The 115,343-nt window shown below is 60.9% G+C and carries 95 protein-coding genes (2 of these 95 cut by a window edge); 51 read left to right on the top strand and 44 right to left on the bottom strand.

Annotated elements, in window-relative coordinates; genetic code table 11:
- The 3 genes from LOY50_RS15020 to LOY50_RS15030 form a co-directional block, all read left to right on the top strand.
- Positions 1-611 carry the final stretch of an aspartate aminotransferase family protein gene (locus tag LOY50_RS15020; RefSeq protein ID WP_258688158.1) on the top strand. 763 nt of this gene lie to the left of the window's left edge, so 611 of the gene's 1,374 nt are visible here — the last part of the coding sequence; its start codon lies off the left edge, out of view; its stop codon occupies positions 609-611.
- 44 nt (positions 612-655) lie between these two features.
- Complete coding sequence (locus LOY50_RS15025; protein WP_258688161.1) at positions 656-2,110, top strand: aldehyde dehydrogenase; 1,455 nt, start codon at positions 656-658, stop codon at positions 2,108-2,110.
- A gap of 98 nt (positions 2,111-2,208) precedes the next feature.
- Entirely contained in the window at positions 2,209-2,772 is a 564-nt protein-coding gene (locus tag LOY50_RS15030; RefSeq protein ID WP_253475121.1) for a cytochrome b, read from the top strand.
- 240 nt (positions 2,773-3,012) lie between these two features.
- Here the strand turns inward: LOY50_RS15030 and LOY50_RS15035 are convergent, their stop codons facing one another.
- The 9 genes from LOY50_RS15035 to LOY50_RS15085 form a co-directional block, all read right to left on the bottom strand.
- Positions 3,013-3,999 (bottom strand): MDR family oxidoreductase, encoded by a 987-nt coding sequence (locus LOY50_RS15035; protein ID WP_258688162.1) that lies wholly within the window; start codon positions 3,997-3,999, stop codon positions 3,013-3,015.
- A gap of 83 nt (positions 4,000-4,082) precedes the next feature.
- Entirely contained in the window at positions 4,083-4,916 is an 834-nt protein-coding gene (locus LOY50_RS15040; protein WP_258691244.1) for an oxidoreductase, read from the bottom strand.
- A 296-nt stretch (positions 4,917-5,212) separates the two neighbouring features.
- Complete coding sequence (locus LOY50_RS28980) at positions 5,213-8,473, bottom strand: M10 family metallopeptidase (RefSeq protein WP_309475772.1); 3,261 nt, start codon at positions 8,471-8,473, stop codon at positions 5,213-5,215.
- Positions 8,474-8,564: 91 nt separating this feature from the next.
- Complete coding sequence (locus tag LOY50_RS15060; RefSeq protein ID WP_258688163.1) at positions 8,565-9,905, bottom strand: TolC family protein; 1,341 nt, start codon at positions 9,903-9,905, stop codon at positions 8,565-8,567.
- A gap of 1 nt (position 9,906) precedes the next feature.
- Positions 9,907-11,229, bottom strand: a complete 1,323-nt coding sequence (locus LOY50_RS15065; protein WP_214510280.1) for an HlyD family type I secretion periplasmic adaptor subunit — start codon at positions 11,227-11,229, stop codon at positions 9,907-9,909.
- 7 nt (positions 11,230-11,236) lie between these two features.
- Positions 11,237-12,952 (bottom strand): type I secretion system permease/ATPase, encoded by a 1,716-nt coding sequence (locus LOY50_RS15070; RefSeq protein WP_258688164.1) that lies wholly within the window; start codon positions 12,950-12,952, stop codon positions 11,237-11,239.
- A gap of 932 nt (positions 12,953-13,884) precedes the next feature.
- Positions 13,885-15,177 carry a beta-ketoacyl-ACP synthase II gene (gene fabF / locus LOY50_RS15075; protein ID WP_258688171.1) on the bottom strand — a complete coding sequence of 431 codons (1,293 nt, stop codon included), beginning with the start codon at positions 15,175-15,177 and terminating at the stop codon, positions 13,885-13,887.
- Positions 15,178-15,230: 53 nt separating this feature from the next.
- Positions 15,231-18,311: an efflux RND transporter permease subunit gene (locus LOY50_RS15080; protein WP_258688173.1), complete on the bottom strand. Its 3,081-nt coding sequence runs from the start codon at positions 18,309-18,311 to the stop codon at positions 15,231-15,233.
- Positions 18,308-19,417, bottom strand: a complete 1,110-nt coding sequence (locus tag LOY50_RS15085) for an efflux RND transporter periplasmic adaptor subunit (protein WP_258688175.1) — start codon at positions 19,415-19,417, stop codon at positions 18,308-18,310. Before LOY50_RS15085 ends, LOY50_RS15080 begins: the two co-directional genes overlap by 4 nt.
- 214 nt (positions 19,418-19,631) lie before the next feature.
- On the opposite strand from LOY50_RS15085, the gene LOY50_RS15090 reads away from it, so the two are divergent.
- On the top strand, positions 19,632-21,092 hold the full coding sequence (locus tag LOY50_RS15090; RefSeq protein WP_258688179.1) for an efflux transporter outer membrane subunit: 1,461 nt from the start codon (positions 19,632-19,634) through the stop codon (positions 21,090-21,092).
- Positions 21,093-21,155: 63 nt separating this feature from the next.
- Positions 21,156-21,941 carry an SDR family oxidoreductase gene (locus tag LOY50_RS15095; protein ID WP_258688181.1) on the top strand — a complete coding sequence of 262 codons (786 nt, stop codon included), beginning with the start codon at positions 21,156-21,158 and terminating at the stop codon, positions 21,939-21,941.
- A 67-nt stretch (positions 21,942-22,008) separates the two neighbouring features.
- On the opposite strand, the gene LOY50_RS15100 is transcribed toward LOY50_RS15095, so the two are convergent.
- The 4 genes from LOY50_RS15100 to LOY50_RS15115 all read right to left on the bottom strand — a co-directional run bounded on the left by LOY50_RS15100 (position 22,009) and on the right by LOY50_RS15115 (position 25,978).
- Positions 22,009-23,280, bottom strand: coding sequence for an OmpP1/FadL family transporter (locus tag LOY50_RS15100; protein WP_258688184.1), 1,272 nt, complete (start codon positions 23,278-23,280; stop codon positions 22,009-22,011).
- Between the two features lie 51 nt (positions 23,281-23,331).
- On the bottom strand, positions 23,332-24,144 hold the full coding sequence (locus tag LOY50_RS15105) for a thioesterase family protein (RefSeq protein WP_253475149.1): 813 nt from the start codon (positions 24,142-24,144) through the stop codon (positions 23,332-23,334).
- A 137-nt stretch (positions 24,145-24,281) separates the two neighbouring features.
- The gene (locus LOY50_RS15110) at positions 24,282-24,902 is read right to left on the bottom strand and encodes a TetR/AcrR family transcriptional regulator (protein WP_003202289.1); all 621 of its coding nucleotides are present in this window, start codon (positions 24,900-24,902) and stop codon (positions 24,282-24,284) included.
- A 197-nt stretch (positions 24,903-25,099) separates the two neighbouring features.
- Complete coding sequence (locus LOY50_RS15115) at positions 25,100-25,978, bottom strand: NAD(P)H-binding protein (RefSeq protein WP_053180084.1); 879 nt, start codon at positions 25,976-25,978, stop codon at positions 25,100-25,102.
- A gap of 118 nt (positions 25,979-26,096) precedes the next feature.
- Between LOY50_RS15115 and LOY50_RS15120 the strand changes: the two genes are divergently transcribed.
- Positions 26,097-27,035 (top strand): AraC family transcriptional regulator, encoded by a 939-nt coding sequence (locus LOY50_RS15120; RefSeq protein ID WP_253475153.1) that lies wholly within the window; start codon positions 26,097-26,099, stop codon positions 27,033-27,035.
- 37 nt (positions 27,036-27,072) lie between these two features.
- Here the strand turns inward: LOY50_RS15120 and LOY50_RS15125 are convergent, their stop codons facing one another.
- Positions 27,073-27,498: a VOC family protein gene (locus tag LOY50_RS15125; protein ID WP_018601473.1), complete on the bottom strand. Its 426-nt coding sequence runs from the start codon at positions 27,496-27,498 to the stop codon at positions 27,073-27,075.
- Positions 27,499-27,599: 101 nt separating this feature from the next.
- On the opposite strand from LOY50_RS15125, the gene LOY50_RS15130 reads away from it, so the two are divergent.
- Positions 27,600-28,487 carry a LysR substrate-binding domain-containing protein gene (locus LOY50_RS15130; RefSeq protein ID WP_253475158.1) on the top strand — a complete coding sequence of 296 codons (888 nt, stop codon included), beginning with the start codon at positions 27,600-27,602 and terminating at the stop codon, positions 28,485-28,487.
- 34 nt (positions 28,488-28,521) lie between these two features.
- Here the strand turns inward: LOY50_RS15130 and LOY50_RS15135 are convergent, their stop codons facing one another.
- Positions 28,522-30,459 (bottom strand): GGDEF domain-containing protein, encoded by a 1,938-nt coding sequence (locus tag LOY50_RS15135; protein ID WP_258688190.1) that lies wholly within the window; start codon positions 30,457-30,459, stop codon positions 28,522-28,524.
- 447 nt (positions 30,460-30,906) lie between these two features.
- Here LOY50_RS15135 and LOY50_RS15140 point away from each other — a divergent pair, with 447 nt between their 5' ends.
- From LOY50_RS15140 to LOY50_RS15170, 7 genes are all read left to right on the top strand, one after another.
- Positions 30,907-31,671 (top strand): ABC transporter substrate-binding protein, encoded by a 765-nt coding sequence (locus LOY50_RS15140; RefSeq protein ID WP_258688192.1) that lies wholly within the window; start codon positions 30,907-30,909, stop codon positions 31,669-31,671.
- A gap of 481 nt (positions 31,672-32,152) precedes the next feature.
- Entirely contained in the window at positions 32,153-33,406 is a 1,254-nt protein-coding gene (gene mexE / locus LOY50_RS15145; protein ID WP_092142931.1) for a multidrug efflux RND transporter periplasmic adaptor subunit MexE, read from the top strand.
- A 15-nt stretch (positions 33,407-33,421) separates the two neighbouring features.
- The gene (locus tag LOY50_RS15150; RefSeq protein WP_253475167.1) at positions 33,422-36,601 is read left to right on the top strand and encodes an efflux RND transporter permease subunit; all 3,180 of its coding nucleotides are present in this window, start codon (positions 33,422-33,424) and stop codon (positions 36,599-36,601) included.
- A complete protein-coding gene (locus LOY50_RS15155; RefSeq protein ID WP_258688193.1) occupies positions 36,598-38,019 on the top strand; it encodes an efflux transporter outer membrane subunit in 1,422 nt (473 codons plus the stop codon). Before LOY50_RS15150 ends, LOY50_RS15155 begins: the two co-directional genes overlap by 4 nt.
- Positions 38,020-38,345: 326 nt before the next feature.
- The gene (locus LOY50_RS15160) at positions 38,346-39,404 is read left to right on the top strand and encodes a lipopolysaccharide assembly protein LapB (RefSeq protein WP_214510263.1); all 1,059 of its coding nucleotides are present in this window, start codon (positions 38,346-38,348) and stop codon (positions 39,402-39,404) included.
- Positions 39,405-39,650: 246 nt separating this feature from the next.
- Positions 39,651-41,153 carry an ATPase domain-containing protein gene (locus LOY50_RS15165; RefSeq protein WP_024618349.1) on the top strand — a complete coding sequence of 501 codons (1,503 nt, stop codon included), beginning with the start codon at positions 39,651-39,653 and terminating at the stop codon, positions 41,151-41,153.
- On the top strand, positions 41,150-42,823 hold the full coding sequence (locus tag LOY50_RS15170; RefSeq protein ID WP_258688195.1) for a response regulator: 1,674 nt from the start codon (positions 41,150-41,152) through the stop codon (positions 42,821-42,823). The genes LOY50_RS15165 and LOY50_RS15170 overlap by 4 nt, the downstream gene beginning before the upstream one ends.
- 165 nt (positions 42,824-42,988) lie before the next feature.
- Here the strand turns inward: LOY50_RS15170 and LOY50_RS15175 are convergent, their stop codons facing one another.
- The 5 genes from LOY50_RS15175 to LOY50_RS15195 are packed head-to-tail and all read right to left on the bottom strand — an operon-like array spanning position 42,989 to position 49,526.
- Entirely contained in the window at positions 42,989-43,366 is a 378-nt protein-coding gene (locus LOY50_RS15175; protein ID WP_014338183.1) for a response regulator, read from the bottom strand.
- Positions 43,359-44,639, bottom strand: a complete 1,281-nt coding sequence (locus LOY50_RS15180) for a hybrid sensor histidine kinase/response regulator (protein WP_253475173.1) — start codon at positions 44,637-44,639, stop codon at positions 43,359-43,361. The genes LOY50_RS15175 and LOY50_RS15180 overlap by 8 nt, the downstream gene beginning before the upstream one ends.
- A 5-nt stretch (positions 44,640-44,644) precedes the next feature.
- Positions 44,645-45,232: a chemotaxis protein CheB gene (locus tag LOY50_RS15185; protein ID WP_253475176.1), complete on the bottom strand. Its 588-nt coding sequence runs from the start codon at positions 45,230-45,232 to the stop codon at positions 44,645-44,647.
- A complete protein-coding gene (locus tag LOY50_RS15190; protein WP_253475179.1) occupies positions 45,229-46,044 on the bottom strand; it encodes a protein-glutamate O-methyltransferase CheR in 816 nt (271 codons plus the stop codon). Before LOY50_RS15190 ends, LOY50_RS15185 begins: the two co-directional genes overlap by 4 nt.
- On the bottom strand, positions 46,044-49,526 hold the full coding sequence (locus LOY50_RS15195) for a response regulator (protein WP_258688200.1): 3,483 nt from the start codon (positions 49,524-49,526) through the stop codon (positions 46,044-46,046). The genes LOY50_RS15190 and LOY50_RS15195 overlap by 1 nt, the downstream gene beginning before the upstream one ends.
- A 259-nt stretch (positions 49,527-49,785) precedes the next feature.
- Here LOY50_RS15195 and LOY50_RS15200 point away from each other — a divergent pair, with 259 nt between their 5' ends.
- The 10 genes from LOY50_RS15200 (at position 49,786) to LOY50_RS15245 (ending at position 61,377) form a co-directional block, all read left to right on the top strand.
- Positions 49,786-50,160: a response regulator gene (locus LOY50_RS15200; RefSeq protein ID WP_253475184.1), complete on the top strand. Its 375-nt coding sequence runs from the start codon at positions 49,786-49,788 to the stop codon at positions 50,158-50,160.
- Positions 50,161-50,237: 77 nt separating this feature from the next.
- Positions 50,238-51,530, top strand: a complete 1,293-nt coding sequence (locus LOY50_RS15205; RefSeq protein WP_258688202.1) for a glycosyltransferase — start codon at positions 50,238-50,240, stop codon at positions 51,528-51,530.
- A gap of 70 nt (positions 51,531-51,600) precedes the next feature.
- Positions 51,601-52,506: an AraC family transcriptional regulator gene (locus LOY50_RS15210; protein ID WP_253475190.1), complete on the top strand. Its 906-nt coding sequence runs from the start codon at positions 51,601-51,603 to the stop codon at positions 52,504-52,506.
- A gap of 192 nt (positions 52,507-52,698) precedes the next feature.
- On the top strand, positions 52,699-54,009 hold the full coding sequence (locus LOY50_RS15215) for a sugar ABC transporter substrate-binding protein (protein ID WP_253475193.1): 1,311 nt from the start codon (positions 52,699-52,701) through the stop codon (positions 54,007-54,009).
- Positions 54,010-54,166: 157 nt separating this feature from the next.
- On the top strand, positions 54,167-55,099 hold the full coding sequence (locus LOY50_RS15220; protein ID WP_258688203.1) for a carbohydrate ABC transporter permease: 933 nt from the start codon (positions 54,167-54,169) through the stop codon (positions 55,097-55,099).
- A 10-nt stretch (positions 55,100-55,109) separates the two neighbouring features.
- Positions 55,110-55,940 carry a carbohydrate ABC transporter permease gene (locus LOY50_RS15225; RefSeq protein WP_214510254.1) on the top strand — a complete coding sequence of 277 codons (831 nt, stop codon included), beginning with the start codon at positions 55,110-55,112 and terminating at the stop codon, positions 55,938-55,940.
- Positions 55,941-56,078: 138 nt separating this feature from the next.
- On the top strand, positions 56,079-57,182 hold the full coding sequence (locus LOY50_RS15230; RefSeq protein WP_258688206.1) for an ABC transporter ATP-binding protein: 1,104 nt from the start codon (positions 56,079-56,081) through the stop codon (positions 57,180-57,182).
- A 15-nt stretch (positions 57,183-57,197) separates the two neighbouring features.
- Positions 57,198-58,679, top strand: a complete 1,482-nt coding sequence (locus LOY50_RS15235) for a mannitol dehydrogenase family protein (protein WP_258688207.1) — start codon at positions 57,198-57,200, stop codon at positions 58,677-58,679.
- Between the two features lie 259 nt (positions 58,680-58,938).
- A complete protein-coding gene (gene xylB / locus LOY50_RS15240) occupies positions 58,939-60,426 on the top strand; it encodes a xylulokinase (RefSeq protein ID WP_258688209.1) in 1,488 nt (495 codons plus the stop codon).
- Between the two features lie 12 nt (positions 60,427-60,438).
- Positions 60,439-61,377, top strand: a complete 939-nt coding sequence (locus tag LOY50_RS15245) for a carbohydrate kinase (protein ID WP_253475207.1) — start codon at positions 60,439-60,441, stop codon at positions 61,375-61,377.
- A gap of 98 nt (positions 61,378-61,475) precedes the next feature.
- Here LOY50_RS15245 and LOY50_RS15250 read toward each other — a convergent pair whose 3' ends face one another.
- The gene (locus LOY50_RS15250; protein WP_072346769.1) at positions 61,476-61,757 is read right to left on the bottom strand and encodes a DUF1652 domain-containing protein; all 282 of its coding nucleotides are present in this window, start codon (positions 61,755-61,757) and stop codon (positions 61,476-61,478) included.
- A 31-nt stretch (positions 61,758-61,788) separates the two neighbouring features.
- Here LOY50_RS15250 and LOY50_RS15255 point away from each other — a divergent pair, with 31 nt between their 5' ends.
- Positions 61,789-61,956 carry a hypothetical protein gene (locus LOY50_RS15255; protein WP_253475210.1) on the top strand — a complete coding sequence of 56 codons (168 nt, stop codon included), beginning with the start codon at positions 61,789-61,791 and terminating at the stop codon, positions 61,954-61,956.
- 186 nt (positions 61,957-62,142) lie between these two features.
- Here the strand turns inward: LOY50_RS15255 and ilvA are convergent, their stop codons facing one another.
- The 3 genes from ilvA to LOY50_RS15270 form a co-directional block, all read right to left on the bottom strand.
- Entirely contained in the window at positions 62,143-63,150 is a 1,008-nt protein-coding gene (gene ilvA, locus LOY50_RS15260; protein WP_258688213.1) for a threonine ammonia-lyase, biosynthetic, read from the bottom strand.
- A 326-nt stretch (positions 63,151-63,476) separates the two neighbouring features.
- On the bottom strand, positions 63,477-64,625 hold the full coding sequence (locus LOY50_RS15265) for a PQQ-dependent sugar dehydrogenase (protein ID WP_253475216.1): 1,149 nt from the start codon (positions 64,623-64,625) through the stop codon (positions 63,477-63,479).
- Positions 64,626-64,672: 47 nt separating this feature from the next.
- Positions 64,673-65,014, bottom strand: coding sequence for a hypothetical protein (locus LOY50_RS15270; protein ID WP_258688214.1), 342 nt, complete (start codon positions 65,012-65,014; stop codon positions 64,673-64,675).
- Between the two features lie 261 nt (positions 65,015-65,275).
- On the opposite strand from LOY50_RS15270, the gene LOY50_RS15275 reads away from it, so the two are divergent.
- Positions 65,276-66,166 (top strand): Ku protein, encoded by an 891-nt coding sequence (locus tag LOY50_RS15275; RefSeq protein ID WP_253475222.1) that lies wholly within the window; start codon positions 65,276-65,278, stop codon positions 66,164-66,166.
- 32 nt (positions 66,167-66,198) lie between these two features.
- Positions 66,199-68,166, top strand: coding sequence for a DNA ligase D (gene ligD / locus LOY50_RS15280; RefSeq protein ID WP_253475225.1), 1,968 nt, complete (start codon positions 66,199-66,201; stop codon positions 68,164-68,166).
- A 174-nt stretch (positions 68,167-68,340) separates the two neighbouring features.
- Here the strand turns inward: ligD and lpxO are convergent, their stop codons facing one another.
- Positions 68,341-69,240: a lipid A hydroxylase LpxO gene (lpxO, locus tag LOY50_RS15285; protein ID WP_253475243.1), complete on the bottom strand. Its 900-nt coding sequence runs from the start codon at positions 69,238-69,240 to the stop codon at positions 68,341-68,343.
- A 403-nt stretch (positions 69,241-69,643) separates the two neighbouring features.
- Between lpxO and LOY50_RS15290 the strand changes: the two genes are divergently transcribed.
- From LOY50_RS15290 to LOY50_RS15300, 3 genes are all read left to right on the top strand, one after another.
- On the top strand, positions 69,644-71,233 hold the full coding sequence (locus tag LOY50_RS15290) for an ABC-F family ATPase (RefSeq protein WP_003181279.1): 1,590 nt from the start codon (positions 69,644-69,646) through the stop codon (positions 71,231-71,233).
- Between the two features lie 637 nt (positions 71,234-71,870).
- A complete protein-coding gene (locus LOY50_RS15295) occupies positions 71,871-73,064 on the top strand; it encodes an MFS transporter (protein WP_253475246.1) in 1,194 nt (397 codons plus the stop codon).
- A 288-nt stretch (positions 73,065-73,352) separates the two neighbouring features.
- Positions 73,353-73,541 carry a hypothetical protein gene (locus LOY50_RS15300; protein WP_258688220.1) on the top strand — a complete coding sequence of 63 codons (189 nt, stop codon included), beginning with the start codon at positions 73,353-73,355 and terminating at the stop codon, positions 73,539-73,541.
- Between the two features lie 582 nt (positions 73,542-74,123).
- Here the strand turns inward: LOY50_RS15300 and LOY50_RS15305 are convergent.
- On the bottom strand, positions 74,124-75,161 hold the full coding sequence (locus LOY50_RS15305; protein ID WP_253478558.1) for a dienelactone hydrolase: 1,038 nt from the start codon (positions 75,159-75,161) through the stop codon (positions 74,124-74,126).
- Between the two features lie 185 nt (positions 75,162-75,346).
- The gene (locus LOY50_RS15310; protein WP_214510242.1) at positions 75,347-75,955 is read right to left on the bottom strand and encodes an FMN-dependent NADH-azoreductase; all 609 of its coding nucleotides are present in this window, start codon (positions 75,953-75,955) and stop codon (positions 75,347-75,349) included.
- Positions 75,956-76,084: 129 nt separating this feature from the next.
- On the opposite strand from LOY50_RS15310, the gene LOY50_RS15315 reads away from it, so the two are divergent.
- Together LOY50_RS15315 and LOY50_RS15320 are read left to right on the top strand one after the other, a co-directional pair.
- A complete protein-coding gene (locus LOY50_RS15315; protein ID WP_253475249.1) occupies positions 76,085-76,993 on the top strand; it encodes a LysR substrate-binding domain-containing protein in 909 nt (302 codons plus the stop codon).
- The gene (locus tag LOY50_RS15320) at positions 76,990-77,340 is read left to right on the top strand and encodes an MmcQ/YjbR family DNA-binding protein (protein WP_013693486.1); all 351 of its coding nucleotides are present in this window, start codon (positions 76,990-76,992) and stop codon (positions 77,338-77,340) included. Before LOY50_RS15315 ends, LOY50_RS15320 begins: the two co-directional genes overlap by 4 nt.
- 4 nt (positions 77,341-77,344) lie before the next feature.
- Here the strand turns inward: LOY50_RS15320 and LOY50_RS15325 are convergent, their stop codons facing one another.
- Positions 77,345-77,764, bottom strand: coding sequence for a DUF1294 domain-containing protein (locus tag LOY50_RS15325; protein ID WP_253475252.1), 420 nt, complete (start codon positions 77,762-77,764; stop codon positions 77,345-77,347).
- A complete protein-coding gene (locus LOY50_RS15330) occupies positions 77,761-78,591 on the bottom strand; it encodes an undecaprenyl-diphosphate phosphatase (protein WP_214510239.1) in 831 nt (276 codons plus the stop codon). The genes LOY50_RS15325 and LOY50_RS15330 overlap by 4 nt, the downstream gene beginning before the upstream one ends.
- A 273-nt stretch (positions 78,592-78,864) precedes the next feature.
- Between LOY50_RS15330 and LOY50_RS15335 the strand changes: the two genes are divergently transcribed.
- From LOY50_RS15335 to LOY50_RS15375, 9 genes are all read left to right on the top strand, one after another.
- Positions 78,865-80,499, top strand: coding sequence for a methyl-accepting chemotaxis protein (locus tag LOY50_RS15335; protein WP_253475255.1), 1,635 nt, complete (start codon positions 78,865-78,867; stop codon positions 80,497-80,499).
- 264 nt (positions 80,500-80,763) lie between these two features.
- Positions 80,764-81,327 (top strand): nicotinamide riboside transporter PnuC, encoded by a 564-nt coding sequence (pnuC, locus tag LOY50_RS15340; RefSeq protein WP_214510237.1) that lies wholly within the window; start codon positions 80,764-80,766, stop codon positions 81,325-81,327.
- A complete protein-coding gene (locus LOY50_RS15345) occupies positions 81,324-81,848 on the top strand; it encodes an AAA family ATPase (RefSeq protein WP_253478561.1) in 525 nt (174 codons plus the stop codon). Before pnuC ends, LOY50_RS15345 begins: the two co-directional genes overlap by 4 nt.
- A gap of 322 nt (positions 81,849-82,170) precedes the next feature.
- Positions 82,171-82,617, top strand: a complete 447-nt coding sequence (locus LOY50_RS15350; RefSeq protein WP_253475258.1) for a hypothetical protein — start codon at positions 82,171-82,173, stop codon at positions 82,615-82,617.
- A gap of 1 nt (position 82,618) precedes the next feature.
- The gene (locus tag LOY50_RS15355) at positions 82,619-83,197 is read left to right on the top strand and encodes an adhesin (RefSeq protein WP_253475261.1); all 579 of its coding nucleotides are present in this window, start codon (positions 82,619-82,621) and stop codon (positions 83,195-83,197) included.
- A gap of 59 nt (positions 83,198-83,256) precedes the next feature.
- A complete protein-coding gene (locus tag LOY50_RS15360) occupies positions 83,257-84,249 on the top strand; it encodes a heme utilization protein (RefSeq protein ID WP_214510234.1) in 993 nt (330 codons plus the stop codon).
- A gap of 138 nt (positions 84,250-84,387) precedes the next feature.
- Entirely contained in the window at positions 84,388-85,068 is a 681-nt protein-coding gene (locus tag LOY50_RS15365; RefSeq protein WP_253475263.1) for a C39 family peptidase, read from the top strand.
- A 58-nt stretch (positions 85,069-85,126) separates the two neighbouring features.
- Positions 85,127-85,873, top strand: coding sequence for a hypothetical protein (locus LOY50_RS15370; RefSeq protein WP_258688222.1), 747 nt, complete (start codon positions 85,127-85,129; stop codon positions 85,871-85,873).
- Between the two features lie 56 nt (positions 85,874-85,929).
- Complete coding sequence (locus LOY50_RS15375; protein ID WP_214510231.1) at positions 85,930-87,213, top strand: autotransporter domain-containing protein; 1,284 nt, start codon at positions 85,930-85,932, stop codon at positions 87,211-87,213.
- A 164-nt stretch (positions 87,214-87,377) separates the two neighbouring features.
- Here LOY50_RS15375 and LOY50_RS15380 read toward each other — a convergent pair whose 3' ends face one another.
- Positions 87,378-88,703, bottom strand: coding sequence for a sigma-54 dependent transcriptional regulator (locus tag LOY50_RS15380; RefSeq protein ID WP_214510230.1), 1,326 nt, complete (start codon positions 88,701-88,703; stop codon positions 87,378-87,380).
- Positions 88,704-89,044: 341 nt separating this feature from the next.
- Here LOY50_RS15380 and LOY50_RS15385 point away from each other — a divergent pair, with 341 nt between their 5' ends.
- From LOY50_RS15385 to nhaB, 3 genes are all read left to right on the top strand, one after another.
- Positions 89,045-89,311 carry a hypothetical protein gene (locus LOY50_RS15385; protein ID WP_214510229.1) on the top strand — a complete coding sequence of 89 codons (267 nt, stop codon included), beginning with the start codon at positions 89,045-89,047 and terminating at the stop codon, positions 89,309-89,311.
- 183 nt (positions 89,312-89,494) lie between these two features.
- The gene (locus tag LOY50_RS15390; protein ID WP_253475269.1) at positions 89,495-90,784 is read left to right on the top strand and encodes a hypothetical protein; all 1,290 of its coding nucleotides are present in this window, start codon (positions 89,495-89,497) and stop codon (positions 90,782-90,784) included.
- A 94-nt stretch (positions 90,785-90,878) separates the two neighbouring features.
- Positions 90,879-92,381 (top strand): sodium/proton antiporter NhaB, encoded by a 1,503-nt coding sequence (nhaB, locus tag LOY50_RS15395; protein ID WP_253475289.1) that lies wholly within the window; start codon positions 90,879-90,881, stop codon positions 92,379-92,381.
- Between the two features lie 195 nt (positions 92,382-92,576).
- Here nhaB and LOY50_RS15400 read toward each other — a convergent pair whose 3' ends face one another.
- The 3 genes from LOY50_RS15400 to gnd are packed head-to-tail and all read right to left on the bottom strand — an operon-like array spanning position 92,577 to position 95,916.
- Positions 92,577-93,398 (bottom strand): HAD family hydrolase, encoded by an 822-nt coding sequence (locus LOY50_RS15400; protein ID WP_253475292.1) that lies wholly within the window; start codon positions 93,396-93,398, stop codon positions 92,577-92,579.
- Complete coding sequence (zwf, locus tag LOY50_RS15405) at positions 93,395-94,915, bottom strand: glucose-6-phosphate dehydrogenase (RefSeq protein ID WP_258688223.1); 1,521 nt, start codon at positions 94,913-94,915, stop codon at positions 93,395-93,397. Before zwf ends, LOY50_RS15400 begins: the two co-directional genes overlap by 4 nt.
- Positions 94,912-95,916, bottom strand: coding sequence for a phosphogluconate dehydrogenase (NAD(+)-dependent, decarboxylating) (gene gnd / locus LOY50_RS15410; protein WP_258691246.1), 1,005 nt, complete (start codon positions 95,914-95,916; stop codon positions 94,912-94,914). The genes zwf and gnd overlap by 4 nt, the downstream gene beginning before the upstream one ends.
- A gap of 250 nt (positions 95,917-96,166) precedes the next feature.
- Here gnd and LOY50_RS15415 point away from each other — a divergent pair, with 250 nt between their 5' ends.
- Together LOY50_RS15415 and LOY50_RS15420 are read left to right on the top strand one after the other, a co-directional pair.
- Positions 96,167-96,340 carry a DUF6026 family protein gene (locus tag LOY50_RS15415; RefSeq protein ID WP_018601582.1) on the top strand — a complete coding sequence of 58 codons (174 nt, stop codon included), beginning with the start codon at positions 96,167-96,169 and terminating at the stop codon, positions 96,338-96,340.
- 367 nt (positions 96,341-96,707) lie between these two features.
- Positions 96,708-98,447, top strand: a complete 1,740-nt coding sequence (locus tag LOY50_RS15420) for a phosphoethanolamine transferase CptA (protein ID WP_253475298.1) — start codon at positions 96,708-96,710, stop codon at positions 98,445-98,447.
- Between the two features lie 24 nt (positions 98,448-98,471).
- On the opposite strand, the gene LOY50_RS15425 is transcribed toward LOY50_RS15420, so the two are convergent.
- The 4 genes from LOY50_RS15425 to LOY50_RS15440 all read right to left on the bottom strand — a co-directional run bounded on the left by LOY50_RS15425 (position 98,472) and on the right by LOY50_RS15440 (position 101,478).
- Positions 98,472-98,966: a GNAT family N-acetyltransferase gene (locus tag LOY50_RS15425; RefSeq protein WP_253475301.1), complete on the bottom strand. Its 495-nt coding sequence runs from the start codon at positions 98,964-98,966 to the stop codon at positions 98,472-98,474.
- Between the two features lie 56 nt (positions 98,967-99,022).
- On the bottom strand, positions 99,023-100,144 hold the full coding sequence (gene zapE / locus LOY50_RS15430) for a cell division protein ZapE (RefSeq protein WP_258688226.1): 1,122 nt from the start codon (positions 100,142-100,144) through the stop codon (positions 99,023-99,025).
- A gap of 224 nt (positions 100,145-100,368) precedes the next feature.
- The gene (locus LOY50_RS15435; protein WP_072348557.1) at positions 100,369-100,710 is read right to left on the bottom strand and encodes a nuclear transport factor 2 family protein; all 342 of its coding nucleotides are present in this window, start codon (positions 100,708-100,710) and stop codon (positions 100,369-100,371) included.
- Positions 100,711-100,761: 51 nt separating this feature from the next.
- Positions 100,762-101,478 (bottom strand): YafY family protein, encoded by a 717-nt coding sequence (locus tag LOY50_RS15440; protein ID WP_003202404.1) that lies wholly within the window; start codon positions 101,476-101,478, stop codon positions 100,762-100,764.
- Between the two features lie 315 nt (positions 101,479-101,793).
- Between LOY50_RS15440 and LOY50_RS15445 the strand changes: the two genes are divergently transcribed.
- Positions 101,794-102,264, top strand: coding sequence for an LEA type 2 family protein (locus LOY50_RS15445; RefSeq protein ID WP_253475307.1), 471 nt, complete (start codon positions 101,794-101,796; stop codon positions 102,262-102,264).
- Here LOY50_RS15445 and LOY50_RS15450 read toward each other — a convergent pair whose 3' ends face one another.
- Positions 102,265-103,188, bottom strand: coding sequence for a carbon-nitrogen hydrolase family protein (locus tag LOY50_RS15450; RefSeq protein WP_258688229.1), 924 nt, complete (start codon positions 103,186-103,188; stop codon positions 102,265-102,267).
- An 86-nt stretch (positions 103,189-103,274) separates the two neighbouring features.
- On the opposite strand from LOY50_RS15450, the gene LOY50_RS15455 reads away from it, so the two are divergent.
- Entirely contained in the window at positions 103,275-104,183 is a 909-nt protein-coding gene (locus LOY50_RS15455) for a LysR substrate-binding domain-containing protein (RefSeq protein WP_258688230.1), read from the top strand.
- Positions 104,184-104,186: 3 nt separating this feature from the next.
- Here LOY50_RS15455 and LOY50_RS15460 read toward each other — a convergent pair whose 3' ends face one another.
- Positions 104,187-104,441, bottom strand: a complete 255-nt coding sequence (locus tag LOY50_RS15460; RefSeq protein WP_003181187.1) for a hypothetical protein — start codon at positions 104,439-104,441, stop codon at positions 104,187-104,189.
- A 160-nt stretch (positions 104,442-104,601) separates the two neighbouring features.
- Here LOY50_RS15460 and LOY50_RS15465 point away from each other — a divergent pair, with 160 nt between their 5' ends.
- Positions 104,602-104,919, top strand: coding sequence for a YqjD family protein (locus LOY50_RS15465; RefSeq protein ID WP_253475316.1), 318 nt, complete (start codon positions 104,602-104,604; stop codon positions 104,917-104,919).
- A 182-nt stretch (positions 104,920-105,101) separates the two neighbouring features.
- Here the strand turns inward: LOY50_RS15465 and LOY50_RS15470 are convergent, their stop codons facing one another.
- From LOY50_RS15470 to LOY50_RS15480, 3 genes are all read right to left on the bottom strand, one after another.
- Positions 105,102-106,979: a feruloyl-CoA synthase gene (locus LOY50_RS15470; protein ID WP_258688231.1), complete on the bottom strand. Its 1,878-nt coding sequence runs from the start codon at positions 106,977-106,979 to the stop codon at positions 105,102-105,104.
- A gap of 141 nt (positions 106,980-107,120) precedes the next feature.
- Complete coding sequence (locus LOY50_RS15475) at positions 107,121-108,569, bottom strand: aldehyde dehydrogenase (RefSeq protein WP_258688232.1); 1,449 nt, start codon at positions 108,567-108,569, stop codon at positions 107,121-107,123.
- A gap of 108 nt (positions 108,570-108,677) precedes the next feature.
- On the bottom strand, positions 108,678-109,508 hold the full coding sequence (locus LOY50_RS15480; protein ID WP_018601605.1) for a p-hydroxycinnamoyl CoA hydratase/lyase: 831 nt from the start codon (positions 109,506-109,508) through the stop codon (positions 108,678-108,680).
- 213 nt (positions 109,509-109,721) lie between these two features.
- On the opposite strand from LOY50_RS15480, the gene LOY50_RS15485 reads away from it, so the two are divergent.
- Positions 109,722-110,207, top strand: coding sequence for a MarR family winged helix-turn-helix transcriptional regulator (locus LOY50_RS15485; RefSeq protein WP_258688235.1), 486 nt, complete (start codon positions 109,722-109,724; stop codon positions 110,205-110,207).
- Between the two features lie 234 nt (positions 110,208-110,441).
- Here the strand turns inward: LOY50_RS15485 and LOY50_RS15490 are convergent, their stop codons facing one another.
- The gene (locus LOY50_RS15490; protein ID WP_258688236.1) at positions 110,442-111,749 is read right to left on the bottom strand and encodes an OprD family porin; all 1,308 of its coding nucleotides are present in this window, start codon (positions 111,747-111,749) and stop codon (positions 110,442-110,444) included.
- Between the two features lie 313 nt (positions 111,750-112,062).
- Here LOY50_RS15490 and mhpT point away from each other — a divergent pair, with 313 nt between their 5' ends.
- Complete coding sequence (gene mhpT, locus LOY50_RS15495) at positions 112,063-113,286, top strand: 3-(3-hydroxy-phenyl)propionate transporter MhpT (protein ID WP_258688238.1); 1,224 nt, start codon at positions 112,063-112,065, stop codon at positions 113,284-113,286.
- 987 nt (positions 113,287-114,273) lie between these two features.
- Here the strand turns inward: mhpT and LOY50_RS15500 are convergent.
- Positions 114,274-115,343, bottom strand: partial view of a methyl-accepting chemotaxis protein gene (locus LOY50_RS15500; RefSeq protein ID WP_258688240.1) — the 3' portion only. It continues 550 nt past the right edge of the window; the window shows 1,070 of its 1,620 coding nt (coding positions 551-1,620); the start codon falls outside the window, past its right edge — the gene reads right to left on this strand; it ends in the stop codon at positions 114,274-114,276.

Below are 115,343 nucleotides of genomic sequence, written 5' to 3' on the forward strand. Positions count from 1 at the left end.
TGCGCAAGGCCTGCGACCGCAGCGGCGCGCTGCTGATCGTCGATGAAGTGCAGTCCGGCGCCGGGCGTACCGGCAAGATGTGGGCGGTCGAGCACTCAGGCGTGAAGCCCGACATGCTCACCTTCGGCAAGGGCATCGGCAGCGACCTGCCAATGGCGGGCCTGATCATGCGTTCGGACCTGGCAGCCGCGATTCCCGACGGATCGATGCCCAACACCTTCGCCGCCAACTCGTTGTCCGCGGCCGTGGCGCTGACCAACATCAGCATCCTTCAGGACCCGGAGCTCGATCTGCTCAACCGCGCTCATACGCTGGGGCTGGAAGCGCAGGAACGTATCCGTGGCTTCGACAGCCCATTGGTCGGTGAAGTCCGCGGTCGCGGCCTGATGATCGGGATCGAGCTGGTCGAAGACCCGGTCACCAAGGCGCCACTGGCACCGGAGAAGATCGGCCAACTCATGGGCTACCTGTTGAACCACGGGGTACTGATGATTCCCTGCGGTCGCTACAGCAACGTGATGCGCGTCATGCCCTCGCTGACGATCTCACGCGCGCTGTTCTTCAAGGCACTGGACATCTTTGGCGACGCCCTGGCCTCCCTCAAGGGATGAGGTGTGCATACCCCGACTACCCCACATCACTTGAGGGACTGCAAATGACTCAACACTTGAACCACTTCATCGAAGGCGCTTCCTTCGAGGCCTCTGACGGGCGTCGCATGACACTCGTCGACCCCGTGACAGAACAGATCTACGGCAGCTCCGCGCGCGGCACGACCGAGGACGTGGACCGCGCCGTAGCGGCGGCACTCAGCCAACTTGAGGGTGGCGCCTGGAGCCAGCTCGACGGCGCCCAGCGTGGCCGGCTGTTGTCGAAGCTGGCGGACCTGGTGGAGCGCGACACCGACGTGCTGGCTGACCTGGACGCCAATGCCATCGGGCGCTCACCGATCGAGCCGCGCCGGCTGGACGTACCCAACGCCATCGCCAACCTGCGCGCCGCCGCTGGCTGGGCCAACCAGCTGGAGGGCCGCACCATTCCCACCGGCGGCTACTTCGGCACCAAGACCCTCTCGTACACGATCCGCGAGCCGGTGGGCGTGGTCGGCGCCATCGTTCCCTGGAACTCGCCGCTGATGATCACGGTCTGGAAGCTCGCCGCTTTGCTGGCGGCCGGCTGTACCGTGGTCATCAAGCCTTCGGAAGAAACGCCACAGTCGGCCCTGCACCTGGCAGCGCTGGCTCAGGAAGCGGGCTTTCCGGACGGCGTGATCAACGTGGTCACCGGCTATGGCAACGAGGTGGGACGCGCCCTGTGCGAGCACCCGCACGTCGCCAAGATCAGCTTCACCGGCAGCCCCGAGGCCGGACGCGAAATCCAGCGCACCGCTGGCGTACTTTTCAAGCACGTGGCACTGGAGCTGGGCGGCAAGAGCCCACAGATTGTCTTCGACGACGCCTCGTTCGAGGACGCGCTGTTCGGCTGCTCTCTCGGCCTGTTTGCCAACCAGGGACAGATCTGCGCGGCCGGCTCGCGCATCCTGGTCCAACGCAACATCGCTGAGCGCTTCGCCGCAGCGCTTGCCGATGCCGCGCGAGCCGTCAAGGTCGGCGACCCTCGCCAACCCGACGTACAGATGGGACCGGTGGCCAAGAAGGCGCAATTGGATCGCGTCAACCGTTACATCCAACTGGGCATCGACCAAGGTGCCACCCTGTTGGCCGGCGGTGTATCGAGCCCTGAACAGGGCTGGTTTGTCCGGCCGACGATCTTCGCCAATGCCAGCAATGACATGGCGATCGCCCGGGACGAGATCTTCGGCCCCGTCGGCACGGTGATCACGTTCGACAGCGAGGACGAGGCGATCGCGTTGGCCAACGATTCCAACTATGGCCTGGCGGCCACGGTCTGGACAAGCGACCTGGTGCGAGCGCACCGCGTCGCCGCAGCAGTCAAGGCCGGTGCCGTGGGTATCAACTGCTGGAGCCCGCTGGACGCCAACCTGCCCTGGGGCGGCGTTAAGTCCAGTGGCGTTGGCCGTGAAGGCGGATTTAGCGGCGCGCTGGCCTATACCGAGGAGAAAGTCATCACCGTACTGCTACCCAACTGAGAACAAGAAACCGCACTGACCGGACCACCCCTGTGTCATAGAAGGTGGCCGTTCAAACGTGCATTTTCGATACCTTGATGATCGATGGAGAGACCGCGATGAATCCGGAAAATCAAACAATAATTGATCGCTATCCGACGTCCCTGCGTATGTTGCACTGGGTGCGCGCCGTGCTCATCGCCGGCCTCCTCTGGGCAGGCTGGCACATGACCGGGCTCGATGACGAAGTGGCGAGCAAATATGAGCTCTATTACCCGTGGCACAAATCCTTCGGGGTGTTGGCGTTCCTGCTGGCCCTGATTCAGCTCACCTTGCGCGTGCGCACCCCCAGGCTGCCGCAACCGCCGGAGACGCTGGCGCGCTATGAGAGAGTTTGCTCATGGCTTGCGCACCGCACCTTGTATGCACTGCTGGTGATCGTGCCGTTGATGGGCTATTCGATGTCGAGCACCTACACGATGAGTGACGGGGTGTTCTTTTTTGGGGTGAACCTTCCCGAGCTGCTGGGCAAGAATGACGACTGGTTCGTTGTCTTCCAATGGCTGCATAAAGTGCTCGCCTACACCCTGCTCGGCCTGATCGTGGTGCATATTGCCGGCGCCCTCAAACACCGGCTCTTCGACCGGGACCCTCGAAGCGACGTCCTGCGCCGTATGCTGTGACTTGATGAGGCGTTGGCAAAAGATGCCACGCCTTCACTCACGGCTCGGACCGCAGAGGCCCGGTAAAGTCCGCTGTGGATGCAGGCCAGGGACATGAAGTGACCAGGCGCCAAGGCTCATAGCGTTTTCATCCGCAGATGTTTACCCGTGCGCCTTTGCCCTGCCCTCACCACTTACGGCGAATAAAAATGCCAGCGCCAGGGCTGCTCGCCAGGTAGCGGAACGCGCGAGAAGCGTTGCTCATGCATTCACGTCCACGACAGTACGCCCGCGCACCTTGCCTTCCAGTACCCGAGCGGCAACGGCCGGCACCTCTGCCAAGCCAACCACCTGGGTGGTGCGGGCCAGCTTGCTCAAATCAAGGTCCTGGGCGAGTCGCGACCATGCTTGCAGGCGCACCGATTGCGGAGCATTGACCGAATCGATACCGGCCAGGGTCACGTTGCGCAGAATGAAAGGCAGCACCGAGCCAGGCAGATCCGCGCCTTGGGCCAGGCCGAAGGCAGCGACAACGCCGCGATATTGGGTGTGTGCCAAGGCATTGGCCAGGGTGTGGCTGCCCACCGAATCAATGACGCCAGCCCAGCGTTCCTTGGCGATCGGTGCGCCCGGCTGCGACAAGGTGTTGCGGTCGATGACCTGCGTCGCCCCAAGGTCGCGCAGGTAGTCGCCTTCCTCTTGCCGTCCGGTCGAGGCGATCACTCGATAACCCAGGCCCGACAGCAGTGCGATAGCCACCGAGCCGGCGCCGCCGCTGGCACCAGTGACCAGGATATCGCCTCGATCAGGGGTCAGCCCGCCATGCTCCAATGCCAGGACGCTGAGCATCGCCGTGTAGCCTGCGGTGCCGATGGCCATGGCTGCCTGGGTCGAGAATACTTCCGGGATTTTTACCAGCCAGTCACCGCTCACCCGCGCCTTCTGCGCAAAGCCACCGTGGTGGGTCTGGCTCAGCCCCCAGCCGTTGACCAGCACCCGGTCGCCGGCCTCGAACCCCGGGTGGCTGGACGTCTCGACGATACCGGCGAAGTCGATGCCCGGAATCAGCGGAAACTGGCGAATGACCGGGGAGCGTCCGCTGAGGGCCATGGCATCCTTGTAGTTCACGGTCGAGAACTCGATCGCGACGGTAACGTCACCGGGCATCAGGTCCTCGTCCTTGAAGTCGATCAGATGGGTCGAGATCGCTTCGCCGGTTTTGGTCGTGAGCAGCGCCTTGAATGTCATGGTTTTAGTCCTGTTCGTACAAACGGATCGTCATCGCTGCCCTGTTGATGCAACAGATACGACAGCGGGTATGCCAGGCTGAGTCAGTGTGCCTGAGAAGGCCGCTTGGTTTCGAGCTGCAGCGCCCTGCGGATGCCCGTGTCCAGCAAGCGCGCCGGGGCAAAACTGCGCATGAACTGCAACTGGCCGGCCGCTTTGCCAGCGGTATAGCGCAACTTCGGACGCTCGGCACGCGCGACCTGGAGTACCACATCAGCCACCACGTCGGGGCCGTCGGCGGTCGCCATGGCCTGGTTCACCACTTTCGTCACTTTTATCCGAATGTCTTCATATACGTCGAGCTTGGCATCGGGTTGGAGGTTGTTGCTCTCGAATTGAGTCTTGGTGTAGCCGGGCTCGACGACGGTGACCCTGATGCCGTGGGTACGCAATTCGTGATCCAGCGCTTGCGAATAACCTTCCACCGCATGCTTGCTGGCTGAATAGAGGGCCGCGTAAGGAACAGGCACGACGCCGAGGATTGAGCCGATGTTGATGATGCGGCCAGCACCCTGGCGGCGCATGTGCGGCACCACCGCGCGCGTCGTGCGTACGATGCCAAGGAAGTTGGTATCGAAAAGAGCCTTGGCCTGCTCGACGGAACTCTCCTCCGCCGCTGCCGGCGCGATGCCGAATCCGGCATTGTTGACCAGCAGATCAATCCGCCCCTCCAACGCCAGCAACTCCTGGATGGCCGCTTCGACGCTGGCATCGTCAGTGACATCGAGCACCAACAGTGGAAAGCCCTGCTGTCCCGCCTGCCCGCCTCGTCGGCTGGTGCCGTAGACGCTGTAGCCTGCGGTCACGAGCTTGTGTGCAATGGCTTCCCCGATACCGGATGAAGCGCCGGTCACTAACGCTACGCGTTTGTTGATCATCATGAATGTCCTTCCGGTTATCGACGTTATCCGGTCAGAGATCGCAACTGTGGTCCTGGATCATCGACTGGCAGGCTTATGATGATGATCATAATCGTAACGGTCAATGTTTTTGATGCTGATCGACATCAATAATGTCGGCAGCAGCGTTGCTCCAGCACTTGAATAAATCAGTGCGCATGAAATCTACGAATTAATAAGGAGTCGACGAACTCGGGGCGAGGCCGCTTGTTCGCGTTTGAACGGAAACAGGTCCGGGCCCTGGATTGTTCCCCATAGGGCCCGAAACCGTTATATCAAGCGATCAGATCATTGGCAGTGAGGGTATTGACACCCACCAGCTGGATTTCAAAATCCGCCCCCAGGTCGCCGTTGACGTTGCCGTACAGCACCTGATCGACGAAACGCAGTTGTCCTGCAGCCGTGAAGTCATTCGAATCGATGAAGCTGAACGAGTCGGTAAACGCAGTCAGGAGATTTGCATCCAGCTTCGACAGGTCCAGCTTGTCGCCCTGCAGGCTGTTGAAGTCGGAAATGGTGTCACTGGCAGAACCTAGGCCCAGCTCGGCCAGCGTGTTGAAAACAAAGCGGTCGCTTCCATCTCCGCCGGTGAGGCTATCGGTGCCCTGGCCGCCACTCAGAATGTCATTGCCCGCCCCGCCATCCAACACGTTACGCCCGGCGTTGCCGATCAGCACGTTGTCCAAGTCGTTACCGATCCCTATGAAGGCAGTGCCCGTCAGCGTGAGATTCTCCAGATTGGCCCCCAGGATCCAGCCAACCGAGGAACGCACGGTATCGATTTCACTGCCCAGGACGGTGGTTTCGCTGATGACATCACTGAGGTTATCGACCACGTAGGTGTCGTTGCCGGTACCGCCAATGAGGGTATCGATACCGCTGCCGCCGTCCAGTGTGTCGTTGCCTGCCCCACCACTCAGCACGTTGTTGCCGGTGTTGCCGATCAGCACGTTGTTCAGGGCGTTGCCGTTGCCATTGAGGTTGGCGCTGCCGGTCAGCGTAAGGTTCTCCAGATTGGCCCCCAGGCTCCAATTCAGAGAGGAGCGCACGGTATCGATTTCACCGGCCAGGGTACTGGTTTCGCTGATGACATCATTGAGGTTGTCGACCACGTAGGTGTCGTTGCCAGTGCCGCCACTCAAGGTATCGGCACCCGCACCACCATCAAGGGTATCGTTGCCTGCCCCACCCAGAAGGTTGTTCACGGAGGCGTTGCCCGTCAGGCTGTTATTCAGCTCGTTGCCGCCCACCGTGAACGCCCCGGTGCCGCTCAGGACGACGTTTTCCACGTTGCGAAGATTGCTGAGGCCAAGGTTGACGACATTGCTGGACGAAGTCGCGACGTAAGTGACGATCAGGCCGTCATTGCCCTGATTGAATGTCTCTTGTACCAGGGCCAATTCATCAACCCGATCGAGCACATAGGTGTCATTCCCCGCGCCACCGATCAGTGTGTCCCGCCCGGCTCCACCGTTCAGCACGTTGTTGCCGGCGTTGCCGGTCAGCACATTGTTCAGGGCATTACCGGTGCCATTGAGGTGAGCGGAACCGGCCAGGATGAGATTTTCCAGGTTGGCGCCCAGGGCCCAGTTCACCGAAGAACGCACGGTGTCGATTTCGCTGGCCAGGATGGTGGTTTCGCTGACGATATCCTTGAGGTTGTCGACCATATAAGTATCGTTGCCGGTACCACCAACCAGGGTATCGATACCGCTACCGCCATCCAGTATGTCGCTGCCAGCTCCACCACTCAGCACATTGTTGCCGGCGTTGCCGATCAGCACGTTGCCCAAGGCGTTGCCAGTACCGTTGAGCAAGGCGGACCCGGTCAGGATGAGGGTTTCCAGATTCGCGCCCAAGGTCCAGGTCACCGAGGAGCGTACGGTATCGATTTCACCGCCCAGGGTGCTGGTTTCGCTGATGACATCACTGAGGTTGTCGACCACATAAGTGTCGTTGCCAGTACCGCCAACCAAGGTGTCGATACCGCTGCTGCCGTCCAGTGTGTCGTTGCCTGCTCCACCATTCAGTACGTTGTTGCCGGTGTTGCCAATCAGCACGTTGTTCAGGGCGTTGCCGCTGCCATTGAGGTGGACGCTGCCGGTCAGCGTAAGGTTCTCCAGATTGGCACCCAGGCTCCAATTCAGGGAGGCGCGCACCGTATCGATTTCGCCGGCCAGGGTACTGGTTTCGCTGACAATATCCTTGAGGTTGTCGACCACGTAGGTATCGTTGCCAATTCCGCCAGTCAAGGTATCGGCACCCGCACCACCATCAAGGGTATCGTTGCCTGCCCCACCCAGAAGGTTGTTCACGGAGGCGTTGCCCGTCAGGCTGTTATTCAGCTCGTTGCCGCCCACCGTGAACGCCCCGGTGCCGCTCAGGACGACGTTTTCCACGTTGCGAAGATTGCTGAGGCCAAGGTTGACGACATTGCTGGACGAACTCGCGACGTAAGTGACGATCAGGCCGTCATTGCCCTGATTGACTGTCTCTTGTACCAGGGCCAATTCATCAACCCGATCGAGCACATAGGTGTCATTCCCCGCGCCACCGATCATCGTATCCTTGCCGGCACGACCGTTCAGAAGGTTGGCCAATGCATTGCCGATCAATGTGTCGTCATTGGCCGAGCCGACCGCGTTTTCAATTTTGGCCCCGTAGGCGATCGTCAATCCTTCATTGAAGGCCGTCTGGGTGTCGAGTTTCAGAAACGTTTGGCCGATCTTGCTGAACTGGCCTTCATTCAGGTTGATGCGCACCGCTGCCAGCTGATTGCTTGCGTCGATCGTGTCATTGCCGCCTGCGTCCCAGATCGTCTCGAAAACCGATTGGCCGACAGCCCAACTGTAGGTGTTATTACCTGTCTGCCACTGGGTGTTTGCGCCATAGAGACTCTGGATGGCGGCAATATCCAACAACATGGGCGTGGTTGGCTCATAGGAGTAAGCGGTGTTGTAACTCATGATCGTGTAACGGACGTCGTCGAACTGGGCGGAAAGCACCGTGGCGTTCGACGAGCTTGGGGAAAATGGATGTTTCAGGCCCAGGGCGTGACCGATCTCATGCATGAACACCAGGTAGTCGTAGGTGCCCTTGGCGGGAGCCGGGTCGTTCGTGACTGGCCCCAGCCAGACATCACCGGCGCTGGGGGTATTGCCAGGAAAATAGCCCCAGGCAGCGGTGTCGTCGTCCATGTACAGGTAACCGCCGAATCGCAAGTCACCGACGTTGCTGGCCGTCTCGCTCACCTGTTGGAATTTGATGTTGGCAACCGAACTCCATGTGCCTAGCGCACTGACGATGCCATTCTTCTGCGCCGACGAGAGGACGTAACCGGCTTCATATTCATTTTCGCCGCTGTAGTCGCTGGCGAAATACGAACTCATGGTCATGAAGCTGTACGTCAGGGACGTGGTGAACGCTCCCGTGTTCGTATTTCCAGCCCAATAAGTGCCGTAAAGCAAGCTGTTGACCTGTGTGTTGCCGGTCAGCTTTGCGTACGAAATGGATGAGTAACCTAATGGACTGGGCATGTATGCTTCCTGTGGGCTAGCTGCGGACCTTCCAGAATGCGGCCGCTACATAGTGGGTATTTTGCATGAGAAACAAGGGCTTTGATATCACTTAGCCACTATTTTTTGAACCGGAATCCGACGACGATGGCGCAACCAGCCATTCATTAGCCTGGCGAATATCCCCATCTCCCAATCTTCCGCTCCAGCGATGCAGCACCAGCAAGCTGGTCACGAACTTGTATTGGGACTGATAGAAATCACGTCGAGCACGAAACTCGTCCTTGATACTGTCCAGCACATCGACTGCATTCTTGACGCCATAGCCGAAGGCTTTCTCCGTGGCGACCCGAGACTTTTCAGCTGATTCCAGCGCACGCCGTGTTGCCTTGATCCGGCTGAGTTCGGCCGTCATGCCGAGATAAGCGGTGCGGGTTTCCTTGATGACCTGGCGACGCAAGGCTTCCAGCTCCTGCTGGGCGGCTTCCTTGTCGCTTTCGGAGCTCGATACACGTGCGCGGGTGGAGCCCCCGCTGTAGAGCGGCATCTGCAAGTCCAGGGACGCGACGAGGTTGTCCGAGCGAGGCGTCACGGCGCCTTCATAGCCAATATCGCTGCGTTGCGCCGTCAAGTTCAGGCCCAGTCGAGGAAGATGACCCGCCTTGTTTTCATCGATAGCCGCCTCGGCGGCGCGGACGCTGTGCTCGCGGGCGTGCAGCGCCGGGTTGCTGTCGAGTGCCGTCTGCACCCAGTAGTCCTGCGCTTGCGCCGGCAGGCTGAAGGCTGGGTTGTCGCCGATGCGCTTGAACCGCTCGCTGACATCGCGCCCCACCAATTCGGAAATCGCTTCACGACTGACCAGGACTTTGTTGCTGGCTTCGATCTCGTCAGCCTTGAGCGCATCCACTCGCGCCTCAAGATCGAGTGCGTCGGTCACCATCGCCATCTGCCGCGCGTACAAGGCCTTGACTCGCTTGAGGTTACGTTCGGTCGCCTCCAGCTCGCTGCGCACCAGCGACAAGTCGTCCTCGGCCGCAAGAACAGCGAAGTAACGCTCGGACAGATCGATGCTGGCCTGCACCTGGGTATCGGTCGACTCGTAGCCACTCTGCCGGGTCAACTCGATGTACTTCTGGTAACTGCGCCAGACCTGCGGATCGTAGATCACCTGATTGAGCACCACGGCCATGCGCTTGCCGTTGTACTGGATACGGTTCAGGTCGTCGTCGCGCCGGCCGCGGTTGACACTGCCGCTGGCGTTGAGCTGTGGCAATAATTGACCAAAGGCCGCGCGCTCCTTGCCCTCGCCGCTTCGAACCAGGGCTTGTGCCCGCAGGACACGCGGATCAGCGCCCTGCGCTTCCTGGTGCAATTGCCACAGGTCGACATAAGTATCGTCAGCGAGCGCTCCCAGTGGCATGAGGACCAGGCACATCGTAATCAGGAACCTCATCTCAGTCCTCGATCAACGAACGGGCGAACACATTGCTCGCCGGCTGTATCAAGTATTGCAACAGCGTTCGCGCGCCCGTGTTGACCAGCACTTCGACCGGCATTCCCGGCACCAGGGTCAGGTTGCCCAGCGTCTGACGCCCTTTGTCCGTCAGTGCCACGCGTGCCAGGTAATAAGCCGTGCCGGTGTCCTTGTTGATCAGGCGGTCGGCGGAAATCTGCACCAACCGCCCTTCGATGACGGGCGTGGTGCTGCTCTTGAACGCGCTGAAGCGAATGTCCGCCAGCTTGCCCAAGGCGATGCGGTCGATGTCCATCGGCGACACCTGCGCCTCGATGATCAGCTCTTCGTTGGCCGGAACGATGTCCAGCAGCGCAGTGCCCGGGCTGACCACGGCGCCGAGGGTATGGACCGTCATGCCCATGACCATTCCGGACTCCGGCGCGAGGATATCGGTACGTTGATCGCGGTCCTGCAGGGTGGCCAGTCGTTCGCGCAGTTCGTACACCTTGGTCCGTGCATCGCCCAGCAGGCCGGCGACTTCGCTGGCGAAGGTCTTTTTCAACTGCAGTATCTTCAATCTCGCCTCGTCGATATGGACATGCGCTTGCGCAATCTCGGACTGGCTTTCAGCTATTTCGGTTTGCAGGCGAGAGAGGCTGCGCTCCTGCTCGCGCAGTCGCTGTTTGTCCACATAGCCTTCGGCAAGCAGTGCCCGCAAATCGACTATTTCTTCTTGATAGGAAGCCGCCAGCGCCTGCTTGCTGGCGATGATGGCCTTGAATCCGCGAATCTGTTCTTCGATTTGTCCGATGGTCTTCTCTTGCAAGCCGATTTCGCCCAGCAACGAGGTCCGTCGGGTCTGGAAGATCCGGGCTTCACTGTCGCGGGCCTCTTGCACTCGTGGGTCCGCGGGATCCAGGGCAGGCACCGCCAGAGGCTCGGGCAGTGCGTCACGCTCAGCCTCCAACCGGGCCTGCAATTGAAGCGCGGCAATCAACTGGCTGCGCGTCGTTTCCATTTCCGAACGGGCCTGGGTGTTGTCGAGCACCAGCAACACATCGCCGGTCTTGACCAGGTCACCGTCATGCACACGCAGTTCGCGCACGATGCCGCCCTCAAGGTGCTGCACCGTCTTGCGGTAGCTTTTGACCGTGACCACGCCGGGCGCGAGTGCCGAGCTGTCGAGCGGGGCCAACGCAGCCCAGCCACCGAACAGGCCAAAGGTGACCAGCAGCATGAGGTAGCCGACGCGTCTTACCGGCGTGTCATCGACAAGCAACGCGGTGGATGAGTGTTGACTGTTTTGCATGAAATCGCTCATCCGCTTCCTACAGTTGAATCGAGGCAGCCTGGCGGGCTGCAGGTGTTGCGTCGCGCAAACGGGCCAGGACCTGATCCCGCGGCCCGAACAGACTGAGTTCGCCATGATTGAGAACCAGCAATTTATCCACCTGCGCCAACACCCCGGGTCGATGGGTAATGACAAACACCGTGGCCCTGCTCTGCTTGAGCTTTTGCAGCGCCTCGGCGAGCATTTTTTCGCCGGCCTCATCCAGGTTGGAGTTTGGTTCATCGAGCACCACCAGGCGCGGCTCACCGTACAAGGCGCGCGCCAGGCCGATACGTTGCCGCTGGCCGCCGGACAATCCACCACCATTGGCGCCGATCAAAGTGTCGTAGCCATCGGGCAGTTGCAGCACCAGCTCATGCACACCCGCCATGCGCGCGGCGGCGACAACGGCAGGTGCGTTCACCGGGCCGAAGCGGGAGACGTTCTGGCTGATCGTGCCTTCGAACAACTCGATGTCCTGGGGCAGATAACCGATGTACTGGCCCAACTCCTCCCGACGCCATTGGCTGATGTCCGCGCCGTCCAGGCGTACGGTGCCGGCCAGGCTAGGCCAGACGCCCAGCAGTGCCCTGGCCAGGGTCGACTTTCCAGCGCCGCTGGGACCAATGATGCCCACTACTTCGCCCGCGGCCACCTGAAAGCCCACGCCGCGAATAATCGGCTTACGAGCGTCCGGGGATCCGGCCGAAAGGCCCTCGACGCGAATCGCCCCTTCAGGTGCCGGTAGCGACATGCGCTCAGGTTCGGCGGCAATCTTGAGCAGCAATTCGTGCAGCCGGGCATATTGCGAACGGGCCCCCAGAAAGCCTTTCCACACGCCGATCAGCTGATCGATGGGCGCCAGCGCGCGCCCTAGCAAAATCGAGCCGGCAATCATCAGTCCGGACGAAATCTCGTGATTGATCGTCAGATAGGCGCCCAGGCCCAGCACCAGCGACTGCACGATCTGCCGGAACGTCCTGGACACCGAGGTCATGGTCGCGGCGCGGTCGCTGGCCAGGCTTTGCAGGGCGAGAATCTTATGGGTCCGCCCGCTCCAGTGCTGGCGCAGGCTGGCAAGCATGCCCATGGACTGCACCACTTCGGCATTGCGCAAGCTCTTGTTGGTGAAGGCGGTGGCGGCCATCTGTTCGCGGTTGGCAACTTGCAGCGGTGAGTGGGTAAGCTTTTCGTTGGCAAAGGCCAGCGCGCCCAGCAACACGGCACTCACGACCCCCATCCAGCCGTACCAGGAATGAAACATGAACATGACAGCCAGGTAGATCGGAATCCACGGCGCGTCAAAAAACGCAAACAGGCCGTTGCCGGTCAGGAACTGGCGCAAACCGTTCAGGTCGTTCAAAGGCTGGGCCGTGGCATTCATGCCGCTGGTATTGAGCGCCTGCTTGAAACTGGCGTCGAACAGACGCTGGCTCAGCAGCGTGTCCAGGCGAGTGCTTATCCGTACCATGATTCGCGAACGGACCCACTCCAAACCACCCATTGTGATCATCAACAGCAACATGATCAGCGTCAGCATCAACAGCGTCGACAGGCTGGCGCTTCCTACCGCGCGGTCATACACCTGCAGCATGTAGAACGAAGGAACCAGCATCAGCAAGTTGACGAAAAAACTGAAAAAACCAACGGACAGAAAACTACCTTTGCAGACGGCAAGGGCGCCTTCCAGCTCGGTCCTGTTGTGGGCTGACATGGTTCATTACCTGAGGTCCGATTCTGATCAAACCTGAAAAATCACAAGGGCACAGGTGCGTGAGCGCCTGGAATATCTTTCGACGGACACCACTGGAGCACCCGCGCAATCGGTTCTACCGCGCTGTATCGGCACGTTCGAGCGGTTCTTAAGGAACATTGGTGTAACGGGTATGGGCCATGCGATTACGTCGACGTTGGGTTGGGGAAGCCTGGTAGCGACTTGGCTTTTCCAGGCGGGCTGGTGAGTATATCCATTTCTGCGGTGTGGGCTGCAGCGGCTTACTTTTGAGATGCCGGAATGCCGGCCCAGGCACAAGCAAAAGCGAGGCGACCTTATAACCCGCCTGTTTTTTGATGATCGCGTTTCCCCTGTGGGAGGGGGCTTGCTCGCGAAAGCGGTGGTTCAGTTTGCAGTGATGTTGGATGTGATGGCGTCATCGCGAGCAAGCTCGCTCCCACAGTTTTTTGTGTCGTACTCAGACAGTGTGAACACCCGAAACCCCATGTGGGAGCGAGCTTGCTCGCGAAAGCGATGGTTCAGTTTGCAGTGATGTTGGATGTGATGGCGTCATCGCGAGCAAGCTCGCTCCCACAGGAGGAACGCGGTCCACGAAGAACCAGGTCGGCTACTAGGCCGCCTCGTGGTGGACGTTGATCTCGGGCGCCCCGTTAAACCACGCTGGCCGAACGCAGGCATTGCGCAGTGGGCACCTCGGCATGGATGCCGAGGTAGCCGCGCTGGGCCATGGATGGCCCTTCGCGGCGGCCCACGGAGCAATGCCTTCGTTCAGGCATGCCGAGCCTAAGCGAGGCACCGAGTGGTGGGGCAAAAGCGTTTTTGCTTACTTTTGGCGCTCTTCCAAAAGTGAGCCGCTGTAAGAGCGGAACCCTAAGCAGCCGTTACCGCAGCAACGGATATACACACGCCCCCTAAACCTCAGGCCCCCAACGTCGAAACAACACGCTGGCATTAACCCCACCAAACCCAAACCCATTGGAAAGCGCATAGGTAATCGGCATCTGCCTGGCCTCCAAGCCAACCAGATCAAGCCCCGCAGCGGCCTCGTCAGGATGAACCAGGTTCAGGGTAGGCGGAACGATCTGGTCCCGAAGCGCCAACACCGTAAAAATAGCCTCAATGCCCCCGGCCGCGCCCAGCAGGTGCCCAGTAGCGGATTTGGTAGAGGTAATCGCAACACCGGAGCCCGTGCCGAACACCGAGCGAACGGCGGCCAGTTCACCGCTATCGCCAACCTGGGTAGACGTCGCGTGGGCATTGATATGTTGCACGTCCGAGGGGCTGACAGCAGCCTGGCGCAGCGCCTGTTCCATCGCACGCCGAGCGCCGTTGCCGTCCTCCGGGCCCGCCGTCAGGTGGTAGGCATCGGCGCTGGTGCCATAACCCACCAGTTCCGCCAGGGGCTTGGCCCCGCGTGCCAGGGCATGTTCCAGCGATTCGATCACCAGCACGCCGGCGCCCTCGGCCATGACAAAGCCGTCGCGATCACGGTCGAAGGGACGCGAGGCCTCCTGCGGGCGCTCGGCAAATCCCGTGGACAGCGCGCGAGCCGCCGCGAAGCAGCCCAGGGTGACACGATCGATTGCCGCTTCGGTACCGCCGCACAAGGCGATATCCGCCTCACCGCTCCTGATCAGCCTGGCCGCATCGCCAATCGCCTGCACCCCAGCCGCGCAGGCCGTTACCGGCGCGCCAAGCGGCCCCTTGAAACCATGGCGGATGGAAACGTGCCCCGCCGCCATGTTGGCGAGAAAGGCCGGCGCCGTGAACGGTGACAAGCGACGTGGGCCGCGGGCGTCGGTGGTACGCACGGCATCGGCAATCGCGCCAAAGCCACCCACGCCCGACGAGATGATAGTGGCGGTCCGCTCCTGGTCAGCCGCTTCGGTCGGATGCCAGTTGGCCTGGGCCAGGGCTTCGTCGGCGGCTACCAGAGCGAACTCGATGAAGCGATCCATCTTCTTGCGATCCTTGACCGGGATGATGCGCTCCGGGTCGTAACCGGCGATGGCGTCCTCCTCCAACGACGGCACCTGGCCACCCACCGCCACGCCAGTTCCCTCGGTAATATCGCCAGACAGGATGCGAATGCCGGAGCGCCCGGCCAGCAGGCGCTGCCAGACTTCTTCGACACCACAACCCAACGGGCCGACAATGCCCACGCCGGTGACGACGATGCGTTTTTGACCTTGGGAAGTCATCATTGAAACCTCTTCATATCTCAGTCGATGTTCACTAAAAAGCACAAGTGCGCTGCTTAAGCCTGCACAGCTGTCTGAGCGTGCGCTGAAGGGTCAGGACGGATCCTGAACCAGATGGAATACATCGCCGGCAGGAACACCAGCGTCATGATGGTGCCAACGAACGTGCCGCCGATCAGCGTGTAGGCCAGCGTCCCCCAGAACACCGAATGCGTCAGCGGAATGAAGGCCAGGATCGCCGCCAGCGCCGTCAGCAGTACCGGGCGGGCCCGTTGAACCGTGGCTTCGATGACCGCGTGGAACGGGTCCAGCCCTTCCTGTTTGTTGTGATGGATCTGCCCGATCAGGATCAGTGTGTTGCGCATCAGGATGCCCGAGAGTGCGATCAGGCCGACCAAGGCGTTGATCCCGAACGGCTGCTGGAAAATCAGCAGGGTCGGCACCACGCCAATCAGGCCCAGCGGTGCGGTGAGGAACACCATGATCATTGCCGAGATCGAACGCACCTGCGCGATGATGATCAGCAGCGTCAGGGCCACCATGATCGGCACCAGCGGCACGATCGCCTTGCCGGCCTTGCCCGACTCCTCGATGGCGCCCGCCTGCTCGATCCGGTAGCCGCTCGGCAGCGTCTCGATGACCGGCTGCAGTGCCTTCATGATCGCGCTCGAAACGTCCGGTGGCTGCAAGCCTTCGGCAATGTCGCCGCGCACGGTAATGGTCGGGGTGCGATCACGACGACGAAGAATCGGATCCTCCATGCGCACATCCACTTCACCCACCTGGGACAACGGAATGCGCTGGCCCGCCGCGCCCACCAGGGTGAACCCTTCGATCCTGGCCGGATCGAGGCGAATGTCACCGGCAGCACGACCGACCACCTGCACCGAACGGATGCCCTCGCGAACCGCCGTGATCGGCACCCCCGCGAGCAGGAACTGCAATTGCTGCGCGACGGCATTTGACGTCAGGCCGACCGCCTGCAAACGATCCTGGTCCAGGGTGAAATGCAACGTCGGCGCCAGTGGTCCCCAGTCGGTATTGACGGTTCGCATCAGCGGGCTCGCCTGCATGACATCCTGGACCCGGCCCGCGATCTCGCGCAATTTCGACGGATCAGGCCCCATCACCCGGTAGGCAACCGGAAATGGCGAGTACGGACCGAACACCAGTTGCGTCACCCGGATCCGCGCTTCTGGGGCGAGCCCCTCGGCAGCCGCCTCACGGAGACGGAACTTGAGGATCTCGCGCGCTTCCTGGCTGTCGGTCAATACCACGATCTTGGCAAACGAAGGATCGGGCAGTTCCGGTGCCATCGCCAAATAGAAGCGTGGCGCGCCTTGGCCGATGTAGGCCGTGACGATTTTTGCCTCATCCTGTTTTTGCAACCAGGCCTCGACCTTGGCGGTGGCGGCGCTGGTCTGCTCGATAGAGGTTCCATAGGGCATCTGCACTTCGACCATCACCTCGGGACGATCTGAGGTCGGGAAGAACTGTTTCTTCACCAGCCCCATGCCGAGAATCGCCACGACAAATGTCGCGATCACGGTGCCGGCCACCCACCATTTGCGCGCGATGACGCGGGTCAGGACCTGGCGAAAACGATTGTAGTGGCGGGTGTTGTAGATGGCTGCGTGACCGCCCTCGACCGGCTTGATGTCCGGCAACAGCTTCACCCCCAAGTAAGGGGTGAAGGCCACCGCCACCACCCAGGAAGCGATCAGGGCAATGCCGACGATCCAGAACATGTTGCTGGTGTACTCACCGGCGGTCGACTGGGCGAAGCCGTTAGGCATGAATCCGATGGCCGTCACCAGCGTGCCGGACAGCATCGGCGCGGCCGTATGGCTCCAGGCATACGCGGAGGCCTTGATCCGGTCGTAGCCCTCCTCCATCTTCACCACCATCATCTCGATAGCGATGATGGCGTCGTCCACCAACAGCCCAAGTGCCAGGATCAACGAGCCCAGGGTGATCCGGTCGAAGTTCTTTCCGGTGGCCGCCATCACCACAAACACTATCGCCAGTGTCAACGGTACGGCGGCTGCGACCACAACGCCTACACGCCAGCCCATGCTGAGAAAGCAAACGAGCATTACGACCAGCAGCGCGACAAAAAACTTGACCATGAACTCGCCGACGGCCGAGTCAATGTTCACGGCTTGATCGGTGACCTTGGTCAACGTCATGCCCAGCGGCATGCCTTCATTGATCCTGGCCGTCTCCGCGTCCAGGGCCTTGCCCAGGTCCAGGCCGTTCCAGCCCTCGCGCATCACGACGCCCAGCAACAGCGCTTCTTCGCCGTTATTGCGCACCAGGAAGGTGGCCGGATCTTCATAACCACGCTCAACGGTCGCGACGTCCGAGAGCTTGAGCGTGCGACCTTGAATCGCCAGGGGCGTGTCACGGATTTTTGCCAATTTATCGAAGGCACCGTCTACCCGGAGCAAGACCTGTGGCCCGTTGGTTTCGATGGAACCGGCGGGCGTGAGTACGTTCTGGCTGTTCAGCGCGGCGAAGATGTCCTGGGGCGAAACGCCCAAAGTGGCCAGCCGGTCATGGGAGAAGGAGACAAAGATGCGTTCGGCCTGCTCGCCGATGATGTTGACCTTTTTCACACCCGCCACGTGCAACAGGCGTTGGCGCAACGCTTCAGCATCGCGCACCAGCAACCGTTGTGGCTCGCCTTTGGCTTTCAGGGCGAAAAGCGCGAACGTCACATCGGAAAACTCATCATTGACCATCGGCCCAATCACTCCCGCTGGCAACTTGAGTGCTTCGTCCTGGAGCTTTTTGCGCGCCTGGTAGAACTCCTCCTGCACTTGCGAAGGTGGCGTGCGATCGACCAGCGACACCATGGTGAAAGCTAGGCCCGGACGGGTGTAGGTTTCCGTGCGGTCGTACCACTTCAGCTCTTGCAGGCGCTTTTCAAGCGGTTCGGCGACCTGGTCCTGCATCTCCTGGGCGGTCGCGCCTGGCCATGCCGTGATGACGGTCAACTGCTTGACCGTAAACGGTGGGTCCTCGGCACGTCCCAGTTGGAAGAACGCCAAGGTGCCTGCGACGGCAATCAGAAAGATCAGGAACACGGTAATGGAGCGCTCGCGAACAGCGAGTGCCGACAGGTTGAGGCTCATGGACGGCCCCCGGCAACCTTCACGTCACCCGGTTGAGCCAGCCGCACTTGCTCACCTTCACGCAACAGGTGGGCGCCGAGCCCGACAATACGCTCGCCCACATTGAGCTTGCCGGCGACTCGCGCAGCGTCATCGCTCAAACTCAGGATTTGCACAGGTCGCCAGGTGACTTTCGCCGGTTCCCCGTCTATCACCCACACGCCGGTGCCGGTGCCCGGGTCAAAAACGGCAGCGATCGGCACTTGCAGCGCCTGCCGTTGCGCGCTGTCTTCGGCGATGCGAAGGGTGACGGTCGAACCCAGCGGCGCAGTGGCCAGTGCACCCTCCAGCACATACCGAGCCTCGAAGGTACGCGTCACGCGGTCAGCCGAATCCGAAAGCAGCCTCAGCTTCGCGGTGACCGCCCCCGTGGTGACGCCATAAAGCGTCGCCTGTGCGGTGGAGCCTGCGGCAGGCCGCAAGGTCTCGGGCAATTGCACAACGGCTTCACGCTGCCCTGCCCGCGCCAGTCGAACCACGGTTTGCCCGGGGCTGACGACTTGCCCAGGCTCGGCGAGCGTGTCCATCACCACGCCGTCGGCATCGGCGAGCAACATGGCATAACCAGACGCGTTCTGGGCAACGTCAGCCTGCGCTTGTGCGGCACTCAGTTGTGCCTTGGCAGTATCGGCAGCGGCTTTTATCTGGTCGTAGCCCGAGGCGGAAATAGCGCCTGCGGCGACCAGGTCGCGATAGCGTGCCTCGTCATCGGCGGTCTGCTTGGCCCGGGCCCGAGCGGCAGCGACTGCCTCTTGTTGGGCTCGCGCCTGCAGCCCCAGGTCGATGGGGTCGAGGCGCATCAACGGCTGCCCCCGTTTGACGACCTGTCCGCTATCGACCAGGCGCTCAAGCACCTTGCCCGCTACCCGAAAGCCCAGGTCGCTCTGGACCCGAGCCGCCACGACGCCGGTAAAAGATCGCGAGAGATCAGACGAACCCTGGACTTCAGAGACCCGCACCAAGGGCGCAAGCGTGCGTGGATCTTTAGCGGTGGATGAGTCGCCACACGCCGTCAGGACGAGAGGCAACAAGCAAACGGCAAAGGTGACAGGTCGAAGCCGGAGCATAGGTTCCCTTTTGGTTTGGGCAGATAGGACAGGAGCCTCATTCTCAATCTAGTGACCATTACTGTCAATCGTCACAAGCCATCACATTGCATTGATTGCAGCAATGCTTGCCGATTAACAGATCATATTGCCGCTGCGTCCTATGAGTGTTCATTGACAGATTGTGACCACAATATAATATGGTCACAAACCATCCATGGCTCCAGGAGTCTCAATGTCGCCCCTCCACCCCGCCGCTTTGCTGGTGAGCTTCAGCTTGATGACAGGTTGCACGGTCGGTCCGGACTACCAGCGTCCGAACGCTGCGCTGGCGCATCGTTACCTGGGCCAGGCGTCTGTCGAGCAGAGGTCCGCAGCGACATCGGCCAGCCTCGTCACGTGGTGGGAAGGCTTTGCTGACCCAGTGCTCAGCGACCTGATTGCCCAGGCACTTGAGCAGAACCTGGACCTGGCGCAGGCTTCGGCCCGTGTCACCCAGGCACGGGCAGGCCTGGGTGCTGCAAATGCCGCGTTATTGCCCTCTGGAAACATCAGCGGCCAGGCCGCCCGCTCATACCAATCCGTGGAAACACCCCTTGGCCAAGTGCTGAACTCGACGCCCGGATACGACCGGTACGGGAACGCTTACGAACTTGACGTGGGGGCCAGCTGGGAAATCGACCTCTTCGGCGGCCTGCGCCGTGGACGCGAGGCCGCATTGGCCCAATACCAAGCTAGCGAGGCAGGCGTCGCGGCGACACGACTGGTCGTTGCCGCGCAGACCGCCGATCTCTACATCACTGCCCGCGGGTTGCAGGCGCGGCTGGACATCGCCAATCGACAAGTCAAGACGCAGCAGGATCTGTTGGAGAAAGCCCAACTGCTCTACAGCAAGGGCCTTGCGGCCAGCTATCAGGTTCATCAGGTCGAGGGCGCCCTGTCACAGGTCCAGGCGACGGTGCCCGTGCTGCAGACCGGCCTGGACGCTGCCATGAATGCGTTGGATGTCATGCTTGGCACGTCGCCCGGTACCCATCGCACGCAACTGGCGAACGGACGAAGCATCCCTCTGGCGCCACAGATAACGACCATGGGCACCCCCGCTGACCTGCTGCGCCGCCGACCAGACCTGATCGTGGCCGAGCGCCGTCTTGCCGCCTCCAATGCGCGTATTGGCGAAGCCGTCGCTGAGTACTACCCGAAATTCTCCCTCAGTGCGTTGCTGGGCAGTGCCACAGCGGTTTCCGCGGGCAACCTGTTCACCGGCGACGCCAGCCAGGCGGTTGGCGCTCTGGGCCTGCGCTGGAGACTCTTCGACTTTGGCCGCATCAATGCGCAAATCGATCAGGCCAAGGGCCAGGAAGCCGAAGCACTGGCGGCTTACCGCCAGTCCGCATTGCGCGCCACCGAGGACGTCGAGAACGCCTTCTCCGCGCTGGTGAATCGAGAATCCCAGGCGAGCACCCTCACCCAGGGCGAAACCTCGCTGACGCAGGCCCGCCAATCGTCATTCATTGCCTATCAGAAAGGCACAGCCAGCCTGATCGATGTCCTGAATGCCGACGCGACGCTGCTGCAAGTCTCCGATGCACGGGCGCAAGCACGCACAGAATCGGCACGGGCGGCGGTGGCCGCATTCAGGGCGCTCGGTGGTGGCTGGCAGCCTCCTGAGGCCCAGCCGGTGGCGACTCGCTGAGTTGACCAAATCACCCAACGCTTGCAGCCCTTCTCCTTCAGCTCACAACCAGAGACCAACGACATGAAACCGAACGAACGCTCCTGGGTGCTCATCACTGGCGCCTCAAGCGGATTTGGCGAAGAGTTTGCCCGGCAATACGCAGCACAAGGGAAATCGCTCGTCCTGGTAGCGCGCAGGCTGGATAAGCTCGAAGCGTTATCCGCTCAGTTGCGCGAACGCTTCGCCATTGATGTGCTCGTCGAGCAAGTAGACCTGTCGTCGATCCCCGCGGTCATCGAACTGCATAAGCGTCTGAGCGAGCGAAAAATAGTGGTCGATGTGCTCATCAACAATGCGGGACATGGACTGCAAGGGCCTTTTCTGGATCAGCCTCTGGATCGTTCCCTGGCCATGATTGATCTGGATATCGCCAGCCTGACGGCCCTGACTCACGTCTTCGCGGCAGACATGCGAGTCCGCAAGCGTGGACACATCCTGATGGTCGCCAGCCTGCTGTCTTTTCAAGGCGTGAAGAATTTTGCCGTTTACTCTGCCGCTAAAGCTTACGTGCTGCGCTTCTCTGATGCGTTGCATCGTGAACTCAAAAGCGACGGCGTCATCGTGACGGCACTTTGTCCAGGGATGTCGGATACAGGGTTTGCGCAAAGCGCCAGGCAAACGATTACGCCAGCCTTGAAAATGGTCATGATGCAGCCACAACCCGTGGTCCGCGCAGGCATTCGAGCACTGCAAGCCGGACGATTGAGTGTCGTGCCGGGCTTTGGCAACAAGGCAATGACCGTCCTGACCTGGGCCACGCCGCGTCGGTTTCACCAAGGTCTCATGGCACGCATCATGGGAGCCTGAAAGGATGGCGAAGCGCTCTGAAAGCCGGGAGTCAGCCTATACTCCCGGCCGGTAAAGCGGCACTCGATCAGAAGCGATAGCTAACGGAAGTACCCAGGCCGCTCGCACTGTTCCTGTACTTGGAGCTGTAGGCACCTCGGGCTGGCGAGGTTTCGTTGACCCGTACGCTCTCCTCCCACAGATAGGAATAAGCGACGTCGATCGTGACGTTGTCCACTGGCGTCCAGCCGGCGCCGAAACTGACGATTTTTCGGTCGCCAGTAGGAATCCGTGGCCCACGGTTGGTGTTGTTGGCGGGCGACTGGTCGACCGAGAAGCCTGCGCGTAACACCCACTGGCTGTTCAACTGATACGCCGTGCCAATGGCGTGAGCCCACGTGTCGTGCCAGTTCTGCTCTTCGGTAATGGTCCCCAGCGCACCGCTCAATAAAGGTGGCAAGCCCGTATTCTCGATGGTCAGCTCCTTGAAGCGACTCCAGCGTGTCCAGGTGCTGCCCGCGTACAGGGTCCAGTCGTTATCGAGCTGGTGCGTCACCGAGAAGTCCACGGACTCCGGGGTGTCCACATCCAGTGAAGCGTCATAGCTCTCGCCGCTGACACCTAACACGCTAAAGATGCCGTTGGTGACCTTGGTCTTGGCATCCAGGTGGTAGCTGACCTTGGAATGGTAGGTCAAGCCCACACGGGTTCGATCCGTCGCCTGCACCAGCACTCCGGCATTGAAACCAAGGGCCGTATCGTCGCCGTTGCTTTTGAGTTTTCCATCATTGCGACCCGGACTCAGTGGGTTGGGCACTGTGCCGGTTATCTCGCCACTGATACGGTTGACCGTCGGACCGAACCCGATCGAAACCCTGTCATTGAAGGCATAGCTGATGGTGGGCTGGAACGTGAGCGTCGTGACCTCGCTTTTGTTGCCGTAGTAGCGCCCGGCAAAGTCGCTGCCGTAATCGGTAATCAGGCCGAACGGCACATAGAAACCCACGCCGAACGCCCAATGTTCATCGATGGGCTTGACGTAGTAACCCATGGGTACGGTGGTCGTGGGCACGACGTCGCCGTCCTCCTGGCCGCCAAAGGTACTGCGGGTCTGGCTGATGTCATTCTTCGCGAAGAGCGTCGCCGCCCCCAGGCTGACCTGCTCTGATTTCAGACGAGACATGCCCGCGGGGTTGCCGAAGACGGTGCTCGCGTCCTCGGCCGAGGACGAGCGACCGGCAAACCCCGATTCCATCCCGCTGATGCTCTGTTCATTCAGGGCAAAACCGCTTGCGAGCGCATGAGAAGTGGCGAATGCAACGACGAGGCCTACGGGGGCCTTGAGTATTATTTTTTTCATTATTGGGACTCTGGATTGGAACTCTGGGGGCTGCAGCCTGGGTTGTTTGGACTAGGTAAAAATCGCCACCGTCTGGCGCGCCCAAAGCACGCGGCGGCCGCTTTCGTCCCATATTTCCATGTCCTGTAGCGAGTACCCTTCCAGTGCCTGCTGGCTGAAAGAGCTAACAAGAAACCATTCGCCGACAGCGGCTGGCTGCGGCAGGTCAATCATCCAGGACGCGGAGCTGATAGCGGCGGGTTCGGTGAAACAGGTCATGGCGGCCGGCGGCAAACTGTCAGCCAGTGCAATCAGGGCAACGGCCGGGTCCACGCCCTGGGCATCCAGATGGCGTACCCACATCAATAATTCGGGACTTTCAGCACCGGACACCGGCAGCGAACCGCCCGCAGGACGCATCTCGAAGTTATAAGCACAGGCCGGAGCAATCTTGCTGTCCAGCGCCAGGGTGGCGTAGTGGGACGGTCCCGCCACAAACGGCCGGCCCCAGGAATCGTGCGTAATCCTGCTCTCCCGGGGCTGGGCGAACAGCAGGATCGTGCGCAACGCCAAGTCATCACCCGACAGACAGTCGACGGATACCGAGGTGACTGATCGCCCTTGGCGCAACACGCTTACATCGAACGTCTGGGCCTGTGTCACCGGGGCGATGAACGACACCTGGGCGGACTTGAACGCAGGGAAGTCCGCCGGACGTTCCCGCAAGACCGCCTGCAACGACAACGCCGCTGAAAGCCCGCCAAAGATGGTACGACCTTGCTGCCAGTTGGGCGGAGAAACAAAGGGGGCGTCTGGATCGAATTGCTGCAGCAGTTTGGCAAAGCTCGTCATACCGACGCCCCAGGCTAAGAGCAGATGCGTCATATTTATTCATGTGACCATTTGTGTCAATAGTCACGAACTGGATAAATAAAGGCGACCATCAACCGCTGGAGCAAGAGGTGAATCGGATGGGTAAAGGCGTCGCCTGCAATGACCTGGGTGCAATCTTCAGCCACAGCTCAAGGCATGAGGCTGCGCAAGATCAGGTTGCAGGTGAGCGTGGGGGCAACCTCGACGTAATCGAGGCTGTACTGCAGCAGCAAGGGATTGACGAAAGGCCGCAGCGCCAGATGGATCGCGTCTACGGTTTCGTCCAGTGGCGTCTTGCGTTCGAACTCGCCCAGTTCCCGTCCCTCGCGCACGATTTGCAACACGAAACTCTTGATCCGAGCGTTATAGACTTGCGAACTGGGCCATTGCTCCGACGCGGAAAACGCCGCAATGTCATAGAGCTTGCGATCATTGAAAAACAGATTTACGCCTGTGGTGATCAGGGCCTTGACCAGGCGGCGAAAACGCTCCGTCGCTGAAAGCCCGTCTTCGCTGATGGCCTGCTCCACCGCCGCGACGATTTCTGCCAGGCACTGGCTGCAGATGGCCTCGCCAATCGCCTGCTTGGAGTCGAAGAACTTGTAGATGTAGGCCTTGGAGAACCCGATGGCCTTGGCCAGGTCGGACACCGTGGTCTTGCCATAGCCGTATTGACTGAAATGCTCGTTGGCCGCCGCGACAATCTGGTTTCGAATGTCGTGATCGGCGGGGCCGCGGGTGCTGGGCGAAGGTATTGAGGGCTGGTTCATGGGAGCAGCTTACGCATCCTGAGGAGGGTTGACAATCTGTGACCAAATTGTAATTTAGTCATAAACCGCTCAAGACTCATGAATGGCATTCGCATGTATTTGCCTATTTTCCCATCTAGCCTCTGGCCAGACCGATACCTATCGCTGAGAGCCTTATTTCGATATTGGAGAGGATGCAACGACAGAGGCCGAAACATTCAACGCAGTACCGCAGGCTTGAGCACCTCCTCGCACCACTGACGGAAATGAGTCGGCGTGGTCGATTGAGGCGTTCGCAATTGAGCCTTATCGAGTCCATTGTTCTTCGCGACCATCATATCCAGCACACCCTGCGCCATTGCGGGCGACATGCCAGCCCCCAGCAAGCCATCCTTGAAATCGTTGTAGGCCACTTGCTGGAAACGCACAGGTTTGCCCAGCACCTCGGAAATGATTTGCGCCATGTCATTGAACGACACGTCCTCAGGACCCAGTACGGGCACGTCGTCGTAACCGGTCCAGTCTCGGTCCATCAACAGCTTGGCAGCAACGGCGGCGATGTCGCGAGTGGCGCAGGTGGGCAGTTTCAGATCCCCTGACACTGGCGAGTAAAACACCCCCGCGTCTCTGATGGAGTCAACATGGCGCAGGATGTTGTCCATGAACGTCGGCATCGCCAGTGCACGATAATTTACCCCTGTGCTGGCGATGAGATCATCCATCGCCAGAGAGGCTGACACCAGGCCGGCATTACCTGCAACCCCGCGCCCCAGGCCGGAGACACCGACAACATGTCCGACAGCATGGCGCTTGATCGCGCGACAAGCCGCCTGGCTGAAGTCCAGGTAAGCCGCCTCGACACTGAGCGCACGAGGATCAGGGGGAACCAGCCAGAACACCGAGTCGGCGCCTCGAAAAGCACGATCGACAACCTCGTCATCGCTGTGAGAACCCGCAACGACTTCGACGCGCTCCAGGGTATGCGCGGGCAGCCGCGAAGGATCGCGGGCTATCACACGAACCGACGCACGTTCAGCGAGAAGCCGTTCAAGCACCTGGCTACCAATATTACTGGTTGGGGCGGTGACAACTATCATGATGCACTCCATTCGACAGGCCGTATCAACAGGCCTGAGTGCGCACACAGTAGTCGCGAGGATCGATACGATCTATGCTCCAGCGTCCCAAGTTTCTTTGCCATCGTCCGGAATGCCCATGGATCCGCTTTCAGACCTCCTCTCGCTCTTCAGGCCACACAGTTACTCCTCCGCGGGGTTGGACGCTGGCGGAGAATGGGCAATTCAGTTCAGCACCTTTGACGCCAACAAATTCAATGCCGTTATTTCCGGCCGGTGCTGGCTGGTCATGGACGGCATTCCCGAGCCTATAAGGCTGGAGACCGGCGATTGCTTCCTGATACCCGCAGGGGGACGACGGTTTCGCCTGGCTAGCGATCTCGCCTTGCCCACCGTCGATGCCAGCAACCTCTTTCCTGCGACTCGTGCCGACGGCATCGTGACCTACAACGGCGGTGGCGATTGTTTTCTTGCCGGCAGTCGTTTTACGTTAGCCGCCGAACATGCCCAGTTCCTCATGGGCCAGCTCCCGCCTATCGTGCACATTCGCAACAGCTCGGCGCAGGCCGATCTGCGCTGGTCACTGGAGCGGATGCGATACGAATTGCGCGAAAACCAACCGGGAGGTTCATTACTCGTCAAGCACCTGGCGCACATCATGCTGATTCAGGCCCTGCGAGCGCACCTCGCGCAAGGAGCAACAGAGCATGTCGGTTGGTTTTACGCCTTGGCCGATAGAACCATCGGGACCGCGATCGAAGCCATGCATAGTCAACCCTCCCATCGCTGGACGTTGCAGGCATTAGCCAAGCGCGCCGGACTATCGCGGTCCAGCTTTGCTCTCAGGTTCAAGGCGAAGGTCGGCACCTCACCCATGGAATACCTGGGACGTTGGCGAATGCTGCTGGCGGCGGACAAGTTGTTGAATGCCAACGACTCGATATCATCCATCGCCTTGTCACTCGGTTATGAGTCGGACAGCGCGTTCAGCACCGCTTTCAAACGCATCATGGGGTGTTCGCCCCGGCTCTACGCGGCACGAATGGCAAACCCCGCGCAGAATCAGCTGCTCCCTTGACATCAAAAGGCACAACACCATCGTGCCTTTGTTTTGATCATTTCGCGAAAAGCTGGCTCATATCCTTGAACGCCTTGAATTCCAGCGCATTACCGCAAGGATCGAACAGAAACATCGTGGCCTGCTCCCCCACCTGCCCTTTGAAACGTATGTAAGGCTCGATCACAAACTCGGTGCCAAAGGATTTCAGCCGCTCGGCCAGCGCCTCCCACTCCTGCCAACCCAGAATGATGCCGAAGTGAGGCACCGGCACGTCGTGCCCATCTACCGGGTTGCTGTGGACACTCTCTTGGGAAGCGGTCTTCGGCTGTTCATGAATAACCAACTGATGACCGTAGAAGTTGAAGTCGACCCAGTGGGCGCTGGAGCGGCCCTCTTGCAACCCAAACACCTCGCCATAAAAGGCCCGAGCGCCTGGAAGATCATAAACTGGGATTGCGAGATGGAAGGGAGAAAGGCTCATCACGGTTCCTGTTGCTTTTGTAAGGACCGGGCCATCGTAAGGCCGGGCTAAAAACAAGAAAAACAATATATTTCTCTCAGTAACACAATTAATATTTGTGAATGATCAAAGAACTCAAGACCCTTATCGCCGTAGCACGGGAAGGTACTTTCGCTGCCGCAGGCAATAAAATCGGCCTCACCCAGGCGGCGGTCAGCGCGCAGATCCAGCGTCTGGAGGCCGAGCTTGGCTTCGAGATTTTCGACCGCAAGGGACGCTCGGCTCATCTCAATCGGATGGGCCATCAAATACTCTTGCAAGCCCAGGAATTGTTGCGCCTTTACGACAATCTTGGCGCGAGCCCTGCCGGGCTTGCCCCCAGCGTCCTGGTGAACATTGGCGCTATCGCTTCGGTGCAGCGCTCCTTCCTGCCAGACGCGCTCGCCAGGTTTCACCAGCAATGTCCGCAGTGCCGCACGCGGGTCCTTCCCGGCGTGTCGATGGAGTTGATCAACCTGGTGGATGCCGGCGAAATCGACATGGCCGCCATCATCCGCCCGCCTTTCTCGCTGCAAAGCGATCTGCGCTGGATGACGCTGGCGCTGGAGCCGTATCGACTGATCGTTCCGAGCGCGCTCCCCGGAGACGACTGGGCCGAACTGCTTGGCAGCCAACCCTTCATTCGTTATGACCGGGCGTCATTCGGCGGCCGGCAGGTGGACCGTTTCCTGCGCAAGATGCATTTCGCCTTGCATGAAGTCAGCGAGCTGGATGAACTGGAGGCCATCATCAAGCTGGTTGGAAACGGCGTCGGTGTGGCCCTGGTGCCGCAAACCGCGACCCACCGCAAATGGCCTGAGGGTGTACGTGCCCTCGACCTCGCGGAGCACACCTTCCACCGTGATGTCGGGCTCGTCCATCGAACTCGACCAAGCCTTGCCGAACCGGCGGAGATACTGGTGCAACTGATAGCGGCGCAAGCCCAGGCCGACGTTGGGCTCATCCCATAGTCCTGTCCGCAAAAGAACGCGTGGCGCACTTCCTTCAAACAATCTTCCTCACGAAGCTATCGGCCAATACCACCTGATTGCGGCCCCGCTCCTTGGCACTGTAAAGGGCTTGATCGGCCTGCTTGAGCAGTTCGTCTGCCGTCCCCTCCTTGATGAACGCCATCACTGCCAGGCCAATACTCACGGTCACCATGCCGAACGGTGACATTTCGTGGGGCAGTGCCAGGTCTTGCGTCGCTTGGCAAATGGCCTGGGCATGCTCCAAGGCCTTGTCGATCCCCGTGCTGGTGCTGGTGATGAGCACAAATTCCTCGCCGCCGTAACGCGCCAGCCGATCACCCGCCCGCTGGGCATGGGTCTTCAGTGCCTGGGCGACCCTGCGCAAGCAGTCGTCACCCGCCTGATGCCCGTAGTGGTCGTTATATTTCTTGAAATAGTCGACGTCGATCAGCATCAGTGACAGCACGGTGCCTGCACGCAAGCTGCGCCGCCATTCACTGTGCAGCACTTCATCGAAATAGCGACGATTGGCAATACCGGTCAAGCCGTCGGTGTTGCTCAGCTCATACAATTGTCGATTGGCTTTTTCGAGTTCGGCGGTGCGGCCCTGCACCTTGAGTTCCAGATGTTCATGGGCGTCCTGGACCCGCTCGACCATTTTGGCAAAGGCGCGGGCCAACTCACCGATTTCGTCAGAGGAGTGGGTTGGCAACTGCTGGGCACGCAGGCGCTCCTTGCTTATCCCAAGGAGTCGCGCCGCCTGGATCAAGCGGAACAGCGGCGCCGCCACCTGTTTTTGCAGAATGGAACGCAAGATGAAGATTTCCACCAACAGGGTCAGCAGCCCAAGAATAACCACGATCGCCAGGTTATCCAGCACCGCCGGGGTCATCAGCTTGCGCGGGTAATGGACAGCGAGCGCCCAAGGCGTATCGGCAATGAGGCCTATCGCAACGATGTCGTCTTGGGTCTGGACGATCCGCGCCTGGCCAGGCGCCAGCGCGGGAACGGCTTCGAGCAACGGGTAGTATTGAGCCATCTTGAGCGACTGGATGGATGCCTTGCCCTCGCTGCTCTTGACCTGTTCCATGACGCCCGGATGGTAGATCAGCGTGCCTTCATCATTGGCGATGAACAGTGTGCTATACGCACCGTGCATGGCGGGTTTGGCGGTACGTTTCATCAGCTCATCAAGCAGCACATCGACACACGCCAGGATACGGTGCTTGCCGGACCCATCGGCCACATCGGGCGTGGCGATGGTCGTCATCCAGGCATTGTTGGAGAAATCCCAATACATGCGGGTAAACAGTGTGTCGTTGCCGGGCGTGCCGAATCCGCGCTCATAGAACTCATAGGTTTCCAGCTTGAGGGCTTCGGGCCCCGAGTAGGTGAATACCTTGGCGATGTCGGCGTCCTGATAGATGGGGAAGCCTTTTTCGGGCACCACACCGTAGAAATTGAATAGACGGCCCTTGGTGCTGGAACCGTACTTGTGGGACAGGATGTAGGACAGGGCAAAACGCGCCTTGGTGTCGTCGTTGGGCGCGATGTCAGGCGCGTAGGTCGCAGACATCTCGGCAAAGCGGCGCCCGTCGGCCAACGGCTGGCCTTCGAACAGCTGAGGGCGCTGCGTATAGGAGCCGTCTTCGTGACGGTAGAATATCTGCTGGAAGTCGTTCACCAGCCTGGCTTGCATGCCAGGGCGAGACAGGATTTCCTTGAACTCATTGAGAAAGTTCTGTTGCAGATCCTTGATTTCACGAAACGGCAAGGCTTCGCGCTGCAAGGACTGCTCGGTAGACAACAGCAACTGCCCGGTCACCTCTCTTTCGATCGAGGTCGAGTTGACATAATAGGAAATCGCCCCCGCGCTCAACGACACCAAGCCAATGCGGAATATGGCAAGACGCAGTGCGCGCGTGGTGAGCGAGTTCTTACGGGATACGACCTCAGGGGATTCTTGCACCATCTATCAACTTCCTTTACTGACCCCGCACCGAAACCTGCGATCCCCCTTTTATGCATAGGGCGATGACGCTTGATCGGTAAAACTGGGTTACTGCCGAGGGCCAGAGATTTACCCCCTCTCAATATGTAACGGACCCGTTGCTCCGTTACTTGAGCGGTTTGTCGATAAATAAAGTGGGTGGACATTCCAATCATCCGCATGGGTGCTAACGGCCTTTGAATTAACCGCCTTGATCCGGTATCGACTCAAGGTTTTTATCGACGGGATGATCTATACCTTCAGAGACACGCGGTCAGGCCAATGCAACAGACTGACGTGTCCAGATAAACGACTGCGGCGAACCCGCGCGGGATGCGCCGCATCACATAAAATCGGCCAGCAGCACGCTGCTCCCGGCGCCGCCTCGTAGAATGACGCCCCCACTTTTCCATGCCTGAAGTATCGATCATGAGCCCGAGCAAACGCGTCTTGAATGCACCCACCAGAGCGCTATCCAGGCTTTGTCTGCTGTTACCGCTGTTGGTTGTCAGCAACGCACGCGGTGAACCCTTGGAGATAGAACTGCATATCCTCGACGCACCGCCGCTGACATTCGTCGACGACCCCAGGGGCCACGGAATCGTCGGCGATGTCGCCGTGGCAGCCATGACCAAGGCCGGGTACGCCGTGAAAATCCATGTGCTCCCCTGGGCCAGGGCACAAAAGCACGTCAGTGAAGAACACGACCACTTGATCACACCCCTCTCGCGCATCCCCACCCGCGAGGATCGCTTCACCTGGATCGCCTCGATCATGCCCATGGAGCGCGCTTTTTTCAGCCTTGAGCGGCGCGTGAGCAGCTTCGCCCAAGCGAAGGAAACCTACCGCAAGATCGGCGTCGGCCTGGGCAGCGCACAGGAAGATATCCTGCGCACCGAAGGGTTCAGCGATGAACAGATCTATCCGCTGGCCATTGGCGACAACCCCGCCCAAATGCTGTTGATGGGGCGTATCGATGCCTGGTTCAACGGCGTGCCGGAGAGTCTGTACATCTGGCCGAAGGTGTCCAAGCGCAAACTGCTCATGAGCAAGGTCGGCAGCAGCGCTGACCTTTACCTGGCCTGCTCGAAGCAATGCTCGCCAAAAATGGTCGAGGATTTGCGCAAAGCGGTTGAAGCGCTTCGCGCGGATGGGACCATCAAGCGGGTCCATGATGTTTATTTGCCGGACTAGGCTTGAGCCAGGTCACCCGGCGACCATCAATAAATTTGATATAAAAGGAAACAAAGCCCGTACTTGAGCAATCCAACCACTCAAGACTTGCCGAAGCCAATGTGGGAGCGAGCTTGCTCGCGATAGCGGTATGACCGCCAATGAAGATGTTGAATGTGAGCCTGCTATCGCGAGCAAGCTCGCTCCCGCAGGTTTTCTGCTGATCATTCCAGCCAACGCACCACCCCTGTGGCGAGGGAGCTTGCTCCCGCTGGGTTGCGTAGCGGCCCCTCTTTGTGAGCGCTTTGCGCTCAAGCGGGAGCAAGCTCCCTCGCCACGGCTTCCCTTGCTTTGTCCAAAGTGCCCCGCACTCCCGGACTAGAGGCCTTATCGATGGCTTATATCATTCTGAGTGATAGTTACCTTTGCTTCATTCGATTCGTTCCTCTGCCTTGCGCCACGCATCATCCGCCCATTCTCAATACATTGGCGGATGCTATCCATGGAACATTCACTTTCAAAACTGCGTTTTCCCCTCGCGCTGCTGGCGGTGCTGGTGATGAGCGCCTGCGGCAAGACTCCCGACACGGCAGCGTCCATGCCGCCGGCCAAAGTCAGTGTGGCCAAGGTATTGGAGCAACCTGTCAACGAATGGGATGAGTTCACCGGGCGCCTTGAAGCGCCGGAAACCGTCGAGATCCGCCCACGGGTTTCCGGGCAGATCGACGAAGTGGCCTTCACCGAAGGTGCGCTGGTCAAGAAAGGCGACCTGTTGTTCCAGATCGACCCACGCCCCTTCCAGGCTGAAGTACGTCGTCTCGAAGCCCAACTGGCCCAAGCCCGCGCTACCGCCACCCGCAGCGAGAACGAAGCCCAGCGTGGCGAACGCCTGCGCTTGAGCAATGCCATTTCCGCCGAGCTGGCCGACTCGCGCACCAGCGCCGCCCAGGAAGCCCGCGCTGCCGCTGCGGCCATCCAGGCACAATTGGACCTGGCCAAGCTGAACCTGAGCTTCACCCGGGTGACCTCGCCCATCAGCGGTCGCGTCAGCCGGGCGGCCATCACCGCCGGCAACCTGGTGACCGCCGACGTCACCCCGCTCACCAGCGTGGTCTCCACGGACAAGGTCTACGCCTACTTCGATGCCGACGAACGTGTCTTCCTCAAGTACACCCAACTTGCCCGCCAGGGCCAGCGCGGCCAGGCCACTCCGGTCTACATGGGCCTGTCCAACGAAGACGGCAACCCGCACCAGGGCCAGATGAACTTCGTTGACAACCAGGTCAACCCGCAGACCGGCACCATTCGTGGTCGCGCCGTGTTCGACAACAAGGACGGCGCCTACACCCCAGGCCTCTATGCCCGTCTGAAGCTGGTGGGCAGCGGCACTTACGCCGCCGTGCTGATCAACGACGAAGCCGTCGGCACCGACCTGGGCAAGAAATTCGTGCTGGTGATGGACGCCGAGAACAAGCCGGCCTATCGCGCCGTCGAACTGGGTCCGAAGATCGAAGGCCTGCGCATCGTGCGCAGCGGCCTGAGCAAGAACGACACCATCATCGTCAAAGGGCTGCAACGAGCTCGTCCAGGTGCACCGGTCACGCCTGAAACCGTGCCGATGGCCAGCGATGAAACCATTGCCGCCCTGGCACAACAACGTAAAGCGCTCGAAGCCAGCAACCTGCCCCAAGTCGCGCCATCCAAGGACGCGTCAGGGGCGGCAGGCAAATTGGCCGCTGCCACCCCACGCGGTTAAGGGACTGAATCCAAGATGAAATTTTCCCAGTTCTTCATTTCGCGGCCGATCTTCGCAGCAGTGCTTTCGCTGCTGATCCTGATCGCCGGCGCCATCTCGCTGTTCCAATTACCGATCAGCGAATACCCGGAAGTCGTGCCGCCGACCGTGGTCGTGCGCGCCAACTTCCCGGGCGCCAACCCCAAGGTCATCGGCGAGACCGTGGCCGCGCCCCTGGAGCAAGCCATCACCGGCGTCGAGAACATGCTGTACATGTCCTCGCAATCCACCGCTGACGGCAAGATCACCCTGACCATCACCTTTGCCCTGGGCACCGACCTGGACAACGCCCAGGTGCAGGTGCAGAACCGCGTCACCCGGACCGAGCCCAAGCTGCCGGAAGAAGTGACCCGGATCGGCATCACGGTGGACAAGGCATCGCCCGACCTGACCATGGTCGTGCACTTGACCTCGCCGGACAAACGCTACGACATGCTCTACCTGTCCAACTACGCCCTGCTCAACATCAAGGATGAGCTGGCGCGCCTGGGCGGCGTGGGTGATGTGCAGCTGTTCGGCATGGGTGACTACTCCCTGCGAGTCTGGCTGGATCCGAACAAGACCGCTTCGCGCAACCTGACCGCCACCGACGTGGTCACCGCGATCCGTGAACAGAACCGCCAGGTGGCTGCCGGCGCCCTGGGTGCACCGCCAGCGCCCAATGCCCAGGCTTTTCAGCTCTCGATCAACACCCAGGGTCGCCTGGTGAATGAGGAAGAGTTCGAGAACATCATCATTCGTTCCGGCGCCAACGGCGAGATCACTCGCCTGAAAGACATCGCCCGGGTCGAACTGGGTTCCAGCCAATACGCCCTGCGTTCGCTACTGGACAACCAGCCGGCGGTGGCGATTCCGATCTTCCAGCGTCCGGGCTCCAACGCCATCCAGATCTCCAACGACGTTCGCGAGAAGATGGAAGAGTTGAAGAAGGGCTTCCCGGCCGGGATGGACTACAGCATCGTCTATGACCCGACGATCTTCGTCCGTGGCTCCATCGAGGCAGTGGTACATACCCTGTTCGAAGCACTGATTCTCGTGGTGCTGGTGGTGATCCTGTTCCTGCAGACCTGGCGCGCCTCGATCATTCCGTTGGTGGCGGTGCCGGTTTCGCTGATCGGTACATTCGCGGTAATGCACCTGTTTGGCTTCTCGTTGAATGCCCTCTCGCTGTTCGGCCTGGTACTGGCGATCGGTATCGTGGTGGACGACGCGATCGTGGTGGTGGAGAACGTCGAGCGAAACATCGAACTGGGGCTCACCCCGGTGGAGGCGACCAAGCGCGCCATGGGCGAAGTGACTGGCCCGATCATCGCAACCGCCCTGGTGCTGTGCGCGGTGTTCGTTCCGGCAGCGTTCATCAGTGGCTTGACCGGGCAGTTCTATAAGCAGTTCGCCCTGACCATTGCCATCTCCACGGTGATTTCGGCAGTCAATTCCCTGACCCTGTCGCCGGCCCTGGCTGCCGTATTGCTCAAGGGTCATGACGCGCCCAAGGACCGTTTCTCCAAGTTCCTCGACAAGCTCTTCGGCGGCTGGCTGTTCCGTCCGTTCAACCGCTTCTTCGAGCGCGCCAGCCACGGTTACGTGGGCACCGTCGCCCGAGTGATTCGTAGCAGCGGCATCGCCCTGGTGCTCTATGCGGGCCTGATGGTGTTGACCTTCTTCGGTTTCTCCACCACCCCGACCGGTTTCGTGCCCGGCCAGGACAAGCAATACCTGGTGGCCTTCGCCCAATTGCCGGACGCCGCGAGCCTGGACCGTACCGAAGACGTGATCAAGCGCATGTCGGACCTGGCCCTCAAGCAACCGGGCGTTGAAAGCGCCGTGGCCTTCCCAGGCCTGTCGATCAACGGTTTCACCAACAGCCCGAACGCCGGCATCGTGTTCGTGACCCTCAAGCCTTTCGACGAGCGCAAGGACCCGAGCATGTCGGCCGGTGCCATCGCCGGCGCCTTGAACGGCCAGTTCGCCGGGATCCAGGAAGCCTACATGGCGATCTTCCCGCCGCCGCCGGTACAGGGCCTGGGTACGATCGGTGGTTTCCGCCTGCAAATCGAAGACCGGGGCAACCTGGGCTACGACGAGCTGTACAAAGAAACCATGAACATCATCACCAAGAGCCATAGCGTGCCGGAACTGGCCGGGTTGTTCACCAGCTACACCGTGAACGTGCCCCAGGTCGATGCCGCCATCGACCGTGAAAAAGCCAAGACCCACGGCGTGGCCGTCAGCGACATCTTCGACACCCTGCAGATCTACCTGGGTTCGTTGTATGCCAACGACTTCAACCGCTTCGGCCGTACCTACCAGGTCAACGTCCAGGCCGAGCAGCAGTTCCGTCTCGAGTCAGACCAGATCGGCCAGCTCAAGGTGCGCAACAACCGTGGCGAGATGATCCCGCTGGCGACCTTCATCAAGGTCAGCGATACCTCGGGGCCAGACCGCGTGATGCACTACAACGGCTTCATCACCGCTGAAATCAACGGTGCCGCCGCCCCGGGCTACAGCTCCGGCCAGGCTGAAAAAGCCATCGAGAAACTGCTCAAGGACGAACTGCCCAACGGCATGACGTACGAGTGGACCGACCTGACGTACCAGCAGATCCTCTCGGGCAACACCGCGCTGTTCGTGTTCCCGCTCTGCGTACTGCTGGCGTTCCTGGTGCTCGCGGCACAGTACGAAAGCTGGAGCCTGCCATTGGCGGTGATCCTGATCGTACCGATGACCCTGCTGTCGGCCATTACCGGGGTGATTCTCTCCGGTGGCGACAACAACATCTTTACCCAGATCGGCTTGATCGTACTGGTGGGGCTTGCCTGCAAGAACGCGATCCTCATCGTCGAGTTCGCCAAGGATAAACAGCTCGAAGGCATGAAGCCGCTGGCGGCGGTCCTCGAAGCGTGCCGCCTGCGTCTGCGGCCGATCTTGATGACCTCCTTCGCCTTCATCATGGGCGTGGTGCCCCTGGTGTTCTCCAGCGGTGCTGGTGCGGAAATGCGCCATGCCATGGGTGTGGCGGTGTTCTCCGGGATGCTCGGCGTGACCTTCTTCGGCCTGCTGCTCACCCCTGTGTTCTATGTACTGATCCGCAACTTCGTCGAGCGCAGCGAGGCCCGCAAGGCGGCCCGGGCTTTGAAACTGGAGGCGCAACAATGAGTTTGAAAGCGTTTGTGCCGAGCTTGCTGGTATTGGCCTTGAGTGCCTGCGCCGTGGGCCCGGACTACAAGGCCCCGCAAACGGAGGCGGCGAATATCATCACCGCCACCGACGGCGCCGCCGGCCAGAAGAATTTCGACCGTGCCCGGTTCGAAGGCATCTGGTGGCAGCAGTTCGACGACCCGACCCTTAACGCGTTGGTGACCCGCTCCCTGGAAGGCAACCGCGAGTTGCGCGTAGCCTTCGCCCGTCTGCGGGCCGCCCGGGCGATTCGCGATGACGCCAGCAATGACGCCATGCCGACCATCACCAGCCGTGCCAGCAGCAACCTGGGCAAAGGCCAGATCCCAGGGCAAACCACCGACCGGGTCAATACCGAGCGTTACGACCTGGGCCTGGACATGGCCTGGGAGCTGGACTTGTTCGGACGCATCCAGCGCAACCTGGAAGCCACCGATGCCAATCAGCAGGCGATCGAAGCCGATCTCTATCAGTTGCAGGTGACCATGATCGCCGAACTGGTGGACGCCTACGGTCAATTGCGCGGTGCGCAACTGCGGGAAAAGATCGCCCTGGCGAACCTGAAGAACCAGCAGGATTCGCGCAAGATCACCGAAAGCCTGCGTGATGCCGGCGTCGGCGATCAGCTCGATGTGGTGCGGGCCGATGCCCGCCTGGCCTCGGTGGAAGCCAGCGTGCCGCAGCTGCAGGCCGAACAGGTGCGCCAACGCAATCGCATCGCCACATTGCTGGGCGAGCGTCCGGACAAGCTCAGCGTGGACCTGAGCCCGAAACAGTTGCCAGCCATCGCCAAGGCCCTGCCCATCGGCGACCCGGGTGAACTGCTGCAACGGCGCCCGGACATTCTCAGTGCCGAACGCCAACTGGCCGCTGCCACGGCGCGCATCGGCGTGGCCAAGGCCGACCTGTTCCCACGGGTCAGCCTGAGCGGTTTCCTCGGTTTCACCGCCGGACGTGGCTCGCAGATCGGCTCCTCGGCGGCCAACGCCTGGGCGTTGGGCCCGAGCATTACCTGGGCCGCTTTCGACCTGGGCAGCGTGCGGGCTCGCTTGCGCGGTGCCGACGCCGAGGCGGATGGCGCCCTGGCGACCTACGAGCAGCAAGTACTGCTGGCCCTGGAAGAATCGGAGAACGCCTTCAGTGATTACGGCAAGCGCCAACAACGGTTGATCTCGCTGATCCGCCAGAGTGAATCGAGCCGCGCCGCCGCCGACCTCGCCGAGATTCGCTACCGCGAAGGCACTGTGGATTTCCTCGTGCTGCTCGACGCCCAGCGCGAACGCCTGGCCGCCGAAGACACCCAGGCCCAGGCCGAAGTGGACCTGTACCGCGGCATCGTCGCGATCTACAAGGCCCTGGGCGGCGGCTGGAAACCGGAGACCGTTGCCAGCAACTGATCGCCTTCTCGACCGAGCTCCTTTGGTTGGCCGCAACCAGCCAAATTTTTGCCCCGCGTCTCATTTGGACGCGGGGCTTTTTTTCGGCTGGCGCTAACCTCCACCTCCTCCTGTAGGAGCGCCTGTGGGAGCAAAGCTTGCTCGCGATAGCGGCGGGTCAGTTACGTTGATGCTAAATGAGCCGCCCTCATCGCGGGCAAGCCTTGCTCCCACATTGACTCGGGCAAGCTTACCCTGGGCGCATGAGATGCTTCACAGGGTTTGACTCAAGCCCCCACCTGACCGAAGCTTGCGACATTTCACGCTTCTGGTAATGGATTCCCTGCATGCCCTCGCCTCGCCGCCGCTATCTGCTCCTCAGCCTCTGTGTCCTGTTGGTGATTGGTCTTGTCGCGGTATGGCTGCGCAGCACCACGCCGCAGATCCCCGAAGCGATCAAGCGAGGCTACAGTGAAGCCTTGGGAAGCGCCCGCAACGGGCAGCCAGGAGCGGCGCGGATGCTTTACCAGCAATTGGGGCGTCCGGACCTTTCGCCCAAGCGCCGCGTGTGGCTGCACGCCGAACTGCCCAACTACCCCAGCCCCCAAGCCCTGAAGCTGGCGGATGCGGACCTGCACAGCGAATCGCCGGACGTGCGTCGGGCCGCCATCGGCAGCGTTGTCGGGCTGGTACCGACAGGCCAGCGCAGCCTGTTGCTCGGCCCGCTCCTGGACGATGACGACCAGAACGTCCGGTTCGCCGCCGTGAACGCGCTGCTGGGTTTGTCGCCGGATGATCTCGGCCTGTATTTCGGGGCGATGCAGTTAGCCATCGACACCTGGGAACAGGTGCTCGAGGACGGTCCGAAAACCGCTGAGACCCACTACCAGCTCGCCCGACTGCACCTGCACAACGCCGAACTGAAGAAAGCCCAACTGGCCCTTGAACAGGCCTTGCGCCTGCAACCGGACAACCTGCCAGCGCTGGTCATGCAGATCGAGGTGCTGGACAAACAGGGCCAAAGCGAAGCCGCACGATTATTGCTCGCCCGACAGTTGCAAACCCAGCCAGCGTCGGCTTATCTGCAACATGCGCTGGGCATGTGGCTGCTGCAACACGGCCAGAACGAGTATGCGGTGCTCGGCTTGGCAAAAGCGGTGGAACTGGAGCCCGAGAACCGCCATTACCGCTATGACCTGGCGACCACCCTGCATGCCGAGCAGGAAGTGGAAGCGGCGCAGAAACAGCTGCAGGAAATCGTCCAGCGCTACCCCGCCGACCGCAAGGCTCGGGTGCTGCTGATCAACTATTGGAAGGAGACCGGCCAGTTGCAGAATGTTCAAATCCTGCTGGCGCAACTTGAACAGTTGAACCCCGACGACCCGGCGCTGCAACAGGGTCTGTAGGAGCTGCCGAAGGCTCGGGCCGCGTTCGGACGATCTTTTGATCTTAATCTTTCACTTGCGACTCAATTGTCCGGGACAAGATCGCAGCCTCGCTTCGCTCGACAGCTCCTACAAAGTTGTGCAATACACCGCGTTTTATCGATGTAAGCGGAACCGCCATCACCGCCAAAGGTCAAGTGTTCAGGCAGTTGAATTCAGGCGTTACCCCGCCTGCTGCCCACTTCCCTAGTCATGAGAGGGCTATTTTTGTCTACATCTAACGAGTTGATCAGTGCAAAAGCCGCCACCGGCATCGAAGGACTGGACGATGTCCTTTCCGGTGGTTTGTCCCGCGGCCATGTGTTCCTGCTTGAGGGGGAACCGGGGACTGGTAAGACCACGGTCGCGCTGCATTTTCTGTTGGCCGGCGCCAAGGCTGGCGAGCGCTCGTTGTACATCACGCTATCGGAAACCGAGCGTGAACTGCGTCAGGGCGCAACCTCCCACGGGTGGACGCTGGACGACAACATTCATATTTTCGAACTGACCCCGCCCGAAAGCCTGCTCAATGCCGAGCACCAGCAGAGCCTGCTGTACTCCTCGGACCTGGAGCTGGGCGAGGCGACCCGGCAGATCTTCGAAGTGGTCGAACGGGTCAAGCCGACCCGGGTGGTGCTCGACAGCCTGTCGGAGATTCGCCTGCTGGCGCAAAGCTCCTTGCGCTATCGTCGCCAGATCCTCGCGATCAAGCACTACTTCGTGCGTTACGACGCCACGGTCCTGTTGCTCGACGACCTGACCACCGAGTCCCTCGACAAGACGGTCCACAGTGTCGCCCACGGGGTGATTCGCCTGGAAGAACTGACCCCCAACTATGGCGCCGAACGGCGGCGTATCCGGGTGGTCAAGTATCGCGGGCAGAAATACCGCGGCGGTTACCATGACTTCACCATCATGGGCGACGGCGTACACGTCTTCCCACGCCTGGTGGCCGCCGAACACCGAGGCCAATACCTGCGCCAGCAACTCTCCAGCGGCATCGGCGAACTGGACGCGCTGCTGGGTGGCGGTATCGAGACCGGCTCCAGTACGTTGATCCTGGGCCCGGCGGGGACCGGCAAGTCGCTGATCTCGCTGATTTTTGCTGCAGCCGCCGTACATCGTGGCGAGAAGGCCGCGCTGTTCATCTTCGATGAAGAACTGGGCTTGCTGTTCGAACGCATGAAAAACATCGGCATCGACCTGCAGGCCCTGCAAGAGACCGGCAACCTGCTGATCGAACAAGTGGACGCCGCCGAGCTGTCCCCTGGCGAGTTCTCCCACCGCGTGCGCCGTTGTGTCGATGAGGGCGATATCAAGACCGTAGTCATCGACAGCATCAATGGCTATCAGGCGGCCATGCCGGAAGAGAACGCCCTGGTCCTGCACATGCATGAATTGTTGCTCTACCTCAACCGCAAGGGCGCGGCGACCTTCATGACTGTTGCACAGCACGGTCTGGTCGGCGACATGCAGGCGCCCGTGGACATTACTTACCTGGCTGACACGGTGATTCTTTTGCGTTATTTCGAAGCACTGGGCAAGGTGCGCCGGGCGATTTCCATCATCAAGAAACGCACCGGCAGCCATGAGTCGACCATCCGCGAATATCGCATCAGCGGCTTGGGCATGACCATCGGCGAGCCGCTCGAGGCGTTCCAAGGCGTCCTGCGAGGGGTGCCCACTTACATGGGCGAGAGCAACCCGCTGCTCGGGGATGAACACCGGTGACGCTGGCCGAGCCCCTGTCCGAGCGGGCGCTGATCCTCGCGCCGCTGGGACGGGACAGCCAGATCGCCTTGATGATCCTCAATGAAGCCGGTTTCGCCGGCCTCATTTGCCGTCATCTGGGCCATTTGTGCGAAGAATTGGAAAAAGGCGCCGGCCTGCTGGTGATTTCCTCGGAAGCCCTGGTGGGGCCCGATCTGGAAGCGCTGTTCCTGCACATCGAACAGCAGCCGGCCTGGTCTGACCTGCCCATTGTCTTGCTGACCCATCACGGCGGCCCGGAACAGAACCCGGCGGCGCGTATCGGTACGCAACTGGGCAACGTGACCTTCCTCGAGCGCCCTTTCCACCCAGTGACCCTGATCAGCCTGGTGACCACCGCCCTGCGCGGCCGTCGAAGGCAGTACGAAGCCCGCGACCGCCTGATCGACCTGAGCAACAGCGAACTGCGCCTGCAAACCACCCTTGAAACCCTCGAGCAGCAGGTGGAAGAACGCACCGCCCAGTTGCGCCATAACGAAGAAGCCCTGCGCCAGTCGCAGAAAATGGAAGCGGTCGGCCAACTCACCGGCGGTATCGCCCATGACTTCAACAATATGCTCACCGGGATCATCGGCAGCCTCGAACTGCTGCGTCGGCGCCTGGCCCGGGGCCGCACCGAGGACCTGGACAGCCTCATCGACCTGGGCGTGACCTCGGCCAACCGCGCCGCCGGCCTGACCCATCGCCTGCTGGCTTTTTCCCGTCGGCAATCACTGGACTCCAAGGCCGTCCAGATGAATACGCTGGTGCTGTCCATGGGCGAGTTGCTGCAACGCAGCCTCAACGAAAGCATCCGCCTGGACATGCAGCTGGACGAGCAGCTCTGGGTCGCCGAAGCCGACCCCAACCAACTGGAGAGCGCCCTGCTCAACCTGGTCCTCAACGCCCGGGATGCCATGCCCAATGGCGGGAACCTGGTGGTAAAGACCTGCAACCAGCACCTGGACGCCGATTTTACCGACGCCTACACCAACCTGGCACCCGGCGACTATGTGGTGCTGAGCGTGCAGGACAGCGGTTGCGGCATGCCCGAAGCGATCATCGGTCGTGCGTTCGATCCGTTCTTCACCACCAAGCCAATCGGCCAGGGCACGGGGCTGGGCCTGTCGATGATCTATGGGTTCAGCAAGCAATCGCGCGGGCATGTGACCATCGACAGCGAAGTCGACAAAGGCACCACTGTGAACCTTTACCTGCCGCGCTTTCGCGGTGAGCAAATACACGAACCCCAGGTCACCACCCCACACGCACCGTATGCGCAGGACGGTGAGACCGTGCTGATCGTCGAGGACGATCCAGCGGTGCGAGTGCTGGTGAGCGCGGTGTTGAGCGAACTGGGCTATGCCTTCGTGGAAGCGGCCGACGCCAACGGCGCAGTCCCAATCCTCCAGTCAGGCCAACGCATCGACCTGCTGATCAGCGACGTGGGCCTGCCCGGCATGAATGGCCGGCAACTGGCGGAAATCGGCCGGCAGATCCGTCCGGATTTGCGGGTATTGTTCATCACCGGCTACGCGGAACATGCAGCGGTACGCGGCGGTTTCCTGGACCCGGGGATGCAGATGATCACCAAGCCGTTCACGTTTGATTTGTTGACGGCCAAGGTGCGGGAGATGATCACGGTTCCTTGATTCAGTGAGAAGGTCCTTAACTCTGTGGGAAGATCCTTGATTCTGTGGGAGCAAAGCTTGCTCGCGATGAAGTCACCTCGGTTTCAGAAAGACCGAGCAGCCCTCATCGCGGGCAAGCCTTGCTCCCACAAAAGCCTTGCCCAATCCAAACAATACTTTTGAAACCTACGACAACATCGACTGCATGATGCTCTGCAGCTCATCCAGGTCGAACGGCTTGTCCAGGATCGGCGCCTTGCGGGTAATGGGGCTGTCAGTGTCGCGCACTTCCTGCGCGTAGCCACTGATGAAAATGACCTTCAGCTCTGGACGCAACTTGACCGCAGGCTCGGCGATCTGCACCCCGGAGATACCACCCGGCAGGCGGAAATCGGTAATCATCATGTCCAGATGAGGCTTGCTCGCCAGGATCTCGAACGCCTGGGCACCGTTTTCGGCCTGTAGCACCCGGTATCCCTCGCCCGACAGGTAGGCCGACAACACCATCAGGATCGATGGGTCATCCTCGACGATCAATACAACATCTTGCGCATCTTCACTCATGAGAAGCCTTTGTTCGATCAATAGCTGCTGATACGACCTTGGGGTCTCGCAGAGGTTGCGTCTGTTCGGCGGTTTTGTCCAAGACAGTTTTCTGCAAAGGCAGGCAAACACGAAACAAGGCCCCTTCATTGAGGCGACTGTTGACCGTGATTGTCCCGCCATGGGCCGCGACAATCTGCTCGGAAATGAACAGCCCCAGCCCGAGGCCAGCAGCGGCCGCCTTGGACGATACGCGCTCGAATTGCTGGAAGATACGTTTCTGGTTTTCCTCGCTGATACCGATGCCATGATCCTGGACCTCGATACAGGCGTGGTCGGGCGTCTTGTAGACGCGCACCTCGATCGGGCCCTTGCCACCGTAGCGCAACGCATTGGTCAACAAGTTCGAGATCACCTGCTCGATACGAAACTCATCCCAAAGCCCTTCCACCGAGGGTTCGGCCAAGCAGGTCAACGAGCATTCGGCGACGGCGATCTGCGGCTGGAAATTGCGCAGCAGGTTTTCCACCAATGCTGTCAGGTTGAAACGGGTTGGACGGATCGACAGTTTGCCGGTGCGAATCCGCGAGACATCCAGCATGTCCTCGATCAGCCGGATCAGGCTCTTGATCTGCCGCTCGTCGCGCTCGACCATCGCCCGCACCTTGTCCAGGCTGAAGGCTGCGGCGTTGTCCCGGGCCAGGTGCATCTTGCGCAGTTGTGTTTCGAGAATGAGGCCATTGAGGGGCGTGCGCACCTCGTGGGCGACGATGGACATGAAATCGTCACGCATGCGCACAGCCTGCTCCAGCTCGCCACGGGTGGCCTCCAGTTGCTGCAACAGAACCTCCTGCTCGCGGCGACTCTGCTCAAGGGCTACGACCTGCTCCTTCATGGCCTTTCGTTGACGGTACAACTCGACGAACACATTGACCTTGCTTTTGACCGCCTGGGTGTCCAGCGGCTTGTGCAGGAAGTCCACCGCACCGTTTTCATAACCGGTGAAGGCATAATTGCGTTCACGACCTGCGGCACTGACGAAAATGATCGGGATGCTGCGGGTCTTCTCCGTGCCGCGCATCAGCTCGGCCAGTTGGAAACCGTTCATTTCCGGCATCTGCACATCGATGATGGCCAGGGCAAAGTCGTGTTGCAGCAGCAGGGACAACGCTTCGTCCGCCGACAGGGCCTTGAAGACCTCGCGGTCGCCCCCCTTGATCAACGCTTCCAGGGCCAACAGATTCTCAGGCAGATCATCGACGATCAGCAGTTTGGCTTGAATATCTCTTGGCATGTGGTTCATTCCAGCCCGGCCAGCAATTGGCCGATGCCTTGCAAAGTAAGGATATGGTCGGGCTCGTGCAGGGCCAGCGCCGCTTCGGGCATGGTCGAGACCTGGGCTTCATCGGGGTCCTGGACCACCGTGATCCCGCCCAGCGCCCTGACCTTCGCCAAGCCACAGGCGCCATCGTTGTTGGCGCCGGTCAGCACCACGGCCAGCAGTTTCTGGCCATAGACATCGGCGGCCGATTCAAACAACACATCGATGGACGGCCGCGAATGATGCACCGGTTCCTCCAGGCTCAACGACAGGCTACGGTCTGCCTCGACCGACAAGTGATAGCCAGGCGTGGCGACATACAAGGTTCCCGGCACGATGTCTTGCTTGTCCCGGGCTTCCTCCACCGGCACCGCCAGACGATGTCCGAAGACACGGGCCAGCTGGCTTTCGCGCTCGTCCGGCAAATGCAATACCACCAGGATGGGCACGCCAAAGCCTTTGCGCAGGTGTCCGAAGACCCTGAGCAACGCTTCGACGCCACCGGCCGATGCACCGACGACAATGGCCTCGATGGGCGGGTTGGATCTGTCCTTCGTCTGGTTCATAACTTGCGATAGATCCGTTCCTGTTTGACCAACGGCTCGAATCGATGGCCGTAAGCCGAGAAATCCAACGTCTCCTTACTGCCCAATACCAGGAAACCACGGTGACAAAGGGACTCATGAAACAATCCAAACGCCCGATCCTGCAGTTTTTTATTGAAATATATCAATACATTACGACAGGAAATTAACTGAGTTTCTGAAAAGACACTGTCGGTCGCCAGGCTGTGATCGGCAAAGGTCACGTTCTCGCACAGGGTTTTGTCGAACATCGCATAATCGTAGGCGGCGGTATAGTAATCGGCAAACGAGCGCCGGCCTCCGGCGGCCTGGTAGTTCTGGGTATAGGTGCGCACGTTCTCCAGGGAAAAAATCCCCTGCTTGGCTTTTTCCAACGAGCGCGGGTTGATATCGGTGGCATAGATGAGCGTGCGGTCCAACAGGCCTTCTTCGCGCAGCAGGATTGCCATGGAGTAGACCTCCTCCCCCGTGCTGCAACCGGCGATCCAGATCTTGATCGACGGATACGTCCTGAGCAGCGGCACGATTTCCTCGCGAATGGCCAGGAAATGTGAGGGATCGCGAAACATCTCGCTGACCGGGATCGTCAGCAGTTGCAGCAACTGCATGAACGCCCCCGGGTCATGCAGCACACGCTCTTGCAAGGCCGAAATGGTCTTGCACTCGAACTGGCTCAGCGCATGGTGGACCCGGCGCTTGATGGATGCACCGGAATAATCGCGAAAATCGTAGCTGTACTTGAGGTAGATCGCTTCGATCAACAAACGAAGTTCAATGTCGGTGTCACGTTCCACTAAATTCTTTCCATATTCGGCAACCACACGCGAATCAGCGAGAACAGACGATCCAGATCGATCGGTTTGGCCAGGTAGTCGTTGGAACCCGCCGCCAGGCAGCGTTCCTGATCATCCTTCATGGCCTTGGCCGTCACGGCAATAATGGGCAGCTTGCGCCAGCGCGGGTCCTTGCGGATCAGCGCGGTGGCTTCGAAACCGTCCATCTCCGGCATCATTACATCCATCAGCACCAGGTCGATGTCGTCGAATTCGTTCAGGCGATCGATCGCCTCGAAGCCGTTACGGCCAATGACAACGATCGCCCCCTTCGCCTCCAGGGCGCTGGTCAGGGCAAAGATGTTGCGCACATCGTCGTCCACCAGCAGCACCTTGCGGCCTTCAAACACCTTGTCGCGGCTGCGGGCGGTCTTGAGCATCCGCTGCCGTTCATGGGACAACCGGGATTCGACTTTGTGCAGAAAGAGTGTCACCTCGTCCAGCAGGCGCTCTGGCGAACGGGCGCCCTTGATGATGATCGAGCGCGAATACTTGCGCAGTTCGGCCTCTTCGTCGCGTGTCAGGTTGCGCCCGGTGTAGACGATCACCGGCGGGAAGGAACAGATGTCTTCGCTGGACATGCGCTTGAGCAGGTCATTGCCGAGCATGTCCGGTAACTTGAGGTCGATGATCATGCAGTCGTAGACGTTGGTCCGCAGCAGGTCCAGGGCTTGCTGGGCCAGGCCAACGGCGGTGATCTCGATGTCATCGTCGCCGATCAGCCGGGTAATGCTGTCACGCTGCAGGTCATCGTCCTCCACCAGCAGCACCCGCTTGACCTTCTGGGTCAGCTTGGCCTCCAGGCGGGCGAACACATCCTTGAGTTCTTCGCGGGTGGTCGGCTTGACGGCATAGCCGATGGCGCCCATGTGCATGGCGGCTTCGACGCGGTCTTCGACGGAAATCACGTGCACCGGGATGTGCCGGGTGTCGGCCTGCTCCTTGAGCCGCTGCAACACCGTCAGCCCGGAATGGTCCGGCAGGCGCATGTCCAGCAGGATCGCGTCGGGGGCCAGTTGCGAAGCCAGGTCGAAGCCTTCATCGGCACCGTGGGCCACCAGGCACTGGTACCCGAGTTCATGGGCCAGGTCGAACAGGATCCGGGCGAACTTGGGCTCGTCCTCGATCACCAGGATGCACCGGGTGTCGAACGGCGCCTTGTCGCGGTCGTCGGCAAAGCGGGCAATCGGTGTCTCCACTTCAGCGATCAGCGGTGCCGGTGCGGCTGTTGGCGCAGCCGGCGCTGGCGCGGTGGCCGTGGGGGTGAATGTCATCGGTTCTATCGGCGAGTCCCCGGGCTCGACATAACGCTCAGGCATTACCAGCGTAAACACGCTGCCCTGCCCCGGCTCGCTGGAAACGCAGATCGAGCCGCCCAGCAACGTGGCCAGGTCCCGGGAAATCGACAAGCCCAGGCCGGTGCCACCGTAACGACGATTGGTCGTGCCATCGGCCTGGCGGAATGCTTCGAAGATGCTTTGCTGCTGATCGGCGGCGATGCCAATCCCGGAGTCGCGCACCATGAACGCGATGCCCGAGCCCGGCTGCCCGGCCACCGACAGGCTGACGGTGCCTTGCTCGGTGAACTTCACGGCATTGGACAGCAGGTTCTTGATCACCTGCTCCAGGCGCTGGCGATCGGTGTAGAGCATCGCCGGCGCATCGGGCAATACCTGGACCTCGAACCCCAGGCCCTTGTCGGCCGCCAACGGCTCGAACATGTCCCGCAGGCCTTCCACCAGACGCTGCACGCTGGTGTTTTCCGGGCGCACTTCCAGCTTTCCGGCCTCGACCTTGGAGATGTCGAGAATATCGTTGATCAGGTTCAGCAGGTCGTTGCCGGCGGAGTAGATCGACTCGGCAAACTTGACCTGTTCCTCGCTGAGGTTCTGCTGCGGGTTTTCCGCCAGCAGCTTGGACAGGATCAGCGAGCTGTTGAGCGGCGTACGCAGCTCGTGGGACATGTTGGCCAGGAACTCGGATTTGTACTTGCTCGAACGCTGCAGCTCTTCGGCGCGCTCCTGCAACTGGATCTGGGCCAGGTTCAGTTCGTTGTTCTTCTGGTCCATGGCGTCGCGCTGATCGGCCAATTGCTCGTTGGTCTGCTCCAGTTCCTGCTGCTGGGCTTCCAGGTGGGCCTGGGATTCCTTGAGAATGCGCGATTGCTCTTCCAATTCTTCATTGGCGGTCTTGAGCTCTTCCTGCTGCACTTGCAGTTCTTCGTTCAACTGCTGGGTTTCGGCCAGCACCTCCTGCAAGCGCTGGCGATAACGCGCGGCCTCGATGGAGGTGCCGATATTGCCGGAAATCAGCTCCAGCAGCTCAATGTCGCGCTCGGTCAATGGCCGCAGGAAGCCCAACTCGATGACACCGTTGATCCGGTCATCGTCACTGGTGGGCGCCACCAGCACGCTGTTGGGCAGCCCTTGCCCCAAGCCGGAGCTGACTTTCAGGTAATCGTCCGGTACGTCATCCAACCGGATGAGACGCCCCTGTCGGACGGCTTGGCCAGCGATACCTTCACCGTCGACGATCACCTGCTGCTGCGCGTCATCCTCCCGGGACAAGCCATAACTGGCGACGCGCTTGAGCACGCCATTTTCTTCCCGCACATAGAGCGCAGCGACCGCCACACCCAGGTACTTTGCACAGAACTGCAAGATGTTGCGGCCCAACAGGTTCAGGGACAACTGCCCCAGGACCTGCTCGGCCAACTGCGTCTGGCCATTGCGCAGCCAAGCCTGCTTCTCCAGGTGCAAGGCGCTGCGTTGCTGGACCTTCAGGCTGGCGCCGTAGCTCTCGGACAAGCTCAACAGATCCCGGCGGCCGACGTAGGCCAGCAACCCACTGACTGCGGCGACGAACAGCAGGTACAGGCCAATGCTCCAGACGGTGGTGGTGCGCACGTCCTGGCTACGCGCCGCACGCAGTTGCTGCTCGGTATCGACGATTTCCTCGAAGGTTTGGCGGATCTCGTCCGTCAAGCGCTTGCCGCGCCCGGACCTCGCCGCACTCCGGTAATCCCCGCTGCTGCGTTGCAGGTCGATCATGCTCTGGGCGTACGTGGACCATTCCGTCTGGATCGCTTGTATCTTGTGCAGCCGGTCGGTCTGGACGGGGTTGTCGGCTGTCAATTCCAGCAGTGTATCCAACGCGACGGCGATCCGCGGCTTGGCCACTTCATAGGGCTCGAGAAAGTGCTCGTCACCGTTCAACAGGTAGCCACGCATGCCGGTTTCCAGGTCCACGCTCAGCTTGAGCGCCTCATTGGCATTATTGATCACCCGGTCGGTATGCCCGACCCACTGGATCACCGACAGCAGGTACGTGACAAGGATGATAAAAAACACCGCGCTGAGGGCGCCCATGCCCAGCGGCAGGCTGATATTGCGGCTCAGGAGCTTGCGAAAACTTTGCTCGTCGACCGAAGACGAAGGAGTCATGGAAAGGGCCTTGGTGGACAGTTGAAAACCATGGAGTTTGCCCGAAAAACGGCGCTTGGATCCACATTATCTGACGAGTCAAAGGCGCAACTCCCGCGACGATCTACCTTGTAGCAAGGAAGCGACTATCCTTGTCAGCTCTTGTACTATAGATCCTTTCTTGTACAACCTTGGGAACTTGTGCCGCCTCGGAGCTTACTCATGAAAGAGGCTTTTTTTTCGAGTCTCCCTCCCGCTCCCTTCTTCGAGAATGTCTACTATGTCCACCCCTCCTCCTCCTGCCACCCAGTCCACTATCCTGGTCGTCGAAGACGATGACATTGTGCGGATGTTGATCGTCGACGTGCTGGAGGAGCTGGAATACCAAGTGCTGGAGGCGGACGGTTGTGAACAGGCGCTGGCGTTTTTGCGCAACGACGCGCAGCCCATCGCACTGATGATGACCGACGTCGGCCTGCCGGTCATGGACGGGCGCGAATTGGCGAAACAGGCCCGAGCCGTGCGGCCACAGCTGCCTGTACTGTTTGCCAGTGGTTACGCCGAAAGTATCGATGTGCCAGAAGGCATGTCGGTGATCGGCAAGCCTTTCTCCATCGATCAGCTGCGAGACAAGGTCAAACGCATTCTTTCTTGAGCCGGATCGTATTCTTGGTCACTATCGGCGCCCCGCGCGCCGACAGCGCCTGATCCGCCTCGAGGAACCCCCTGCTCATGCATCACCCCACCGCCACCAAGGTCCTGGTTATCGGCTATGTCTGGCCCGAGCCGCGCTCATCGGCTGCCAGCGGGCATGTCATGCAGATCCTCGACACCTTCCTCGGGCAAGGCTGGGATATCACCTTCAGCAGTCCGGCGGGCCCCGGCGAACAGCGCGCCGACCTGGTCGCGCTGGGTATCCGCGAAGTGCCGATCGAACTCAATAGCAGCAGCTTCGACGCCTTCATCAGCGAGTTGGCGCCGGACATCGTGCTGTTCGACCAATTCATGATGGAAGAACAGTTCGGCTGGCGGGTCGAGAAGCACTGCCCCGGCGCCCTGCGGGTGCTGGAGACGTCAGACTTGCAGAGCCTGCGCCACGCCCGGCACCAGCGCTTGAAGGACCGCCTGAAGCACGATGAGGCTGGCGAGGATTTCAGCGACCTCTTCGCCCCGGCCCTGGGCGAGGAGTTCCAGCGGATGGCCGACACCGACCTGGCCAAACGGGAAATCGCTGCACTGTACCGCTGCGACCTCAACCTGATGGTGTCCGAGGTTGAAATCGAACTGTTGGTGGAACATTTCAAGTTGCCCCGCAACCTGTTGCACTGGTGCCCGTTGATGCTGGACCTGCCCGGCGAACCGTCGGCGCCGTTCGAGGACCGGGCGCATTTCCTGAGCATCGGCAACTTTCGCCACGCACCGAACTGGGACGCCGTGCTCTGGATGAAAAACGCCATCTGGCCACTGATCCGCCAACAATTACCCGGCGCGCAGCTGCACCTGTACGGTGCCTACACCCCGCCCAAGGCCGCCGCGTTGCATAACCCGGCCCAGGGTTTTCACATCATGAACTGGGCGGAGGACGCCTTGCAGGTGATGTCGGCGGCACGTATCTGCCTGGCGCCGCTGCGTTTCGGCGCCGGCATCAAGGGCAAGCTGATCGATGCCATGCTCTGCGGCACACCCAACGTCACCACGCCCGTGGGAGCCGAAGCCATGCACGGCGACATGCCCTGGCCCGGCGCGATTGCCCAGAGCGCCGAAGGCATCGCCGACGCGGCAGTGCAGTTGTATCGCGACCAGGCGCGCTGGACCCAGGCCCAGGATGCTGGCCTCGCCCTGCTGGCGAGCCGCTACCGGCAACAGGTGCACGGCCCGGCGCTGATCGACAGCATCAACGCTTGCCGGGCGGACCTGGCGCAACGACGCCGGGACAACTTCACCGGCAGCATGCTGCGTCACCACCAGCACAAAAGCACCCAATACATGTCCCAGTGGATCGAAGAAAAAAACCGCAACGGTTAGACGTCAGAGTGGCAGCCGCCTGGCGAAGGGGGCATTATCCAACGGCGATAACAATAAAAGCGCCAGGCCCATGACCCGAACAGCCAGAATCACCGACCCCTCCTACGAGTTGATGGACGACCATAACGGGTTGTCCATCATCTACCGTCAGCACGGTTTTCCCTGCCCGCTGGTGCGCTGGCATTTCCACAAGGAATACGAGCTGCACTTGATCGTCGCCAGTTCCGGCAAAGTGTTCATCGGCGACTACATCGGCAACTTCTATCCCCAGTCGCTGTTCCTCACCGGCCCCAACCTGCCCCATAACTGGATCAGCCAGGTGGCCGAGGACGAAGTGGTGCACAAGCGCGACATGCTGGTGAACTTCACCGACGAGTTGTTCGAAAGCGGCCACCAGGTATTCGCCGAACTCAAGACGGTCGCACCGCTGCTCGAGCGTGCCCAATACGGCATCGAGTTCCGCTGCAAGCGCACTATCCGCCAGGCCATGACACTGATGCAGCGCATCGCCGATTCCCAAGGCATGAGCCGCCTGGGGCATTTTTTCATCCTGATGGAGCTGCTGGCCGCCACGGATGACTACCAACTGCTTTCCGGCGCGACCTCTGCGCAAGCGGCGGACGAACACAGTGTCGATCGTACCAACCGCGCGGTGGACTACATCTTTGCCCACTACGCCCGGGAACTGTCCCTGGAAGAAGTGGCCGAGCACCTGGGCATGAAACCCACCTATTTCAGCCGGGTGTTCAAACAGGCCACCGGTCGCTGCTTCATCGAATTCGTCAATCGCCTGCGCATCAGCAAATCCTGCGAGTTGCTGGCCGACGGTGATAAACCGGTGACGGACGTGTGCTTTGAATCGGGTTTCAACAACATTTCCAATTTCAACCGGCGGTTCCAGCAACTCAAGGGCATGACCCCATCCCACTACCGGCGGCTGGCGGTGCAGCGGTTGACCGAGCAGAACCTGGGCTGACCCCCTCCCCACAAATGATTCCCCCCTCAAGAATTTTCTGCAGTGCAAAAAAGTATCAGCACAAGTGCGACGGATGATTTGTCACGCCGTCCATTGAGGGCTGTAATCAGCGCACATTCTTCCCTTCATCCGGAAGACACAAAAACAATAACTGTCCTTCTGCAGCCTTCGGGCGCGGAAAAGGAGTGCGCGATGAAACCTTCGGTAAAAGCTCTGCTTGTCTCCACCTGCATGACCCTCAGCAGCGTCAGCTTTGGCGCCCAGACCCTCACTATTGCCACGGTCAACAACAGCGACATGATCCGCATGCAAAAGCTCTCGAAAACCTTCGAGGCCGAGCACCCGGACATCAAGCTCAACTGGGTGGTGCTCGAAGAAAACGTCCTGCGCCAGCGCCTGACCACCGACATCGCCACCCAGGGCGGACAGTTCGACGTGCTGACCATTGGCATGTACGAAGCTGCACTCTGGGGCGCCAAGGGCTGGCTGGAGCCAATGAAGGACCTGCCGGCCTCCTACGACCTGGACGACGTTTTCCCTTCCGTGCGCGATGGCTTGTCGGTCAAAGGCTCGCTGTATGCCCTGCCGTTCTATGCCGAAAGCTCGATCACCTATTACCGCACGGACCTGTTCAAGAACGCCGGGCTGACCATGCCCGAACACCCGACCTGGACCCAGATCGGTGAGTTCGCCGAAAAACTCACCGACAAATCCAAGGAACAATATGGCCTGTGCCTGCGGGGCAAGGCGGGTTGGGGCGAAAACATGGCGCTCATCACCACCCTGGCCAACGGTTATGGCGCGCGCTGGTTCGATGAGAAGTGGCAGCCGCAATTCAATGGGCCAGAGTGGAAAGACGCACTCAATTTCTATGTCGACAACATGAAGAAATCCGGCCCGCCGGGTGCCTCCAGCAACGGCTTCAACGAAAACCTGGCGCTGTTCAACAGCGGCAAATGCGCGATCTGGGTGGATGCCAGCGTCGCCGGTTCGTTCGTCACCGACAAGACCCAGAGCAAGGTGGCCGATCACGTCGGATTCACCTTCGCCCCCCACGAAAAAACCGACAAGGGCACTTCGTGGATGTACTCCTGGTCCCTGGCCATCCCGACCAGCTCCAAAGCCAAGGACGCGGCCACGGTCTTTACCACCTGGGCGACGTCCAAGGAATACAGCCAATTGGTCGCCAAGACCGACGGCATTGCCAACGTACCGCCAGGCACCCGCACCTCGACCTACAGCGACGAGTACATGAAGGCCGCGCCGTTTGCCAAGGTGACCCTGGAGTCGTTGAAAGTCGCCGACCCGAAAGCGCCAACCCTCAAGCCTGTGCCCTATATCGGCATCCAGTTGGTGACCATTCCCGAGTTCCAGGCCATTGGCACCCAGGTGGGCAAGTTCTTTTCCGGCGCGCTGACCGGCCAGCAGACCGTGGACCAGGCGTTGACCGCCGCGCAGTCCACCACCGAACGCGAGATGAAACGCGCTGGGTATCCCAAGTAGTCAGCTCATTGAGGCCCGCTCCCGATTCCTGTGGGAGCGAGCTTGCTCGCGATGAGGGCCTTACAGCCCCTATCGCGGGTGGCTGACACGACGCTATCGCGAGCAAGCTCGCTCCCACAGTGGATCTTCATAGGCCCGCAAAAATCGGTTCAATGCCATGAATAGCTCAACAACAACTGCCAAAGCCTCCATCGAGATTGCCCCGCCGGCACGCAAGATCCGCCTGGCGAACCCCGGTTGGTTCCTGGTCAGTCCTTCAGTGGCCTTGTTGCTGCTGTGGATGATCGTGCCGCTGGGCATGACCGTCTACTTCTCGCTGATCCGCTACAACCTGCTCTACCCCGGCGAAAACGAATTCGTCGGGCTGGAGAACTTCACCTACTTCCTGACCGACTCGGGTTTCATGCCCGGTGCCACCAACACCTTGTTGCTGGTGGGCAGCGTACTGCTGATCAGTATCGTGCTGGGGGTGTTGATCAGCGCGCTGCTGGAGGCCAGTGAGTTTTTTGGTCGCGGCATCGTCCGTGTGCTGCTGATCTCGCCGTTCTTCATCATGCCCACCGTCGGCGCGCTGATCTGGAAGAACCTGATCTTCCACCCGGTCTCGGGCATCCTTGCCTCGGTGTGGAAACTGTTCGGCGCCCAGCCAGTGGACTGGCTCGCCCACTATCCGCTGCTGTCGATCATCATCATCGTGAGTTGGCAATGGCTGCCCTTCGCGATCCTGATCCTGATGACCGCCATGCAGTCGCTGGACCAGGAACAGAAAGAAGCCGCGCGCCTGGACGGTGCCGGCCCGATCGCGATTTTCTGGCACCTGACCTTGCCGCACCTGGCCCGCCCGATTGCCGTGGTGCTGATGATCGAGACGATCTTCCTGCTGTCGGTGTTCGCCGAGATCTTTACCACCACCAACGGTGGCCCCGGCTACGCCTCCACCAACCTTGCCTACCTGATCTACAACCAGGCACTGGTGCAGTTCGACGTCGGCATGGCTTCGGCCGGTGGCCTGATTGCCGTGGTCATTGCCAACATCGCCGCCATCATCCTGGTCCGGATGATCGGTAAAAACCTCACCGACAAGAACTGAGGCCGTCGCCATGACTCTTCAACAATCCCGTCGCCTGCAAAGCCTGCTGCTGGGCACGCTGGCCTGGGCCATCGCGATCCTGATCTTCTTCCCGATCTTCTGGATGGTGCTGACCAGCTTCAAGACCGAAATCGATGCGTTCGCCACGCCGCCGCAGTTCATCTTCGCGCCCACGCTGGAGAACTACCTGCACATCAATGAGCGCAGCAACTACTTCAGCTTCGCCTGGAATTCGGTGGTGATTTCCTTCAGCGCCACCGCCCTGTGCCTGCTGATTGCGGTGCCGGCGGCCTACTCCATGGCGTTCTATGAAACCCAGCGCACCAAAGGCACGTTGCTGTGGATGCTCTCCACCAAGATGCTGCCGCCAGTGGGCGTGCTGATGCCGATCTACCTGCTGGCCAAGCAATTTGGCCTGCTGGACACGCGTCTCGCGCTGATCGTCATCTACACGTTGATCAACCTGCCCATCGTGGTCTGGATGATTTACACCTACTTCAAGGACATTCCCCGCGACATCCTCGAGGCTGCACGCCTCGATGGTGCCACGCTGTGGCAGGAAATGGTCCGCGTGCTGCTGCCGATTGCCAAGGGCGGCCTGGCCTCCACTGTGCTGCTGTCACTGATCCTGTGCTGGAACGAGGCCTTCTGGTCGCTGAACCTCACCTCCTCCAAAGCCGCACCACTGACGGCGTTGATTGCCTCCTATTCCAGCCCGGAAGGTTTGTTCTGGGCCAAATTGTCGGCCGTCTCGACCCTGGCCTGCGCGCCGATCCTGATTTTCGGCTGGATCAGCCAGAAACAGCTGGTGCGCGGTTTGTCCTTCGGCGCGGTGAAATGAACCGTCAAAAGATCGCAGGCTTCGCCAGCTCCTACACACAGCTCACAGCCCTCGCGATCCCTGTAGGAGCTGTCGAGTGCAACGAGGCTGCGATCTTTCCCAGCCAACTGAATAAATGACAAGTGGAGGCCCATCATCATGGCCAACCTGAAAATCAAGAATTTGCAAAAGGGTTTCGAAGGCTTCTCCATCATCAAGGGCATCGACCTTGAGGTGAACGACCGCGAGTTCGTGGTCTTCGTCGGCCCGTCGGGCTGTGGCAAGTCCACGCTGCTGCGGCTGATCGCCGGCCTTGAAGAAGTCAGCGACGGCACCATCGAACTGGATGGCCGGGACATTACCGAAGTCAGCCCGGCCAAGCGCGACCTGGCGATGGTGTTCCAGACCTACGCCTTGTACCCGCACATGAGCGTGCGCAAGAACATGTCCTTCGCCCTGGACCTGGCCGGCGTACCCAAAACCGAGGTCGAGAAGAAGGTCAACGAAGCGGCACGCATCCTTGAACTGGGGCCGATGCTCGAGCGCAAGCCCAAGCAACTGTCTGGCGGCCAGCGCCAGCGTGTAGCGATCGGCCGGGCCATCGTGCGTAACCCGAAAATCTTCCTGTTCGACGAGCCGCTGTCCAACCTCGACGCCGCCCTGCGGGTGCAGATGCGCCTGGAGCTGGCACGCCTGCACAAAGAGTTGCAGGCGACCATGATCTACGTGACTCACGACCAGGTCGAAGCCATGACCCTGGCCGACAAGGTGGTGGTGCTCAATGGCGGGCGCATCGAACAGGTCGGTTCACCGCTGGAGCTGTACCACCAGCCGGCCAACCTGTTTGTCGCCGGCTTCCTCGGCACGCCGAAAATGGGCTTTCTCAAAGGCAAGGTTACCGGCCTGGACAGTCAGGGCTGTGAAGTGCTGCTGGACGCCGGCACGCGTATCAGCCTGCCCTTGAGCGGTGCCAACCTGAGCGTCGGCGGCGCGGTGACCCTGGGGATTCGCCCGGAACACCTGAACTTGGCGCAACCGGGTGATTGCACGCTGCAAGTCACCGCCGACGTCAGCGAGCGGCTGGGCAGCGACACCTTCTGTCACGTCGTCACGGCCTCCGGCGAAGCCTTGACCATGCGCGTTCGGGGCGACCTGGCGAGCCGTTTCGGCGAGCAACTGAGCCTGCACCTGGACGCTGAACACTGCCACTTATTCGATGCCGAGGGCGTTGCGGTAACCCGCGCGCTGCGCGCCGCCGCCTGATTGCCGAGACCTGCGATGAAACTCAACCGACAAAACCTGCACAACCTCAAGCCTGACGTCGCCCTGCCCGCCTACCCTTTGGGCGACATCCGCCAGGGCATCGCCCACATCGGCGTTGGCGGTTTCCACCGAGCTCACCAGGCCTACTACACCGATGCGCTGATGAATACCGGCGCCGACCTGGACTGGGCCATCTGCGGCGTGGGCCTGCGGGCCGAGGATCGCCGTGCCCGGGATGACCTGGCCGGCCAGGACTACCTGTTCACCCTGTACGAACTGGGTGACACCGATGACACCGAAGTCCGGGTGATCGGCGCGATCAATGACATGCTGCTGGCTGAAGATGGCGCCCAGGCGCTGATCGACAAACTGGCCGATCCGCAGATCCGCATCGTCTCGCTGACCATCACCGAAGGCGGCTATTGCATCGACGACAGCAACGGCGAGTTCATGGCCCACCTGCCGCAGATCCAGCACGACCTGGCCCATCCCGAGGAGCCGAAAACCGTCTTCGGCTTCCTCTGCGCCGCCCTGGCCAAGCGCCGCGCGGCCGGCACCCCGGCGTTCACCCTGATGTCCTGCGATAACCTGCCCCATAACGGCGCCGTGACTCGCAAGGCATTGCTGGCCTTCGCCGCGCTGCGCGACGCGGAGCTGGGGCAGTGGATCGAGCGCAATGTCAGTTTCCCCAATGCCATGGTCGATCGCATCACGCCCATGACCAGCGTGGCCCATCGCTTGCAACTGCATGACGAACATGGCATCGACGACGCTTGGCCGGTGGTCTGCGAACCGTTCGTGCAATGGGTCCTGGAAGACAAGTTCGTCAACGGTCGCCCGGCCTGGGAAAAGGTCGGCGTGCAGTTCACCGATGACGTCACACCTTATGAAGAGATGAAAATCAAGCTGCTCAACGGCAGCCACCTGGCGTTGACCTACCTGGGCTTTCTCAAGGGTTATCGCTTCGTCCACGAGACCATGAACGACCCGCTGTTCGTACGTTACATGCGCGCCTACATGGACCTCGACGTGACGCCGCAACTGGCGCCGGTGCCGGGCATCGACCTGACCGACTACAAGAACACCCTGGTGGCGCGTTTTTCCAACCAGGCGATTGCCGACCAGTTGGAACGGGTCTGTTCGGACGGCTCGTCGAAGTTTCCAAAATTCACTGTGCCGACCATTAACCGCTTGATCGCCGACGGTGGCGAAACCCGTCGCGCGGCGCTGGTGGTGGCCGCCTGGGCCGTGTACCTGAAGGGCGTGGACGAGAATGGCGTGACGTATTCAATCCCGGACCCACGGGCAGCATTCTGCCAGGCACTGGTGGCTGACGATGCGCTGGTGACCCAGCGGGTGCTGGAGGTGGAAGAAATCTTTGGCACCGCCATTCCCCGCTCGCCGGAGTTCGTGGCAGCATTCCAATGGTGTTGCAACAGCTTGCGCGAGCACGGGGTAACGCGAACGCTTGAGCGGATACTGGCTGACTTGAACTAAGCTCGACGCGATCTGCTCTTGTGGCGTGGGAGCTTGCTCCCGCTGGGTTGCGTCCGTAAGAGCTGTGTAGGAGCTGTCGAGTGCAACGAGGCTGCGATCTTTCCCCTGACACTTGAATCTCAAGCGAAAGATCAAAAGATCGCAGGCTTCGCCAGCTCCTACAGAGCCCAGCGGGAGCAAGCTCCCTCGCCACGGGCTGTGTGTTTTCTGACCGAGCGGCTATTACCTGCTGCTATTGATCTGACGACCAAGGATTTCCATGGCAAACCAACAACTGTTCCTGGGCATCGACTGCGGCACCCAAGGCACCAAGGCGCTGATCCTGGACGCGACCAGTGGCCAGGTCCTGGGCCAGGGTGCCGCAGCGCACGCCATGATCAGCGGCCCCAACGGTCGCCGTGAACAAGACACCCAGCAATGGCTCGATGCATTCACCCAGGCGACTCACCAAGCCTTGGCAGACGCTGGGGTCGATGGCCAGGCGATCCTCGGCATCGGCGTCTCCGGCCAGCAACACGGCCTGGTGTTGCTCGATGACCAAGGCCAGGTGCTGCGCCCGGCCAAACTGTGGTGCGACACCGAAACAACGCCGGAAAACGATCGGCTCCTGGCGCACCTGGGCGGTGAAGACGGCAGCCTCGAACGCCTCGGTGTGGTGATCGCGCCGGGCTACACGGTTTCCAAACTGCTCTGGACGCGGGAGCAGCATCCCCAGGTTTTCGAACGCATCGCCAGCGTCCTGCTGCCCCACGACTTCCTCAACTACTGGCTCACCGGCCGCCATTGCAGCGAATACGGCGACGCCTCGGGAACCGGCTATTTCAACGTACGCACCCGCCAATGGGACGTGCAACTGTTACAACACATCGACCCCAGCGCACGCTTGCAAGCGGCGCTGCCAGAACTGATCGAGGCCCATCAGCCGGTCGGACGCATCCTGCCGGCCATTGCTGCGCACCTGGGCATCAACCCCGAGGCGCTGGTGGCAAGTGGTGGCGGCGACAATATGATGGGCGCCATCGGCACCGGGAACATCCAGCCCGGTGTGATCACCATGAGCCTCGGGTCCTCCGGTACGGTCTACGCCTATGCCGCCGAACCTGCGGTCAGTCCGCAGCCGTCCGTGGCGACGTTCTGCTCCTCCAGCGGTGGCTGGCTGCCGCTGATCTGCACCATGAACCTGACCAACGCCACCGGGGCGATTCGCGAATTACTGGCGTTGGACATCGACACGTTCAACGCCCTGGTGGTCCAGGCTCCGATTGGCGCCGAGGGCGTGTGCATGCTGCCGTTCCTCAACGGCGAGCGTGTTCCCGCCCTGCCCCATGCTACCGGCAGCCTGCTGGGCCTGACCACCACCAACCTGACCAGGGCCAACCTGTGTCGCGCCGTGGTCGAAGGCACGACCTTCGGTTTGCGCTATGGCCTGGACTTGCTACGAGCCAACGGACTCCAGGCCCAGAGCATTCGCCTGATCGGCGGTGGTTCGAAGAGCGCGGAGTGGCGGCAGATCGTCGCCGACACCATGGACACCACGGTCATTTGCACCGAACAGAGCGAAGCCGCTGCCTTGGGCGCGGCGATTCAGGCAGCATGGTGTCACTCGGGGTCACAGACGGATTTGGCCGAGCTGTGCGAGCGCTGCGTCAAGCTCGACCCGACCAGCGAAACCCGGCCAATCGCCGCGCATGTCGCGGCGTCGCAACATGCTTATGAACGTTATCGACAACACGTCGCAACCCTTTGAGAGCGGGAAACTATGTATTTGGTGTGTGGTGAAGCGCTGTTTGATTTTTTCAGTGAGACCGAGGCGGATGGCCCGGCCTCACAAGTGAAGTACAAGGCCATTGCCGGTGGTTCACCGTTCAACGTGGCCGTGGGGCTGCGTCGCCTGGGTGTTGAGTCGGCGCTGTTTACCGGGTTGTCCACCGACTACTTGGGCCGACGCTTGCAGCAGGTGCTGCTCAATGAAGGTGTCAGCGCCCAATACCTGGTGGACTTCGACGCACCGACCACCCTGGCGATGGTTGCCGTAGGCGCCAATGGTTCGCCCCACTACAGTTTTCGCGGCGAAGGCTGTGCGGACCGACAACTGAGCCTGGCACATCTACCGGACCTGGGCCCCGAGGTGCGCGGCTTGCATTTCGGCTCGTTCTCGCTGGTGGTCCAGCCCATCGCCGACACGCTCCTGGCCCTGATGCAACGCGAAAGCGGCCGCCGCCTGATCAGCCTCGACCCGAATGTGCGACTCAACCCGCAGCCGGATATCGAGCTGTGGCGCTCGCGGATTGCGACGCTGGTGCAATATGCCGACCTGATCAAGGTCAGTGACGAAGACCTGGACCTGCTCTACCCCGCAAAGGCGCCCGAAGCGATCATTGAAGGTTGGCTGGGGAACCGCTGCCAATTGGTCTTCCTGACCCGTGGCGGCCAGGGCGCTACGGTCTTCAGTCGCCAATATGGCTCATGGTCACTCCCGTCCTGTCCGGTGAAGATCGCCGACACCGTGGGTGCAGGCGACACCTTCCAGGCCGCGCTGATTGCGTGGTTGACTGAACAACAATTGGATTCGGTCGAGGGGTTGCATACCCTGACCCGGGAACAGATCAGCGCAATGCTTGAATTCGCCATTCGCGCCGCCGCCCTGACTTGTGGCAAAACCGGGCCAGATCTGCCATATAGGCAACAATTGAACTGAATAGCGCATCGCTGCTAAAAAATCGCAGCTAAAAAACTGGACGCCGGGTTCGGACATGACCGGACCCGAGCGTCAGCCTTACAAGGACAAGGCCGTTATCAGCGGCCAGTCATCCGCTGGTGTTGCTGATGAAAGTGATTGCCAGCGGCAGGGTTGTGGTCGAGCTCGGTACGCAGCTCGGCGATCAGGTCGTTGATGGCCCGGCAACCGGTGAGCTTATTGGCATCGATGTCGGTTTTGACCAACGCCACGCGATCGGTTGCGTGATCGTCGTAAATCTTGACCGTCATCTTGAGCTCAGGTGACAAGGTGCACTGCGAGCGCTTGGGCAACAAGCTGCTTTCAATGATGTTTCGCATTTCGAGGGCAGATAGAAACATGGCGACTCTCTCCTGTTGAGGCGGCCAACTTATGTTCACGCCGGCGGTATTTTCGTCCGTTTTCTTCCCTGCGGACTGGGACTACGAATACCGTGCCGTTCGTTCGTTCTTTTTAGCGTTTTCAGTCAACGAGTTCGCCGGGCGAACTCTGGAATCATCCCGCAAGAAGTATGCCTGCATTGAAGACCTTGCCGATTGATCTGAATCAAGCGCTTAGCTTCGTCCCGCGCCGCAGAGCTCGTGCAAAATGCAAGGAAACGCTACTTTTTCCATGCAAACTGCAATCGCTTTTATCCTGTTCGCAACCTAGAGTAGCCCCTAATACGAAGACGCAAGTGGGCATCCGTCGCCTGCTTCAAAAAAAGTGTGACGTAGCGTAAAAAACTCAAAACGCGCCCACCGCCGCACGCTCGGCCACGTGGCGCAAACTGTCGAAGTTGATATTGGCACCGGAATCGATCGCCACCAGCGTCTGGCCTCGCGCCCCCGTGTCTGCCACGTACTGCTTGATGCCTGCCACCGCCAGTGCGCCCGACGGTTCGGTGATGGAGCGGGTATCGTCATAGATGTCCTTGATCGCGGCGCACAGTTGATCGTTGCTCACGGTCATCACCTCATCGACACAGAAACGGCAGATATCGAGGCCATGGGCGCCGATCTGCGCCACGGCCACGCCATCGGCGAAGCTTCCCACCTCTGGCAAGGTTACTCGCTCACCGGCGGCCAGCGCCGCCTGGAGACAGGCCGAGTGCTGCGACTCGACGCCGATGATGCGTACCTCCGGACGCAGGTACTTGACGTAGGCCGCGATCCCGGCGATCAGCCCACCGCCACCGACCGGGACAAAAATCGCATCCAGCTGGCCGGGGTGCTGGCGCAGGATTTCCATGGCGACGGTGCCCTGCCCGGCGATCACGTCCGGATCATCGAAGGGCGAGACGAACTCCCGTCCGGTCTGCTCGGCCAGGTCCAGCGCGTGCGCCAGGGCAAACGGAAAGCTTTCCCCGTGCAGAATCGCTTCGGCGCCTCGGTTACGCACGCCCAGCACCTTCAATTGCACAGTGGTCACAGGCATGACGATGCTGGCCGAAATCCCCAATTCCCGTGCCGCCAGCGCAACACCCTGGGCATGATTGCCGGCGGACGCGGTGATGACGCCACGGGCGCGCTGCTCCGGGGTCAGTTGCACGAGTTTGTTGTAGGCACCGCGGATCTTGAAGGAAAAGGTCGGTTGCAGGTCTTCGCGCTTGAGCAGGATCCGGTTACCCAAGGCCTCGGACAATGCGGGAGCCGCTTGCAGCGGCGTACGCACGGCCAGCTCATAGACCGGCGCGGCGAGAATCTTCTTAACATAGTGCTCGAGCAGGGCTTGCTCGGTGCGGGTAACGGTCATGGCGATCTCCTGGTTCGGGCGGAGCCCAGGAGACAGAAAGAAAAAACCCGCCTCCAGGGCGGGTTGGGTGCAGCCGTCAGCTAACCCGCCAAATAAGGAATGGCGGTAATAATGCTTGGCTGGCTGCGCAGTACGGTTGAGTTCATGCCTGGAAATTAGCGGTGTGTTGGCGGCAAGTCAATTGCAAATAGTAGGAGCTGGCGAAGCCTGCGATCTTTTGATCTTTCGCTTGAGATTCAATTTCTGGGGAAAGATCGCAGCCTCGTTGCACTCGACAGCTCCTACACAGCTCCTACATTCCTACATGGCACCTACATGGCGTTGCGTCATTTGAGTCCGACTTTGTACAACGCCCCGTCGTCCTCATCCGTCAGCACATACAGGTAACCGTCCGGCCCCTGGCGAACATCCCGGACTCGCGCCTTGAGCTCACCCAGCAAACGCTCCTCGTGGACGACCTTGTCTCCCTGCAATTGCAGGCGGATCAGTTCCCCGGGCACCAGCGCCCCGATGAACACGTTGCGCTGCCAGGCCTTGAAACGATCATGGTCGTAGAACGCCATGCCGCTGAGCCCCGGTGACACCTGCCAGACGTGGTGCGGGCCAACGGTGCCCTCGACAGTCTTGCCCTGGGCTTCGGGAATCGGAGCGCCGGAGTAGTTGATGCCATGGGTCGCCAATGGCCAGCCGTAGTTCTTGCCGCGCTCGATGATGTTCATCTCATCACCGCCCTTGGGCCCGTGTTCGTTCTCCCACAACGTGCCATTCCAAGGGTTGAGGGCCGCCCCCTGGGGGTTGCGCATGCCGTAGGACCATATCTCGGGACGGACGTTTTTCTGGCCGACGAAGGGGTTGTCGTCGGGCACTTTGCCGTCGGGGTAGATGCGCACGACCTTGCCTTGCAGCTTGTCCAGGTCCTGGGCGGTGGGCCGCTCGTTGTTTTCCCCCAAGGTAATGAACAGATAACCGTCGCGGTCGAAGACCAGGCGCGAGCCAAAGTGGTTGCCCGTGGACAACTTGGGCTGCTGACGGAAGATCACGTCGAAATTCTTCAGGCTCTTGAGGTCTTCGGACAATTGCCCGCGCCCCACGGCGGTGCCGGCCTTGCCGTCTGCGCCCGCCTCGGCATAAGACAGGTAGACGGTGCGGTCCTGCTTGAAGTCGGGCGACAGCACCACGTCCAGCAGACCGCCCTGGCCCTTGGCCCACACTTGTGGCACGCCACTCAAGGGTGTGGACAATTGACCGTCGGGGCTGACCACGCGCAGGTTGCCCGGTCGCTCCGTCACCAGCATGCCCTGCTGGCCAGGCAAGAATGCGACAGACCAAGGGTGCTCCAGCCCCTTGACCAGGGTGATCACCTCCAGGGTGCCCTCCTCGCTCTTGAATGATTGGGTCGGCGCGGCAGCAGCCAGCGTGGCAAAGGTCAGGACAGCGCTGGCGCAACAGGCGGCCAGGAGTGTTTTACGCAACATGCACAATTCCTTCTGTGGTGTGAAAAGAGAGCGACGGTCTCCAGAACCTAGCGGCTGCCATTTTGGCCGTTCCTGGGCGGCGTAGGAGACTCGATGGTGGGGCGCGGCGAACCCGATGGCTGGCCGGACCGGGGATAACCATTGCCGATGCCGCCGTTTTCCAGGGTCGGTGGGCGCGGTACCGGCACCGTCGGGTTGTCATGAATCGTCGGCACGTTGGGCCGGGTGCCCTGCATGCTGTTGGGATTGGCCCGCCGTGTCGGGCTGTTATAGGGATTGTTGTTGCCCGGCAGATTCTGGGCCAGGACCACGGGGCCTGTGCCCGGCGTGGCGGCTTGGGCGGCGGCGGTCAGCAATAGCGTCATGATGGCAACTATCAGCCTGTTCATTCGGACACCTCTTGAGTTCAGGCATATCGAAAGCACGCTACGCCGCAGGTTCGCCCTTGTTAAGCGAAATATCCCGGTGAAGATGTAACCAAGAGTCTCCGCCCCTTGTGGGAGCGAACTTGCTCGCGATAGCGGTGGGTCAGCTTGCATCAATAGCGCCTGTACCGTCGCCATCGCGAGCAAGCTCGCTCCCACAATGGAAACTTTTCCCAAGGCGCAAAGGTCACCAGAAAGACATCCACCGGCAAGGACAACACCACCATGGCACGGGCAATCTGGAAAGGCGCAATCAGTTTCGGACTGGTCCACATTCCTGTCGCGCTGGTGTCGGCCACCTCGTCCCAGGGCGTGGATTTTGACTGGCTGGACAAACGCAGCATGGACCCGGTGGGCTACAAACGGGTCAACAAGGCCACGGGCAAGGAAGTGACCAAGGACGACATCGTCAAGGGCGTCCAGTACCAGAAAGGCCAGTACGTACTGCTCAGCGAGGAAGAAATCCGTTCCGCCCACCCCAAGTCCACCCAGACCATCGATATCTTTGCCTTTGTCGACAGCGAGAAGATCCCCTTGCAGAACATCGACACGCCCTACTTTCTCGCCCCCGACAAACGCGGTGGCAAAGTCTATGCCCTGCTGCGCGAAACCCTGGTCAAGACCCACAAGGTCGCCCTGGCCCATGTCGTGCTGCATACCCGCCAGCACCTGGCGGCGCTCATGCCCCTGGAATCGGCGCTGGTACTGGTGATGCTGCGCTGGCCCGCGGAGGTGCGCGACCTTGACGTGCTGGAGCTGGGCGACGAGGTGACGAACCCAACCCTGGCCAAGGGCGAGCTGGAAATGGCCAAGCGTCTCGTGGAAGACATGAGCGCCGACTGGGAACCGCAAGAGTACCGGGACAGTTTCGAAGACAAAATCATGGAACTGGTAGAGAAAAAGGCCAATGAAGGCCGCCTCGAAGCGGTGGAGACCGACCCGGGCGAAGAACAACGCAAGACCGCCGATGTCATCGACCTTACCGAGTTGCTCAAGCGCAGCCTGGGCAGCAAGGGCAAGGTCAGCGACAAATCCGCCAGGAAGGCCCCTGCAAAACCCGCGAAAGCCGGCAAATCCGCTCCTGCCAAAAAAGCCACCAAGGCCTCCCGGGGGTAAACCCTGGCGTGCGCAATACAAGGGAATCTGTCATGGCCAATGCCGAGAGTGAATCTGCTCGTTTGCCCAACGCCAAGTCGGACGCCACCACAGCCCGAAAGGCGCCTCAAAACCGCCTGCCCGAGCGCCTGTCGCCGCAATTGGCCACGCCGGTGGAAGAACCGCCCACCGGCGAATGGCGCTATGAAGTCCAATTCCACGGATATCGGCTGCTGACCCGCATCGAACATGGCGAAGTCCGCTTGTTCAATCGCAATCACCAGGACTGGACCGAGCGGCTGAAGCTGCATGCCGACGCCCTGGCCGGGTTGAACCTGGGGGACAGTTGGCTCGACGGCGAACTGGTCCTGCTCGATGAGACCGGCCACTCCGATTTCGCGGCCCTGCGCCAGGCCTTCGACATCGGCCGCACCGTCGACATGGTGTATTTCCTGTTCGATGCGCCGTTCCTCAATGGTGTCGACCTGCGCCAGGCGCCGGTGGAGGAACGCCGTGCGGCCCTGAAAAACGCCCTTGGCAACAACGCCAGCAAGCGCCTGCGCTTTTCCGAGTCGTTTTCGGCCAGCCAGCACGACATGTTCGAAAGCGCTATCGCGCTCTCACTGGACAGCGTGGTCGGCAAGCGCCTGGGCAGCCCATATATGTCCCAGCGAAGCGCCGATTGGGTAAAACTCAAGTGCCGGTTGCGCCAAGCCTTCGTCATCGTCGGGTTCACCCGCCCCCAAGGCAGGCGCAGCGGTTTCGGCGCGCTGTTGCTGGCGGTCAACGGGCCGTCGGGGCTGGTGTACGCCGGTCGGGTCGGCACGGGATTCAGCCAGACGCAAATCAAACAATTACATGCGCAACTGTGTGCGCAGCAGCGCGAGACTTCGCCACTGGCGTTACCACTCAACGGTGTCCAGGGACGCGGCGTGCAATGGGTCGAGCCTGACCTGACCTGCGAGATCGAGTTCACTGAATGGACCCGCGACAACCAGATGCGCCAGGCTATTTTCCTGGACTTGTCGAGCACTATGCCGGCCAACAAGGTGGTTCGCGAGCAACCCCTGCCGATAAAGCCCACGACACCAGAACCCAAGCGTCGCAGCAAAGCCCGCGCGGCCAAAGTCGACGGTGTGACGATCACCCACCCCGATCGGGTCATCGACAGTGTCAGCGGTGTGCAAAAGGCCGAGCTGGCGCAGTATTACCTGGACATCGCCCCGTGGATCCTGCCGCACCTCAAGCAGCGGCCGGTCGCGCTGCTGCGGGCACCGGACGGTATCGGCGAAGAGCAGTTCTTCCAAAAACACGCCGATCGCCTGGACATTCCCCATATCAAACAGCTGGATCCGCGACTGGACCCGGGCCATGCAGCGCTGATGGAGATCAGTGACATCCACGCCCTGGTCAGCGCGGCGCAGATGGGCACGGTGGAACTGCACACCTGGACCGCGACCCACGACCGGATCGAGACACCCGACCTGTTTGTCCTGGACCTGGATCCGGACCCGTCGCTGCCCTGGCGCGCCATGATCGAGGCGACCCACATGACCTTGGCGGTGCTCGACGCGTTGGGTTTGCAGGCTTTTCTCAAGACCAGCGGCGGCAAAGGCATGCACGTGATCGTGCCATTGGCGAGAAGTGAAGGCTGGGACACCACCAAGGCGTTCGCCAAGGCCATCTCGCAGTTCCTGACCCGACAAATGCCAGAGCGCATCACGGCCACCATGGGACCGAAGAACCGCGTCGGGAAAATATTCGTCGACTACCTGCGCAACGCCCGCGGCGCCAGCACGGTGGCCGCCTACTCAGTGCGCGCCAGGCCAGGCCTGCCGGTCTCGGTGCCAATCGCCCGGGCCGAATTGCAGACCCTGCGCAACGCCCAGCAATGGGACATCCATACCGCCCTGGAACGGGCCAAGGGCTTGGGCGCCGATCCTTGGGAAGGCTACAACCACCGTCAGCGGATCACCGCCAGGATGTGGGAACAGCTGGATGCGCAAAAGCCCACCGACTGAATGTAGGAGCGTAGGAGCGTAGGAGCGTAGGAGCTGTCGAGTGCAACGAGGCTGCGATCTTTCCACAACCCATTGAGTCCAGAGCGAAAGATCAAAAGATCAAAAGATCAAAAGATCAAAAGATCAAAAGATCAAAAGATCAAAAGATCAAAAGATCGCAGGCTTCGCCAGCTCCTACATCCAGATAAAGATCACCAGCAGGCCGCCAAAGAACGCCCATTTCTGCAGGTAATACAGCGCACGGTTACGTTTTTTCAGGGCCTTGCCCTGCAACCGTATCTTGTAGAGCCTGGAGAACGCCCGGTTCAAGGCGCCCGTCCTGTCGCCCGCGTCGTTGGGCGCACCGGCCGCCGCCATCACGGTGCGGCTGAACCAGCGGTTGAACGCGCTAGCCCAGCGAAACTTCATCGGCCGCTCCACGTCGCAGAACAGGATGATGCGATTATGGTCGGTGGTGTTCTGGGCGTAATGAATGAACGTTTCGTCGAATATCACTGCCTCGCCATCGCGCCAATGATAGGGCTCGCCATCGACATTGATGTAGCAACCAGCATCGTTGGGCGTTTCCAGGCCCAAGTGATACCGATAGGACCCGGCATATGGGTCGCGGTGCCGGACCAGCTTCGAGCCCGGCGGCAACTCGGCGAACATCGCCGCCTTGATCGAGCCGATGCTCTGTACCAGTTCGGTGGTGCGGGGGCACAGCTTCATGGCCGAAGGATGGCTGTCGCCGTACCACTTCAGGTAGAAACGCTTCCAACCGGTCTTGAAGAACGAGTTGAAGCCCACATCGTCGTATTGATCGGAACGCTTGATCTGCCCTGCGTGCAGCAGGTTCTGGCCTTCGGCCCGGATCTCTTGCCAGTGGGCCTGCAACGGGCTCAGGTCCGGAAACTGCGCCGGGCTCAGGAACGGTCTGTTGGGCAGTTTCGAGCACAGGTAAAGCAGGCAATTGATCGGCGCGAGAAACGACGAATGATCGCTCAGCTGACGTCCGAACTTATGCCGCACGCGACCGCGCAGGTGAACGTAGCCAATGGAAAAGATGTAGAGCGCGACAATAATGAGTTTCACGAAAAACCGTCACAATTCTGGGGTGAACTGGATTGTTTACCCGGGCCAGCCAAGCGGCAAGGGAGATGGCATAGGGTGAGATGGCATTCTAGCCACAGTTTGTAACCGAAAGTTATCCTCCAACTGTGAAAAACTGTCTTGCCCGGGCAATACCCTATCGTTTATGCGGCCAGACCAGTACAATCGCCGCCACTATTACGCGCCCCCTTTGGCCGATATCGCAAACGCGGCTTCGGTGCACGTCTACCGGGGCAGGCGCTCCGTATGCTGCTGTCCTCTTATGCCGGATGGACCCTTGCGCTTGCGACCGCGACGCCTTTGCGCGGTCGGGACGTGCGCAAACAGGTACTGAACAGGTACTGCCGCACCCTTAGCTACTCTGAATGTTCCGCAGGATAAACCTTTGATCTCTACAGCTAACATCACGATGCAGTTCGGCGCCAAGCCACTGTTCGAAAACGTCTCTGTCAAATTCGGCGCGGGTAACCGCTACGGTCTGATTGGCGCCAACGGTTGCGGCAAGTCGACCTTCATGAAAATCCTCGGCGGCGACCTCGAGCCGTCCGGCGGCCAGGTCATGCTCGAGCCGAACGTGCGCCTGGGCAAACTGCGCCAGGACCAGTTCGCCTACGAAGAATTCACCGTGATCGATACCGTGATCATGGGTCACGAAGAGCTGTGGAAGGTCAAGGCCGAGCGCGATCGCATCTATTCGCTGCCGGAAATGACCGAAGAAGACGGCATGGCCGTGGCCGAGCTGGAAACCGAATTTGCCGAGATGGACGGCTACACCGCCGAATCCCGTGCCGGTGAACTGCTGTTGGGCCTGGGGATTGGCATCGAACAGCATTTCGGCCCGATGAGCGAAGTGTCGCCAGGCTGGAAGCTGCGTGTGTTGCTGGCCCAGGCACTGTTCTCCGACCCGGAAGTGCTGCTGCTCGACGAACCGACCAACCACCTGGATATCAACACCATCCGCTGGCTGGAAAACGTGCTGACCCAGCGTTCGAGCCTGATGATCATCATCTCCCACGACCGTCACTTCCTGAACAGCGTCTGCACCCACATGGCGGACCTGGACTATGGCGAGCTGCGCCTGTTCCCGGGCAACTACGACGAGTACATGACCGTGGCGACCCAGTCCCGCGAGCAACTGCTGTCGGACAACGCCAAGAAGAAAGCACAGATTTCCGAACTGCAATCGTTCGTCAGCCGTTTCTCGGCCAACGCCTCGAAAGCCAAGCAGGCCACCTCTCGCGCCAAGCAGATCGACAAGATCCAACTGGCCGAGGTCAAGCCATCGAGCCGCGTCAGCCCGTTCATTCGCTTCGAGCAGACCAAGAAACTGCACCGCCAGGCGGTCATTGTCGAGCGCATGGCCAAAGGGTTTGACGGCAAACCGCTGTTCAAGGACTTCAGCTTCACCGTCGAAGCCGGTGAACGCGTGGCGATCATTGGCCCGAACGGTATCGGCAAGACCACCTTGCTGCGCACCCTGGTCAATGAACTGGAACCCGATGCCGGTACCGTGAAATGGACCGACGCCGCGGAACTGGGCTACTACGCCCAGGACCATGCCCACGACTTCGAAGACGACGTCAACCTGTTCGACTGGATGGGTCAGTGGACCCAGGGCGGCGAACAACTGGTTCGTGGCACCTTGGGCCGCATGCTGTTCTCCAACGACGAGATCCTCAAGTCGGTCAAGGTCATTTCCGGTGGTGAGCAAGGCCGCATGCTGTTCGGCAAGCTGATCCTGCAAAAACCCAACGTGCTGGTGATGGACGAACCGACCAACCACTTGGACATGGAATCGATCGAAGCGTTGAACCTGGCGCTGGAAAACTACCCGGGCACGCTGATCTTCGTCAGCCATGACCGTGAGTTCGTTTCCTCCCTGGCCACCCGCATCATCGAGCTCAGCGCCGACGGCGTGGTCGACTTCAGCGGCACCTATGACGACTACCTGCGTAGCCAGGGTGTGGTGTTCTAAGGACAGCCCTTGGCTGTTCGCTGCAAAAGCAAAGCCCTGTCCACTGTGACAGGGCTTTTTGTATTCCAAGGGTAAAGACCTGTGGGAGCGAGCTTGCTCGCGATGGCGGCCTGACAGCCGACCAGGATTTTGTTGGCGGGGTACATATCCATTGCTGCGGTAACGGCGGCTTATTGTTCCGCTCTTACAGCGGGTCACTTTCGAAAAGCCCGGAAGCCGGCCCAGTCGAAAGTAACCAAAGCGCTCATGCCCCACCACTCGGCACCTCGCCCAGGCTCGGTGTGCCCTCACTCCGGCATTGCTCCGTGGGCCCGCCGCGAAGGGCCATCCATGGCCCAGCGCGGCTAACCCGGCATCCATGCCGGGTTGCCCACTCCACAATGCCTGCGTTCGGCCAGCGTGGTTAATGGGGCGCCGAGATCAACGTCCACCGCGAGGCGGCCTAACAGCCGACCTGTTTCTCCCTGGTGAACCCAATCCCTTGTGGGAGCGAGCTTGCTCGCGAAGGGGCCGGTGCATACAACCTCAATTGAAACTGCACATCCGGGTCCCCAAGCACATTTAGTTAGCCTGCTTTCTTTTATCCCCTCCTCGCGCCATGATGAGGCTCTCTTACCGCTGCCCGCGAACGAGCCCTATGCCCACGCCCTCACCTGCCTCCAGCTCCCTGTCGATCACCCTGCAGATCGTCTCCATCGTTTTCTACACCTTCATCGCCTTTCTTTGCATCGGCCTGCCGATTGCCGTGTTGCCCGGGTATGTCCACGAACAGCTGGGCTTCAGCGCGGTGGTGGCCGGGTTGACCATCGGTTCACAGTACCTGGCGACCCTGCTCAGCCGCCCCATGGCCGGGCGGCTATCGGACAGCGTTGGCACCAAGCGGGCAATCGTCTACGGGCTGTCGGGAATTGTGCTCAGCGGCGTGCTGACGCTGCTCTCGACCTTGCTGCAAAGCTTCCCCCTGCCCAGCCTGTTGATCCTGATTGTTGGGCGCTTGCTGCTTGGCGTGGCCCAAGGGCTGATTGGCGTGGGCACCATCAGTTGGTGCATGGGCCAGGTGGGTGTGGAGCACACCGCCCGCTCGATTTCCTGGAACGGCATCGCCTCGTACGGAGCCATCGCCATCGGTGCCCCGCTGGGCGTGGTCATGGTCGATGAACTGGGGTTCGCCAGCCTGGGCCTCGCTTTGTCGCTGCTGGCCGGGGCGGCGCTGTTGATCATTCGCAACAAGCCGTCGGTGCCGGTCATTCGTGGCGAGCGCTTGCCTTTCTGGGCGGTGTTTGGGCGCATTGCGCCGTTCGGGGCGGGCCTGAGCCTGGCGTCGATCGGCTACGGCACGCTTACCACGTTTATCACGCTGTTCTATATCAGTCGCGGCTGGACCGGGGCGGCCTGGTGCCTGACAGTTTTCGGTGTCTGCTTCATCCTGGCGCGGTTGCTGTTCATTTCCAGCATCGCCCGTTTCGGCGGCTTCAACTCGGCCATTGCCTGCATGAGCATCGAAACCCTCGGGCTGGTATTGCTATGGCTGGCGCCGTCCACCGCGTTCGCCCTGGTCGGTGCCGGGCTGGCCGGTTTCGGGCTATCGTTGGTATACCCGGCGCTGGGGGTGGAGGCCATCAAGCAAGTGCCTAACACCAGCCGGGGGGCCGGCTTGAGCGCCTATGCGGTGTTCTTTGACCTGGCGCTGGCGATTGCCGGTCCGTTGATGGGGGCAGTGGCGTTGAACCTGGGCTATTCGTCGATCTTCTTCTGTGCTGCCTTGTTGTCCCTTACCGGGCTGGGTCTGACTCTGCTGCTGCGTCGCCGAGCCGTAAGCGCACCTTATTGATCGTAATACTGTTCACTGCCGTTTTTTTGTTTTGATTAGGCTCGGTATTTACTTGCTCTGGTGTGTATATCCGTTGCTGCGGTAACGGCTGCTTAGGGTTCCGCTCTTACAGCGGGTCACTTTTGGAAAAGCGCCAAAAGTAACCAAAAGCGCTTTGCCCCACCACTCGGCACCTCGCTTAGGCTCGGTGTGCCCTCACTCCGGCATTGCTCCGTGGGCCCGCCGCGAAGGGCCATCCATGGCCCTGCGCGGCTACCTCGGCATCCATGCCGAGGTGCCCACTACGCAATGCCTGCGTTCGGCCAGCGTGGTTTAACGGGGCGTCCAGATCAAGATCCAAAGCAAAGCAAAGCAAAGCAAAGCAAAGCAAAGCAAAGCAAAGCAAAGCAAAGCAAAGCAAAGCAAAGCAAAGCAAAGCAAAGCAAAGCAAAGCAAAGCAAAGCAAGAGCGCGACACGTCCAGCATCTATGTAGCTGAGCCACCGCCATCGCGAGCAAGCTCGCTCCCACATTGGATCTTCATCAGATACAAAATCCATGTGCACCGCAAAACCTGTGGGGCCTGTGATGAACACAAGACTCATAAACACCCAAGATCACCTGTGGGAGCGAGCTTGCTCGCGATGAGGCCGGTACATCCAACATCGCCGCAAACTGATACTTCGCCTTCGCGAGCAGGCTCGCTCCCACAGGAGAAACGTGGTCTCCATCAAGAGTCAGGTCGGCTGTTAGGCCGCCTCGCGGTTGACGTTGATCTCGGCGCCCCGTTAACCACGCTGGCTGAACGAAGGTATTGCGCAGTGGGCAACCCGGCATGGATGCCGGGTTAGCCGCGCTGGGCCATGGATGGCCCTTCGCGGCGGCCCACGGAGTAATGCCTTCGTTCGGGCATGCCGAGCCTAGGCGAGGCACCAAGTGGTGGGGCAGGAGCGTTTTGCTTACTTTTGACTGGGCCGGCTCCCGGGCTTTTCAAAAGTGAGCCGCTGTAAGAGCGGAACCATAAGCCGCCATTACCGCAGAAACGGATATACACACCATCCTTACGTAAAACCATGCCTCTCTATTGATCAGCCGTCCTCATCCCCGCCCGGGTCGGCTTGCCCAAAGCCTCGCCGAAGAAGCGGCTGGCCTCGGAGATCATGGTGCGGTGGATGTCCTTGCGGTCGACACCGTCAGCATCCGTGCAAAGCGCCGGCATCGCGGCGATCTGCTCGTCGGTGCACGGTGCCAGGAAAACAAAATGCCCCGCACCGGCCAGGGTCTTGAAGTCCGGTGCAGTGGGCAGCTTGCGGGCCAGAGCGGCGGCATTCTTGTCGAAGGCCACGAGTTTGTCGCCATCGCCGCTGTACAGCAGCACCGGCACATGGACATCAGCCAGGGTATGGCGGCCAAACTTCAGGCTCAACGGCGCCATCAACAACAATGCCCGGACCCTGGGGTCGGCCACCGGTTGCAGATCATCGCGGTCAGCAATCAGTTCGCCCTGGGTATTGCAGGCGTCACGGTCGTCCGGCCGCTCCACGCAGTAGCGGCGCAGACGATTGAGGTCCGGCGTCGCACCGGACAGGATCAGCGCGGTTTCGCCGCCGGCCGAATAGCCGATCACCCCGACCTGCCCGGCGTTGACGAACGGCGAGAGCATCGGGTCATTGAGCGTGGCGGTGATGGCTTCGGAAATCTGGATCGGCCGCCCGTACAGGTTGCTCAGGGTGCCAAGCCGGCTGTGATCCTGGGCGTTGTCGCCGGGATGAATCACCGCCACCACGACAAACCCCTTGCGCGCCAGGGAGGTGGCCAGGTCATGCAGGGCCAGCGGCGTACCGGTATTGCCATGGGACAGCATCAACAGCGGAAAGCGGCCGATGGCAATCTGGGCGTCTGGCGCGGCATCGATCTGGTAGCCACCCAGCAGGCTGGACTGTTCCCGGTCTGTGGACGGATAAAAGGCGATGGCGTGCATCGGCTGCTCATCCAGAGGATCGAGAAAACTCAGCTCATGGAAACCGGCGCTCCAATGCGGATGTGGCCCCGGTGCGGCCTGCACTGAACCGAGACTGGCAAACAAGCAAAGCAGCAGCGCTGCACCAAAACGCATCATCGAATCATCCACCTTCACCAGCGCACGGGAAGGCCCCGTCGCTCGCAGTCTTGGCCGTGCATAACCTGCGCCAGAAATCCAGGCGCCGAATGCAGTAAAACCCTGCATCCCGGCCATCCAATGACGACGAGAATACAGGGTTTTACGAAGGTTGCCCCAATAGCTTTGGTGCCTTTATGCGGGTTTTACGCGGCGGCGAACTGCTGGCCGATTTGCAACGCGGCTTCGCTCATGGCTTTGGTGCGCATATCGTCACCATAGGCCAGGCCTTCGGCACGGACAACTTCGATATCGGTGATGCCGAGGAAACCGAACACCAGCTTGAGATAGTCCTCGTGACCCACGCCGCTCGGTTGGCCGGCATGCAAACCACCCGAGGTGGAAACGATCACCAGTTTCTTGCCACCACACAGGCCTTCGGGACCGGCTTCGGTGTAGCGGAACGTCTGGCCGGCCACGGCAATGCGGTCGATCCAGGCCTTGAGCTGGGTCGGAATGCTGAAGTTGTACATCGGCGCGGCGATGACCACCGCATCAGCCGCCAGGAACTCAGCCATTGCCGACGCGCTGAGATCGGCTTCGTGCTTGAGAGCTGCGTCGCGCAATTCGGCGCTGGTGCCGGCGGCAACTAGCGTCTGGGCGGAAAAATGGCTGATGGCGTCAGCGGCCAAGTCGCGGTAAGTCACCGTGATGCCTGGTTCCGCGGCTTTCCAGGCTTCAACCACTTCACGGCTCAATTGGCGGGAAGCGGAGTTGTCGCCCAGGATGCTCGAATCGATGTGCAGCAGTTTCATGTCAGTGCTCTCCAAGTGAGGACCGCAACCGGGCGATCAATTGGCGACAATCCTATCGATGAAGCCAATGATCGATAAGTCAGCACAAATGCGATAGTTTGTCCCACTGACAGGACAATCGAGTTCAACATGCAAGACCTCAATGACTTGTACTACTTCGCCAAAGTCGTCGAAGCCGGCGGTTTCGCGGCGGCCGGACGGTTGCTGGGCATTCCCAAGTCCCGATTGTCGCGGCGTATCGCCGAGCTGGAAGAACGCCTCGGCGCCCGGTTGCTTCAGCGCACCACCCGCCAATTGAAATTGACCGCGGTCGGCGAACGTTATCTGCGCCATTGCCAGGCCATGTTGCTGGAGGCCGAGATGGCCGACGAAGCGGTGGCGAGCATGTCCAGCGAACCCCGCGGCCGATTGCGGGTGTCGAGCCCGGTGGGCCTGGCCCACCAGTTCCTGCCGGTGATAATCGAAACCTTCCTGGTGAAATACCCTTTGGTGCAACTGGACATGACCCTGCTCAACCGGCGGGTGGACTTGATCGGCGAGGGTATCGACGTGGCGTTGCGCGTGCGCGATCTGGGGGACGAGGATCCCTTGCTGATGACCCGGCGCCTGCGCCAGGCGCGGCTGATGATGGTTGCCAGCCCGGCCTTGGTCGAAGGACGGCGGATCGAAACCCCGGATGACCTCAAACAGTTGCCGGTGCTGGGGGCATTGGAAGCCGATCGCCAGGTGCACCTGCGCCTGGTCAGCGCCGATGGGCAGCGTGTGGAACTGAGCCTGGAAGCCCGCCTGGGCATCGACGACTTCATTGTGCGCCGGGCCTGCACGCTCGCCGGCCTGGGCTTCACTTTATTGCCAAGCATGTATTGCGAGCAGGAATTGCAGGACGGCACACTGGTGGAACTCTTGCCTGGATGGTCATCGCCCGATGGCTGGCTCCAGGCGGTCTACCCGCATCGGCGCGGCATGCTGCCAGCGGTGCGTGCATGGATCGATCATTTGGTGGAAGCCTTCGAGGGCTGTGGAGATAGAACGATATGAGGTTGAGCGAAGAGGATGTCGCGCAGTTTTGCCTGGGCCTGCCCGGCGCCAGGGAGGACTACAAATGGGGCGGCGTACGCGTGTTTTCCATTGCCGGGAACAAGATGTTCGCCCTGCAGGGCCTGCGAGGCGACTCGCTGGCGTTCAAGGTCGACAAGGATCTGTTCCTGGGCCATTGCGACCGGCCAGGCATTCATCCCGCGCCTTACCTGGCGCGGGCCCAGTGGGTCATCATGCAAGTGCCCTACCCGCTGGGGGCCGAAGAGCTGCGTGGCCTGCTGCAACGCTCACACCAATTGGTGGTCAGCAAATTGCCCAAGCGCACGCAGGTGGGCTTGTTGCTCTAGCCATTCAGAACAGATAGCTGCCCAGGAACAACTGGTCGATCCAGAACACCTGGTGCAGCAGCACGATGAACCAGAACACGATCTGAAACGACACTTTGCGGGTCTTGTGGCGAAACAGCTGCTGGGCCAGCAAGGCTCCGGGCCAACCGCCGGCCAGCTCCACCGCATGCAGCACGTTCTCCGGGGTGCGCCAGGTGTCGGCGCGTGCCTTGCGCTTGTCGCTCCAGTACAGCAGGAACGCCACCACACTGACGACGCCATAAGCCACCATCGGCACCCACGACACCGCCCGCAGCCCGAACAGCAGCGAACCGAACAACGGCAAGGCACAGAGCAGCGCAAACACCATCAGTTTGAGTCGCAGGTGCTGCACGGTGCCTTCAGCATTGCGCCCGGCACGTTTGCGGCTGCCTGATTCGTTCATGGCTTGGCAGCGGTCCAGTCCACCCAGCCGAACTGCCAGGTTGCCAGGATCAACAGGCCGAAGGCGATTCGATACCAGGCGAACACGGCGTAGCTGTGGCTGGCGATGAATCGCAGCAGGCCCTTGACCGCAATCATGGCGAAAATGAACGCCGTGACGAAACCAATGGCGAACACCGGAAAATCCGCCGGGACGAACAATTCACGGTATTTGTAGCCCGAGTAGACTGCCGCGCCGACCATGGTCGGCATCGCCAGGAAGAACGAAAACTCGGTAGCGGTTTTACGCGACAGCCCGAACAGCAGGCCACCAATGATGGTCGCACCGGAGCGGGAGGTGCCTGGGATCATCGCAATGCATTGAGCCAGGCCGACCTTCAGCGCGTCTTTCCAGGAGATCTCGTCCACCGTTTCAGCGTGCACCTGGTGCTGGCGCTTCTCGGCCCAGAGCATCACCAGACCGCCCACCACCAACGCGGTGGCCACCGTGATCGGGTTGAACAGGTAGTGGTGGATCCAGTCAGCAAACAGCACACCCAAGACCACAGCGGGCAGGAAGGCGATCAGCAGGTTGGCGGTAAAGCGGCGGGCGCTGGGTTGCGTCGGCAGGCCCAGCACCACATCGAAGATCTTGCGCCGGAACTCCCAGACCACCGCCAGGATCGCGCCAAGCTGGATGATAATGTTGAACGCCATCGCGCGCTCGCCGCCGAACTCAAGCAAGTCGGCGACAATGATCTGGTGCCCGGTGCTGGAAATCGGCAGAAATTCCGTCAAGCCTTCCACTACGCCAAGAATCAATGCCGAAAAGGCAGTCCACAAATCCATTCATCCCCCAAAAAAGACGCTGTTCGTGCAGGTCTTATCAATATCCAAGTGTCATGCAGGTGTCCCCGCAGCGGGTGCACGATAACCGCGACCTTTCAAAAAAAACCAATGAAAAATGAGAACCGGCTCAGGTTTTACGCTGTGGGGCCGAAATCCTATCAGACAAGCCCTGATAACGCTGCCGCGTTGTGACTCAGGTCAATTACCGATAGCGACCGGGCGCTACAGTGCCGGTCGTCGATACGACAAGAATAAAAACCGGAGTGACAGCGTATGAATAGCTTGCGCAGTGTGTCGATCAGCCGACGCTTGTGGCTCATCCTGGTCGTGGCCATCGTGATGTTGTTCACGCTCGGCGCCTTGATGCTTAATCAGATCCACAACGACCTCTACCAAGCCAAGGTGCAGAAAACCCAGCACGTGGTGCAGACCGCCAGCGGCGTGCTGACTTACTACCAAGGCCTGGAAGCTGCCGGCACCCTGACCCGTGACGCCGCGCAAAAGCAGGCCCTCAGCGCCGTGCGTGGCCTGCGCTATAACCAGAGTGACTATTTCTGGATCAATGACCTGACGCCGGTCATGATCATGCACCCGACCAACCCGAAACTTGAAGGCCAGAACCTCTCGGCCATCCGTGACCCGAACGGCTATGCGCTGTTCAACGAGATGGTTGCCATCGCCAAGTCCAAGGGCGCCGGCATGATCAACTACCTCTGGCCGAAACCGGGCGCCGAGGCCCCGGTGGGCAAGACCTCCTACGTCCAACTGTTCGAACCCTGGGGCTGGATCATCGGCTCAGGCGTGTACGTGGATGACGTCCAGGCCGAGTTCCAATCCCAGGTGATCAAGGCCTCGGTGGTCGGCCTGGTCATCACCCTGCTCATGGGCCTGCTGTTGACCCTGATCGTGCGCAGCATCGTCGGCCCGTTGCAGGAAACGGTCAACGCCATGGCCAACATCGCCAGCGGCGAGAGTGACCTGACCCGCACCCTCGACACCCACGGCCAGGACGAAGTGACCCAATTGGCGCGGCATTTCAACGCCTTTACCGCCAAGTTGCGGCACGTGGTGACCCAACTGCAAGCTTCGGCCAGCGCACTGGGGCAATCCTCCAGTGAATTGGGCAACGACGCCACCCAGGCCCAGGAACGCAGCCAGCAGCAGTCGCAACAAATGGAGCTGGTGGCGACCGCGATCAATGAAGTGACCTATGGCGTGCAGGACGTGGCCAAGAACGCCGAGCACGCGGCCAGTGAGATGCGCGACGCCGAATCCCAGGCCCAGCAAGGCCAGGTCAACATCGATGGCAGCTTGCAGCAGATCGACCGCCTGTCCCAGACCATCGACCAGGCGGTGGAAGTGATCCGCACCCTGGCGAGTGAAAGCACCCAGATTGGCAGCGTGCTGGAGGTGATTCGCTCCATTGCCGAGCAGACCAACCTGCTGGCCCTCAACGCCGCGATCGAAGCCGCCCGCGCCGGCGAACAAGGCCGGGGCTTTGCGGTGGTCGCCGATGAAGTGCGGCTGCTGGCCCAGCGTACCCAGAAGTCCACCGCAGAGATCCAGGCGATGATCGAGCGCCTGCAAACCCATTCCGAAGCCGCCGTGAAAGTCATCAGCGACAGCAGCCGTGCTTCGCAACTGACCATCGAACAGGCCGGCCTGGCCGGTGCCAGCCTCAACGCCATCGGCCAGGCCCTGCGCAATCTCAACAGCCTGAACGCCTCCATCGCCAGTGCGACGTTGCAACAGGCCCATGTGGTGGAAGACATCAACCAGAACGTCACCCAGGCCGCTGGCCTGTCCCACAGCACCGCCATGGCCGCCGAACAGTCCAGCCAGGCAAGCACCCGCCTCAAGGCGTTGAGTGAACAGTTGAACGGGTTGCTCACGCAGTTCCGGGTCTAAAGACCGGTAAATCACCCTGTGGGAGCGAGCTTGCTCGCGATGGCGGTCGCACAATCAGCATTGATGCAAGCTGACCCACCGCTATCGCGAGCAAGCTCGCTCCCACAGTGGTTCTGTGTTGGTCTCTGGATTGGTGTCCACCGCAATCCCTTGTGGGAGCGAGCCTGCTCGCGATAGCGGTAGCCCGTTCAACAATGGTATTGGAGCTCTCCACGCCATAGCGTTTACAATCGCCGCCCTCTTCTATTTCCCCAAGGAACCGCCATGTCCGGGCTTGAACTGTTTGCCGCAGCCCTCGGCGTGATCGCTGTCTGGTTGACCGTCAAGCAGAACCCCTGGTGCTGGCCGATCGGCCTGGTCATGGTGTTGCTGTACAGCTGGATTTTCTTCGAGGTGAAGTTGTACTCGGACATGCTGCTGCAGGTTGTCTACGCGGTGCTGCAACTCTACGGCTGGTGGCAATGGACCCGTGCCGGGCACAATCATGATGGACGCCAGGTCAGCAGTCTCGGTGGATCGTCGGTGCTGTTCGGCCTGGCTATCGGTGCGGCAGGCAGCCTGCTGTTGGGCGCCGCCATGGCCCACTGGACCGATGCCGCCCAGCCCTGGCTCGATGCCGCGCTCACCGGTTTCAGTCTCGTGGCCCAGTGGTGGATGGCGCAAAAACGCGTGCAATGCTGGCCGCTGTGGATTGCCCTGGACGTGATCTTCGTGGGCCTGTTCATCTACAAGGACTTGCACCTGACTGCCGCGCTCTATGCCCTGTTCACCCTGCTGGCCGTGCAAGGCTGGCGGGAATGGCGCGCCGACCCGGCCCTGCGCGCATGAAGGTGGTGGTGCTGACCGGCCCGGAATCCAGCGGCAAGAGTTGGCTGGCGGCGCAATTGCAGGAACACTTTGGTGGCGTGCGGGTGGATGAATACGTGCGCCATTTCATGGAGCAGACCCAACGCGATACCTGTCTGGCCGACATCACCGACATCGCCTCCGGCCAACTGGCCTGGGAAGATGAAGCGCGTGCCCACCGTCCGGCGCTGTTGATCCTCGACACGCACCTGCTGAGCAACATCCTCTGGAGCCAGACCCTGTTTGGCGACTGCCCGGGCTGGCTCGAGCCGGCCCTGCTGGCCCGCCATTATGACCTGCACCTGCTGCTGAGCCCCGAGCAGGTCGAATGGACCGGCGACGGCTTGCGTTGCCAACCCGGGCTGGCAGAACGGCTGGCATTTTTTGAGGCGATCGAGGCCTGGCTGAGCGAACATCAGCGACCGTTCCAGGTCATTGAGGGCGATTGGGCGCAACGCCAACAGCAAGTGTTCGCCGCCGTTACCCAGCTGCTTCACGCTTGATCGCAGGGTGATCTGTTCCATTCTTGAAACAACGCAGTCGCTCCAAACCCGGATCCAACGCCGCTTCACCAAATTGCCATCAAGACTGTCAAGCTTCTGAAACACCCGCCCAAAAGCCTGGATCCAGAGCCCTGGGACAGTAGGTGACCGGTTGGTCACCATGCACCTTGTCTCAGCGCTGAAACAACCCGCCCACCCAGCATGCCCTCAAAAAACACAACTCATTGAATTAAAAGGTATTTCAAAACTCGGCACGACACCTGCTCTGCCCCACTTCGCAACGCTGGACCAAGGCCAGCCCACCGAAGAAGGAATCGATGCCGTGGGGACTTTCGAGAGAAGTTTGACCTGTCTGCTGTTGATCAGCTGCGCCGCCAGCGCAACGCTCAGTCTGCCAGCACAGGCCGAGGGCAACGGCGTCATTGTGCTCAACCGTGACGTGCAGCCCATCGCAATTGGTCGCAACGGAGGCAAAGACCCCTACCCGACCACCGTCAATGCCAACCCCTCCGAACGCATCAACCAGGCAACCGCCAGCACCGAACTGAGCGATGGCGAATTCGCCAGCGTGGCCAGCGGCTCGTCGATCCGCAACACCGTCAACCCGAATACCGGCGTGCAAGGCCTGAACGTCGTGACCAACCCCAACGGCATGCCGGGCATGGGCGCCGGTCACGGTGGCGGCAGCGGCGGCGCGATCTCCGGCACCATCAACCGCTCGCTCAGTTCCGGCCTGGCCCCGCTGGGTCGGCTGGCGGGAGGCCAGTGAGATGAATCCAGCCCTCGTTCTCCTCGCCCTGTTAAGCCCTTGCCTGGCGCTCGCCGATCCGGCTGTGGCGGTGGTCAGTAGCGCCAACCTGCAGGATTCCGGCAGCCATTACACCGGCAACTTCAACGTCAACCAGGCCGCTGGCGACCAGATCCAGCAAACCAACACCCGGGCCATCGCCATTGGCAGCCACGCCCAGGCCAGCACCCGCGTGCAGCAACGCGTCGACACGCCGGCCGACCCTTCCATGAACGCCACCGCCCGTATCGGCGGCCACTCTTTCACCAACGGCAACGGTGTGCTGGGCGTCAACCAGTCCGCCGGGGCCAACAACCAGATGGCCAATGTCATGCGGGTGGGCATCAGTGCCCATCCGCAGAGCATTGATGACAGCGCCCTGTCTCAACAGAACGTGGCGTTGCTACCGAACTCAGGAGCAACTGGCGCCCCAACCGGCAGTCGCCAGGTCGTTACCAGCGACCAGGCCTTCACCGGCAGCCGAGGGGTAATCCAGGTGAACCAGAGCGCAGGGGTGGGAAACCGTATGGCGAACACCCTGAGCATCCGGGTTGCTGATTGACCCGGAGGCTACATAAGAAAGTACTGACACTTAACCAACGACACGCAAGGAGAAACACCATGAAACCTACAATGGCAATCAAACCATTGGTTTTCGCTCTCGCCGCGGTCATGACAATGGCTGCACAGGCTGGAGGAAACGACAACAATAATGGCCATGGCAATGGTCACGGTCACGGCAATGGCCATCAGCAAGGGCCGACGCTGGATCAATTGCTCTCCATCAGTGCCGGCGCTGGGGCTACGGTGCTGGATGAGCAGAACAGCGACGGCAACGTGGTGACCAACCAGGCCACCAGAAACACCGCTGAAGCCACTGACTCGCTCAATGGCAGCAACGGCAACATGGGCGCCAACATTGCCGGCGGCGACGGCAACCAGCAAGACAACGCCGCCGCCCTGGCCACCGCCGACGAAAGCTTCATCTTCGGCTCGGCTGTCGCCGCCTCCAGCGCCACGCAGGTCAATAACAACAACTACGTCAAGAACAACTCGACGCAAAACAACGCCTCGCTCACCAATGCAGGCAACAATGGCTCCGGCAACATCGGCATCAACGTGACCGCCGGGAACTTCAACCAACAGAAAAACAACCTGGCCATCGCCGTATCCGGGGGCCGTGTCGCACAGGCCTCTGCCGCGGCTGACCAGTCCTCCACCGGGCTTGTGGTCGACAACAAAGGCGTGCGGACCTACAAGACCGACACCCTCACCAGCACCTACAGCGCCTCCGGCACGTTCAAGGCCAAAGGTACCGGTACCGCCGAAGACAACGATCACGGCGGCTGGGACAACAAAGGCGGCGGCTATGGCGGCGGTCACGATGACGACAAGTTCAAGTTCTCCGCCGTGGGGACCTTCGAGCTGGCCGGCAGCAACACCCAGCAGGTGCTGACCCGCGACGGTTGGAAAAACCCTGTGATCAACAACGCCACCATGACCAACTCCATGAACGGCTTCTCCGGTAACGGCGGCGCCAACGTGTCGGCAGGCGTGGGCAACCAGCAGAGCAACTCGCTGTCCATCGCTGCCGGCTGCAAGGCTTGCATGTAAAAAAGTACCACTGTGGGAGCGAGCTTGCTCGCGATGGCATTGGATCAGTGACCTTTGTGTTGCCTGACACGCGGCTATCGCGAGCAAGCTCGCTCCCACAGGGGGCTTTTTCCTGGATGCCCACTAGGCGTATTGATCATGCGTGTCACTGCCGTTTCCCTGCTGCTCTGCCTGGCCTGCGTGGCCGAAGCAGCGCAGATGCCGGTCGCCGCCCTGCCTGGCGGCATGCTGGTCTACAAACCGGTGCAAAGCGTACGCGAACGCAAATTCAGCGACATCGTCGAGCAGAAAACCGATTTCAGTTGCGGCGCCGCCGCGCTGGCCACGGTGCTGCGCCAGGCTTATTGGCTGGATGTCGATGAAGAGCACGTCATCAAAGGCATGTTGGTCAATGCCGACCAGAATCTGGTTCGCACCCAAGGGTTTTCCATGCTGGACATGAAACGCTACGTGGAAGCCATCGGCATGCGTGCCCGAGGCTACCGGATACCGCCAGAGAAACTCGAAGCGGTGACGATCCCGGTGGTGGTCCTGATGGAGATACGCGGCTACAAGCACTTCGTGGTGTTGCAGCGGGCCGACAAGCAATGGGTCTACATCGGCGACCCGGTGCTGGGCCATAAGCGCTACGCCCATGATGAGTTCGTCAAAGGCTGGAACGGCATCGTCTTTGCGATCGTTGGCCCGGGCTATGACAAGACCAATGCGCTACGCAGCCCTCCTCAACCCCTGACTGCCCGTAACAAGCTAGACGGTTTCAACCCGGTCAGGGATGCGGAACTGATGGATTTCGGCTTCATCCAGAGCGACTTTTTTTAATCGCCGACCAACTGCCAACATAAGTACAAAAAGGAGCAGGACGCTCCGGGAGCAGCACATGAAAACCTCACACTGGCTGTCGCTGGCCTGCCTGCTCGCGACTGCCTCGGGCTATGCCCATGCCGGCTTCAAACCCATCGAAGTCAAGGACCAGGAGCTTGCCGAGCTGCGCGGTCGTTATGTCATGCCCGGCCGAGTCATCAGTTTCGGCATCGTCATGAGCAGTACCTGGCGCAACGCCAGCGGCGACTTGATCGGCGCCTCCAGCGCCATGCAGATCCAGGCCGCTACCGTCAAACCCGAATTCTATGTCTCCACCATCAAGCAGACCGGTAACGGCAGCGCCCCCGAACAGGGCAGCGGCAACATTACCGGTGGCGCCGGCCTTGGCACGGGCCAGGGGGTGACCCAGAGCGTACGCGCCGCCGGCGACGGCAACACGGCCTACAACAACGTCAACATCAACGTAAAAGAGAGCAACCAGGCACCGGCGCTCGCGCCTTCCCAAGGCCAGTTGCTGACCAAGGGCCAGACCATCAGCGGCAGCAACGCCGCCGGCAGTGTCGCGGTCACCGCCACCGGCAGCGGCGTGCAAATGGCGATCCAGGCCAGCCACAACCAGGGCAGCACCCTGCAACAAGTGGCTCAAGGCGGCTTGCTGCAAAACACCCGTCTGCTGGGCAACAGCAACCTGGTCAACAACATGACGCAGCTCAATGTGGTGCTGAACAATAACGGCCCCAGCGCCGGGGCATTGGACTGCAACCTGACTCAGTTACGTGGTCTTCGAAACCTCGGATATTGATCTACATTGATCTACGTTGATCGCCGATCAATGGGCAAATAAGGACGGCATATTTCATGTATCGATCCGTATCGTTGCGCGCTGTGATGTGTTTAAGCACGTTGTTCCCGGCAGCCGTGTTGCACGCGGCCCCGGATGCGGACATCGAGGCCCTGAAACAGGAACTTCTTGAGCTCAAGCAACGATACGAGGTCCAGCAAAGGGCCCTGGCGGTGCTTGAACAGCGGGTTCGCCAGGTGGAGGATCAACCCGCCGCGCCACCACCCAAGCGCCTGGCCAAATCCCCGGCCGACATGAAAGGCAACCAGACCGTGGCCGGCGGTGCTGCGACAACGGCTGGCGGCAGCGGCTACGGGCAATCCCTGGCCGATGATTCCCAACCGGCCCAGAGTGTCTCCAACCTCTATGACGAGGCCAGCGGCTTCTTCGGCGGCGGCAAATTCAGTTTCGAGACCGGCGTGACCTATTCGCGCTACGACACGCGGCAACTGATCCTCAATGGTTTCCTGGCCCTGGATTCGATTTTCCTGGGCAACATCAACCTCGACCGGATCAAGGCCGACACCTGGACGCTGGACCTCACCGGCCGCTATAACTTCGACAACCGCTGGCAGTTCGACCTCAACGTCCCGGTGGTCTACCGCGAGTCCACCTATCAGTCAGGCGGCGCAAACAACGGCGCAGCCGGCGTCACCAGCGAAGAAACCGTGACCCGCGACCCCACCATCGGCGACGTCAACTTCGGCATCGCCTACAAGTTCATGGATGAGTCGATCGACTCCCCGGACGCGGTGGTCACCCTGCGAGTCAAGGCCCCCACCGGCAAGGACCCGTTCGGTATCAAGCTGCGCCAATCCCAGGCCAACACCAACCTGTTCGTGCCTGACGACCTGCCCACCGGCAACGGCGTATGGTCGATCACGCCCGGGCTTTCGCTGGTCAAGACCTTCGACCCGGCGGTGCTGTTCGGCACCCTCTCCTACACCCATAACTTCGAAGAATCGTTCGATGACATCAGTTCCACAGTCAACCAGAAGGTGCCGGGCAAGGTGCAGATCGGCGACAGCTTCCAACTCGGCGCGGGCATCGCCTTTGCCTTGAACGAGAAGATGAGCATGTCGTTCTCGGTCTCTGACCTGATCCAAAAGAAAAGCAAGCTCAAACAGGACGGCGGCGACTGGGAATCGGTGGTCTCCAGCGACGCCAACGCCGGCTATTTCAACATCGGCATGACCGTCGCCGCGTCCGACAACCTGACCATCGTGCCCAACCTGTCCATCGGGCTGACCGACGATGCGCCGGATTTCACCTTTAGCCTGAAATTCCCGTACTACTTCTGACCCCCCTTGGGATATGTGATGGACACATATCCCAAGGGCACTGCACAACCCCTGTGGGAGCGAGCTTGCTCGCGATAAGGCCCTTTCAGTCAGCATTGATACTGAATGAAAGACCGCCATCGCGAGCAAGCTCGCTCCCACAAAGGTGTTTGTGCAGGCTTGAGTCAGCGGATCTGATGCTTGTGCAGCAGGCGATAGAACGTCGGCCGGGACACGCCCAGCACCCTGGCAGCCACGCTCAGGTTGTCGCTGTGACGGTTGAGTACATCGCTCAGGGCCTGGCGTTCGGCGCGGGTCTTGTAGTCCTCCAGCGTACCCATCGGTGCCGCGACGCCCTGGTGGCTGGCCAGGCCGAGGTCCCGGGCTTCGATTTGTCGCCCTTCGGCCAACACCAGACCGCGACGGACGCGGTTGGCCAGTTCCCGCACATTGCCGGGCCAGTCATGCATACCCATCGCCACCAATGCATCGTCGCTGAAGCTGCGGGGACGGCGACCGGTTTCCTGGCTGTAGAAATGGGAAAAGTGGCTGGCCAGCATCGCCAGGTCACCATGGCGTTCACGCAAGGGCGCCATCGCCACTTGCAGCACGTTCAGGCGGTAGTAGAGATCCTCGCGAAAACGCTTTTGCTCGATGGCCGCCTCAAGGTCCACATGGGTGGCCGCCAAGACCCGCACATCGACCGCGATCGGCTGGCTGCCACCGACCCGCTCAATGTGTTTTTCCTGCAGGAACCGCAGCAGGTTGGCCTGTAGCTCCAACGGCAGGTCGCCGATTTCATCGAGAAACAACGTGCCACCGTGGGCCGCCTCGATCCGCCCGATCTTGCGTTGGTGAGCCCCGGTGAACGCGCCCTTCTCATGCCCGAACAACTCGGACTGGATCAGGTGCTCCGGGATCGCGCCGCAGTTGATGGCGATGAACGGCTTGTTGCGCCGGTGAGACTGACAATGCAGGGTGCGCGCCACCAGTTCCTTGCCGGTACCGCTCTCCCCCCGAATCAACACCGGCGACTCGGCGGGCGCCAACTTGCTCAACAATTTGCGCAGTTCGCGAATCGGCCTGCTGTCGCCCAGCAGTTCATGTTCGGGCTGATCGATGTGGATCGAACCCTGCCCCCGCAGGCGCGCCATGCCAAACGCCCGGCCCAGTGTCACCTGGACCCTGGACACGTCGAAGGGCAAGGTATGGAAATCGAAAAACCATTCGCAGACAAAATCACCGACGTTTTGCAGGCGCAACACTTCCTGGTTGAGCACGGCGATCCATTCGGTGCCGCTACGGCTGATCAACTCCTTGACCGCTTCCGGGCGCTCCAGATGAAAAGGCTGCAAGCGCAAAAGGCCGACGTCACACGTCCGATCGCTGGCGTGTTCGAGGGAGCAACTGTCCACATCCCAGCCAATGGTGCGCAGACCTGGCAACAGGCGATGACAGTCATCGCAGGGATCAACCACGAGCAGACGACGTGACGTACTGGCTTCGATCATGACTGATCCTTGGCGTCAAAATAAGGAAATATGATTAGAAACAGTCGTTTGGCAGACCTGCATGTAACAGTAGCAAGAAGTTGACGCGCCCTTGTATCAATTGATTATCGAGATTGCTCCAAACTGGTTATAAGCAGGCGTTTCGTTAGTTATCTCAGGCCTGTTTGTTTCAGGGTGCTTTCAAACAAAAGCCCAAAAGCCTGGTCTGAAAGAAAATCGAAATTTATTTAAATAATGTGTGACCCGCCTGCGGGTTCGGGACATCAGTACAAGTAACCAGCCGCACGGTACGCCCAACCGACGGCACATCATTTGTTTGGGCACACTTAAGAGAAAACGCCATGAACGCCCCGCTCCGTATCAACGAAGCTCTTTTGATTGCCGACCGCGCATTCCGTCCTTTCCAATGCGTGGCCTGGGCTCCACAAGACGGTAACGGTGAACTTAGCCTGACCGTCATCGACCGCACCAATGCACATATTGGCCGCACTCAAATTCCAAGCAGCGCCTATACCGACCCGGTCCAACTGGCCGATCTGTTGAAACAGGCCCGGGCCGAACTGAGCCAGGAAGGCTACACATTGCAATCCTGGTCGATGCCTGAATAACCATCGATAAAGCCTGCTATCGATTGCAGGCTTGGCTCTGGGTTGTAAAGCCATCGTTATGGCACGAATCGCCGCCTTATCCGTAGAACATGACAGTTGTGCATTGTCACGTTCAGGGATTGAATGTTGCCCTCATGCAGTCGTCGCCCTTCCGGGCCGCTCGACACGCAAGGAGAGGCAGGCATGCTCGATCAGTTCGCGTTTGTGTCCCCCAGGGCCATGGCCCACGCCGGGCAACTTGACCCAGGCTTTGCCACCAACGGCAAAGCCTGGGTTCATTTCGAAGGCAGTACCTCGAGCCTGACCACCGGGCTGACCCTCGATCACGCCGGACAAATCCTGGTAGCAGCCAGGATCGAGACGGCCCACGGCAGTCGGTTCGGGCTGGCGCGACTCAACCACGACGGTGAGATCGACCCGGACTTCGGCACCCGCGGCTACGTGATCGGCGCGTTTGAACACGGTTTCGAAGCGACAGCGGGCAAGGTGATCGTGTTGCCCGATGGGCATATCCTGCTGTCCGGCCTGCACTACGAAAGCAACGACCACACCCTTCCCGCCCTGGCGCTGTTCGACCAGCAAGGCCGCGCCGTTGAAAGCTTCGGCAATGCCGGCCGGCACGTCATCAGGCTTTGCGGCAATCTCTCCCAAGGCCTGCGCGACCCCTGGCTACCGCCCGGCGTGCCGGGACTTGAGGCTTGCGACATGCAAGTGCAGGCCGATGGCCGGATCCTTGTGCTCGCCAACCACCACTATCAATTGTCCGATCATGTCGGCGTACTGATCCGGCTCTTGCCCGACGGGGCATTGGATACCTCGTTCAACGGTCGTGGTTTCGTGATGGTCCGGCGCTTGTTGAAAAATACCTGGCTCGGCTGCCTGCAGCTCCAGGCTGACGGCCATATTGTCGTCGGCGGCGCCATCGACTTGCCCCAGCATGGCTTGATTGCCCGTTATGACAGCAGCGGCAAACTCGATGACAGCTTCGGCGAAAACGGCTTCCTGTCCATCCTGGCCCAGGGGCACAGCGTGATGGTCAGCCAAATCGTTCAGGATGCGAGCGGTGATCTGCAGGTGTTCGGCAGCAGCCGTGATCCGATGCATAGCCTGTCCCTGAAAGTGCGCCCCGACGGCAAGCCGGACCGTCATTGCAACCAGGGTCAGTGCCAACTCATGGCGATCGGGCGCAATGCCAGTCAGTGGACCGCCGCCCAGCTTCAAGCGGACGGAAAACTGGTGACCGCCGGTGCCACGATCGGCGGTATCGAGGCCGATTTCGTACTTGCCCGACATCTGCCAGATGCCAGCCTCGACCCGGATTTCGGCCAAGGCAAAGGCTGGGTTCGCACTCGACTCGGCTACAGCCTGGACACCGCCACCACCCTGGCCATGCAGGCTGATGGAAGAATCCTGGTGGGCGGTTATTCGCTCCAGGGGCATTATCGAGCGGTGGTTGCGCGGTATTGGGCCTGAGTCGGATTTCGCGGGTGAACGGTATTTATTCTTACGCTTGATATTCCTCATTTCTTACGGCAAGTTGCGCGCTTCTAATTAAAAGGAGCAGCCGATGTCCGGTTCAATGGCTCAGGCTTTCGCGCACAATTTTCTGGGGCATTCCCCACGCTGGTACAAGGCGTGCATCATCACGTTCCTGATCCTCAATGCCGTAGTGCTATGGACCCTCGGCCCGGTCGTTGCCGGCTGGATGCTGGTGGTGGAGTTCATCTTCACCCTCGCCATGGCCCTTAAATGCTACCCGCTGATGCCTGGCGGCCTGTTGCTGGTCGAAGCCCTGGTGCTGGGCATGACCACGCCCAAGGCGCTGTACGACGAACTGCTGCATAACTTCCCGGTCATCCTGCTGCTGATGTTCATGGTGGCAGGGATCTATTTCATGAAGGATCTGCTGCTGTTCCTGTTCTCGCGCCTGCTCCTGGGCGTGCGCTCCAAGGCGCTGCTGGCCTTGATGTTCTGCTTTCTCTCGGCGTTCCTGTCGGCCTTCCTCGATGCCTTGACCGTCACCGCGGTGATCATCAGCGCCGCGGTGGGCTTCTATGCGGTGTATCACCGTGTGGCGTCGGGCAACGATCCGCGCCAGGACAGCAATGTCGATGAAGACCACGATCTGCCTTCGAGTCATCATGAAGATCTCAATCAGTTTCGGGCGTTTCTACGCAGCCTGCTCATGCATGGCGCCGTAGGCACGGCGCTGGGCGGCGTCTGCACCCTGGTAGGCGAACCACAGAACCTGCTGATCGGCCATGAAATGGACTGGCATTTTGTCGATTTTTTCCTGAAAGTCGCGCCGGTGTCGCTGCCAGTGCTGGCGGCCGGGCTGGTGACCTGCGTAGCCCTGGAAAAGCTGCGCTGGTTCGGTTACGGCACGCTGCTACCGGACAACGTACGTGCCGTGCTGGCCGACTACGCCGAGCAGGACAATCGTGAACGCACCTCACGCCAACGCGCCGCCCTGATCGTCCAGGGTATTGCCGCGCTGATCCTGATCGTGGGCCTGGCCCTGCACATTGCCGAAGTCGGCCTGATCGGCCTGATGGTCATCGTATTGATTACCGCCTTCACCGGCATCACCGACGAGCACAGGCTTGGCAATGCGTTCAAGGACGCCATGCCGTTCACGTCGCTGTTGGTGGTGTTCTTTGCGGTGGTGGCGGTCATTCACGACCAGCAGTTGTTTACGCCGCTGATCCAGTGGGTGCTGGGCCTGCCCGCCGACCGGCAGCCCGGCATGCTGTTCATTGCCAATGGCCTGCTCTCGGCCATCAGCGACAACGTGTTCGTGGCAACCATCTACATTACCGAGGTGAAGCAGGCCTTCGTCTCCGGCCACATGAGCCGCGAACAGTTCGAGACCCTGGCGGTGGCCATCAACACCGGCACCAACCTGCCGAGCGTCGCCACACCCAACGGCCAGGCTGCATTCCTGTTCCTGCTGACCTCGGCGATCGCCCCGCTGATTCGCCTGTCCTATGGCCGGATGGTCTGGATGGCACTTCCCTACACCGTGGTGATGGGTGGCTTGGGCTGGTATGCGGTGACTTACTGGTTGTAGAAATATTGCTGAGCTGAAGGAAAACCTGTGGCGGGGGAGCTTGCTGCCGCTGGGGTGTAGGAGCTGGCGAAGCCTGCGATCTTTTGATCTTTCGCTTGAGACTCAAGTAGCAGGGGAAAGATCGCAGCCTCGCTTCGCTCGTCAGCTCCTACAGGCCCAGCGGGAGCAAGCTCCCTCGCCACAAAGGGCCAAAGCTTATCGCGGCAAGATGTAGCGTTCGATCGCCAGCGCTGCGCCGTCGTCGATAACGGTGGCGGTCACGACATCCGCTTGACGCCGGATCGCCTCCTCCGCCTGCCCCATGGCAATCGACAATCCCGCGCGGTGGAACATCGCCGGGTCGTTGCCACCGTCGCCCATGGCCGCTGTCTGCTCCAGCGGCACATCGAGGAAGGCCGCCAGGGTCGACAGCGCTTCTCCTTTGTTCGCCTTCATGGCCGTCACATCCAGGTAGATCGGTTGCGAGCGCGACACCTGGGCCTGGCCCTTGAGCAGCGGATGCAGCCGCGCCTCCAGCTCCACCAGCAGGTCGGTGTTGGCGCTGGTGGCGACGATCTTGTCAATCCGCTCCAGGTACGGCTCGAAACTCTCGACTTCTACCGGTGGGTAACCCAGGCCACGCGTCTCCACCGGCACCATCGGACCGTTGGCGTCGCGCACCAGCCAGTCGCCATCGGCAAATACCCAGACTTCGATGCCGGGCTGATCGGCGTACAGGGCCAGCGTGGCCAGCGCCGCCTCGGGTGGCAGGTAGTGGACGGCAAGAAAGCTGCCATCGGGATGAACCAGCGTGCCGCCATTGAACGCCGCCGTGGGCAGGTCGACACCCAGGGCCTCGATCTGCTGCAGCATGGCCCGCGGCGGTCGCCCGGTGGCGAGGCTGAACAGCACACCGGCTTCGCGCAATGAGCGAACCGCCTCGACGGTGCGCTGGTTGAGACTGTGATCAGGCAGCAGCAATGTGCCGTCCATGTCGCTGAGCAGGAAACGGATGGGGGGCTTCACCAGATCATTCATCCGAGGCCATGCCAGACGCGACTGTCGCGGGTAAGCAATTCATCGGCGGCCGCCGGGCCATCTTCACCGGCCTTGTAGGGCTGGAATGCCGCGTCCTGCTGCCAGGCATCGAGGAATGGCTGCACGGCGCGCCAGCCGTTTTCGATGTTGTCAGCGCGCTGGAACAGCGTCTGGTCACCGGTCAGGCAATCGTAGATCAGGGTTTCGTAACCCGTGGATGGCTGCATTTCGAAGAAATCCTTGTAGGCAAATCCCAATTCGATATTGGCCATGTCGAGTGCCGGCCCCGGCCGCTTGGCCAGCAGGTCGAACCACATGCCTTCATTGGGCTGGATCTGGATTCTCAGGTACGTAGGTTGCAGTTCGTCGACTTCGGTGTCGCGAAACTGCGCGTAAGGCGCGGGCTTGAAGCAGATGACGATCTCCGTGTCCCGCACGCTCATACGCTTGCCGGTACGCAGGTAGAACGGCACGCCAACCCACCGCCAGTTGTCGATCATGACCTTGAGGGCGACGTAGGTCTCGGTGCTGCTGTCGGGCGCCACGTTGGCCTCCTGGCGATAACCGTTTACCGCCTTGCCGCCGACTTCACCGGCAGTGTACTGGCCGCGGACCGAGTTGGCCCGGGCCTGCTCCACCGACCAGGGCCGGATCGCCCCGACGACCTTGGCCTTTTCCCCACGCACGGCGTCAGCACCAAACGCCGCTGGCGGCTCCATGGCCACCATCGCCAGCAGTTGGAAAAGATGATTGGGCACCATGTCCCGCAGGGCGCCGGTGTGTTCATAAAAACTGCCGCGGGTTTCCACGCCGACCGTTTCGGCGGCGGTGATTTGTACGTGGTCGATGTAGTGGTTGTTCCAAAATGCCTCGAACAGGCTGTTGGAGAAACGGCTGACCAGAATGTTCTGCACCGTTTCCTTGCCCAGGTAATGGTCGATGCGATAGATCTGTTTCTCGCTCATGACCTTGAGCAGGCAGGCGTTCAGCGCTTCGGCGGTATACAGGTCGGAGCCGAACGGCTTTTCGATCACCACCCGCCGGAAGGCGCCCTCCTGCTCCTGAAGCAGCCCGGTCGCACCGAGGCGGCTGACCACTTCACTGAAAAAGCGCGGCGCGGTCGCCAGGTAGAAAACCGCGTTGCCGGTGCCGCTGGCGGCGATTTTCGCCGCCAGCGCCTGGTAGGTGCTCTCATCGAGGAAATCACCCTGGACGTAGCTGATGCCCTTGGCCAGCTTGGCCCACAGCACCGGATCGAGCGCCCGGTCGGCGTCGCCGCCCTTGCTCGCCGCTTCGTTACGGATGAAGTCCTCGAGTTTCTTGGCAAAATCCACATCGCTGATGGCGTTGTGGTCAACCCCGATGATGCGCAGCCCATCGCCCAGCAGACCGTCGCGACTGAGGTGGTAAAGCGCCGGCATCAGCAGACGCTTGACCAGATCGCCATGGGCGCCGAACAGAAACAACGTGGTCGGCGGCGCGGGTTCTGCCTTGGATTTGCTGCCGATCGAGGTCATTTTTTCGGCGTCTCCACGTGGCCGCCAAAACCGAAGCGCATGGCCGAGAGCATTTTGTCACCGTACGTGCTTTGCTGACGCGAGCGGAAACGGGCAAACAACGAACTGGACAGGACCGGAACCGGCACCGCTTGCTCGATGGCGGCCTCGATGGTCCAGCGCCCTTCACCGCTGTCGGCGACTTCGCCGGAAAAGCCGTCCAGTTTCGGATCGCTGGCCAGCGCGTCGGCGGTCAAGTCCAGCAACCAGGACGACACCACGCTGCCGCGACGCCAGACTTCGGCGATATCAGCCACGTTCAGGTCGAAGCGCTGCTCCGCTGGCAGGCTTTCGCTGGATTTGGTCTTGAGGATGTCAAAGCCCTCGGCGAAGGCCTGCATCATTCCGTATTCGATGCCGTTGTGGATCATCTTCACGAAATGCCCAGAACCGGCCGGGCCCGCGTGGATGTAGCCACGTTCGGCGCGGTCATCGTCGGATTTGCGATCACGGGTGCGCGGGATGTCGCCCATGCCCGGCGCCAGGCTGTCGAACAGCGGGTCCAGGCGCTTCACCACGTCGGCATCGCCGCCAATCATCATGCAGTAACCGCGTTCCAGGCCCCAAACACCGCCGGAGGTGCCAACGTCGATGTAGCTCAGGCCCTTTTCCGACAGGGCCTGGGCGCGACGGATGTCGTCCTTGTAGTACGTGTTACCGCCGTCAATGATCACATCGCCCGGCTCCAATAGTTCGCTGAGGACGTTGATGGTGTCTTCGGTGGGTGCGCCGGCCGGCAGCATGACCCAGACCGCCCGTGGCTTCTCCAGGCCGGCGACCAGTGCCGAGAGGTCCGCGACGCCCATCGCGCCTTCCTGGTGCAGGTTTTCGACAAAAGCGGCATTGCGGTCATAGACGACGGTGGTGTGCCCATTGAGCATCAGGCGCCGCGCAATATTGCCGCCCATGCGGCCCAGTCCAATGATCCCGAGTTGCATGTGCTGATGCTCCCTACTACAAATAAAGGTAAGTCAAAGATTTAGCTCGTAAGACACGTGGAGGTTAGTCCAGAGCATTGCTGCATAGTTTCCGGGTAATTCGAGCGATCACAAGGGATAACGCTCAAGATCCGGCCGAAGCCACAGCGACCATGAAAAATAAAAAAGTTCCAATCACAAGCAAAAGAAATCAGAATCGGCGCCGATAGTAGAGGTGTCGACCAAATACTGGCGACATCTCTATAGTTGATGTACGCCATTTGCGAGGTGAGCAATGGGCCCTGTCGTTACCGCACGTCCTCCCCAAACCCTTTATGTGACCATTCGTCGCGATGAATTGCGCCTACTCAAGGAAGAACGCGATCTACTGCTTGATGAAGTGATGCAGCTGCGCATGCAGTTGCAACACGCACAACTGCCCCACCAGAGCCAGTCCCTGGCTCGGTAACCGCCCCAGAAGCACAGCGCCAGGAAGTGACACTGGCCAAACCGGTGTCATTTCCATGCGAGTCCGCCATGTGTGTTTGTGGCGAGGAGATTTGTCCCCGCTGGGCTGTGGGAGCAAAGCTTGCTCGCGAAACAGGCACCCCGGCCCCTGAAAGACTGCATCGCCTGCATCGCGGGCAAGCCTTGCTCCCACAAATAAATCCCTCACCCAAGGTGCGCTCGCACCCCGGTCACCGATTTATATCCGAAAAACTCACAAACTTTTCACAACCGGCTCGCAATACTCCCCGCCTTTAGGGTTGCTCGGCGTATGCCTGCGGTCACCAATCCGGTGCCGACAGCTTCGTCGACAAAGGCTGGAGCGCTTGATGAGTTTGTTCAAACGCAGCAAAACGACTGCGAAAGGTTTCGACTGGGCCGGGCTTGGCTGGCTGTTTCTGTTCTTCTGGTACTTCTCTGGCATCACCCAACTGCTCATTCTGTTGAGCGACACCTCCGGATTCACCGGCTTTCGCCAAGCGTTCGTGATGAGCGCGGTGTGGTTGGCGCCCCTGCTGCTCTTCCCCGCCCGCACGCGCGTGCTCGCCGCCTTGATCGGCGTGGTGCTGTGGGCCTGCTCCATGGCTAGCCTGGGCTACTTCTTCATTTACCAGCAAGAATTTTCCCAGAGCGTCATCTTCATCATGTTCGAATCGAACGTGTCTGAAGCCGGCGAGTACCTGACACAGTATTTTGCCTGGTGGATGGTAGCGGCGTTCCTGGCCCACACCGCCGTCGGCTATTGGCTCTGGACCCGCCTGCGCCCGGTGTACCTGCCCCGGGGCCGGGCCATGGTCGCAGCAGTCGCCATTGTCCTGGCCGTGGTCGGTTATCCGCTGATCAAGCAGACCCAGCGTACCGGCAGCTTTGCCGGTGGCCTGGAGAAATTCGAAGATCGCATCGAGCCAGCCGTGCCATGGCAAATGCTCGTGGCCTATCGTCGCTACGGTGAACAGCTGGAGAACATGCAAGGCATGCTCCACAGCGCCAGCAAGATCCCACCCCTGAGCAACCTCAAGGATGCCACGGCAGAGCAGCCGGCCACCCTGGTGCTGGTGATCGGCGAATCCACCAACCGCCAGCGCATGAGCCTCTACGGTTACCCGCGGGAAACCACGCCTGAGCTGGACAAGCTCAAGGGCCAGCTGTCGGTGTTCGACAACGTCGTCACCCCGCGCCCCTACACCATCGAAGCCCTGCAGCAGGTGTTGACGTTCGCCGACGAGGAGAGTCCGGACCTGTACCTGAGCACGCCGTCGCTGGTGAGCATGATGAAACAGGCCGGCTACAAGACCTTCTGGATCACCAACCAGCAGACCATGACCAAGCGCAACACCATGCTCACGACCTTTTCCCAACAGGCCGACGAGCAGGTGTACCTGAACAACAACCGCAACCAGAATGCCGCGCAGTACGATGGCGATGTGATCGAGCCGTTCAACAAAGCCCTGGCCGACAGCGCCCCGCGCAAGCTGATCGTGGTGCATCTGCTCGGCACCCACATGAGCTACCAGTACCGGTATCCGCCGACCTTCAACAAGTTCACCGACCGCCAAGGCGTACCGGCGGGCCTGCGTGACGATCAGGTCCCGACCTACAACAGCTACGATAACGCGGTGCTGTACAACGACTTCGTCGTGTCCAGCCTGATCAAGGACTACGCCAAGACCGACCCCAACGGCTTCCTGCTGTACCTGTCGGACCACGGTGAAGACGTGTTCGACTCGCCAGGCCACGGCACACTGGGCCGTAACGAAGGCAAGCCGACCGCGCCGATGTACACCATCCCCTTCATGGCCTGGGCCTCGCCCAAGTGGCGCGAAAGCCATGACTGGAACTTTGCCGGCGACCTGTCGCGCCCCTACAGCAGCTCGCACCTGATTCACACCTGGGCAGACTTGGCAGGCTTGAGTTTTGATGAGCTGGACCACAGCAAGAGCCTGGTCAGCGCGGACTTCAAGGCGCGCCCGCTGTTGATTGGCGACCCCTATCAAACCCCACGCAAGGCCCTGATCGACTTCAGCCTGATGCAGCCCAAGGCACCGGCGGCCGCAGTCGTGCAGAAATAACCGAAACCCATCAGAAGCCCGCTTTTACAGGGGCTTGATCCAGAACTCCATAGGCCCGTGGGCCGGGTCGAACATGCCGGCGGCAAAGCCGAACTTGGCATAGCTGGCCTGGGCCACGGCATTGCCCTCGAGCACTTCCAGGGTAATCTTGCAGCAACCACGCTGGCGGGCGATGTCCTCGACCTTCTGCAGCATCCTCTGGCTCAGCCCGAGCCCACGAAAATCCTTCATCACCGCCACGTCGTGGATGTTCACCAGTGGCCGGCAGGCAAAGGTCGAAAAACCTTCGAAACAATTGACCAGCCCCGCCGGTTCGCCGTTGACGAAAGCCAGCACGCTGAAGGCATGGGGGCGCTTGGCCAGTTCCTCGGGCAGATGCAACAGCACCTCTGCCGGCAATGGATGTCCTCCGCCCATCGGGTCCTGCGCATAGCCATTGAGCACATGACAGATCGCTTCGGCGTGAACCGGGTTGGTGTAGCTGGCTTGCAGTACAAGGATGCCCTTGGCTTCTTCCATGACCTTCATCTCATTTCGTTAGTGCCGCTGGCTCGAAGCCGTCGGCGGGATACAGGTCAGGCTCGCTGACCAAAACGTTGCATTTGCATTTCCTGGAGGCGGCTGAGGGTACGGCGAAACGGGAATTGCAGATAGCCCTCGGTATACAACTCATCCATCGGCACCTGGGCCGAAAGGCACAACGGCACCTTGCGGTCATAACATTCGTCGACCAGGGCGATGAAGCGCCGTACGCCATCGTCATGGATCGACAACTGCGGCAATTCGCGATCACCGGCCTCGACCCGTTCGACACCGTCTTCGGTGCCACGGGCAATGCGCCCTTCGCGTTGTTCGGCGCTCAGGCACGGTACATCACTGAGCAGGATGACGCTGAAGCGGTCGCACAGCGCCATGAAATCCAACGCCGAGAACGGTTGCTCGCACAGATCGGAGTAACGGCTCCAGAGCACGCTGTCGCTGGCCTGGACCGGTTCAAGCAGGCGATGACCGACCTCGAACGGCGCACTGCTCGACGCTTGCCCGGTGGTCAACTGGTTGAAGACGTCACCCAGCGGATCCGGTTGCCCGGGATCGCGCAGCCAATAACGCTGCTGTAATTGGCCTGGGTGCTGGCGATGGTCTTGCCAGCCGTTCACCGGCACGACCTGCATATATCGATTGATCGCGGTGATGGTCGGCAGGAAACGCTCACGGTTGTGGCCGTTGGCATAGAGCTCCTCCGGCGGCAGGTTGGAGGTGCAGACCATTACCAAGCCCAGCTCGAACATCACCTGGAACAGGCGCCCGAGGATGATTGCATCGCCAATGTCGTTGACAAACAGTTCGTCGAAACACAGCACCCGTACTTCAGCGCTCAACTCCCGGGCCAGGGCCTGCAAAGGATCTGGCGTGCCTGTGAGCTGGAACGAACGCTGATGCACCCACGCCATGAAATGGTGGAAGTGTTGTCGACGGGCCGGCACCTTGAGGCTTTCATAAAAGCGGTCCATCAACCAGGTCTTGCCACGTCCCACCGGGCCCCAGAGATAGACGCCCTTGATCGACTTGCGACCTTCGTGCAACGCCTTGTGGCATTGCTCCAGTGTCATGATGGCCAGTTCCTGGGCCTCGTCCTGGACGAAGCCGTGGTGCTCGATGGCATGCTGCCAGGCACTCAAGGGGGAGTCGAAAGTCATACGGCCCGGGTCCGGAAAACGAAGGTGGGGAGTATGCCATGACAGGCGACTGCAGGAACTCTGCGTAGAACTGTTGCGTGGGGTTTATCTGTGAAGCATGCCCTGTGGGAGCAAGGCTTGCCCGCGATGAACGATAACGCGGTTTGGCTGTTGGACCGCGGCGCGACTATCGCGGGCAAGCCTTGCTCCCACAGACCTTGCTCCCACAGACCTGGGTGCAGAACTTAGATTGAGATATCCAACCGGCTGATCTTGCCCTGCTCATCGAGCCGGAAGGTGTAGCGCAACTCCAGCGGGCTGCCGGGGAATGTCCCGGAGATCAGGTTTTGCACCAGCACCTTGCCAGTACGTTGCTGCACATTGAGGACTTCCACACGTGGCTGGAAGCGTCGGGCAGTGTCTTCCATCCATTGGGCGATGGCCTGGGTGCCAACACGGTGCTGGCCTTCATCGAACACGTTGGCATCCTCGGCGAAGAAACGCGTCACCGCCGAACTGTCACGGGCATTGGCGGCCGCAATGTAGCCGGCGATGGCCGGGGCCAGGGAAGAGACGGGATTGGACATGGTACGGCTCCTTGTTTTATCGATCTGGCACCATGCTAGAACAGCGTTGTGTCAGTTTTTGTCAGGAGTGAACCGCCCGGTTTCGTCCAGCTTCATCAGCGCAAACCAGTCGCGCAGCAAGTCGCTGCGTCGGCCCGGATAGCGCTCGCCCTGCTCGGTGGCAGAGGCAATCCGGTCGGTGCGAAAAGTCCGATAGGCGCCACGCAATTCGCACCAGGCCACCACCACCCGCGCCTCATTGAAAAAGCCCAGGGCCAGCGGCCAGATCAAGCGTTGGCTCGGGGTCTTGTTCACGTCGGCGTAATCGATGTGCAGCTTGGCCTGGGCGCGAATGGCCTGGCGGTACACGTTCAGTTCCACCGTGTTCTGCGGATAGCCATAGCCCGGTGGGCCGGGCAGTACCGTGGGGTTGCGCAAGGCGTCTCGCACATCGGGGGCCAGCACTGCAGCGACCTTCGCCAGGGCGTCGGCGGCTGCCTTGCCCAACACCTCGTCGGCGCGCTGATCGACGTAGCGCAAGCCCAGCACAATGGCCTCGATCTCATCGGCGGTGAACATCAGTGGCGGCAGGAACAGGCCGCTGCGCAAGACATAACCGATGCCCGCTTCGCCCTGGATCGGAGCACCAAGGGCGGTGAGTTCAGCGATGTCGCGGTACAAGGTGCGCTCGGAAACGTTCAGTTCGCCCGCCAATGTCGCAGCGGTGACCGGGCAACGCTTGCCCCGCAAGACTTGCAGCAAAGTGAGCAACCGAGAGGTACGCGACACGATGGACTATCCAGAAGAAAAAAGTTGACGCAGATTAGCAGAGGCTGGTGTCAGAAACTGTCAGGAGCCCTCCATCCACGTCGCATGAGTCCATGCGGCATGAGCTTTTGTGGCGAGGGAGCTTGCTCCCGCTGGGCCGGTCCGACGCTTCGGGCGCAGCGGCCCCTAGCTTTTGCGGTTGCTGCGCAACCGAGCGGGAGCAAGCTCCCTCGCCACAAAAGCGCCCTCGTCAAAGGTTCGTTGGTTGCCGTGGGGCCCCTGTGGGGTATCGTGCTCAATCACCGCCGGTTTTTTTCATTCTTTGAGAGCTTGTCCATGCGCAGAATCCTCGGCTTGTCCCTTTTCCTGCTCCTCCTCAGCCTGAGCGCCTGCGCCCTCTTCCCCCACCGTGATCCGCTGAACATCAACGTGGTCGGCATCGAACCCTTGCCCAACCAGGGCCTGGAGGTGCGTTTCGCCGTGAAACTGCGCGTGCAGAACCCCAACGAAACCGCCATCGACTACAACGGCGTGGCGCTGGACCTGGAGGTCAACGACCGTACGCTGGCAACGGGGGTCAGTGACCAGAGCGGTTCGATCCCGCGCTTTTCCGAGGCGATCCTCAGTGTCCCGGTGAGCATTTCGGCGTTTTCGGTGTTGCGCCAGACCTTGGGCCTGAGCCAGACCCAAAGCCTGGACAACCTGCCCTATGTGCTCAAGGGCAAGCTCGCCGGCGGCGTATTCGGCACCCTACGCTTCGTCGACCGCGGAACCCTCGACCTGCCGGGCTCCGCCGCCAACTGGTGATCAGGCGGTGAAACGCACACCGGGCTTGACGCGCTCGTCCACCACCAACTCGAACACATCCGGCCTGGCGTAATGCCCCACCACGTCATAGTCGTAGCGCGCCCGCACCAGCTCATCGGTGTCGATTTCGGCAGTCAGTAGCCCAGCGCGGTCCTTCAGCGGCCCGGCGAGTACATCGCCCATGGGCCCGACAATCACGCTGCCTCCGGCAATCAGCGGCCGCTCGGCCGGCCAGTGCGCGACCTCGATACCCAGGGCCTGCGGCGAGGCCTGGACCTGGCAGGCACTGACCACAAAACAGCGACCTTCGTGGGCGATATGGCGCATGGTCACCTGCCACATCTCCCGCTCATCCACCGTTGGCGCACACCAGACGTCCACCCCTTTGGCGTACATCGCGGTGCGCAGCAGCGGCATCATGTTTTCCCAGCACACCGCCGCGCCGACCCGGCCGACCTGGCTGTCGATCACGGGCAAGGTCGACCCATCGCCCTTGCCCCAGATCAGCCGCTCGGTGCCGGTGGGCATCAACTTGCGGTGCCGGGCCACCAGGCCCGCCTCGGGTTCGAAATACAGCGCGGTGCAGTACAGGGTGCTGCAGACACGCTCGATGACGCCCAGCACCAGACTCGCCCCCGTACGCGCCGACAGCCCGGCCAGCGCTTCGGTTTCAACGCCGGGCACGTCAATGGCATTGGCAAAATAGCGGGCAAACGCCTCGCGCCCCTCCGGCAACCGGTAACCCAGTTGAGTCCCGAACGTTTCGCCCTTGGGATAGCCACCCAGCAGCGCTTCAGGCATCACCACCAGGCGCGCGCCAGCCTCGCGAATGGCCTCTTCGTAGGAAAGGATCTGTGCCAGGGTCTCGCCCTTGCCGCCAGGCAACGAACCGATCTGCAGGGCAGCCACAATGGATTTGGGCATGGTTTTTCAACTCCTTGATCATCAGGTGTTGCTGATTCTCAAGCAGCGGTCGATCATGAATAAAGCCCAGAATGCTGCTAAATGATATGAGCCTTATGAATATCGCCGACATCGACCTCAATCTGCTCAAGACCTTCGAAGCCTTGCATGAAGAATCCAGCGCCAGCCGCGCCGCCGTGCGCCTGGGCGTGACCCAGTCGGCCATCAGCGCAGCGCTGCGCAGGCTTCGCGGTTTGTATGACGATCAATTATTCGTGCGCACCGGCCGGGGCCTGGCGCCGACCCTGCGGGCCAACCAGCTGAAGCCGGTGATCAGCGAAGCACTGGATAAATGCCGCCAGAGCCTGGCGATGGTCGACCCGGATGCCAGCCATTACGAAGGCCGCTCGGTCATCGTCGGCCTGTCGGACGATTTCGAGATTGCCCATGGGCGACGCCTGATCGAAGAAGTGGCCCACCGCGCGCCGGGCCTGCGCTTGATTTTCCGCCAGACCCACAGCCAGATCGTCGGCCGGGCCCTGATGGAGCGCGACCTTGACCTGGCGATCACGGCGGGCGGGTTCGCCCAGCGGTTGCTCAGCCGCCAGGTGTTGGGCGAAGGCGATTACGCCTGCCTCCTGGACCCGGCGAGCCTGGCGCAAGGCCAACAATCCCTCAGCCTGGAGGCGTTCGTGGCCCGTGAACATCTGCTGGTGTCTTCAGGTGGTTTCATCGGCATCACCGACGAAGGGCTGGCCGGGCTTGGCCTGAGTCGACGAGTCTGTGCCTCGACCACCCACTTTGCCGCATTGCCGTTCCTGCTCAAGGGCAGTCAGGCCGTGGCGACCATCCCGGCCCATGCCGCCCGGGCCATCGCCGACCTCAGCGGCCTGGCCTTGCTGCCCTGCCCCCTGGCCTTGCCCCGCTACCCCATCGAACTGGGATGGCGAACCCACACGCAAATGGACCCAGTGGTGATCAAGGTTCGCGAGGCCATTACGGCAACATTCGCCTGAGGCTTACTTGTTGGCAGCCATCAGTCGATTGACTTCACTGCGCACCATGTTGGCGTACTCCGGCGGCGACATGCCGTCCAGTTCGGCACGCACCCACTCGGCCCACTTGCCCTTGCGTTTGGAGCGCTCGCCGAACAAGCGGGCAGCATCGCCCTTGGCTTTGCCCAGGTTGTTTTGCCACAGTTCAAAAAGTCGGGATTTTTCGTCTTCCAGCGCGGCGCGCTCGGCCAGGGGCTTGTCAGCCAGATTGAAGCTCATGGGAATTACCTGTTGCGTAAATAGGCGCCATCTTACACCTTGCAGGGAAACGTCTTAACCACGATTTGTGATGGGCTGCGCCGACAAGGCCAAACGTTGCAACTTTTGCACAAGCGCAGCACTCCATTGATCAATGCCATCATCAACAAGGAGCACTTCAATGGCCCGTAAAAGCACCGTGCAAGCGAATGGAGAGCAAATCAAGGATCAAGCCTTCAGCGAACTGAAGGCGTTGATCGAAGAATCGGAGAAGCTGCTCAAAAGCAGTGCCTCGCTGGTGGGTGAAGACGCTGACGACCTGCGCGGCCAGATCTCCCAGAAACTGCAACAAGCGCTTGATTCGGTCGCCAGCGCACGGGAGCGCACCCGCCCCATGGTCGACGCCACTGAGGTCTATATTGGCGGCCACCCCTGGCAGACCGTGGCGATTTCCGCCGGTTTCGGGCTGGTGGTGGGCTTGTTGTTGGGACGGCGTTAAGGAACAGCCTCCAGCCCCCAAGAGATTGTGTAAGTGGTTAAAACTGTGGGAGCGAGCCTGCTCGCGATAGCGGTGTGTCAGGCAACATCACTGATGCTGAACCACCGCCATCGCGAGCAGGCTCGCTCCCACAGGAGTTTGTGGATGAACCTGCCATTTATGAACATCCACAAGGTCTTGCTTTAAGCCACTGCTCCCGCCCGCAGGATCGACGCATCCTCCCCGCGATACAGCGCCTCGACCTTCCCCGCCCGCCACTGCAACACCGCCCGTTGGTTGATCGAGCCCTTGTCAGTGATTTCACCGCGGTCGATGGAGGCTGGCTCATCGAGCAAGGCGATCCACTCCACGCGACTGGCGTTGCCGCTGGCTTCGCGGTTCAGGCGTTGCAGCCAGTCGGCGAACCATTGGCGCACCGCAGGGCTGGCAAGAACCTGGGCGTCACTGGCGTCCGCGCCCAGGCCTGACAAGCGCCGGCATTCAGCAAGCCGTGGGAACACCAGCGCCCCCAGGCACTCGCGATCCGGCGCGGTAATCACCAAGTCCTGGACGTAGGGCGTGCCCTCCAGCACCGCCCGGTTGCGCAACGGCCCGACGCTGACGAATACACCGGAAGACAATTTGAAATCCTCGGCGATCCGCCCATCGAACATCAGCCCCAGTTGCGGATTGCTGGCATCGGCCAGCTTGATCGCATCACCCGAACAGTAGAAACCGTCCTCGTCGAATACCTCGGCAGTTTGCTGCGGCGAGCGCCAGTAGCCGGGCATGATGTGCGGCCCGCGAAAACGCCCTTCGAACTTGCCGTCCACCGGCACCAGGCGCACCTCGCAGCCAGGCGCTGGAAGGCCGATGTAGCCGGCCATGGACAACGGCCCGGTGGTAAAGGTGCAGGACGGCGCCGCCTCGGTCATGCCCAGGCCCGCCATCATGCGGATACGTTCGCCGCAATGCTGTTCGGCGACCTTGTCGAGTCGGTCCCAGGTGCTTTGGGACAAGCCCGCCGCCGCAAAGAAGAACAGACTGATGCGCTTGAAGAAACGCTCGCGCAACTCACCGTCCCGCTCCAGGGCGCTGACCAGTTCCTCCCAGCCCTTGGGCACGGTCAGGTAGGCGGTCGGTGAAATTTCCTTGAGGTTGCGCAGGGTTTCGGCGAAGCCCTGGGCGGTGGGTTTGCCGTCGTCCAGGTAGAACGTGCCGCCGTTGTACAGCACGATGCCAACGTTGTGGCTGCCACCGAACGTGTGGTTCCACGGCAACCAGTCCACCAGCACCGGCGGCACCTCGCCGAACACCGGAAAGGTCTGCAACAGCATCTGCTGATTGGCACAAAGCATACGCTGGGTGGTGATCACCGCCTTGGGCAGCTTGGTGGAGCCTGAGGTAAACAGGAACTTGGCGATGCTGTCCGGGCCGGTGGCGGCGAACGCCTGCTCGGCCTCGGCGCCGCCGGGTTGGGCCAGCAGGCTGGCGAAGCTTGTCCTGGGCCGGCCTGCCATCTCGCCACGCACCGTGATCAAGGGCACGTCCGCCGGCAATACGGCAGTGATTGCCCGCTCGAACGGCGCGGCTTCACTGACAAACACCAGCCCCGGCTGCAACAGATCGCAGACGTGGCGCAGCTTGGCGAAATCCTGGGACAGCAATGAATAGGCCGGCGAAACCGGGCAATAGGGAATACCGGCGTACATCGCGCCGAGGGCTATTTGCAGGTGCTCGATGTCGTTGCCCGAGAGCAGCGCCAAGGGTTTCTCCGCCGACAAACCGTAACCGAGCAGGCTTTGGGCGATGGCCCGGACGCTGTCGAGCATTTGCGCATAACTGACTCGACGCCAGTCACCGCCGGCTTCACGGGCCGCGATAAACGTCTGCTCTGGGCGCACCTTGGCCCAGTGCACCAGGCGCTCGAGCAATCGCGCCGGCAGCGGGGCCAGGGGCTCCAGGGAGCGCATGTGCAAGACGCCACGCTCTTCCCGGACTTCGACGGCAGGATGACCAATCGACACCTGGCGATACCGCCCGGCCTCGGGTCGGGAGGACGATCTGGACTCGGAACTCACGTACATTTCCTCCACCAAGGCACACTCGGGTCGCGATGCGAGCGGAGCGTGGCAGCACTAGGCTGCGGCCTTGTCATTGTTATTCTGGCCTGCATCCGGGCGATGGCCTTCAAGGCTCGATCGCCCGCGATGCGACGGGTTTCAGATCGGGTAATGCCGGGGACCGTTCTGCAAGGTCACCCAACGCAGCTGGGTGAAATGCTCGATGGACGCCTTGCCGCCAAAGCTGCCGTAACCGCTGGACTTGACCCCGCCGAAGGGCATTTGCGCCTCATCATGCACGGTCGGTCCGTTGATGTGGCAAATGCCCGACTCGACCCGCTGGGCCAAGGCTAGAGCACGACTCGTGTCGCGACTGAAGATGGCAGCCGACAGGCCGAACTCGGAGTCGTTGGCCAGGCGCAGCAGCTCTTCATCGCCGTCACCGCGCAGCAACACGGCCACCGGCCCGAAGGACTCTTCGCGGTACAGGCGCATCTGCGCAGTGACGCCGTCGAGCAAAGTCGGCTGCAGGATGCTGCCTTCCAACTGCCCACCCGTGACCAGCGTTGCACCTTTGGCCAGGGCATCGTCGATCAGCCCCTTGATGCGTTGGCCGGCACTGACGTCGACCAACGAGCCCAGCACCGAATCAGCGGCCGTCGGATCGCCGGCGCGCAGGGTGGCGATCTTGGCGGTCAAGCGGGCGACGAACTCATCCGCCACACGGGCATCGACGATCAGTCGCTCGGTGGACATGCAGATCTGGCCCTGGTTGAAGTAGGCGCCGAAGGCCGCTGCTTGTACCGCGGCGTCCAGGTCGGCGTCGTCCAGCACCAGCAGCGGCGCCTTGCCACCGAGTTCCAGCAACGCGGGCTTGAGGTGGCGCGCCGACAGTTCGCCGACGATGCGCCCGACATGGGTCGAACCGGTGAAATTGACCCGACGCACCGCCGGGTTGGCAATCAATCGCTCGACAATGGCCGGCGCATCCGCGGGTGCGTTACAGATCACGTTGACCACACCGTCACCCAACCCTGCGTCCTGCAACACCTGGCCGATCAACCGGTGCACCGCCGGGCTTATTTCAGAAGCCTTGAGCACCACCGTGTTACCGCAAGCCAGGGGCATGGCGATGGCGCGGGTGGCGAGAATCACCGGAGCGTTCCAGGGGGCGATGCCCAGCACCACGCCGCAAGGCTGACGCAGGGCCATGGCGAAACTGCCAGGCACGTCCGAAGGAATGATTTCGCCATTGATCTGGGTCGTCATGGAAGCGGCTTCGCGCAGCATGTTCGCCGCCAGGTGCACGTTGAAACCGTACCAATTGGCCATGGCACCGGTCTCGCCGGCAGCAGCGACGAATTCACTGCTGCGGGCCTGTAACTGCTCGGCCGCACGCAACAGCCGCGTCCGGCGTTCGTTAGGCGCCAGCGCGGCCCAGGCGGGAAACGCCGCTTGGGCAGCAGCCACGGCGGCGTCGGCATCTTCCAGGGTGGCGGCGGCCACGCGAGACACCACCTCACCGGTCACCGGGTTGCAGCGTTCGAAGGTCCGGCCGTCACGGGCCGGGCACGACTGGCCGCCAATCAACAGGGGCACGTCCAGCATGGTGATTCCTCTTTATTGTCTTTATCGGGAATACATCGCAGCGGTGTAACAGTAGCGCCAGGGCGACGCAGCGAACAGCGGGATGCGGCCCGCCATTCGCCGGTCGATTCAGCGCTTGTAGGTTTGCAAGCCCGGCTTGATGCTCTTGTCGTCCAGGAACTGCTTCATGCCCTGCTCGCGGCCACCTTCGGTGTCGAGCAGGCGCGACTGGTCGAGCTTGGCGTACAGGTAATCCTCGTTCTGCTCCCAGGTCAGTTCGCGGCAGCGCTTGAAACCATGCTTGGCGGCCCGCAGCACCACCGGGTTTTTTTCCAGCAGGTTGCGCGCCAGCTCCACAGTGACTTCACGCAGTTGCGCCAGGGGTACGCTTTCGTTGACCAGGCCCATCTCGGCGGCTTTCTGCCCGCCGAAGGTCTTGCCGGTCATGATGTAGTACAGCGATTGGCGATGGCCCACGGTATCGGCCATGGCCTTGCTGACCAGGTTACCCGGCGGGATGCCCCAGTTGATTTCCGAGAGCCCGAAGGTGGCTTCATCGGCGCAGATCGCCAGGTCACACGCCACCAGCGGGCTGAAACCGCCACCAAAGCACCAGCCGTTGACCATGGCGATGGTTGGCTTGGCGTACATGCGCAGCAGCTTCCATTGCCATTGCGACGCTTCACGACGGATTTTTTCCTGGAGGATTTCCGGCCCGGCATCCACTTCGCGGAAATATTCCTTGAGGTCCATGCCAGCGGTCCAGGCATCACCGGCCCCGGTCAGCACCAATACGCCAGCGGCCGGATCCTGCTCCAGCGTCTCGAGCACGTCGATCATCTCGCGGTTGAGGGTCGGGCTCATGGCGTTGCGTTTTTCCGGGCGATTGAGGATGACCCAGGCGATGCCCTCCTCGATTTCGACCTTGACCGTTTTCCAGCGACCTTCGTAATTGCTCATGATGCGTGCTCTCTTGTTCTTGGCTGAAGATGATCAAAAACTAAACCGGAAAAATAGTTATGTCAATTAACTATTAATCGATTTATCTGTATTTTCCCGGGCCTGGATCGAAGGTTACAAATCTCGAATATGCGCGAGCCCATAGCCAGGGCGCCGCAACCCCGGCAAACTGGATAGCCTTGTTAACCACTCCCCTTGAGGAAGCTCACTTCGATGGCCAAGTCTTCCAAGCTTGCCGAACCCGCCGAGCCCCTGGCTGCCGGTGCCGACGCGCAAGCGCCGTTGGACTCCGCGCTGGACGACCTGATCGGTTACGCCCTGCGTCGCGCCCAGTTGAAACTGTTCCAGAACCTGATTGGCCGGCTCGCCGTCCACGATCTGCGCCCTGCCCAGTTCTCGGCCCTGACAATCATCGACCAGAATCCCGGCCTGATGCAGGCCGACCTGGCCAAGGCCCTGACAATCGAGCCACCGCAAGTGGTGCCGCTGCTGAACAAGTTGGAAAGCCGCGCCCTGGCCGTGCGCGTGCGCTGCAAGCCGGATAAACGCTCCTACGGGATTTTCCTGAGCAAGACTGGCGAAACATTGCTCAAGGAGCTCAAGCAAATCGCCGCGCAGAGCGACCTCGACTCCACGGCGACACTCTCAGGGGCTGAGCGTGAGGAGTTGCTGCGGTTGTTGAAGAAGGTTTACCAGTAAAAGAACACCGCTCCCCTGTGGCGAGGGAGCTTGCTCCCGCTGGGTTGCGTCCGTAGGAGCTGTGTAGGAGCTGTGTAGGAGCTGTCGAGTGAAACGAGGCTGCGATCTTTCCCCAGACACTTGAATCTCAAGCGAAAGATCAAAAGATCAAAAGATCGCAGGCTTCGCCAGCTCCTACAGAGCCCAGCGGGAGCAATCTCTGGCCACAAAAGCACTGCATCGCTCGTCAAGGCATCACCAGATCGGCACGCTGTACGTCACCAGGAACCGGGTCTGGTTCTCGTCGCGAAACGCCGCCGTCCCCGGGAAGTTGTTGCGATAGATCGATTTGCGCGCCAGCAGCCCGACGTTTTTCAGCGGGCCGCCCTGGATCACGTATCCCAGCTCCATCTGGAACTCACGCTCCTTGCGATCCTCGGCATTGAGGGCCGCCAGTTCGATGTGATCGCCACGCACATAACGCAGCCGACTCCGCAGGCCCGGCACGCCCACGGCGGCAAAGTCGTAGTCATGGATCGCTTGCCAGGTGCGTTCCTTGGCATTGAGGAAATCCGAGCTCATGGTCATTTCGCTCAAGCCCATCAGCTCGGTGCCGGACACATAAGGCGTGGCCGTATCGCCACTGGCATGCATGTAGCCCAGGCTCACGCGATGGCCACCCAGGCGATAGCCGACCAGCGCCGAGACATTGCGGTTATCCACTTTGCCAGCCTTGGCCGCGCCGTCTTCGTCGCTGAAAAAACTGCGCAGGTCGGTGGTCAGGACGCCGTCGCCCAAGGGCAGGTTGTGCAACAACGCCAGGGTGTTCTGTTGATACAAATCCGCCACTTCAGCGTGATAAGCCCGCAGGCTCAGGTCTTTGTTGACCTGGTAGTCGCCGCCCACATACGCCATATGCGAAGAAGTCGCCGCACCGTTGAAACGACGGTTGGGCGAGGCAATGCTCATCGGTTGGTAGTCGGTGGAATCGCGCCGGGCGATGCGATCGATATAACCGGTGTTCAACGTCAAGCCGTCGATGTCCTTGGAACTGAGGGTCGTCCCGCGAAAGGTCTGCGGCAGCAGCCGCGATGGGCTGGCAAAGGCAAACGGCAGGAAGATCGACACATCGCCGGTCTTCACCGTGGTTTGCGCGAAACGCAGCTTGCCGGTCACGCCCAGGCGCGAATACTCATCCGCCGCGCGCTTGTCGCTGCTCGACACCGGCAACAGTTCGGTGCCGCTTCGGTCAGGTGACGAGTCGAGCTTGATGCCCAGCAATCCCCTCACGTCGAGGCCGAACCCGACCGTGCCTGGGGTAAACCCCGACTCGACGTTCATGAACACACCTTGAGCCCACTCCCTGGCCGCGGTCTTGGCGCCGTCGTCCTTGTAGTCCCGGTCCATGTAGTAATTGCGCAGGGTCAGGGTACCGTGGCTGTCGTCGAAGAAGCCCTCCGCCCGCAAGGCGGGAGCCCCCAGGCTCAGCCCGAGACAGGCCAGCAGATGAACGAGCGATGAAACAGGGCGCGCCGTCAGGGCGGCCCGGGCAAGGTTTGGCATGTTCGATATCCACTTATTGTTGTTGTTTTGTTCGGCCCAGCCTTGGTGATGGGGGCCGTGGGAAACAAGAATGGAAACCGCACAGGTGCTTCGTCAATCAACACTGACCGATAATCGAACATTAATATCATTAACTAATTTACCACCTGACTTGAAAATCCGTACCAAGCCGCTGATTTTTATAATGATCTGGCCAGCTTACGACTCCTCCTTGGCACCCTTCATTTTTTAGTTAGCTTTGTTAATCTTAAATTCAGCTGCCGGTTATCCTCCGAACCGGTGTTCCCTCACAAAAACAATAAGAGGATTTGCCATGAACCAGCCGGCGCGTCGTGCGACGCTGACCATCGCCTTGTGTTTCATCGTCGCGTTGATCGAGGGTTTCGACCTGCAGTCAGCCGGTACCGCAGCCGCAGGGCTGCGACAGACATTTGCCCTCGACCCGAAAATGATGGGTTGGGTATTCAGCGCCGGGATCATCGGGCTGTTGCCAGGTGCGTTCTTCGGCGGCTGGATCGCTGATCGCATCGGTCGCAAGAAAATCCTCGTCACCGCGGTCTTGCTGTTCGGCGTGTTTTCCCTCAGCACCGCTTATGTCGAACACTTCTCCAGCCTCTTGCTGGTGCGTTTCATGACCGGCCTGGGCTTGGGCGCCGCCCTGCCCAACCTCATTGCCCTGTGCGCCGAAGCCGTGGGCGAGCAGCGCCGGGGCACGGCCATCAGCGTGATGTATGCCGGCGTGCCGTTGGGTGGTGCGTTGGCGGCAGTGGTCGCCATGTTGTTTGGCGAACACTGGCAGATGACGTTTTTCATCGGTGGGTTGGCGCCCTTGCTGGTGGTCCCGCTGATGCTCCTGTGGCTCCCCGAATCCAGCGCCTTTCGCCAGGCGCAGGATGGCGGTTCATCGCGCGGCTCAACCGCTCAGGCGCTGTTCGGTGAAGGTCGCGGCGGTACCACTTTGGCGTTGTGGCTGAGTTATTTCTTCACCCTGACGGTGATGTACATGTTGCTCAACTGGCTGCCGTCGTTGCTGCTGGAACAGGGCTTCAGCAAACCCCAGGCCGGCCTGGTGCAGATGCTGTTCAACATCGGCGGAGCGCTTGGCTCGTTGCTCGGAGGCCTGTTGCTGGACCGTTGCAATGGCATCAAGGTGGTGCTGTTCGTCTATGCCGGGCTGCTGAGCGCCCTGGCCGGGGTCGGGTTGTCGGTCGGTATCGTGCCGATGGCCATTGCCGGGTTCGCCGCTGGGTTGTTTGTCATGGCTGCGCAATTGGTCCTCTATGCCTTGGCGCCGCCCTCCTACCCTACCGCCGTACGTGCGACGGGAGTGGGTGCAGCGGTGGCCATCGGACGCCTGGGGTCGGTGGCCGGGCCTCTAGCTGCCGGACAGATCCTGGCGGCTGGGGGTGGGACCACAGCCGTATTGCTGGCGACTTCGCCTGGGTTGGTGGTCGCGACTTTGGCGGTTCTCAGTGTGATTCGTCGTTCGGTCGGGCCGCGGTTGAGGGCTGCGAATCCGGTTGTGGAGCATTCCTGACTTGGTGTGAATATCCGTTATTTGGGTAACGGCTGCTTATGGTTCCGCCCTTACGGCGGCTCACTTTTGGAAGAGCGCCAAAAGTAAGCAAAAACGCTTTGCCCCACCACTCGGCACCTCGCCTAGGCTCGGTGTGCCCTCACTCCGGCATTGCTCCGTGGGCCGCCGCGAAGGGCCATCCATGGCCCAGCGCGGCTAACCCGGCATCCATGCCGGGTTGCCCACTGCGCAATGCCTGCGTTCGGCCATCGTGGTTAACGGGGCGCCGAGATCAACGTCCACCGCGAGGCGGCCTGACAGCCGACCTGGCTCTTGGTAGGACCGCGTTTCCCCTGTGGGAGCGAGCCTGCTCGCGATGACGCCAGCACAGCCAACATCACCACCAGCTGACCCACCGCAATCGCGAGCAAGCTCGCTCCCACAAGGTTTCGAGTCTTCACGACATCTGGTGTCGACACAAAATCCTGTGGGAGCGAGCCTGCTCGCGATGACGCCAGCACAGCCAACATCACCACCAGCTGAACCACCGCAATCGCGAGCAGGCTCGCTCCCACAAGGTTTCGAGTGTTCACGACATCTGATGTCGACACAAAATCCTGTGGGAGCGAGCTTGCTCGCGATGACGTCGGCACTGCCAACATCACCACCAACTGACCTACCGCTATCGCGAGCAGGCTCGCTCCCACAAGGTTTCGAGTGTTCACGACATCTGATGTCGACACAAAATCCTGTGGGAGCGAGCCTGCTCGCGATGACGCCAGCACAGCCAACATCACCACAAGCTGATCCACCGCTATCGCGAGCCAGCTCGCTCCCACAAGGTTTCGAGTGTTCACGACATCTGGTGTCGACACAAAATCCTGTGGGAGCGAGCCTGCTCGCGATGACATCGGCACAGCCAACATCACCACAAGCTGAACCACCGCTATCGCGAGCCAGCTCGCTCCCACAAGGGGTTTTGGGGCTGAGGCTCTGACATTGATCGGCCTAGACCTTGAACCGCGCCACCGTCTCATGCAGTGACCCGGCCATCTGCGCCAGGTCCTGGCCCGCCGTATCGGTATGCCGCGCGCCCAGCATGACCTGTTCGGAGAGGTTGCGAATGCCCACCAGGTTACGATCCACCTCTCGCGCCACCAGTGCCTGCTGTTCCGTGGCGCTGGCGATCATCAGGTTGCGCTCGTTGATGTGCGAGATCGAATGGGCGATTTCATCCAGGGCATCGCCGGAGCGTTGGGCCACTAGCAGCGTGGCTTGCACCAGTTCGCTGTTGTTCTGCATGGAGCTCACCGCATGCCCGCTGTCCAGGCGGATATTACCGATCATGCCCTCGATTTCCCGAGTCGAATCCTGGGTCCGATGAGCCAACGCCCGGACTTCATCGGCCACCACTGCAAAACCACGCCCGGCATCACCGGCGCGGGCGGCTTCGATAGCGGCGTTCAGTGCCAGGAGATTAGTCTGCTCAGCAATGCTGCGGATCACATCCAGCACCGAGCTGATGTCCTGTACCCGCCCGGCCAATTGCTGGATTCGCCCGGAACTGTCCGTCACACCTTCGGCCAGCGCGGTAATGGAAGCCACCGTTTCCTGGACCTGTTCACGGCCGCGCTGGGCCGTTTGCTCGGACACTCGCGAGGCTTCGCTGGTGCTCACCGCATTGCGCGCCACTTCATCCACCGCTGCGGTCATCTGGTTCACCGCCGCGGCAGCCTGTTCGATTTCATGCCCTTGCAACTGCAAGGTGCTGCTGGTCTGGCTGCTCACCGCGCTCAGTTCTTCGGAGGAACTGGCCACCCGATCCACCGAGGCCGCAATGTGCCGGACCATGCTGTTGAGGCTCTGCTGCATGTCGTGCATGTTGCTCATCACGCTGTCATTGGCGCCGACACCCACGGGCACGCGGATCGTCAGGTCGCCCTGGGCGATGAGGTTAAGCACCCGCGCCGCGTCATTGGGTTCACCACCCAGGGGACGGGTCACGCTGCGGGTCACCAGGACCGCCACGGTCGTCACCAGGGCCAGGCAAGCCAGCACCAACGCCAGCATGTTGCGCC

The sequence above is a fragment of the Pseudomonas sp. B21-010 genome (assembly GCF_024749325.1).
GTDB classification, from domain to species: Bacteria; Pseudomonadota; Gammaproteobacteria; order Pseudomonadales; family Pseudomonadaceae; genus Aquipseudomonas; species Aquipseudomonas kilonensis.

Excerpts from the sequence above, each read along its gene's own strand:
- LOY50_RS15025 (WP_258688161.1), top strand. The coding sequence starts at position 656 with ATGACTCAACACTTGAACCACTTCATCGAAGGCGCTTCCTTCGAGGCC.
- LOY50_RS15030 (WP_253475121.1), top strand. The coding sequence starts at position 2,209 with ATGAATCCGGAAAATCAAACAATAATTGATCGCTATCCGACGTCCCTG.
- LOY50_RS15035 (WP_258688162.1), bottom strand. The coding sequence starts at position 3,999 with ATGACATTCAAGGCGCTGCTCACGACCAAAACCGGCGAAGCGATCTCG.
- LOY50_RS15040 (WP_258691244.1), bottom strand. The coding sequence starts at position 4,916 with ATGATCAACAAACGCGTAGCGTTAGTGACCGGCGCTTCATCCGGTATC.
- LOY50_RS28980 (WP_309475772.1), bottom strand. The coding sequence starts at position 8,473 with ATGCCCAGTCCATTAGGTTACTCATCCATTTCGTACGCAAAGCTGACC.
- LOY50_RS15060 (WP_258688163.1), bottom strand. The coding sequence starts at position 9,905 with ATGAGGTTCCTGATTACGATGTGCCTGGTCCTCATGCCACTGGGAGCG.
- LOY50_RS15065 (WP_214510280.1), bottom strand. The coding sequence starts at position 11,229 with ATGAGCGATTTCATGCAAAACAGTCAACACTCATCCACCGCGTTGCTT.
- LOY50_RS15070 (WP_258688164.1), bottom strand. The coding sequence starts at position 12,952 with ATGTCAGCCCACAACAGGACCGAGCTGGAAGGCGCCCTTGCCGTCTGC.
- fabF (WP_258688171.1), bottom strand. The coding sequence starts at position 15,177 with ATGATGACTTCCCAAGGTCAAAAACGCATCGTCGTCACCGGCGTGGGC.
- LOY50_RS15080 (WP_258688173.1), bottom strand. The coding sequence starts at position 18,311 with ATGAGCCTCAACCTGTCGGCACTCGCTGTTCGCGAGCGCTCCATTACC.
- LOY50_RS15085 (WP_258688175.1), bottom strand. The coding sequence starts at position 19,417 with ATGCTCCGGCTTCGACCTGTCACCTTTGCCGTTTGCTTGTTGCCTCTC.
- LOY50_RS15090 (WP_258688179.1), top strand. The coding sequence starts at position 19,632 with ATGTCGCCCCTCCACCCCGCCGCTTTGCTGGTGAGCTTCAGCTTGATG.
- LOY50_RS15095 (WP_258688181.1), top strand. The coding sequence starts at position 21,156 with ATGAAACCGAACGAACGCTCCTGGGTGCTCATCACTGGCGCCTCAAGC.
- LOY50_RS15100 (WP_258688184.1), bottom strand. The coding sequence starts at position 23,280 with ATGAAAAAAATAATACTCAAGGCCCCCGTAGGCCTCGTCGTTGCATTC.
- LOY50_RS15105 (WP_253475149.1), bottom strand. The coding sequence starts at position 24,144 with ATGACGCATCTGCTCTTAGCCTGGGGCGTCGGTATGACGAGCTTTGCC.
- LOY50_RS15110 (WP_003202289.1), bottom strand. The coding sequence starts at position 24,902 with ATGAACCAGCCCTCAATACCTTCGCCCAGCACCCGCGGCCCCGCCGAT.
- LOY50_RS15115 (WP_053180084.1), bottom strand. The coding sequence starts at position 25,978 with ATGATAGTTGTCACCGCCCCAACCAGTAATATTGGTAGCCAGGTGCTT.
- LOY50_RS15120 (WP_253475153.1), top strand. The coding sequence starts at position 26,097 with ATGGATCCGCTTTCAGACCTCCTCTCGCTCTTCAGGCCACACAGTTAC.
- LOY50_RS15125 (WP_018601473.1), bottom strand. The coding sequence starts at position 27,498 with ATGAGCCTTTCTCCCTTCCATCTCGCAATCCCAGTTTATGATCTTCCA.
- LOY50_RS15130 (WP_253475158.1), top strand. The coding sequence starts at position 27,600 with ATGATCAAAGAACTCAAGACCCTTATCGCCGTAGCACGGGAAGGTACT.
- LOY50_RS15135 (WP_258688190.1), bottom strand. The coding sequence starts at position 30,459 with ATGGTGCAAGAATCCCCTGAGGTCGTATCCCGTAAGAACTCGCTCACC.
- LOY50_RS15140 (WP_258688192.1), top strand. The coding sequence starts at position 30,907 with ATGAGCCCGAGCAAACGCGTCTTGAATGCACCCACCAGAGCGCTATCC.
- mexE (WP_092142931.1), top strand. The coding sequence starts at position 32,153 with ATGGAACATTCACTTTCAAAACTGCGTTTTCCCCTCGCGCTGCTGGCG.
- LOY50_RS15150 (WP_253475167.1), top strand. The coding sequence starts at position 33,422 with ATGAAATTTTCCCAGTTCTTCATTTCGCGGCCGATCTTCGCAGCAGTG.
- LOY50_RS15155 (WP_258688193.1), top strand. The coding sequence starts at position 36,598 with ATGAGTTTGAAAGCGTTTGTGCCGAGCTTGCTGGTATTGGCCTTGAGT.
- LOY50_RS15160 (WP_214510263.1), top strand. The coding sequence starts at position 38,346 with ATGCCCTCGCCTCGCCGCCGCTATCTGCTCCTCAGCCTCTGTGTCCTG.
- LOY50_RS15175 (WP_014338183.1), bottom strand. The coding sequence starts at position 43,366 with ATGAGTGAAGATGCGCAAGATGTTGTATTGATCGTCGAGGATGACCCA.
- LOY50_RS15180 (WP_253475173.1), bottom strand. The coding sequence starts at position 44,639 with ATGCCAAGAGATATTCAAGCCAAACTGCTGATCGTCGATGATCTGCCT.
- LOY50_RS15185 (WP_253475176.1), bottom strand. The coding sequence starts at position 45,232 with ATGAACCAGACGAAGGACAGATCCAACCCGCCCATCGAGGCCATTGTC.
- LOY50_RS15195 (WP_258688200.1), bottom strand. The coding sequence starts at position 49,526 with ATGACTCCTTCGTCTTCGGTCGACGAGCAAAGTTTTCGCAAGCTCCTG.
- LOY50_RS15200 (WP_253475184.1), top strand. The coding sequence starts at position 49,786 with ATGTCCACCCCTCCTCCTCCTGCCACCCAGTCCACTATCCTGGTCGTC.
- LOY50_RS15205 (WP_258688202.1), top strand. The coding sequence starts at position 50,238 with ATGCATCACCCCACCGCCACCAAGGTCCTGGTTATCGGCTATGTCTGG.
- LOY50_RS15210 (WP_253475190.1), top strand. The coding sequence starts at position 51,601 with ATGACCCGAACAGCCAGAATCACCGACCCCTCCTACGAGTTGATGGAC.
- LOY50_RS15215 (WP_253475193.1), top strand. The coding sequence starts at position 52,699 with ATGAAACCTTCGGTAAAAGCTCTGCTTGTCTCCACCTGCATGACCCTC.
- LOY50_RS15220 (WP_258688203.1), top strand. The coding sequence starts at position 54,167 with ATGAATAGCTCAACAACAACTGCCAAAGCCTCCATCGAGATTGCCCCG.
- LOY50_RS15225 (WP_214510254.1), top strand. The coding sequence starts at position 55,110 with ATGACTCTTCAACAATCCCGTCGCCTGCAAAGCCTGCTGCTGGGCACG.
- LOY50_RS15230 (WP_258688206.1), top strand. The coding sequence starts at position 56,079 with ATGGCCAACCTGAAAATCAAGAATTTGCAAAAGGGTTTCGAAGGCTTC.
- LOY50_RS15235 (WP_258688207.1), top strand. The coding sequence starts at position 57,198 with ATGAAACTCAACCGACAAAACCTGCACAACCTCAAGCCTGACGTCGCC.
- xylB (WP_258688209.1), top strand. The coding sequence starts at position 58,939 with ATGGCAAACCAACAACTGTTCCTGGGCATCGACTGCGGCACCCAAGGC.
- LOY50_RS15245 (WP_253475207.1), top strand. The coding sequence starts at position 60,439 with ATGTATTTGGTGTGTGGTGAAGCGCTGTTTGATTTTTTCAGTGAGACC.
- LOY50_RS15250 (WP_072346769.1), bottom strand. The coding sequence starts at position 61,757 with ATGTTTCTATCTGCCCTCGAAATGCGAAACATCATTGAAAGCAGCTTG.
- LOY50_RS15255 (WP_253475210.1), top strand. The coding sequence starts at position 61,789 with ATGTTCACGCCGGCGGTATTTTCGTCCGTTTTCTTCCCTGCGGACTGG.
- ilvA (WP_258688213.1), bottom strand. The coding sequence starts at position 63,150 with ATGACCGTTACCCGCACCGAGCAAGCCCTGCTCGAGCACTATGTTAAG.
- LOY50_RS15265 (WP_253475216.1), bottom strand. The coding sequence starts at position 64,625 with ATGTTGCGTAAAACACTCCTGGCCGCCTGTTGCGCCAGCGCTGTCCTG.
- LOY50_RS15270 (WP_258688214.1), bottom strand. The coding sequence starts at position 65,014 with ATGAACAGGCTGATAGTTGCCATCATGACGCTATTGCTGACCGCCGCC.
- LOY50_RS15275 (WP_253475222.1), top strand. The coding sequence starts at position 65,276 with ATGGCACGGGCAATCTGGAAAGGCGCAATCAGTTTCGGACTGGTCCAC.
- ligD (WP_253475225.1), top strand. The coding sequence starts at position 66,199 with ATGGCCAATGCCGAGAGTGAATCTGCTCGTTTGCCCAACGCCAAGTCG.
- LOY50_RS15295 (WP_253475246.1), top strand. The coding sequence starts at position 71,871 with ATGCCCACGCCCTCACCTGCCTCCAGCTCCCTGTCGATCACCCTGCAG.
- LOY50_RS15300 (WP_258688220.1), top strand. The coding sequence starts at position 73,353 with ATGCCTGCGTTCGGCCAGCGTGGTTTAACGGGGCGTCCAGATCAAGAT.
- LOY50_RS15305 (WP_253478558.1), bottom strand. The coding sequence starts at position 75,161 with ATGATGCGTTTTGGTGCAGCGCTGCTGCTTTGCTTGTTTGCCAGTCTC.
- LOY50_RS15310 (WP_214510242.1), bottom strand. The coding sequence starts at position 75,955 with ATGAAACTGCTGCACATCGATTCGAGCATCCTGGGCGACAACTCCGCT.
- LOY50_RS15315 (WP_253475249.1), top strand. The coding sequence starts at position 76,085 with ATGCAAGACCTCAATGACTTGTACTACTTCGCCAAAGTCGTCGAAGCC.
- LOY50_RS15320 (WP_013693486.1), top strand. The coding sequence starts at position 76,990 with ATGAGGTTGAGCGAAGAGGATGTCGCGCAGTTTTGCCTGGGCCTGCCC.
- LOY50_RS15325 (WP_253475252.1), bottom strand. The coding sequence starts at position 77,764 with ATGAACGAATCAGGCAGCCGCAAACGTGCCGGGCGCAATGCTGAAGGC.
- LOY50_RS15330 (WP_214510239.1), bottom strand. The coding sequence starts at position 78,591 with ATGGATTTGTGGACTGCCTTTTCGGCATTGATTCTTGGCGTAGTGGAA.
- LOY50_RS15335 (WP_253475255.1), top strand. The coding sequence starts at position 78,865 with ATGAATAGCTTGCGCAGTGTGTCGATCAGCCGACGCTTGTGGCTCATC.
- pnuC (WP_214510237.1), top strand. The coding sequence starts at position 80,764 with ATGTCCGGGCTTGAACTGTTTGCCGCAGCCCTCGGCGTGATCGCTGTC.
- LOY50_RS15345 (WP_253478561.1), top strand. The coding sequence starts at position 81,324 with ATGAAGGTGGTGGTGCTGACCGGCCCGGAATCCAGCGGCAAGAGTTGG.
- LOY50_RS15355 (WP_253475261.1), top strand. The coding sequence starts at position 82,619 with ATGAATCCAGCCCTCGTTCTCCTCGCCCTGTTAAGCCCTTGCCTGGCG.
- LOY50_RS15360 (WP_214510234.1), top strand. The coding sequence starts at position 83,257 with ATGAAACCTACAATGGCAATCAAACCATTGGTTTTCGCTCTCGCCGCG.
- LOY50_RS15365 (WP_253475263.1), top strand. The coding sequence starts at position 84,388 with ATGCGTGTCACTGCCGTTTCCCTGCTGCTCTGCCTGGCCTGCGTGGCC.
- LOY50_RS15370 (WP_258688222.1), top strand. The coding sequence starts at position 85,127 with ATGAAAACCTCACACTGGCTGTCGCTGGCCTGCCTGCTCGCGACTGCC.
- LOY50_RS15375 (WP_214510231.1), top strand. The coding sequence starts at position 85,930 with ATGTATCGATCCGTATCGTTGCGCGCTGTGATGTGTTTAAGCACGTTG.
- LOY50_RS15380 (WP_214510230.1), bottom strand. The coding sequence starts at position 88,703 with ATGATCGAAGCCAGTACGTCACGTCGTCTGCTCGTGGTTGATCCCTGC.
- LOY50_RS15385 (WP_214510229.1), top strand. The coding sequence starts at position 89,045 with ATGAACGCCCCGCTCCGTATCAACGAAGCTCTTTTGATTGCCGACCGC.
- LOY50_RS15390 (WP_253475269.1), top strand. The coding sequence starts at position 89,495 with ATGCTCGATCAGTTCGCGTTTGTGTCCCCCAGGGCCATGGCCCACGCC.
- nhaB (WP_253475289.1), top strand. The coding sequence starts at position 90,879 with ATGTCCGGTTCAATGGCTCAGGCTTTCGCGCACAATTTTCTGGGGCAT.
- LOY50_RS15400 (WP_253475292.1), bottom strand. The coding sequence starts at position 93,398 with ATGAATGATCTGGTGAAGCCCCCCATCCGTTTCCTGCTCAGCGACATG.
- zwf (WP_258688223.1), bottom strand. The coding sequence starts at position 94,915 with ATGACCTCGATCGGCAGCAAATCCAAGGCAGAACCCGCGCCGCCGACC.
- LOY50_RS15415 (WP_018601582.1), top strand. The coding sequence starts at position 96,167 with ATGGGCCCTGTCGTTACCGCACGTCCTCCCCAAACCCTTTATGTGACC.
- LOY50_RS15420 (WP_253475298.1), top strand. The coding sequence starts at position 96,708 with ATGAGTTTGTTCAAACGCAGCAAAACGACTGCGAAAGGTTTCGACTGG.
- LOY50_RS15425 (WP_253475301.1), bottom strand. The coding sequence starts at position 98,966 with ATGGAAGAAGCCAAGGGCATCCTTGTACTGCAAGCCAGCTACACCAAC.
- zapE (WP_258688226.1), bottom strand. The coding sequence starts at position 100,144 with ATGACTTTCGACTCCCCCTTGAGTGCCTGGCAGCATGCCATCGAGCAC.
- LOY50_RS15435 (WP_072348557.1), bottom strand. The coding sequence starts at position 100,710 with ATGTCCAATCCCGTCTCTTCCCTGGCCCCGGCCATCGCCGGCTACATT.
- LOY50_RS15445 (WP_253475307.1), top strand. The coding sequence starts at position 101,794 with ATGCGCAGAATCCTCGGCTTGTCCCTTTTCCTGCTCCTCCTCAGCCTG.
- LOY50_RS15450 (WP_258688229.1), bottom strand. The coding sequence starts at position 103,188 with ATGCCCAAATCCATTGTGGCTGCCCTGCAGATCGGTTCGTTGCCTGGC.
- LOY50_RS15455 (WP_258688230.1), top strand. The coding sequence starts at position 103,275 with ATGAGCCTTATGAATATCGCCGACATCGACCTCAATCTGCTCAAGACC.
- LOY50_RS15460 (WP_003181187.1), bottom strand. The coding sequence starts at position 104,441 with ATGAGCTTCAATCTGGCTGACAAGCCCCTGGCCGAGCGCGCCGCGCTG.
- LOY50_RS15465 (WP_253475316.1), top strand. The coding sequence starts at position 104,602 with ATGGCCCGTAAAAGCACCGTGCAAGCGAATGGAGAGCAAATCAAGGAT.
- LOY50_RS15475 (WP_258688232.1), bottom strand. The coding sequence starts at position 108,569 with ATGCTGGACGTGCCCCTGTTGATTGGCGGCCAGTCGTGCCCGGCCCGT.
- LOY50_RS15480 (WP_018601605.1), bottom strand. The coding sequence starts at position 109,508 with ATGAGCAATTACGAAGGTCGCTGGAAAACGGTCAAGGTCGAAATCGAG.
- LOY50_RS15485 (WP_258688235.1), top strand. The coding sequence starts at position 109,722 with ATGGCCAAGTCTTCCAAGCTTGCCGAACCCGCCGAGCCCCTGGCTGCC.
- LOY50_RS15490 (WP_258688236.1), bottom strand. The coding sequence starts at position 111,749 with ATGCCAAACCTTGCCCGGGCCGCCCTGACGGCGCGCCCTGTTTCATCG.
- mhpT (WP_258688238.1), top strand. The coding sequence starts at position 112,063 with ATGAACCAGCCGGCGCGTCGTGCGACGCTGACCATCGCCTTGTGTTTC.